The organism is Granulicella sp. S190, assembly GCF_009766095.1.
Taxonomy (GTDB): Bacteria; Acidobacteriota; Terriglobia; order Terriglobales; family Acidobacteriaceae; genus Edaphobacter.
In genome coordinates, this window is the sequence record NZ_LMUD01000002.1 from 160,508 (window position 1) to 241,527 (window position 81,020).

Below are 81,020 nucleotides of genomic sequence, written 5' to 3' on the forward strand. Positions count from 1 at the left end.
AAGAAAGGCCTATTTGGTTCCTTTCGCCTGCATGATGTTCATAGCTTTTGGTGTAAGTCTATGGCACGCACGCACCTCGTGGCTCAAGATTGCTGCCCTGGGGATGGGCAGCAGTTTACCACTCAGGACAAGACGAAAGTTAGCAATTGGACTCTGCATAGCCGCAATCCTGCTGGTCGGGGGCGCAGTGCTTATCGGAGCCCAAGTCGGGACGAGCGGCGGAGAAACGGAGTCCTATATTGCCGACCTTGATCTGTATCGTAGCTTAGGCGACAAGATTTCAGCCGCCCGAAACGGAGCTCCACGTACCATCGAGGGTCAGGTTGCAATGTACTCACAGATCGAGCCCGATGTACATTCGCTGAACTTAGTAGTACAAAGATTAGAGACAGAGAACCGTGTATACGCAGCGAAGTATCCTGCCGCCCAGGCCACCACGGCTAGTTCAGCTGACGCTTTTGAAAATACCAGAAAGCGAGGGCAGCTGCTCCTTCAACAAATAGCCATCGCGAAGGAGATACAGGGTACTCAGGGACATGATGCACAACTCGCCCTTTACAAAGAAAAGATGATGCCGGTGCTTACGGCCGAGGATCATCTTGATGGTCGTTAAGTCGTCGCGATCGCCTTGGGCGGTGTTGAAGGATAGATTACTTCTACAAAACTTTCCCAGTCGTTTAGCTTGAACACGTGGATTACCCGTTTAGAAATGAAAAAGTAGCATATCCACGCAGAACTAATTGCGATCGTATAGACGTGCAAGAAGGTGTTGTTCGTAAAATATGTTACGTCAATAACGAGGCTAAGCGAAGCACATATCAACTCGGCGATTATGAGGTTTCTTAGGAGCTTCAGCATGTCCCATGTCCGCACCGACAGAAGCAGAATACCTACAATCGCTTGAACCGTGTAGACCATCAACAAGGGGACGCTTGACACTAAAAACAAATGGTAACGCAACGGATCGACGAAGCTCTCAGGAACGTAGCTTCCAAAGCTAGAGCAAAACGTTATAAGTGTTATGAAGATCCCGCCGAACAGGCTCTAATCTAAATTCCTATCCATCCTCCAGGATTTTGATCCTCGATATACATGGCGAATACGCAACCGCTCTATCCGATCGCGCGACGATATTCAAAATTAATCCAGATGTCACTAAGGCCGAAAAGCAACTGTGCGTACCATTTTGGGCTTTAAACTTTGACGAGTTCTGTGACATCGCATTTGGTGGTATAGAAGGCCGAGGCCAATCGGTAGTGTCTGACATGATTCTGGAACTGAAGCGTGCAGCGATCAACAACTTTCCCAAGCCCGGGGTGAGTAATGACTCCGTTTCGGCGGACACACCTGTGCCGTTCTGCGTTCATAAAATGTGGCTGGACCTTCACAGCCGCGAACACTTGACAGTTATTCCTGCGCCGGGCGGCGCGACAGATGAGAAGGTCCCGGCCTACGTCTTGAACACTGCGGGTCAGCCCATTCAGATTGGAGATGCTCTGTCGGTAACGCCCCCGCAGTACCGAAATGTAAAGACGACCGGCACCGCGACAGAACGAGTTCAACTTGGTAACGAAGGTGTTGGTATTAGGCAACAATTAGCCGGATTAGCTTCGAAACTGCGAGATCCGCGTTTCGGTTTTATGTTTAGGCCGTCGGGGTGGCTGCCGCAGATAAACGGTCAAACGCAATGCGATCTTGAAGATCTGCTGGCGGATTGGATAGGAGGCGTTCAACCGGTAACAATCCTTGACCTTTCGGGAATTCCATCTTCGATCTTGAACCAGTTGATCGGTGCCCTGCTCCGGATCTTGTACGATGCCTTATTTTGGGGAAAAAATCTCCCAGAAGGAGGTCGAGAAAGACCGCTTTTAGTAGTTCTCGAGGAGGCACATAACTACCTTGGAAAGGGGGACAGCAACACAGCTTCGAGAACCGTTCGTAAAATTGCGAAAGAAGGGCGAAAGTATGGTGTCGGAATGATGATTGTGAGTCAGCGACCCTCCGAGATAGACTCCACTATCTTGTCGCAGTGCGGCACCCTCTTTGCTATGCGCCTCTCGAACGATCTCGATAGAGGACAAGTTAAAAGTATTGTGTCAGACAACCTGACCGGGCTGTTCGAGATGTTGCCGGTTCTTCGAACCGGAGAGGCAATCATAGTGGGGGAGTCGGTTAGCCTTCCTGTTAGAACACTCATCGACCCCCCCGCGAAGAATCGACGGCCGGACAGTATCGATCCTCGTGTCGTCGCTCGGAAAGGCAAAGATGGAGATGGCCTTGAAGCTCCGGGAGGATGGAACCAACAGCGCGATGGTCAGCAGAGTTACGCAGTTGAGATTGAACAGTGGCGGCGTCAGTCTCCGCGCTATGAACACGGGGATATTAACGGACAAGGCCCAATAGCGACTCTTCAAGCTGTTGCTCCGGATTGGACAATGACACCTGAGTCATCAACCCTGTCACGAATTCGATACGAAGCTGCTTCTCAAGTTCTCACAGTAGATTTCAGGTCAGCGGGTATCTATGAGTTCTACGAAGTACCAGCTAATTTGTATCAGGAGATGATTGAGTCAAATCTTAAAGGCGACTTTCTGAGCGAAAGAATACGCGGGCATTTTCGCTATGCGAAGACGTGATCTGGAGCCATCTGTACGAATGCCAGGCAGCCCGAGCCCTCATATGAGATCTAGGGAGTGACGGCTATGTACCGTCTCTAACTGGTTCTGTTGCGGCTGCCGAATACCAGCGGGGAACGAGACGGGTCATGAAAGCCTCTTGAGGGGGGTGCACTTTTCCCGCCTCCTATCCCCCTACCCGTCAACGTGTGGAGCAAATCTGGATCTTGGTCGCGGATAGAATCTGGAGATGGCTATGATTTCTGATGCTGTCACCAACGATTTTCTGGATGTCTCGTGTCGCCGGCTTCAGATGATGACCGAATGCCTCGAGACCTGCTTGCATAAGCTGAATGAAGAGCAGATATGGCAGCGACAAGGAGCGCATGAGAATGCTGTGGGAAATCTGGTGCTGCATCTTTGCGGGAATGCACGGCAGTGGATAATCCACGGAGTTGGAGGTGCGGTGGACGTCAGGGTACGCGACCTAGAGTTTAGTGCAGACCTCGAAAGGAATGGGACAGAGCTGATCGCCTTGTTTAAGGCGACGATGGCTGAAGCAATGGGTGTGATTGCGGTGGTGCCGCCGGAGCGGATGGTGGAGAGAATTACACCGCAGGGACGCAACGTAAGCGTGCTGGAGGCAATCTACCAGGTAGTGGGGCATGTGCAGCAGCATGTGGGACAGATTATTCTGCTTACCAAGCAGATGACTGCAACGGATCTTGATCTTACGATTCCTCGTCCCAGACGCGAAACCCCTCCCCCTTAGCTCAGGTATCTTCACGGGAAGTTCTTGGTTTGAGGGTCAGTGTTATTGGGCCACGCAGGGGGCCAAATAGTGGTCTGGTCTTTCTTCTTGGCGGATGGTCGTCGCTATGGGTTGCCTCCATGGTAGGTGAATTGTTTGTAGCTTGATGAAACTAATCCCTTAGAGTTACATCTACCTGTAACCGCTTAGTGAATGTTTCACGGGTTACGTAAATTTGTCATGTTCGGAGAAGTAGATGGATCGTCGAAGGTTTATTGCGTCAGGTGGAAGCTTGCTTGCGTTGGCCAGTAGTGCTCCCGCTGGTCTTTCAGAGGGTTTGTTCAAAGACTACCGAGATTCCAAGAAAGGAAAAGATATGTCAAAGGGTTCAGGAGTTCCGCTGACCACAATTCATCACGTCGAAGCGGATGGGGTAAATGTGTTTTATCGTGAGGCTGGTCCGGCGAATGCACCGGTATTGCTACTTTTGCATGGCTTTCCCGCATCTTCGTTTCAGTATCGCGAGTTGATTCCCCGACTGGCGGACAAGTACCGTGTGATCGCACCTGATCTTCCAGGGTTTGGATTTACCGAGGTGCCGGATGCGCGCCAGTACAAGTACGACTTCGAGGGGTTGGCGAAGACGATGCTTGCGTTTACCGACGCGCTTGGTTTGAAGCGGTATGCGTTGTATTTGTTCGATTATGGCGCGCCTACTGGGCTTCGCATGGCGATGGCGCATCCGGAGCGGGTGACGGCGATAATCTCGCAGAATGGGAACGCTTATGACGAAGGGCTCGGCGATGCGTGGGCGCCGATTCGGAAGTATTGGAACGATCCTTCGCCGGCCAATCGCGAGACGGTCCACAACGCTGCCGTGAGCTTCGAAGGGATCAAGTTTCAGTATGAGCATAGGGTGGCGAATCCCGCGGCAGTGGGACCGGAGGCTTACTGGCTGGATTATGCCTTGGTGAGCCGACCAGGGAATACGGATATTCAGCTCGATCTGTTTTTCGATTATCAAAACAACGTGAAGCTGTATCCGAAGTTTCAGGAGTACTTCAGGACATCGAAGCCACCGCTGCTGGCGATCTGGGGAAAGAACGATCCATTCTTTATTCCACCAGGAGCTGAGGCGTTCAAGAGAGATCTTCCAAATGCTACCGTCCAGTTTCTAGATACTGGACACTTTGCGCTGGAGACGCATGTGGAGGAGATCGCGGTGGCCGTGAGGGAGTTGCTGGCAAAAAACGCAGGTTGACGCTTTTGGTCTGGTGCACGCAAGCCTCAGTGAACGCGCGTCAGATATCGTGGCTGTTTGGCGTGGCGTCTTCGCCGGCGTAGTTGTAGAGTAGCCACTCGCCGACGAGGACGTCCGCAATTTTCTCCTTGTACCGGGCTGCGATGACCTCGCGCACGAGGGGATCTTTGTAGAGGCGCATGCACGCCTGGCAGCGGTGTGCGTACATATCCTCCCACTCGATGCTTGGCTCGTGAGTGGCAGCCCAGGCAAGGATGCGTTCGGGCCCTTCGACGCGGATCCAGCGTTTGAGGTAGTCCTCGCCAGCAGCATGGTCCGCTTCGCCGATCGTGGTGAGGCCGACGCGTCCCACCTGAAGCTCGGGGACAGTGCGCATCCCAAGACCGCAACAGGCGCCGATGCGTCCGTCAGCTTGAATTGCCGTAGTGGAGAGGATGCTGTTGCAGCCGGTGCGGGTGGCGACATTGTGTCGGTTGATGGTGGAGCCGTCGCGATATTCGTTCGTCTTCATGGGCTCGAGCGGCATCCAGGGGCTTTCGAGTACCTCGAGACGCTTGCGCGGAAAAGTGCTGCGGATGGCCGCGAAGTCTTCCCGGGCCTCGATGGCTTTGGCGGTAATGGTGCGGTCGCGGACCGTCTCGACCATGACGACGATGGCGCTGAGAGGAGAGGCGGCTGCGGCTGCGGTGGCGCGAACGACGTTGTCGAGGGGGACGAAGCGGGCGTGTTCGTCGCCGGTGCTGAAGTTGATCTCTTTGAGGCCGGCATCGATGAGCTTTGCGATCATTCGCTCGGCCTGGATGGAGGTTGAAGCCCAATAGGCGTTGGAGACGACGCGCGTGGAGAGGCCAAGTGACTGGGCGTGACGGATGGCAGTGAAGAGATCGTTCGCGGCAAGAGTGGGCTCGCCTCCGGTGAAGACAACAACGCGATAGTCGCCCTGGGCCGCTGCCTGGTCGATCGCGGTGATCATGTTTTCGAGTCCGAGCCAGGATGTCTCGGAGCGTCCGCTGAGGGTGCCGCAGTGCGAGCACTCGGCGGTGCACTTGTAGGTCGGCATCACCGACAGGGTACGCAACTGGTGAAGCGGAGTGGGAATGCTCATCGGACATCTCCGGCGATGGGCGCAGAGGGTACGGAGAGTATAAGCTCGGCGACGATGGGATGATCTACAACAAGGCCGGCGAGCCTCTGGAGATCAAGGCGCGACAGTTGATCGCCGGAAGCTTTGCGCTTTCGGATGGCTGGTCCTTCTACGCCAGCCTCCGCTTCCGCTTCCGCTTCAAGTTCGGCTTCCAGTCGCAGATCGGTTTCTGATTCGAGATCTGTCTCCGCTGAAGCATCGATATCGGTGTCTGCGTCGGCTTCCGTGTCGAGGTCGACCTCGGCGTCTATTTCAAAGTCGACTTGCGTCTCGACCTCCGATTCAATTGCGATCTCCGATTCGACCAGAGTGTCAATTTTGGTGTCGACTATGGCACGGGTTTCAAGCTCGAGCGCGGCCTTCGCCAGAACGGCGGCGCGGGTCTCAAGGGCAGCGTGGAGCACGGCATCGACTTTTGTCCTCAGCTCCAGTTCTATGACGGTGTTGGTATGCAGACGCTGCTCGAGCAACGCGTTTACATTCGCCTTGGTCTCAAGATGAAGCTTCGCTTCGAGAGCAGTAGCCAGACGCGCCTCTATCTCCGTGATGGCCTGCAGTTCGGTGGAGACCCTGACCTGAAGGGCGGCGCGGAGATCAGAAGTGGCCTTGACATCGACGTTGAAGCCGCGTGTGAGAGCGGAGGAGATGGCCTCATCGGAGTGGCCAGCGAGCGCCTGCCGCAGAAGGGGAAGATAGCCTTTGGTTGGATGAGTCTCCTGCCCTGGCGTCGGAGGCGGCGGGTCGGAGTTAAGAAGGCGATGAAAGATGCGATTGAAGGCGCTGACTCCGAGGGATTCGCGGAGGTCGACTCCGAGATACTCGGTCAGCAGTGTCTCAGGCGAGTTCAGGAAGGACATGCGGGCATCACTGGACTCGGAGAGGTGTCGATGCAGGCTGGCGATGCGTGCGGTGAGACCAGGCTGGCTCAGGACGAGATCCTGGTGCTGAGGAAGAATGAAGGAATTAAGGTTCATGGTTCACTCCTGGGAAGATACCTGGGGGGCCCGGAGGAAGCAGATCTGGCTAGCCGATTTCGTCCAATCAGCCTCTGCTCGTGCCCGATCATTTGTCAATCAAATAATTTGGGACGCGAGACAGAGAGCTTTATCTATCGTGACGGAACGCGGAGTTTTGTTACAGGATAAAGAGGCTACTCGACCGGAAGTTTGGCGTTGTAGCCGTCGCGGGCTATGACCGAGTATTTTTGTGGTTTTCCTTTTTCATCCTGCATACGGAGGGGGTGGCCTTCGTTGTCGACGAGGAGGACCTTGACCTTGCGGTAGCTGCCGTCGTTCTTGTTGTTGGTCGGACGGTAGGTGAGGATGTACTCGTTGCGGATGGAGTCGTTGATCTGGGCAAAGATATCCGGAAGCTCGCCTTGGAAGATAGGGGCGAAGCTGAGGCCGCCGGTCATGGCAGAAAAGGTTTTTAACTGGTTTTGAGCCTGAAGGTAGTCAAGCTCTCGAGGGCCACCACCGCCTCCGCGAATCTCGTTGATAAGAGCGCCTGTGCTAATAGAGAAGATGGTGACGTTTGGGGTGTTCTTCACCTTGGCGAGAATCTTATCGAGGGTGAGTTTGGAGAAGGTATCGCGGCCTGAGCCAATGAGGATGATGTACTTGCGGCCTTCGATACGGCTGGTACGGTCCAGCGTCTCATAGAGAGCGTCGAAGAGATTGGTGTCGGAGAAGCCGGGGATAACGAGGGACTGGAGTGACTGGGCGATGAGGTCTTTGTTGTTGGTGAAGTCGGTGAGGATGTGAGTGCGTAGGTCGTAGGTGACAACGGCAACGTAATCGTCTTTGCGCAGCGAACGGAAGAAGCTGTAGGACGCGTTCTGCATGTCGCGGATGAGGTAGTAGCTATTGGCGGCGAACTCCAGCAGCATGACTGCGGTGATAGGAGTCTGTGTAGTGCGAACGCTGGTGATGGTCTGGGGGACGCCGTCTTCCAGAATGAGGAAGTTGTTGGCTTTGAGGCCGGGGACGAACTGATGGGTCTTATCCAGGATGACGCTGGCGTCGATGTTGACGATGGGGACGTCGACGCGAAGGGAGAAGGTCTCGTTATCAGGATTCTTAACCTTGGGAGCGACGGGCGCGGGTGGCGGCGGGGGCTCGTCTGCCTCCTTCTTTTTCTTGAGTATGATGGTGCCGTTATCGGTATCAGGGCCGGCGTCGTCGGGGGAGGGCGGGGTGGGTTTAGTTTGTTGCGGAGGATTTTGCGCAGGGGCGTCCTGGGCGTTGGCAGAGAACAGGGTGAAGACAGTGCAGCAGGCGAGGAGAAGAAGGATGCGAGCCCTGAGAGGCGGAAGAGTGGTCATCATCTGAAACTTTACTCCGAATATTGGACTGCTCTTCCCTGTAATAGTAAGTGAGAGAGCTGAGGAGGAGAGGCTCTAGTAGTCTGTAGACGTGATGGCTGCGGTAAAGACTCGATTGGGGATGGCTGGCCTGGCACTGAGCGGGGCTTTGGTGAGTTCAGTGCTAGTGGGCAGCGCCCGGGCTCAGATGCAGGCGCCGGTCGAAACGGGAGGATGGACAGCGGTTGCGGCACCCTCGGTTGCGCCTGCGGTGACGAAGTTCTTCCCACTGAGCGAGGTGAGGCGTGGGATGCGCGGGGTGGCATATACGGTGTTCGAGGGAGTCAACCCTGAGCCGATGCAGGTGGAAATTTTGGGGATCCTGAAAGATGCGCTGGGTCCGGGACAGGACATGATCCTGGCGCGACTGCATGGCGACAAGCCGGAGTATACGGGCGTGGTGGCGGGGATGAGCGGCAGCCCGGTCTATATCGACGGGCGATTGGTGGGAGCGCTGAGTTACAGGATTGGACAGTTCAGCAAGGAGCCGATTGCGGGAATTACGCCGATCGAGTCGATGCTGCAGGTGCGGGATGACGATGGCGCAGCGGGAATGAAGCTGGCGTCCGTTAGTAGGGAGATTGAGGGGCAGCCGGAGATGCGGGCGATGGAGACTCCGCTGATCTTCGGCGGGTTCAGCCAGGAGACGGTGGAGCGGTTTGGCGACAGGTTTCGCGCGATGGGTCTGACCCCGGTGGTTGGACTGGGCGGAGCGGATTCGTCACTGGCACAACCCGAGCCGCTAGTACCGGGAAGTGCGGTGAGCGCGGTATTGGTACGCGGAGATCTATCGATGGCCGGAACCTGCACCGTGACTTACGTGGACCCTAAGCGGCTTCTGGCGTGTGGACATCCGATTACCCAGTACGGTCCTGTGGATATGCCGATGACCAAAGCTACGGTGTTGGCTTCGCTGGCGTCGCCGCTGAATGCGTTCAAGATTATCAACACGACCGAGACGGTGGGCGCGTTCACTGAGGATCGTGCGTCGGCGATCATGGGGCGGTTCGGGGTTGAGGCACGGATGATTCCGGTAGTAGTGGAAGTGTTGCCCCCGGTGATGGACGGTGCCGTGCAAGGGAAGGTAAAGACGCTGCACTTTGAGGTGTTGGACAATCGCCAGTTGACGCCCTCGGCGATGCTGGTCTCGGTATACCAGAGCCTGCAGACGAATAACACGGCGGCGGAGGAGTTGAGCTATCGGCTTTCTGGCGAGATCGATGTGAAGGGGTTGCCGCCGGTAAAGATGCAGGGACTGATGGCGCAGAACGAGTTCAACCCGGCGACGATCAATGCGGCGCTGCTGGTGAACGATCGCTTCAGCAAGGTATATGGAAATGCGCTGGACCAGCCGGTAGTGACTGGAGTGAAGTTGAGGGTGGAGGCGATTGCGGCAAGGCTTACGGCAGTCCTGGAGTCGGCGCGCCTGAGCCGGGCTGAGGCACGGGCAGGTGAGGAGATTGAGGTAGAGGCGATGGTGCATCCCTACCAGGCGGAGGCCCGGATGCTGCGGGTGAGGGTGAAGCTGCCGGAGAATTTGACGGCAGGCGCGATGCGGGTGGTGGTGAGTGACGGAGGGACGGTAGACCGTCTGACGACTAAGTCTGGAGCGGAGCGGTCGGTAGGTCTGGCCGACACGGTAGATGCATTGAACCGAGTGCACGCCAACGATCGGGTCTATGTAACGCTGTTGAGCCATGCGACGCAGGTGGTACTGGAAGGAGAGGCTCTGCCTGGGGTGCCGCTGTCGATGGCGAATGTGCTTGAGCCGTTGAAGGAGTCGCAGAAGATGCAACTGACGGGAGAGAGTGTAGTGGCTGCGGGATCAGTCGACGCGGGGTACGCTGTGAGTGGGTATCAGGTGTTGAATCTGACAGTGAAGTAACCGCACAGTGCGGTGTGGTCAAGCCAATAAGTGCTGACCGAGGTTTTGTTACATGATGGTTGCTGCGATGACGATTCGTGTAGAGGATGATTTTTTACTCATGGTGGTGTTGTAGCATCAAAAGGTAGGCGCGGCGGATATGTTCCGCGCTCCAAAGGGAAAGACTTCAAATGAGTGAAATACACGGTTTCGCCGTTCATGCGGCCGGTGCACACCTCCTAGCTTATAAGTACGATCCGGGTGAGTTGCAGGCTAATGAGGTCGAGATCAAGATCTCGCACTGTGGCGTGTGCCATAGCGATGTTCATCTAATCGACAATGACTGGGGTATCAGTAAGTATCCGTTTATTCCTGGCCACGAAGTTGTAGGCATAGTAGTGGCGCTCGGCTCCGCGGTAAAGGATCGCACGATGGGAGAGCGAGTGGGGGTGGGCTGGCAGGCAGATAGCTGCGGCATCTGCGAGTGGTGCCGGCAGGGGCAGGAGCATCTTTGCGCGAAGTCGCAACCAACCTGCGTAGGACGCAATGGCGGGTTCGCCGACAAGATCCGCGTGAACTCAAAGTTCGCAATTCCCTTGCCTGAAGCATTGGAGAGCGAGAATGCAGCTCCTCTGCTGTGCGGCGGAATTACCGTGTACTCGCCGCTTAGAAATCATGGCGTTCGTCCGGCGTCGCGGGTGGGAGTCATCGGCATTGGCGGCCTCGGACATCTGGGAGTGCAGTTTGCCAAGGCGTTCGGCGCAGAGGTCACGGCATTTTCGACTTCAAAGGATAAGGAGGCAGAGGCACTTGCTTTGGGAGCGCATCACTTCGTGAATACACGGGACACTGGTGCCTTGAAGAAGGTTGCCGGCTCGTTTGATTTTCTGCTTTCGACGGTGAGCGCAGACCAGGACTGGCAGGCCTACGTGAGCGCGCTCCGTCCCAAGGGAATGTTCTGCGTTGTAGGAGCCGCCCCTTCGCCAATCCAGGTTGCTGCGTTCTCACTAATCAGCGGACAGAAGGCGATCTCTGGAAGCCCAACCGGCAGCCCATATGACTTGAGCGAGATGCTCGATGTGGCTGCCCGGCATGGAGTGAAGGCGACCACGGAGAGATTTGCGATGGCCAAAGCGAATGATGCAGTGGCCAAGGTGAAGAAGAACCAGGTTCGATATCGAGCCGTTCTGACGAACTAAACTTCGCTGGCGGTCGTTCGCAAAAGCTAGGCAGAGAGGTTGGATCCTTATGCAGGATCGATGGCGAGGGCTTTGGCTCTCGCCCATCCTGTTTCTGCGCAGCTGCAGAAAGGTGCTTTAGACTCAAAGTCAGAATGATGCGACGAGTGTTGGTTACAGGTTTGGTGGTGGGGGCTACCCTTCTGTCCGCGTGGGCGAGCGCACAGGGTACGAAGCTGTGGAGCGTGGAACGCTACGACGAGATGGAAAAAGGCACCTCGGAGGGTGTGGCCATTCGCAGCGATGGACGCCTGGAGGCGGGACCGGCGAGTTCATTGCTCTACGAGACCGGTAAGAGCTATGCATGGTCGATAGCGAGCGATACCAGTGGGAACGGGTATGTGGGGCTGGGTGGGACAGCCGCCGGGGCGGCGTTGGTGATGAAGGTCACGCCGGACGGAAAAGCCTCGCAGATCTTTGCTGGCAAGGAGCTTGCGGTGCAGGCAGTGAGAGTTGCACCAGATGGAACCCTCCTCGCGGCTACCTCTCCCGATGGGAAGGTCTATCGTATTCCGCAGGGTGGTGGAGCGGCGGCAGTCGTCTTCGATCCTGCGATGACGGAGGAGAAGCCGAAGTACCTCTGGGATCTGGCTGTCGGGAAGGCTGGGGAGATCTACGTAGCAGCAGGGGCTCCGGCGGTGGTGTATCGAGTGCCTGCCGGAGGTGGAAAGGCAGAGGTGCTGTTCAGGACGGCGGATCAACATATTCGTTGCCTGCTGTTGAGTACGGACGGAACGCTTTGGGCGGGGTCGGACGGATCGGGCGTGGTGTATCGCTTCGCAACGGGAACGGTAGGGGCGAAGCCGTTTGCCGCGTATGCTGCGGCTCGGCGGGAGATTACGGCTCTGGCGATGGATGCGGCAGGCAACGTGTATGCCGCCGGAGTTGGAACGAAGGGGCGTTCGACGCTGCCGCCCTTGCCAGTAACCGGTGGCGTGGGCGTGACGATCACGTTTGTGCAGCCAGGCTCATCTACGGCGGCGGGACAGAATACGCTGGTGCCGGATGGCTCGGAGATCTATAAGATAGCGCCGGATGGTTCCCCGCAGAAGTTGCTGACGCTGAAGGATGACGTGGTGTACGCGCTCACGATGCAGAATGGGAAGCTGCTGGCGGCAACTGGAAATCGCGGGCGCATCTATCGTGTGGAGACCAATGGCGATGGCAGGTTTACCGATATAGCGCACCTGGAGGCTTCGCAGGGAATGGCATTCGCCTCGGTGAAGGATAGTCTGCTGATCGCAACCAGCAACAGTGGAAAGGTGTTTCGGTTGGCAGATGTGGTTGCGACTGCGGCTACCTATACGAGTGATGTATTCGATGCGCAGAGCTTCTCGCAATGGGGACGTGCAGAGGTAAGAGCTGGCACAGCGGTAGGGTTCGAGCTATCTGTGCGGAGCGGAAACGTTGAAAGCCCTGTTATGGGATGGAGCGAGTGGAGACGCGTGGCGGCGGACGGAAGTTTTACCGTTCCGCCCGGTCGCTTTGTGCAGTGGAAGGCATTGCTTCGAGACAACGGAAGCCTGGATGCGGTAGCGCTGAATTATCTGCAGAGAAATGTCGCGCCAGTGGTCGAGGAGGTAGTGGTGCAGCCCGGCGCTCGGGTGACGCCAGCGACTCCGGTTGCCGCCAATGCGACGGTGCAGGTGGCCTTCCCTGCTGCCGGAGCGACTCCTGTCTTTTCCGCCGATGCTGGTTCTGCTCCTCTCACGGCGCAGAAGGATAAGACTGCGGTAACGGTTCGATGGATGGCCCATGACGACAACGGCGATGACCTGATGTACGCGGTGTGGTATCGCGGCGTCGGCGAGGCGAACTGGCGATTACTGAAGGACAAGCTCTCCGAGAAGGTCTACAGCTTCGATTCGGCGCTGCTACCGGATGGTAGTTACGAAGTGAAGGTCGTAGCGAGTGATGCTCCGGTACACACGGATGCGGAAGCGCTGACAGGAGAGCGGTCGAGCGAAGTGTTTGTGGTGGATACAACGCCGCCTATGCCGGGGGTATTGACGGCGGAGGCGATCAAACGGATGGAGTGGGTGGGTTCTGTGCAGGTGAACTCTATCTTGATTCATGCGACGCTGGAGGCGAGGGATGCTACTTCGCCGATCGCGCATGCGGAGTACTCGATTGACGCGGGACCGTGGCAGTATCTGGAGCCGGTTGGGAAGGTTTCGGATTCGCTTTCGGAGCGATATGACTTTACGGTGGCGGTGCCAGCGACGACTACTCCAGTGAGTGATGCGAAGGAGCATGTGCTGGCTGTGAGAGTTTATGACCGTTATGAAAACGTCATCGCGGTAAAGGCGGTGGTGCGGTAATGGCGGTGCGCGACTGGTTCCCCGAATACGGACAGGATGTGGTGCTGCTGGCGGTGGACCTAGTGGGGACCTTTGTGTTTGCGGTGGAGGGGGCGCTGGCGGGGATGTATGCGGGGCTGGATGTGTTTGGCCTGCTGGTGCTGTCGTTTGTAACTGCTCTTGGTGGAGGGACGATTCGCGATCTATTGATTGGAGCGATTCCGCCAAACAGTATTCGTGACTGGAGGTATGGCGCGACGGCATTCGCAGGTGGGGGCGCTGTGTTTTTCTTTCATCCTTTGATCCAGAGGGTGCCGGTGCATTTGATGATCACGCTCGACGCGGCGGGGCTGGCTCTGTTTGCGGTTGCAGGTGTGGGTAAGGCGCTGGAGTTCGGGATCACGCCGCTGCTTGCGATCATATTGGGAGCGGTGACCGGTGCGGGCGGCGGGACAGTGCGGGATGTACTGCTGGCGCAGGTGCCGGGTGTACTGCACTCGGATGTGTATGCGGCGGCAGCGCTGGCGGGGGCGGCGGTGGTGGTGATGGGATTGAAAGTGAAGTTGCCGCGAGGATTGGCGATGAGTCTTGGGGCTGGAGCCTGCTTTGTGCTGCGGATGGTGGCGGCGTGGCGGCACTGGAATCTGCCGAAGGTTGTCGGACATTGAGGCCGCGTGTGCTGCCGGATGGGTCGCCTGCGCGGCGGGCGGTCACTTCGTGACGCGTATACCTTGTTGAGGCGGGTGAGAGGCGTTGGGCCTCGCGTTGCTCGGCTTTGGCGATAGTAAGCTGGAACTCGATGCGATTTGAATTTTTTATTGCGGCGCGTTATCTGCGGGCGAAGCGGCGGCAGGCTGTGGTGGGAGTAATCACGGCTATCTCGGTGATCGGCGTGGCGGCGGGAGTGGCTTCGCTCATCATCGCGCTTGCAATCACAAATGGGATGCGGAGGGACCTGCAGGAGCGGCTGGTAGGTTCGAGCTCGCATGTGGACCTGATGCGCGTGGCGGGCGATGGGATACGCGACTGGCGCCCTCTGTTGGCGCGCCTGCGCGAGGTGCCGCATGTGGTGGCGGCTGCCCCGGGATTGTACGGTCAAGTGTTGATCTCGAAGGGCGCACGAAGTGGCGGTGGCCTGATAAAAGGCGTGATTCCTGCAGACGAGAAGACCGTGGGAGATCTGTTGCAGAGCGTCGTGCAGGGTTCGGCCGAGGCGTTGGAGCCAGCGACTGCGGTCACGTCTCCCTGTGCGGAGGGAGCGAGTGCGCAGAACGATTGCGGAATGGGTGTGGCGCGAGAGATTCCCCCAATCGTCATTGGACAGGATATGGCGGAGTCGCTGGGCGCGAAGGTTGGGGATGGGGTGCTGGTGACCAGCCCGCAGGGGGAGTTGACGCCGCTAGGGTTGGTGCCGAAGTATGAGCGGTTTCAAGTGGCGGGAATCTTCAGGTCGGGCTTCTACCAGTACGACTCAAGCTACGCATTTCTCCGCTTAGTGGATGCGCAGAGACTCTTCAGCGAGCCGGATCTGATCTCGGTGATCAGCTTCAAGGTGGACGATCTTTACCATGCGGATCGTGTGGGGAGGGCGATTGAAGATGCGGCGGGCAAGGGGTTTCAGACGACGAATTGGATGGAACAGAATCGCGAGCTGTTTCGCGCTTTGAAGCTGGAGCAGATCGTGACGTTCATCATTCTTGCGCTGATTGTTTGCGTGGCTGCGCTGAATATTCTGATTGCGCTAACCATGATGGTGATGGAGAAGACGCGAGATATTGCCGTGCTGATGAGCTTTGGGGTGAGGGCGGATCAGGTGCGACGAATCTTTCTGATGCAGGGGTTGCTGATCTCGGTGATTGGCACGGTGCTGGGGTTGATTCTTGGGTATGGTCTGAGTTGGCTAGGTGGGCACTATAGGTTTATTCGGCTGGATGCGTCGGTTTATTCGATTGATTATCTGCCGTTCGCCCCGCGAGTTTGGGATGCAGTGATTGTTGCAGCAGTTTCGTTGGGTGTAAGTCTGATTGCTACGATCTATCCAAGTGGGAGCGCGGCGAAGGTACTGCCGGCGGAGGCGTTGCGATATGAATAACCCGAGGTTGAAGTACGGACAATTGGTGCCGAATGGCTTGGCGAAGATGACTGCACTCGAGCACTACCTGAACACAGAGACGGGACTGGAAGCTACGCTGCTGGGGTTCGTACGGTTGAGGGCTTCGCTGATGAATGGCTGTGAATATTGCATTCAGCTGCATTCAGGGGAGTTGAAGAAGTTGAACGAGACGGCGGAGCGGATTGCGGGCGTTGGCGACTGGCGGGCGTCTGAGGCCTACACAAAGCGCGAGCGGGCCGCGTTGGCCTGGACCGAGGCCGTAACGAATATTCAAGACGGGCATGCTCCGGATGCTGTCTATGACGAGGTGAGGGCGCACTTCAGCGAGGTTGAAACGGTAAATCTTACGCTGACGATTACGACGATCAACGCATGGAACCGAATTGCGATATCGCTGGGCAGATATCCGGGCCATGGAAGCTCGACCCAAGCGAACGAGGTGAAGGGTTGATAGATCCGGATGAGGGCGATGTCAGGTTTGAGAATGAAGGAACGCTGGAGCCGCTGCCAGTGGTGATGGAACGGACAGTGGTGATGCGTGCGGTGGGGCTTACCAAGATGTATGCAGCTGTCACCACGGGGAGTGGCTCTTCGAGCAAAGGTTCGGCGCGGCCGGCGTTGGAGTTGTTTCGCGGGCTGGACCTGAAGGTGCATTCAGGCGAGATGGTCGCGATCGTAGGAGAGAGCGGCGCGGGAAAGAGCTCCCTGCTTCATCTGCTGGCGGCGTTGGATACACCGACTGCGGGCGAGGTTTGGTGCGGAGAGACGCGGCTGAGTTCGTTTACTCCCAGGCAGGCGGCAGAATATCGCAACCGGGATGTTGGTTATGTGTGGCAGTTTCACTACCTGTTACCGGAGTTTTCTGCGCTGGAGAATGTTGCGATGCCTCTGCTGGCTCGCGGGACGAGGCGAAGCGAGGCACTGGAGAAGGCGCGGGTGTGGCTCGGCGAGGTGGGGCTTGGCGACCGTGCAGAGCATCGATCCGGGGAGTTGAGCGGAGGAGAGCAGCAGAGGGTTAGCCTGGCGCGGGCGCTGGTAACTGAACCCAGACTGCTGCTGGCAGATGAGCCGACAGGTGATCTCGATGGAAAAACGGCCGAGGCGGTATTCAGTTTGATTCAACGGCTGCACGCAGCACATGGGCTTACGAGTGTGCTGGTGACACACAATCTGGAGTTTGCCGAGAGATGCGATCGGATCCTGAAGCTGAAAGAAGGTCGTCTGGTGGATGCCCGGTCTCCTGTGGGCTGACGCTGAGTTGCGAGATGCGGTATCAATTCCCTAAGTAGCATTCCTAAGGGTGATTTAGAGAGAACGACGCAGGTACTACTAGAAGAGTTAGCCGTGTCGCTCTCTAGCGCAGAGACTCCTTTTTTGTTGATCCGAGGTTCGATCAACTGCAGTGTACCTCCCTCCTTCAATCCAAGACCGAATCCTATTCGTTGATCAATTCATCAGGTACTGAGGGACGGGAGGTTTTGGAACTCGTAATTGCACTTAATTTGGTGCTAGTTTTGCACAGGCGACGTCTTACGAGGGTGCTAAGTTTATGCATAACTTTTGAGGGATTTCGAATATCTTGCGCAGACGACTACACTGAGAAGTAGTGGTATGGATGCTTCGTAGGTTGAAGTAGCCTGATTTGTCTCCGGGAGTGAGCGGCACGGGGACGGCAGTGGGACCAACGGCGCTATGCGGCCTTCGGGTTGGATGGTGGCCGGCTTGAAGGGGATAACATGTTCGAACGCTATACGGAGAAGGCGCGGCGGGTAATCTTTTTTGCTCGCTATGAGGCCAGTCAGTTTGGGTCGCCTTACATCGAAACCGAGCATCTGCTGCTCGGGCTGTTGCGTGAGGACAAGGCGTTGACGAACCGCTTTTTGCGGTCCCACGCGTCCGTAGAGTCGATACGCAAGCAGATTGAAGGGCATACGACGATCCGGGAGAAGGTTTCAACCTCGGTCGATCTGCCGCTTTCAAACGAGTGCAAGCGCGTGCTGGCGTATGCGGCGGAAGAGGCTGAACGGCTATCGCATAAGCACATCGGAACTGAGCATCTGCTTTTGGGACTGTTGCGTGAGGAGAAGTGCTTCGCGGCGGAGATTTTGCAGGAGCGTGGTTTGCGGCTGCCTGCGATTCGCGAAGAGCTGCAGCGTACAACGCAGGAGAAGACACCCTCTTCAAGCGGTAGTAAGGGGCAGCGGGGCGAACAGAGCATGCTGGCGGAGTTTTCGCGCGATCTCACCCAGTCGGCAATGGACCAGCAGCTGGATCCGCTGGTTGGGCGCGATACCGAAGTAGACCGCGTCATCCAGATTCTATGCAGGCGAACGAAGAACAATCCCGTGCTGATTGGCGAGCCGGGCGTCGGCAAAACGGCGATTGTGGAAGGGCTGGCGCAGAAGATCGCTGATGGCGAGGTGCCAAGTTTCCTCGCAGATAAGCGGGTGCTGGCGCTGGATCTTTCGCTGATCGTTGCGGGAACGAAGTATCGCGGCCAGTTTGAAGAGCGGTTGAAGACGATCATGAAGGAGCTGATGGAGAATCAGAACTCCATCGTATTTATCGACGAACTCCATACCTTGGTTGGCGCGGGATCGGCCGAGGGTTCGCTCGATGCGGCGAACATTCTGAAGCCGGCTTTGAGCCGCGGCGAGATTCAGTGCATCGGCGCGACCACCCCTGCGGAATATCGGAAGTCAATTGAGAAAGATCGCTCTTTGGAGCGGCGCTTTCAGGCAGTCAAAGTGCCGCCGCCGAACGAAGAAGATGCAATCAAGATCATCATGGGGATCAAGGAGAAGTACGAGAAGTTCCATGCGGTGAGCTATACCGATGACGCGATTACGTTTTCGGTATCGCACTCCAGCCGCTATATTCCTGATCGGTTCCTGCCCGATAAGGCGATCGATCTCATCGACGAGGCGGGTGCGCGGGTGAAGCTGCGGCAGACCTCGATGCCTGAGGAGCTAACCGAGGTCCAGAAGCGGATCAAGTTCATCGTGCACCGGATGGAGAATGCGATCGCGAATCATGAGTTCGAGAAGGCTCGGTTCTATTCGGATGAGGAGCGCAAGGAGCGAGAGAATCTACGGGCGCTGCGGGACAAATATCATCTGGACGACTCTTCGGCGGGTATCGTGACACGCGGAGATATTGAGGATGTGGTGAGCCGCTGGACGGGCGTTCCGATCACTTCGCTGAAGGAAGAAGAGACCCAGCGATTACTGCGCGTCGAGGAGGAACTACACAAGCGTGTGATCTCGCAGGATAAGGCGATCTCGGCGCTGGCGCGGGCTATTCGACGTTCTCGTGCAGGGCTTAAGAATCCAGCTCGGCCGATCGGAAGCTTCCTGTTCCTTGGACCTACCGGTGTGGGTAAGACGGAGATGGCGCGAACCCTTGCGCAGTTCCTGTTCGGCAGCGAGAAGGCTTTGATCCGGTTCGATATGTCGGAGTTCATGGAGAAGCACTCTGTGAGCAAACTGATCGGTTCGCCTCCGGGTTATGTCGGCTATGAAGAGGGCGGCCAGCTCACTGAGCGTGTAAAGCGGAACCCCTACAGCGTGGTTCTGTTGGATGAAATCGAAAAGGCGCATCCGGATGTCTTCAACCTGCTGCTGCAGGTGTTTGAAGATGGGCAGCTGACAGACGGACTCGGAAACACGGTTGATTACAAGAACTGCATCATCATCATGACCTCCAATATTGGAGCCAAGCATCTGCAGAAGCGGCAGGGGCTAGGTTTCCAGAGCGAGAAGGAAGACATGGTGCTAGACAAGATGGAGGAGCTGGTACGCGGCGAAGTTAAGAGGACGTTCAATCCGGAGTTCCTCAATCGTCTGGACGAGATCATCATCTTTACGTCGCTGTCGGATAGCGACCTGTTGCAGATTCTCGAGTTGCTGGTGCAGCAGTTGAACGTGAACCTGGTGCACAAGGCGATCACGATCTCTGTTGCCGATGATGCGAAGAAGTGGATTATCGAGAAGACGGCCGGAGATCGTAGCTACGGTGCGCGGCCTTTGCGTCGGGCGCTGCAGCGGTTTGTCGAGGATCCTCTGTCGGAGGCTCTGATCGGAGGCGGCATCGTCGAGCGGCCAGCGTTTATCGAGGTTTATATGGAAAACAATAAGCTGTTCTATCGACCGATCGCTGCCGATGGCGAAGAGAAGATGGCTGGACTTGAACTAACCACCGTCTAGATTCGTGTTGGAAGAACATCAAACGCCTCAGCTCTTGCCGGGGCGTTTGCCCGTTGTAGAAGAGTAAGCAACAACCTAACGCAGAAGATCCCGGATAGTTCCGGGATCTTCTGTAATGCGAGAGAAGGCAGTTTGAAACTAATTCAATCAGACCAGCGATTGTGCTGACTTGACAGCACTGTTGACGACGTCGCCCGCCTTATCCACTGCGTACTCTACCTGGCCTTTTGTGCGCTTTATGGCTTTCTGGGTCTCATCGCTAAGACGCTCTGCCTGCGCTTTAAGGTAGTTCCCTGCATCTTCCAGGTAGTCGCCTGCATCCTCCGCCCTCTTGCGAAGCTGCTTGCGGGTTTTGACTCCGGTTTGCGGAGCGTAGAGGAGAGCAATTGCAGCTCCTGCGGTGACGCCGATGCCGAAGGCAAACCAATAATTCTTTGCACTCATTCGAAGTACCTCGTGCGAGATTTTGCTTCTCTGGGTAAGTTGGATTCGCACGGGAGAAGATTGGTTGGTTATTTTTTGCTATTGCAAAGGTTTTGAAGCAGTTACCGAGAGCGAGTCTCGAGAGAGTGACGAATCAGTTCCCTGCACCGTTTTTGCGTCGCCGCGAGATATCTCTGCAGGCTAGAGTGAGAAGGGGGTGACTCATGAAAGATATTGCGATTGCACTTGTGTTTCTTGCCATGATTGTGGGGCCTGCGTTCTTTGCCCTCGATACGTTTGCGGAAAAGAAACGGTTTTAGACAGTCAGACCAGCCAGTTCCCTCGCCCGCAGGAAGATGCGCGTGAACATGACTTTGTTCAAACGTCCGGTATTCGTGTTGCGAAGCGATGGATGATAAGTGGCAAGCAAATGCAGGCCACTGGGCAGGACGTACTCGGCTCCATAGGAGAAGCGATAGTCTGACTTTTTGGCAATAACTCCGGTCTGCAACAAAAAGGCCATGTAGCCGTCGAAGGCTATCTTGCCGAGGCAGACTACAACACGAACTCTCGGCAGCGCTTGAATCTCCTGTGCGAGATGAGTGCCACAGTTGCGAATCTCCTGGGGATGCGGCTTGTCGGCAGGCGGAGCGCAACGCACAACAGAGGCGATCCAGGCATGACGCAGCTTAAGGCCGTCGTCGCGGGCGACGGCACGGGGTTTGCTGGCAAGGCCAAGCTCATGCAGCACCGGATACATGAAGTCGCCGGAACCGTCGCCGGTAAAAGGACGCCCCGTACGGTTGGCTCCATGGGCACCTGGTGCAAGACCAAGGATTAGAATTCGAGCCCGCGGATCACCGAAGCCTGGGACGGGGCGAGACCAGTAGGTTTGATCAAGATAGGCGCGGCGTTTGGTCTCGCCTATTCCACGACAATATTCGCGGAGCCGCGGACAGCGCTCACAAGTAATGATGGTTTCGCGAATCTGCTGCAGCAGCGGGACCGTACTCTGAGTATTGGACGATGGCACTCTCTCAATCATAGTGGGACGGAGAGGCTCAGGAAAGGTCGTTCCTCAAACAACTGAGTAGAATGGTCTTTGTACATCAAGGCGGGAATAGGCGGTAAGTTGGAAGATCCAAGACTCAGCAGGATGTATTGGGCGCTCCTGAAACAGTGGGCCGCGAAGCGTCGCAGAAGTCTATGGCATGCAGCCGTCATGCGTTCCGGCATGCTGACAGTGCTCATTTTGACGCTGCTGCTGATGGGTCTCGCCTTTGGATGGCGCACCCACAGATTAGGACAGTTCGCCATGCTGAAGAAGCAGCTGCGGGCTAAGCCAAAAAGCGAGGTTGTGATACGTCCGGGTGGACAGGATGTCATCCGGCTGCAGCGTTCCCAGATGGTCGGAGGCAGCGGACCCGAGTTTTTGTCAGCTACCCTGCTTCCGGGACGCGGAATGAATATGCTTCAGATCTCAGCCTATCTTCCTCAGAGAGGCGAGGTAAATCTGCTTGCCTCCCCTTCGTTGGACGACGCAGAGGAAAAGTTGAGCGGCAGTGGAGCGGACAGTTCTGGAGAGAACAGCCTGACGATGGGCGCAGCGATCGAAGTACCATGGGCGGGCCGTATTCTCGGAACGCGAACACCAGATGGAGCGAACCTGACTACGATGTGGCAGGGCCTTCGCTTGAGCCTGCCAACAGGCGCGAGAGATAGCTACGGGCTCGACGGCTCCGTAGCTGCTGGGGGCCTGCTACTGAAAGAGCCCTCAACCTCCGTGAGTACAAACATCATGCCGGATGGGGGCGAGGCCATGGCTACCTTTCGACCCGGGAATTTCGGAGGCCGGTGGCTCTCGCAGACCGAAATTGAAACAAACGTGGAGCTAAGCGGGCGGGCGATCGAGTTGAAGATCGTCGCTCGTAATATCGGGGATACCGCCGAGCCAATTGGGATTGGCTGGCATCCCAGGTTTGCGATCATGAGCGGTCATCGCGGGCAAATGATGTTGCATCTGCCGGAGGCGCTCCGGGCCGAGGTCAAGGATCGCCGCAGCGGCGAGCTTAGTGGACGGCTGCTCCCGGTTTCGGGAACGGAGTACGACTTTACCGGCCGTAATGGGGCCAGGCTGGGCGGGTTGACCCTAGATGATAGCTTTGTCGAGCTGAAACGCGGCATGATGGCTGATGGACCGGTTGCGGAGTTGCGAGACCCGGAGAGCGGCTATGGTCTGCGCATTACCGCGACGTCGCCTACCATCAAGGCTTTGCGGGTCTACGCTCCACTGGATGGGTCGTTTATTTCGATCCAGCCGCAGTTCAACTACGACGACCCTTTTGGACACGAGTGGGCGAAGACCGAAGACACCGGAATGGTCGTCCTGCAGCCGGGACAGTCGACCCAATGGAAGATTCGACTGGAGATTTTCTCCTTAAGCCCGACCTCGCCGGAACACCTTTAGGCCTCGCTTTTCTGAAAGTAACTTCAGAGGGAAGCATTCCGGGAGGATCCGAGCGGCAGAAGCGCAAGCTGAGGTTTGACCCTCCCACTCCAAGACTCGTACAGTAGAGAAGAGGCGTGGATCGCGCTCGTCAGGGCACCGGCGGCGACGCGGCATACACAAGCGCACTTTGGAAGGCATGAACTTGACCCCGACTGAGATGACAGAGACAAATGAGACTGCAGAGCTGCAGCCAGAAGTAGCGACTACGCACGAGCATGAGCATCATGACCACGCTCACGACCATGAGCATACGCATCAGCACGCCGCCGCGCTGAACCCGGAGCTGACCCGGGAGATTGAAGTCGAGGTAGGGGCCGATGAGGTATCGAAGAGCTTCAAGACTGTGGTGAAGCGTTACCAGAAGCTTGCGAGGATTCCAGGATTTCGTGCCGGAAAGGTTCCGGAGACGCTGGTGCGATCGAAGTTTGCCAAGGAAGTTCGTCAGGAGGTTCTGGAGAGCCTGGTCTCGGATCGTTTCCGCAAGGCAATCGACGAACAGAAGCTGCGCCCGGTATCCGAGCCACAGCTGCTGGATCTACAGCTGTACGATGGCCAGCCGCTCAAGTTCAAGGCTGCGTTTGAAGTCGCTCCTGAAATTGACGTTGCGGGATACGACAGCGTCTCTGTCGCCAAGCCTGAAGCAGCGCTGACCGACGATGAGTATGCCGCTGAGTTGGCGCGCGTGCTGGACGGCCACGCAACGGTAGAGCCGGTGGAGGAAGATCGTTCCCTTGTCAATGGTGACTGGGCTGAGATCCAGTTCCGCGGCGAGGTGAAGGATCTGGCCCAGACCGTGACTGAAGACGGAGTGCAGAGCGCATCGGCCAGTGAACCAATCAGTGGAGAGGATGTGCTGATCGAGATTGGCGGAAAGAATACACTCGCAGCCTTCAATGAAGCCCTGCGTGGAGCCAAGCCTGGGCAGGAGCTGAAGTTTGAAGTGGACTATCCGGCAGACTTCGGCGAGCAGCGTCTTGCAGGTCAAACCGTAAGCTACGACGTCACGGTGAAGGGGATCAAGCACAAGAGCTACCCAGAGCGCGACGCGGAGTTCGCCAAGCAACTTGGCAACTACGAGAGCTGGGATGAGTTCGAGACCAAGCTGCGCGAGCATGCGTCAGGCCGTAAAAAGACTGCGCTCGAAAACGCCGCGAAGGACAAGATGCTCGGCGAGTTTATTGAGAAGTTCCAGTTCCCTGTTCCTGAAGCGTTCGTCCAGCAACAGATCGAAGCACGTCTGGACCGCGGTCTCCGTGCCTTGGCGCAGCAGGGTATGAAGGTGGAGGATATGCGCAAGCTGGACTTCGTTCAGTTGCGTGCCTCGCAGCGTGACCTGGCAGTGAACGAGGTGAAGGTTTCGATGATCCTCGACCGCATTGCCGAGGTAGAGGGCGTCACGCTGAGCGAAGAGGATCTGGAGCGCGAGTTGTTGCTCCTCTCGATCCAGTCGCGTGAGCCACTGGAGACGCTTCGTGACAGGCTGTCGAAGGATGGCGGGCTGGACCGGATTCGCGAGCAGATGCGGCGCGAGAAGACTGGAAGCGTGCTCTACGAGAAGCTGGCTTCGTAGGGTGAAGTTGTCGGATTGCTAACGGACAGAAAGAAAGAGAGTGTTATGGGACTAGTACCGATGGTGATCGAGCAGACGAGCCGGGGCGAACGCGCCTACGACATTTACAGCCGTCTGCTGCGGGACAACATCATTTTTCTTGGCACGCCAATCGATGACAACATCGCCAATGTAATCATTGCGCAGATGCTGTTTCTGAGCGGCGAAGACCCGGAGAAGGACATTCAGCTCTACATCAACTCGCCGGGTGGATCCATTACCGCTGGACTGGCGATCTACGACACGATGCAGTACATCAAGAACGATGTGGTGACCTTCTGCATCGGGCAGGCCGCCAGCATGGGCGCATTTCTGTTGATGGCGGGTAAGAAGGGTAAGCGGTTCGCTCTTCCCAACTCCCGTATCCTGATCCACCAGCCTTCGATGGGCGGCTTGAGCGGACAGGCAACCGATATCGACATCCATGCCCGGGAGATCCTGCGAATTCGCGAGATTACGAACAAGCTGATGAGCGCCAGCACGGGCCAGACGCTGGAACGGATCGAGCGGGATGTGGAGCGCGACTTTATCATGACGGCCGCGCAGTCGAAGGAATACGGCATCATCGATGACATCATCGATCGTCCTCGCACCTAGTAAAACGTTAGCTTTGCCGCGAAGGCCCGAACCGATGGTTCGGGCTTTTTGCGTCTATGACTACTTCGGGGTACCACCGTGACCCTTGGGTCATGCTTTGCAGGTTGAAACAGGTGTAAAATCGCTAGATAAGACTTTGTTGTGCGCACGACTCAGGAGTAGTCGAAATTTATGAAAACGTCACGGGGCTCAGACGAATCTCTTCGCTGTTCTTTCTGCCATAAATCGCAGGATGCCGTTGCCAAGCTGATCTCATCTCCTTCGGACTATCCGCGGGCCTACATCTGCGATGAGTGTGTGGCAGTGTGCAACTCGATTCTCGAGGACGATCGCACCGAGGCCCAGCCCGGCGCTGCGCCGGCTCACCTGCCTAAACCGCAGGAGGTCAAGGCGTTTCTGGATGAGTACGTCATCGGACAGGACCAGACCAAGAAGAAGCTCGCCGTAGCGGTTTATAACCACTACAAGCGCATCCAGATGAATAAGACGCGCGGCAATGATGTGGAGCTTGCGAAGTCGAATATTCTGCTGGTAGGACCGACGGGGTCGGGTAAGACGCTGCTGGCGCAGACGATGGCCAAGATGCTGGACGTTCCCTTCGCGATCGTGGACGCGACCACGCTGACAGAAGCCGGATATGTGGGCGAAGACGTCGAGAACATCATCCTGAAGCTACTGCAGGCTGCCGACGGCGATGTGCAGCGGGCGCAGAGTGGCATCATCTACATCGACGAGATCGACAAGATTGGACGCAAGGACGAGAATCCCTCGATTACGCGCGACGTCTCCGGCGAGGGCGTCCAGCAGGCCCTCCTGAAGTTGCTGGAAGGTACTGTCGCGAATGTTCCACCCCAGGGCGGACGAAAACATCCTCATCAGGAGTTCACCGCTGTCGACACAACGAATATTCTCTTCATCTGCGGCGGCGCATTTGTCGGGCTCGAAAAGGTAATTGGACGGCGTATCGGCAAGAAGGCGCTTGGCTTCAAGGCAATTGCTGATCCCGATGCCAAAGACGGTGACGTGACGCCTATTCGCGCACAGCGCGATTCGGAGCTGCTGCGTCAGGCAGAGCCACAAGACCTTCTGAAGTATGGGCTCATTCCAGAGTTTGTCGGTCGACTTCCAGTGCTCGGAATTCTCGACGAGCTGGACGAAGTGGCCTTGGTGGAGATTCTCACCAAGCCTCGTAATGCGATTCTCAAGCAGTACACGAAACTGTTCGACTACGAGGGCGTCAAGGTGACCTTCACCGACGAAGCGGCGAAAGAGATCGCCCGCGAGGCTCTGCATCGCAAGGTCGGAGCGCGTGGTTTGCGGATGATTCTGGAAGAGTTGATGTTGGATCTGATGTATTACGTTCCGGGTAATAAGAAGGTCAAAGAACTTTCTATCACCGCTGAGATGGTCAAAAAACACAGCCTCACCCTTCCAATGCTTCTCGAAAAAGCCGGCTAGCGAAGGTGCGTCTGGTACGTGAGTTGCGAAACGAAAGAGGCATTCTCCTAGGTTCCATGGGTCGCAACGGCATACATTTGTCGTTGCGATTTCTACTTAAAAGCCATGATCTTTTATTTCATCGATCTATCGCGCTACTGGAAATACCTTAATCACGCCAGAGGAATTACAATCACCTGAAGCCGCAACGCCGATGCATCATTTCTGGCGTTTTAACGTCTAATTGGAGAGAGATGACAAATCAACCAAAAAAAGCGCTAAGCGGCGATGTTCGCAAGCTTCCCATGATGCCCATTCGTGACATGGTCATCTTTCCCCACATGATGACCCCTTTTGTTGTGGGCCGCGAGTCCAGCGTCCGGGCGCTGGAGGAGGCGCTCTCAGGCGACCGCAAGATCTTTCTCGCGACCCAGCACGACGCTTCGGTAGATGAACCGAATGCCGACGATATCTATGAGACCGGGACTATCGGCAATATCGTCCAAAGCGTCAAGATGCCGGACGGAAATATCAAAGTATTGGTTGAAGGGGTGGAGAGAGCGCGCGCCACCGAAATCAACGATGTCGATGGTTTCTTTGTGGCGACGGTTCGCACTGGCCAGACCCAGTTAGAGATGACGCCTCAGGTGGAACAACTGATGCAGCGCGTCCACTCGTTGTTTGAGCAGTATGTAAAGCTGCAGCAGTCTTTGAACTACGAGACGATGGCGGCCAGCGTTCGCGCAGATGAGCCCGCTAAGCTCGCGGACACCATCGCAGCGAACCTCCAGCTTTCGATTGAAGAAAAGCAGCAGCTCCTCGAAGTCTTCGACCCAGAGAACCGGTTGACGAAGGTTGCCGATGTGCTGGATGTCGCAATCGAGAAGTTGAATATGGATCGCACGATTCAGTCGCGTGTGAAGCGGCAGATGGAGAAGGCACAGAAGGAGTACTACCTCAACGAGAAGATCAAAGCGATCCAGAAGGAACTTGGCCGCGGCGAGAAATCTGAGTTCGATGAGCTGAAGAAGAAGATTGAAGCGGCGAATATGCCGAAGGACGTACTAGAGAAGTCACTCCAGGAGTTGAAAAAGCTTGAAGCGATGCCGCCCATGTCGGCGGAGTCCACGGTATCGCGGAACTATCTCGACTGGTTACTTGCCGTGCCATGGAAGAAGCGGTCCAAAGAGATCCGCTCGATCGAGCACGCGGAACAGATCCTGAACGAGGACCACTACGGGTTGGAAAAGATCAAAGAGCGGATTCTCGAGTTTCTTGCCGTACGGCAACTCGTGAAGAATCCCAAAGGATCGATCCTCTGCTTCGTCGGACCTCCGGGCGTAGGTAAGACCTCACTGGGCATGTCCATCGCGAAGGCTACCGGCCGAAAGTTTGTAAGGATGTCGTTAGGCGGCGTTCGCGACGAGGCCGAGATTCGCGGTCATCGGCGGACCTACATTGGCGCGCTGCCTGGGCAGATCATTCAGTCGATGAAGAAGGCCGGGACCAAGAACCCGGTATTCATGCTCGATGAGATTGACAAGATGGCTTCAGACTTCCGCGGCGATCCAGCGAGCGCGCTGCTTGAGGTTCTCGATCCAGAGCAGAACACCTCGTTCCAGGATCATTACCTGGATGTTGAGTACGATCTGTCGCAGGTACTGTTTGTCGCGACGGCGAATGTTCTGCACACCATTCCTGGCCCGTTGCAGGACCGTATGGAGATCCTTCGGCTGCACGGCTACACCGAGATCGAGAAATTAGAGATCGCCAAGCAGTATCTGGTAAAGAAGCAGCGTGAAGGAACCGGGCTGACTGAAGCACAGATCATCTTCGAAGATGATGCGTTGCGACTGATTATTCGCGGCTATACGCGAGAGGCTGGCGTTCGCAATCTCGAACGCGAGATCGGAAATGTGTGCCGCAAGGTTGCACGGCGTGTGGTCAAGAACGGTGCGGAGCACACTGAGACAATCACTGGGGATAACCTGGGCAGCATTCTTGGCGTAGCGAAGTTCCGCGACTCGCAGGTACATGAGAAGAGTGAAGTCGGTCTGGTGACTGGTCTGGCGTGGACCGAAATGGGGGGAACGATCCTTCAAACCGAGGTTCAGGTACTCGACGGTAAAGGTAAGATGACGGCCACAGGACAACTCGGCGATGTGATGCAGGAGTCCGCCCAGGCTGCGCTCACTTACATTCGTTCGCGGTCTCACCACTTGGGACTGGCGAAGGACTTCTACAAGAATGTCGATATTCATGTACACGTCCCAGAGGGAGCAATCCCGAAAGACGGACCTTCAGCTGGCATCACATTGGCGACTGGGCTCGCCAGTGCCTTGACGAAGATCAAGGTGCGTCGCGATATTGCGATGACCGGTGAGATTACCTTGCGCGGCAAGGTGCTTCCGATTGGAGGTTTGAAGGAGAAGCTGCTGGCTGCACATCGTGCAGGTATCTTCGAAGCGATCCTGCCCGAAGAAAATCGTAAAGACCTGGCCGATCTGCCTGAGCTGCTCAAGACCACCATGAAGCTGCACTTTGTCGAGGAGATGGATCAGGTGCTAAAGCTTGCGCTTGAAGGCAATCTACCTGAGCTTCAGGAAGAGACCCCCGAGGCTTTGTCCTCGGTACTACCATCATCCGGCATTGAAGTACCTCAACCCATTGCTCACCAGTAAATAGGCAGCATACAAAGGAAAGGGCCGAACCATAGGATTCGGCCCTTTCCTTGCTTCAGACCTCAGAACTAGACAGCCCTTCTTCCGCTGACGAAGTTCATAATGATCGAGATCAATGCAAAAATCAGCAACAGATGAATCAGAAAGCTGCTGACATGAAGAACAAAGAATCCGCCCAGCCAAAGTAAAACCAAAACAACAGCCAGAATTAGAAACATGCAAAACCTTCTTTCTGTCTACAGATTGCGCGTATCGCGGATACCTACAGATATTAGGAGGTGTATTTGCACTGATACGTTGCTCTGCATGTGAAATATTGCTGTGATCGAGCTAGATCGCACCCCCGGCGATGGATGGGATGAGCATAATCTCGTCTCCGTCCTGGAAGGCATACGTCTCGCCACCGAGAAAGCGGATGTCCTCGTCGTTGACGTAGATGTTGATGAACCGGCGAAGCTTACCCTCCTCGTCCTTAATTTGGATCGACAGTGCAGGGAAGGTCTGGTCAATATCGGCGATGAGGCCCGGGAGATTAGCTGCCGCAGAGTTGAACTGCTTGCGGCCATCGGTGTGGCGGATGAAGGCTGTGGGTAGAGTAACTTTGATAGACATTAGAGGGCTCCTGCTGTGGCCAGTTCGGGTTCTGCGATATCGTCGAGCTCGCGAAGGTAGGCGTCGAAGTCTGCGAGACGCGGGCGGACAGCGCGCTCCGTCTGGTAGCGGCCACTGAGGGCGTCGGTGGTCTTGAGTCCGTTGCCGGTGATGCAGGTGACGGTGATCTCGTCGGGGGAGATGCGACCATCTGCATAGAGGCGCGCCGTAACAGCAGTAGTTACGCCACCTGCGGTCTCGGTAAAGATGCCTTCGGTCTCGGCCAGCTCCTGGATGCCGGAGACGATCTCGACGTCGGAGACATCCTCCGCCCAGCCCCCGGTGCTGCGGATCATCTTCGCGGCGGCGGGGCCGTCTGCCGGGTTGCCGATCGCGAGCGAGCGCGCAATGGTGTTAGGGCGCTGCGGCTCGATATAGTCAGTTCCCTCTTTGACAGCGACAGAGATCGGCGAGCATCCCGACGCCTGAGCGCCAAAGAACCGGACTGGCTTCTCTTCGACGAGACCGAGATAAACGAGTTCCTTGAAGGCCTTGCGGATCTTGCGGATGAGCGAGCCGCCGGCCATAGGAACGACAACGTTATCCGGTAGACGCCAACCAAGCTGTTCGGCGATCTCGTAGCCGACCGTCTTCGACCCCTCTGCATAGTATGGACGCAGGTTTACATTGACTAGACCCCACGCATATTCATCAGCTATCTGTGTGCAGAGCCGGTTGACGTGGTCGTAGTTCCCGTCTATCCGGATCAGGCGCGCGCCGTAGACCAGGGTATTGAGAATTTTGGCGGGCTCAAGATCTGCAGGGACAAGAATCGTGGCCTTGAGTCCGAGGCGCGCGGCCTGCGCCGCGACGGAGTTGGCGAGATTGCCGGTGGAAGAGCAACCGACGACGTCGAAGCCAAACTTCTGCGCATTCGCAAGGGCGACCGAAACGACGCGATCTTTGAAGCTGAGGGTCGGGAAACAAACAGCATCATTCTTAATGTAGAGATTGGTGGCGCCGATGCGCTTGCCCAAATTCTTCGCACGCACGAGCGGGGTAAAGCCCACAGGGAGGTCCGGCTGAAAGCCTTCAGGGATCGGCAGGAGAGCGGCGTAACGCCAGATATTGGCTGGCCCGGCTGCGATATTTTCCTTAGTGAAGATACCGCGGGCAGCTTCGAGGTCATAGGCGATTTCGAGTGGGGCGAGGCAATCCGGGCATGCAGACAGAGGTTGGTTGCCGAACCCCTTGCCACATTCGTTGCACTTCAGCTCATACCGGCTACAGGAATAGTTCATCGTGCTCTTTCCGAGGGGAAAGGTTCTGAACTCTCTACGCTTACTCTCTTGTGGGGTAGCCAAATATGGCCGGGAAGGTGAAATACGGGGTGCAGACCTGGATTTCGGACTGCCTGCTCCGAATCTCATGTTCCCTGTAGCCTAAAAGGCTCCCAGGAGAGAGTTGACACCGGTACGCGTTTATTCTGTCCGGTTGTCGTGGCGTCAAAGGGCTCGTCCCTCAACCACTCTGCATGAAATTCAAATCTGCCGAAGCAGACTGGAATACATCGTTTGTATCACAGCACGAACCTGGTCGCAACTTATGGGAAGTTTTGACGCGGAAATTGAATCGATGGCAATCAGGGGGAAATGTACTTAGCGATACTTACGCCGTCAACGCTGCCCTGTATCAATGCACCGGCTAAAGCAACGACGATGATAAGCGCCGACAAGCAAACCATTCCAGTACGGCAGCTTTAGCCTGCAATTGGATCAGGCAGTAGGTGAAACGATATCGCTTACACCTTGCGCGAAGGCTGCGGGGTCGAACTCTGTCCGAACGATCTCGTCAGGGCAGTCCGTGAGGATGGCCACTCGCCAGTTACAGACGAAGGCAACCAGCTGATGATGCTGCGTGGTCTTAATTTCGGAGCACATGTGTTCGGCTCGAGGGATTCCCTCTTCGCCTTCCACATCGATCAGAACAAGATCGTACTGGCGCCCCCAGAACATCGACAGTCCCTCGGTATGGTTCAGAGTGGAGTCGACGTGAAACCCTGAGAGGCGAAGAACTTGGTCGCGAAGTGGTCGGATCGTTTCGCGGGTGCAAATATGCAAGATAGATCGAGTACCGTTTATCGGGGTTTCCATATTTCTCTAACTTTCACCGGGACAAGGGGGCATCCCAAATTCCGCAGGAAACTACGGGGGATAAATACATTTTATCGAAGAATCGGGCCAATTTAGCCTAAAGATCGCCTTATCTGTCGAACTCCCGACGTACTCTGCTTCAGGCAGGGTCGTAGTTCAGGTATGGCCCTAGCCACCGCTCGACATCGGCTACACTCATGCCCTTGCGCTCGTGGTAGTCGGTAACCTGATCGCGGTCAATCTTACCCAGGCTGAAGTAGCGCGACTCTGGATGGGCGAAGTAGAGCCCGCTCACGCTGGAACCAGGCCACATCGCAAACGACTCCGTGATCCGCATTCCAGTGTTCGCCTCGACGTCAAGCAAGCGCCAGAGCAAGCCCTTCTCCGTATGATCCGGGCACGCCGGATAGCCCGCAGCCGGTCTGATGCCCCGGTATTTCTCCTGGATCAAGTCCGCAGGGCTCAAGTTCTCTTCGCAGCCATAACCCCACTCATCGCGCACGCGCTTGTGCAGGCACTCCGCGAAGGCCTCGGCGAGCCGGTCCGCGATGGCCTCAGCCATAATCGCGTTGTAGTCGTCATTATCTGCCCTGAACTGGTCGCAAAGCTCCTTCAGACCTACCCCGCTGGTCACCGCAAAGGCGCCAATATGATCGGGCAATCCTGTCTCCTTCGGCGCGATGAAGTCGGAGAGCGAGCGGCAGGGCTCGCTTCCCTCCCTGTTCGCCTGTTGGCGGAGGAAGTGGAATCGCTCCAGCACCTCTCCACGTGTGCCCCCGGTATAAAGCTCGACATCGTCGCCAACGGCATTGGCAGGAAAGAAGCCGTAAACCCCGCGTGCAGTGATCGAGTTCTGTTCAATCATCCGATCCAGAAGTGCATTCGCATCGGCAAAGATCTGGCGCGCCTGCTCCCCCTGCTGCTCGTGCTCGAGGATACGTGGATATACACCCTTCAGCCCCCATGCGTGGAAGAGCGGCGACCAGTCAATGTACTCTCGCAAAGTCGCCAGAGGAAAATTGTCCAGTACGCGGACTCCGCTGAACGCGGGAGTTGGCACATCTTCGGCGCGCCACTCGATCGGCGTGCGTCTGCTGCGAGCGGTCTCAAGGGGGACACCTTGCTGACGCGGCGCAGCGTGGGCCGTACGGAGTGCCTCGTACTCGGCGCGATACTGCTTCACAAACGCTGGCTTTGCGTCGTCACTAAGAAGGCTGGTCGTCACCGGTACTGCGCGGCTCGCGTCCAGAATGTGAACGACTGGCTCACTGTAATGCGGAGCAATCTTGACGGCGGTGTGTCTTCGGCTGGTCGTTGCTCCACCGATAAGCAGTGGCACTTTGAACCCCTGACGCTCCATCTCGCGGGCTACATGCACCATCTCATCGAGAGACGGCGTAATCAGGCCACTAAGACCAATCAGGTCTACCTTCTCGGTCTTGGCGCGATCGAGAATCTTTTCGGACGAGACCATCACCCCCATGTCGATGACCTCGTAGTTATTACACGCCAGAACCACGCCGACAATATTCTTCCCGATGTCGTGAACATCACCCTTCACCGTTGCCAGCAAAATCTTTCCCTGTGCCTTGACCACTTGGCCAGAGGCTTCCATGGCAGCCTTCTCGGCCTCCATGTACGGCGTCAGATGCGCTACGGCCTTCTTCATCACCCGGGCAGACTTCACCACCTGGGGTAGGAACATCTTGCCCGCGCCAAACAGATCGCCCACCACGCCCATGCCATCCATCAGCGGCCCTTCAATCACCAAAAGAGGCCGGCCCAGCTTCACCCGCGCCTCTTCAGCATCAAGCTCGATGTACGCATCGATTCCCTTGACCAGCGCGTGGGAGAGACGCTCTTCGACTGTGCCGTGGCGCCACTCTTCAGCCTTCTTCTCACTCACCACCACGCCGATGTGCTTCAGCGCCTCGCCATGCTCCACTAGACGCTCCGTAGCGTCCGGCCTCCGGTTGAGAAGAACATCCTCAACTAGCACCTTCAGCTCAGGGTCGATTTCCTCATACACCTCGAGCATCCCGGCGTTCACGATACCCATGTCCATACCCGCCGCTATCGCGTGGTAAAGAAACGCGGAGTGCATCGCCTCTCGAACTTTGTTATTACCGCGAAAACTGAACGAGATATTCGAGACTCCACCGCTGACCTTCGCGTGCGGCAGATTGGCCTTGATCCAGCGCGTGGCGTTAATGAAATCCACCGCGTAGTTGTTATGCTCCTCCATGCCGGTAGCCACGGTAAGGATGTTCGGGTCGAAGATGATGTCTTCAGGGGGGAAGCTGACCTCGTCCACAAGAATCCGATAGGCGCGTTCACAGATACGAATCTTCTCCTCGTACGTCGCAGCCTGCCCCTGCTCGTCGAAGGCCATCACCACCACCGCCGCTCCATACTTCAGCACCGTCGCGGCGTTCTGGCGAAACTTCTCTTCCCCTTCTTTCAGCGAGATCGAGTTCACGATGCCCTTGCCCTGCAGGCACTTCAGCCCCGCCTCGATGACCTCCCACTTCGAGGAGTCCACCATGAAGGGCACCTTGGCGACCTCAGGCTCGCTCGCCAGCAGTTGCAGGTAGCGAGTCATCGCTGCAACGCCGTCGATCATACCCTCGTCCATGCAGATGTCGATCACATTGGCGCCATTCTCGACCTGCTGCCGGGCTACGCTGACCGCCTCTTCGTACTTCCCCTCTTTGACAAGTCTCGCGAACTTAGGCGAACCGGCCACATTGGTTCGCTCGCCGATCATGATGTAGACGCCGGCCTGCTGGGTAAACGGCTGCGATCCTGAAAGACGAAGCGGCTTCGAGCTCACGGCCTCTGCTACGCTTGCAGTCGCGCTCAAGCTGCACTCTCGATCTGCCGGGACCACTCGCGCGGAGCATGGCCTTCGAGCGCTTTGGCAATCGCCGCAATGTGCTCGGGCGTGTTACCGCAGCACCCGCCAGCTATGTTGATCAGCCCACTCCTTGCAAAGTTTCCAAGATAGCGGGCCATATCCTCCGGACCGAGATCAAAACCCGTCTCCGATAGAGGGTTCGGCAGTCCAGCATTCGGGTAGCAAGAGATCGCCACATCCGCCTTCGCAGAAAGCTCATCAAGAAACGGATACATCAAGTCAGGACCAAGTGAACAGTTCAGTCCCACCGACAGTGGCTTCACGTGCGCCACCGCATTCCAAAAGGCCTCAGTCGTCTGAGCGGAGATCAACGTCTCACCCCCACGACCCACCGCCGCCGAGATCATCACCGGCAGCTCTTTACCATCCTGATCGAAGACCTCACGGATGGCGACCAGAGCAGCCTTGGCATTGAGCGAATCAAAAATCGTCTCGACCAGAAGCAGGTCCGACCCGCCTGCGATCAGCGCCCGCACCTGCTCCGCATAGGCTGTCTTCACCTGGTCGAAGGTAACCACACGAAAGCCGGCATCGTCCGCATCAGGTGAGTTCGAAAGAGATACCGTCAGCGGACCAATTGCGCCCGCCACAAATCGTTGGCGACCGGTCGCACTTCCCACACGATCGGCCCACTCCCGGCACTGTCTCGCAGACTGCTCGTTGATCTCCCACGCAAGATTGCTGAGCATCGAATCGTCGATGATCTTCTGGTAGAACTCCGGGTCCTTGCGCCCGCCATGTTCGCGCGGATCGTCCACAAAGAATTCACTCTGGGTAATGCTTGTCGCTCCAAAGGTATTGGTCTCGATAATGTCCGCCCCCGCCTCCAAAAATCGCCGATGAATATCGCAGATCATCTTCGGCTGGGTCAGAGAGAACAGATCTCCGTTATTCAGCAGGTCCTTCGTAGAGTCCTTGAACCTCTCCCCGCGGATGTCAGCTTCCTTCATGCCGTAGGTGCGGATCGTCGTCCCCATCGCTCCATCGATAATGGCGATTCGGCTCTCGATTATCTTTTCCAGGGGATGTTGGTTTGCGGTAGTCATTCTTATTCGATGTCCTTCACTCGGCGCGCGGTGCACACTCGCGTCCGTCGTAGTGCGGCGAGCCAGGAAGGCTTACCGGTCAATTTCCACGCTGAAACCTGAAGTTTGCTAGGCGAGCATCTCGGCTTCGTCCTTATCGGAGCGCACGGCGTCGGGAAGCATCGGGGTAGGAATCAATAGATCTTCCTTCCGCATAACCAGGCTCGTCGCGTTCAGGCTGGCAAGCTCAAATCCATGGCCGTGGGTGATGGCGTCGGTCGGGCAGGCCTCAACACAGTAACCGCAGAAGATGCAGCGGTTGTAGTCGATGTTATAGACCTTGGCATAACGCTCGGCTGAGGAGATGCGTACTTCTTCCGTATTCTCCGCAGCTTCGATGTAGATGCAGTTCGACGGACAGGCGGCAGCGCAGAGGAAGCAGGCGACACACTTCTCTAGCCCGTTTTCGTCGCGCTGAAGCTGGTGCTTGCCCCGAAAGCGCTCCTGAAACTTCGCGCCACGCATAGGACCTTTGCCGTCGGGATAGTTCTCGACTTCGGTCGGCTGGAAGACCTGCTTCAGTGTGATGCTCATACCCTTGGCAATGGCTGCGGCGTCTCGGACGATAGACATACCTTGAGTATACGACGGGGGCACGTTAGGCTGAAAGCCATGAAAAGAGCCGTCGCTTCTCTCTCGTTCCTGCTGGCCCTGTTTGTTATCGGGATCAACACCGCCGGGGCACAGGACGCCCCCGTAGGAACGTCAGCCGAACACGCTCACACCCCCGCTACGCCCTCGACCAGCCTGGTTCTGACCATCGAGGGTAAGCCGACGACCCTCTCCATTACAGACCTTTTGGCGATGACGCAGAAAACCGTCACGGTCCATAACGAACACACAAAGACGGATGAAACCTACACCGGCGTACTTCTGGGCGATCTGTTGGCAAAGTACGGACTGCCCGTAGACAAAACCACCCACCGCAAGATGCTCCGCAGCTATCTCATAGCCGAGGGCGTAGATAAGTACTGGGTGCTCTACTCGGTCACCGAGGTGGAAGACTCAGAACACAACGGCTCCGTGATCGTTGCCACAGGCATGGGCGGCAAGCCTCTGGGAGAAGATGGCCAGTTCAAGCTCATCGACAGTGAAGACAAAAAGCCGCAGCGGTGGGTAAGAAATCTAAGTGCGCTTACGGTGATAACCGTAGAGTAACCAGTCTCAATGAGTTGCTGAATGAATCACGGCCCAGGTCGAGATGACACTTGCCGCGGTCGTCAGCCCCCCGTACTTGGCATAGATCTGTGCAGCTGCGTCACCTGCCTGTTTGATGCTATTGGTTGGGTTGGGAATCTGTGGGTCGGACGCGTTGCGAATGGCATACCAGGAGAGATTCGGAATCCCCTGCAGCGCATTGGCAACCATGGCATCGCCCATATCACAGGCTTGGCCAAGGCCCTGCAGCTTATAGAAGTTCGTAGAGTCGTCGAAGGCGAAGAAATCGGTTGTGACAATGGCATCGCTCTTCGAACTCCAGATCTTTGGAGTGGCTCTGGCATTTGGGATACGCGAGGCGTTCGGCTGAGTAAGTGCAGGCGTAATGGCCGCAAGAGCACCGGCAGGCAGCTTCGACGGTGAGAACACCGCATCGTGCCACGGCTCGTTCTTGAATTGCGTGCGGCAATCGAAGCGCACTGTCCCGGCAATCACGACGTCACCGAGTAACACATCGGAGCCGATGCCTCCACCGGTGCCGGTGGTGATGAAGAGCTTGGGACGGACCGCCTCTGCGATCTCGGTCATCAGTTTTTTCACCGGCGTCGCCGGACCATCGTAGTCCAGATGAAGGCCGCTCTTAACCAGGAGCACCTTTGCCTTTCCGATCTGGCAGGGAAAGTAGAGAGCAAGGGTATGAAAGTAGCGCGCCATATCCGGCGTGTTGTCGTTGAACGGAGCTACATTGCCGGTCACCAGGGGAATGTACTGCGCGACATTATGCCGGTACAGAAACCACGTGCTGGTCGGGTTGGCCGGAGTGAAGAGAGAAGCCAGCGCAGCCGCCTCCGCTGAAGTCCAGGTGACAACAACGGCGTCATAGCCCGCGAAACGTGAGAGATCGTCAGTGTCGACGGGTGGGGGAGTAAGCGTGATCGGCGTAGGAGCCGTTCCCACTGGCCATGGAATAGCATGGGGAAGCTGAGCAGCAGGTGCCAGGAATGCGGCTTCCAGGCCAGCATTGCGAAATCGCTGCTGCGGTTGAGATGGATCGTAGTTGAGTCTTACATCTGCGAAGCTAAGATTAGCTGACATAAGGTCGCCCTCACTCTCCGATGGTGATCGGAAACCACTCACCGTTACAAGCCACGGAGATTCAAAGATCATTCAATCCCCAACTTCTTCCAAAGCGCATCGACCTTCGCCTTCACCGCAGCATCCATCGCCAGCATCGGCGGCCAAGGACGTGTGAAGCCCTCCGCAGCCCATTTGCGCGTCGCATCGATGCCCATCTTGCTGCCAAAGTTAGGCAATCGGCTCGCGTGATCCAGCGAATCGACCGGACCCAGGGTGAACTGAATGTCGCGCTCAGGATCAATATTGTTTGCAGTGCGGAGAGTCACCTCGGCAAGATCCTGTACATCGCAATCTTCGTCGACAACGATGATGCACTTGGTGAACATCGCCTGCCCCATCGCCCAGATACCGTTCATGATCTTCCTGGCATGTCCGGCGTAAGACTTCTTGATCGAGACAATCATCAGGTTGTGGAAAACGCCCTCTACAGGCAGATTGACGTCGACAATCTCCGGCAGAGTAAGCTGCATCAGCGGCAGAAAAATGCGCTCGACGGCCTTGCCCATCCAGGCATCTTCCATAGGCGGCTTGCCTACGATCGTGGCCGCATAGATTGGATCTTTGCGATGCGTGATGCACGTGACGTGGAAGACGGGATAGTCGTCCTGCATCGTATAGAAGCCTGTGTGATCACCGAAAGGGCCTTCGGTACGTAACTCGCCGAGTTGCACATAGCCCTCGAGAATGTACTCCGCGTTGGCCGGAACTTCCAGGTCCACCGTCTCTGCTTTAACCAGCTCAAGCGGCTTCTGACGCAGGAAGCCCGAGATCAGGTACTCCTCGACATCCGGTGGCGCGGGAACGATAGCACTAAACGTCGTGGCAGGGTCCGTACCTATGGCAACCGCGACCTCCATCCTGTCTTCGCGAATCTTCGTGAGAGTCGTTGCGTGAAGAGTTTCGAGCGAGCTGGCCGCAGCAGTGCCTCCCGCAGTCAAAGCCATCAGATCCACACGCGCAGCCGAGTCCGGCGAAGCCTCGCGCAAACGCTCGCGCATATGCTCCGCGGCTACCTTCTGACGCTGCCAATGCATGCCGGTGGTCTTGCCGTCGTAAACCTGCATGCGGTACATACCGACATTCCGCTTGCCGGAGTTGGGATCGCGCGTAATGACACAGGGAAGCGTAATAAACGGTCCACCATCCTGTGGCCACGTCTTGAGAACAGGCAGTTCGAGCAGGTTGATGTCTTCGCCACGGTGAATGACCTGCTTACACGGTGCGTCCTTAGCAGAGATTACCTTTGGGAAAAAGCTACCCACCTCCGCAAGCATCGGCAGCATTTTGACCTTGTCCATGAAGCTCGTCGGCGTCTGTGGCTTTAGCAGCGTGCGGATGCGATCGGCGATCGCGTCGAGCGAATCCGTCTCGAGCGCGAGCTTCATCCGTCGCTCGCTGCCGAACTGATTCATCAGCACGCGCGCGCTGGGGTATCCCTTCACGTTCTCGAAGAGGAGCGCAGGGCCGCCGGCCTTGGCTGTGCCTCGACCGAGCTTCGCGGTACGGTCGGCTATCTCTGCCATCTCGAGATCAGGAGACACCTCGGTCGTGATGCGCTTCAGCTCTCCAGCTCGTTCAAGCTGCTTAATCCATTCGCGTAGATCGTTATAGGCCAATTCCCTCTCCTGCTGCAGTCGCTTCCCTGCTGCTCTATGGTAACGGGTTCGCAAAGATAGAGTTCACTCCGAGAATCGCCTCGTGAAACTTGGCAAAGAATTCTCAACCGATTCTGAGCAGGATCGAATCAACAATGCGAAGACCCCAATTTGTTCGGGAACATCCAGGCGTACAAGGTGTCTAACAGAGTACGGCCGCATTCCTCGCTGGAGGCGCACCTAAGATCCGAACGCTGGAGGGTGCTTCTATGTTTGAGGACAGTCTTGTGGAGTCACGTGTTGCTGAAATCTCTCTAAGCAAGCGATGGACGGCTGTCGCTTCGATCAGCCTGCAGTTTGCGATCGCCGGCCTGGTGATCGCCATTCCGTTGCTGCACCCGGAGGCGCTCCCGTTTCACATCGACGCGCCGAAGCTGCTGCTGCCATTACCGCCAAAACCTCCCGCGCCACCGATACGCATGCAGCGAGTCGCGGAGAACACCTCAGGCTTTGCCTCTCCCGCGCCGCCTCGCGCGGCCATCATCTCCACCTTGTTGCCGGGCCACCAGATAGCCACTGGCGAACAGCCTTCCCTGCTCTCGCCAGGCAGCGGAATGGGACTCCACGATAACTTCCCGAGTGGACTTATCGGAACGGGAGGGCCCACTCCCAGCGTCTCCGTCGGTTCAGTCGGATCCACCCACTCAACAATTAAGATCTCTACGGGCGTATCTCAGGGGTTGTTGATGGCACCGATTCAACCCGTCTACCCATCGATTGCCAGAGCCGCTCACGTGGAGGGAACGGTCGTGGTCGAGGCGGTCATCTCCCGAATGGGCACGATCGAAAGCCTTCATGTTCTCAGCGGGCCGGTGATGCTGCAGAACGCCGCCATCGACGCAATACGCCGCGCGAGATACAGACCCTATCAGTTGAACGGAGAGCCGACCGAGGTACAGACCACGATCACTGTGAACTTCCGAATGGGCAGCTAGGTCCTGAGTAGAACCCAGGCCAGTCAAACTACATGGAGGGGACGGCAGACTGTGAGCTCGTCGGAAGGATCTGCTGAACCACGTCCGAGCCTGGAGTCTCAGTAACGTAATCGACCAACGGATAGCCTGCTTCCTTCCAGCCATCAAACCCGCCGCGAAGAGGGCGAACTCGGTAGACACCCATCTTGTGCAGTTGCAGAGCAAGATGGGCACTCGTCTCCTCGCTGGGGCAGGTGCAGTAAAGAATGACATCGCGATCGCGTGGAATAATCTCACTGTGAGCCCTGAGCTCGTTCGGGCCAATGCGAAGCGCTCCCGGAAGAACGCGCGGATCGGGGAGATAGTCCAGCGGGTGTCGCAAATCGACAATAAACGGAGGCGTAAGCCCCGAAGCCGTCGCTTGATCCAACATCTCCTTCAACTCTGCGGGCTCAAGGCGCAGTTCGCGAACTTGCTGGAGAAACTTGCGCTGCTTCCAGATCCGATGAACAAGGAAGCCCAAAACCATCAGGACGAAAATGAAGAAAGCAAAGTGGCCCAGCCAGTGGAAGAACGGCGCACTCTTTTTGGCGAGATCTCCAAAGAATCTTCCGGCGAGAATGAACGTCTCACCCCAGATGAGAGAACCGGCGAGATCCCACATCAGGAACTTCCCATAAGGCATTCCCGTCTGGCCTGCAATGGGCGCGGCAACAGTACTCAGACCGGGGACAAACTTCGCAAAGAGCAGTGTGACCGGCCCGCGCCGGGTGAAGTAGTTCTCCGTCTTGCTGACGCAGGTCGAAGCTTCAAAGGACAAGCGGCATAGCAGCTTCAACACGCTGTTGCCATAGCGACGGCCCAGCGAGAACCAGACAGTATCTGCGATGAGACAAGCGGCAAGTACCGCCAGCACCACGTAAGTGTGGCTCACCCGATGAGTCGCTGAGAGTGTTCCCGCTGTAAGCAGAACGGGGATGCTTGGAATGGGGATCCCAACCTGCTCCACGAGCACCCAAAGGAAGATGATCAGGTACGCGTAATGGACGAAAAATGCGAGCGCGATCGGCATAAGTTTACTCAGTTCTGATGATCAGGGCGGCCAGTTGGATGCGAACTCCCTGCCTTAAACATACACAGCCCGGAAGCTTCGCGCGACCGGGCTGTTCCCTGCAATATTGAAAAATTAAAGCAGAGCGCATGCCCGGCTATTTGTCGAGGATCAAAGGCATTTCGACCAGGTGTTGGCCGATAAACCACGACTGCAGTTCGTTCGGGCGAAGGATATCGCTGATTACCAGGTCGTTCGTACCCTGATCTCCAGCCTTATCGGCCGCCTCCGAGATATCGAGGCAGCTTTGAATAATGACCTTATGCGCCTCCAACAGCCTGGAGATCTGCACCGGAACCTCTTCCCTGCCACGCGGAGGCCGCTGAATGCGAGTGACCTCGGCCACGTCTCCGCCCATCGCGATGGTGACGCCACCCAAAAGCTGTACGCGCTCTGCAATCGTATCGACCATCTCAACCTGCTCCTCGAAGTGTTTATCGAACAGGAGGTGGAGTTGGTAGAAGGTCGGCCCCGAAACCTGCCAGTGGTGCTTCTTGTACATGTCCCGCAGGGCAATCGAATCAGCCAGAAGCTGATTAAGTTGCGCGACCATCTCGGACCGCACCTTTGCGCTCAACGGGTGAGGCATATCATCCACCACGGAGCCGTACTTCTGAATCTCCTTTGCTTGGGCATGCCAGAGCGGTGCCACGCTTATACCTGTCTTCTTAATTGCAACTGCCATCGTTCACCTCGAAAAAAAATCTGCTTTCCACCTCAGATGCTACAGGTGGGTCGTCGGTTTCCCGGATTATTTAACCGTGACATCCGGTGTAACCGACATGCCGGGGCGCAAAGCGTAGTCTCCATTCTCCTGTTGCAGATTCTCGAAGTCGACGCGAACAGGAATCCGTTGCACGACCTTGACATAGTTTCCGGTAGCGTTCTCAGGCGGAAACAATGACAGCCGCGAGCCGGTCGCGCCTCCAATCTGAGTCACCTTCCCATGGAACTTCCGTCCGCCAAGTGCATCCACTTTGAGCGTGACCTCCTGGCCCGGCTTCATCTTCGAGAGCTGTGTCTCTTTGAAGTTCGCAGTGACCCAAAGATTGGTCAGCGGAATGATCGTCAGAACATCCTGCCCGATGCTGAGATTCGCACCCACCTGAACGTTCTTTTTGTTGACGATACCGGTTGTAGGAGCGGTAATGTGGGTGTAGCTCAGGTTCAGCATCGCCTGATCGACCTTGGCCTGCGCCTGTTTGACGTCGGCAAGAGCGGAGTTCGCCTTCGCCTGCTGAACCCTCACCTGATCCGGGCCGGTCTTGATCGACTGTGCCGCCTGGAAGCGCGACTGCGCCAGCTTCTGGATCGCCTGGGTCACAGCGGCCTGTTGGCCGATCACAGTAGCTTCAGCCTCCAGCACAGACGCCTGGTTCGCTGCATCCGTAGCAACCGCAGCATCGTACTGCTGCTTGGAGATCACGTCCTTCTCGACCAGTGGCGTGTAGCGCTCTACGTCGAGACGCGACTTGACCGCATTGGCCTTCGCGGCAACAACGCGCGCCTCGGCTGCCTGTGCCTGTTTACGCGCCTGCTCCACCGTAGCGGAAGTTCCGGTGACGTCGGATCCCGTCGTGCTAACAGTGGTGTTCACGTTGATGCTGGTAATCGGCACATTTACCGTCGCCTGAATAGCTGCAGCCTGCGAGCTGGCAAGATTTGCCTGCGCCTGTTCCAGCGCAACCTGATAATCCCGAGGATCGATCTCAGCGATCGGATCGCCGATGTTGATCTTCTGATTATCCTCAACATAAACCTTGATTACCTGGCCGGTCACACGCGCGCTTACCTGGTACAGATCGCCGTCCACCTGTGCGTCGTCCGTGTCTTCACTAAACGTAGAACGCCAGTAGAAGATCCCTGCACCAATAACAAGGAGAATGATGACCGCGATGACGATAAACTTGCGGCCGGACTTCTTCTCCGGAGCTTCCTCTTCTTCCTGCTTGTGCGAGTCGTCCGGACGCTGCTTTTCTTCGTTATTCTGCTTGATCTGAACTGTGCCGGTGATCTGCGCGGTCTGGCCTTCCTGCTGCTGATCTGATTGGTCTGCCAAGGTTACTTTCCTCCGAGATAATCTTTGTAGTTAGTCTGAGCGACACCCAGGGCACGCGCCAGGGCAAGCTTGGCGATATTGTGCTGATAGAGCGCGCTGATGTATTGATCGTTCGCCTGCTCGGTCTGCGATTGCGCCTGAGAGACCGGAAGGTTATCCGAGACGCCGGCGTGAAAACGTTGCTGCGCTTCGCTGAGAGCCTCGTTGGCAAGATCCACATTCGAGTGCGTGGACTCCACTAACTTTGCCGCCGACTGAATATCCAGCAGGCTGTCGCGAACATCCTGATTCACCTGCTGCACCTGATCTGAAAGCTTCGCCCGCGCCTGCTCATACTGCGCGTCGGCGACCTGCTCCTGCCCCCTGGTCTTCGCAATCTGGAGAATCGGAGCGCTTAGTTCTCCCGTCGCGGAGAACGTTCCGTGCGAATGGCTGGGGGTGGTCCCAATATCCCCATAATCTCCGGAAAAGCTGGCGACGGGAAGTTGATAAGCCCAGGCCGACGTCTTCTCGTCACTGGCGCTCTTCACCTGTTCCGCATACGCCTTCAGGTCCTTGCGAGTCTTGAGCGCCTGCTGAAACGCAACCTGCGGATCGACATTGTCCAGCGCCTGGAACGGAGCAAGATCAGTCAAACGGAACGCCTGATCAAGGGGAAGGCCAATCGTCCGTGCCAGCGCAAGCTTATCTTTTTCCAGGCTGTTCTTCGCCGAGATCAGCGTCTGTTCCTCATTCTGGTAGTCCACCTGTGCGCGCAGCACGTCAAGCTTGGGGCTGGTACCCGCATCGTGCGCTGCACTAGCCTGGTCGAGTGAAACCTTTGACGTAGCCAGTTCCGCGGTAACCGCCTCAATACGAGCCGCGTCCGCGATGCACAGCAGATAGGCGTTTCCAACCGTCAGCGTCACCAGGTCACGCGCATCCTCCGCGGTCAGACGAGCGCCCTCAAAGTTATGCTTCGCCGCCAGGAAATTCTTCAAAGCGGAGACGTTCACCAGGTTCTGGGTCAGAAAAGCCCGGAAATCCACCGTCTGAAATGGTCCGATGATAGGGGCTAGGCCCGGAAACTTCAGGCCGTATGCCGCCAGATTGATCTGCTGCACCTGAATATTCGCCGACGCCGTCACGGTGGGGAGAAGCGGCTGCAACTCCTCAAGCCGCTGACCGCTGGCATTCTTGAGCGATGAGGTCTGCAGAATCAAACCAAGGTTCTGGCGCAGTCCCCGCTGAATAGCGTCCTCAAGAGAGAGATCGAGAACCCCTTCCGTGGCTTTACCCGTGACCACGCTGCCCTTGAATGAGTCCTGCGTCGGCTGCGCCCCATTCTGGCCGGAGGCGGTATAGAGATTCTGTTGGGCACCCGCGACAGCGGAGCTGCTTGTGCCTGTGCTTGGTCCGCTGGCGGGCGTTTGTGCCGCCGAGCTGCCCGGCCCCTGGGCATAAGACGATCCACAGGCCAAAAACAGGCAAAACCCCAGATGACAAACCGACGCCATGGCAGCGCCCGCTGTTTTGCTTTTACTCATATGGTTGATCGTAACCTGCATCTTGATTAGATTCATGGGCTGATTTATGGGAAATGCTGTGAGCACAACGGGAACCTATCCGTTTGTCACACTTTTGTAACCAGAGCTTCTGATGCAGTGGGCTATCGAAAATCTTCAAAAGATGCTTTCGGTACACTCTCATCAAACTCTTTTACTCAGGGATCATATAAATGCTTCTAGGGATTGACGTTGGAACCGGGGGCACCCGGGCCGTGCTGGTGGACCACTCTGGGCAGGTAAAAGCCTCTTTTGCCAGCGAACACGCCGGAATTCACTCCGAGCACATCGGCTGGGCCGAACAGGACCCCGAAGACTGGTGGCGGGCCGCCCGCGAAGCGATAGCAGGTGCCATGGCCGCCGCCGGACCGGGCGAAATTCAGGTCGAAGCCGTGGGGTTAACTGGCCAGATGCATGGCTGCGTCATGCTCGACGCCGAGGGGCAGGTGCTGCGGCCCGCATTGATCTGGTGCGACCAGAGAACCCAGCCCCAGTGCGACTGGTTGACCGACAAAATCGGCTTCGAGCGCCTCATCGAGCTGACCTGCAATCCGGCGCTGCCAAACTTTACCCTTACCAAGCTGCTCTGGGTGCGCGAGCATCAGCCACAGATCTTCGCCCGGATAGCCCATGTGCTCTGCCCAAAAGACTACGTCCGCCACCGCATGACGGGCGAGTTTGCCATGGATATGCAGGAGGCCAGCGGAACCCTCCTGCTGGATGTAACGAACCGGCGCTGGTCTGCTGAGATGGCTGAGGCCGCCGGGATACCCATGCACTGGCTGCCGAGGCTCTTTGAAGGGCCGGAGATCTGTGCCCGCATCAACGCCACAGGAGCTCAAGCCACCGGCCTGGCCGAAGGCACACCGGTGGCAGCCGGAGCGGGTGATCAGGGCGCCGGAGCGGTGGGCATGGGCATTCTCGCCCCGGGATCGGTGTCGGCGACAATCGGAACCAGCGGCGTGGTCTTTGCCGCAACCGACTCTCCCGTAAAAGACCGCCTGGGAAGGCTGCACACCTTCTGTCACGCGGCTCCCGGACGCTGGCATGTGATGGGTGTCACCAACGGCGCCGGCCTGAGCCTGCGCTACTTCCGCGACACCTTCGCACCCGACAGCAGCTATGACGCTCTGACCGCTCGCGCCGCAGAGATCCCGGCAGGATCAGACGGCCTCATGTGGGCACCCTATCTGTTCGGCGAGCGTACCCCTCACCTCGACCCGAACGCTCGCGCGGCCTTCGTCGGCATCACGGCCTCGCACACCCAGGGACACTTTGTCCGAGCCGTGCTCGAGGGCGTCGCCTTCAGCCTGCGAGACACCTTTACCCTGTTCGAGGAGCTCGGAGTTCCCGTCAAGGCAATCCGGCTGGGCGGTGGCGGAGCCCGTGGACCCTTATGGCGGCAGATTCAGGCAGACGTCTACGGCCATTCGGTAGATCTTCTGGCTGCCGAGGAAGGCGGTGCCTTCGGTGCGGCGCTGCTCGCCGGAACCGGCATCGGAGTATGGAAGAGCGTCGAAGCGGCATGTGCGGCGACAGTTCGTGTGGCGGAGACGATCCCGCCCATCGACGTTCCTGTAATGAATGAGGCTTATAAACAATATCGCCGGATCTATCCGGCATTGCATGAAATTACGAGGAGCTAAGGAATGGCGGCAGAGATTGGCGTTGCGGTAATCGGATTTGGATTGGCAGGACAGGTCTTTCACGCACCTTTTGTGAGTGCCGTCCCGGGGCTTAAGCTTCAGGCGATCGTTCAGCGCAAGGGCGACGAGGCTGGAAAAGCCTACCCCTCGGCGCGAATCCTTCGCTCCTTCGAGGAGGCCCTGGCCGACTCCGCAGTCCAGCTCATCGTCGTGGGAACTCCTAACGAAACTCACTTCAATCTCGCAAAACAGGCTCTCCTCGCAGGAAAACACGTCGTCATCGACAAACCGTTCGCTTCAACCAGCGAAGAGGCTCTCGAGCTGCAGGAACTTGCTCTGAAGCAGGGCCTCGTACTCGCACCCTTCCACAACCGCCGCTGGGACGGAGACTTTCTAACGGTGAAGAACATCCTCAAAGACGAGTCAGTAGGACGGCTGGTGACCTACGAGTCGCACTTCGACCGTTTCCGTCCCGTGCCTCGCGGAAACACCTGGAAAGAGGGCGCCAGCAGCGCGAACGGGCTTCTCTTCGACCTCGCTCCTCATCTCGTAGACCAGGCGCTTTCCTTGTTCGGCGCGCCTCAGGGCATCACCGCCAGCGTTCGCATGGACCGCGACTCCACCGACATCGAAGATGCCTTCGACATCACCCTCGAGTACCCAAAGCTCCGCGCCCACTGCCGCTCCAGCATGCTCGCCTGCGACGCTGCTCCGCGCTTTCTCCTGCACGGAACCAGGGGGAGCTTCAAAAAGTTCGGCCTTGACCCGCAGGAGCCAGCCCTCCTCGGCGGCGCGAAGTTGCCGAGAATGGGCGAGGGAGAGTGGCTCGCCGACGCCAAGGAACACTGGGGCACGCTGACCGTGGCTCCAGACCCGAACGAGCCTGGCATCCTCACCCGCACCCAGGTAAAGACCGAACTCGGCGACTACCGCTTCTACTACGCCAACGTACGCGATGCCATCACCGGCACCGCCGAGCTGACCGTAAAGCCACAAGACGGCTACCGGACCATCAAGCTGCTCGAGATGGCACGGCAGAGCTCACTCGAAGGACGCACCCTGCCCGTCACCTTCTAAGCGCTAGCCCTCCATCCATCGCCCTTTGCCTTGGTAGAGTAGACAATATGCAAATGGAGCAGACGATGAAATCGCAGAGCCTGCCGCAGGGTTTTGCGTGGGGTGCTGTCAAAGCCGGAATCAAGGCAAGCGGCAACACGGATGTAGCGATTGCCGTTGCAACTCAGGGCGCGAACGGCGCCGCAATGTTTACCAGGAACCAGGTAGTTGCGGCGCCCGTCACCGTGGGACGCAGGCACATGGCGACCACCGGCGGCCGCGTAAGCGTCGTACTCGTCAACGCCGGCAATGCGAACTGTGCCACAGGCCAGCCGGGTATCGACGCCTGCGTGCAGACCTGTGTCGCCGCCGCCGAAAGCTTTCACTGCATCTTCGATGAAGTCTTCCCCTCCTCGACCGGCATCATCGGAGTGCCATTTCCAGCCGAGAAAGTCATCGCCGCCCTGCCAGCGTTGCAGTCTGCGTTGGGAGACACGCCGGAGCACGCAGACTCCTTTGCCCAGGCCATCATGACGACCGACACGAAACAGAAGGTGGCACGCGCTGCCATCGATGTCGACGGCGTTGAGGTCCGCATCTTCGGCGTAGCCAAGGGCGCTGGAATGATCCACCCCCAGCTCGGCGCACCCGTCGGACCGGCTCACGCCACCATGCTGGTCTACCTCTTCACCGACATCGCTGCCGACAGCGAACAGTTGCGCAATCTGCTGGAGCCGGCCGTCGAACGAAGCTTCAACTCCATCTCCATCGACGGCGACACCTCGACCAATGATACGGTCCTGCTCCTGGCCAGCGGAGCCAGCGGCGTCAAGCTCGATGCTCGCACCCAGGAAGCCTTTGCAAACGCTCTCAAGCTGGTCTGTGGATCGCTTGCCTACCAGATCGTCGATGATGGCGAAGGTGTCGGACACGTGGTCACGCTGCACATCACCGGCGCGCGAACAGACGCAGAGGCCAAACAAGTGGCGAAGTCGATCGCTCATTCGCCTCTCTGCAAGACGGCCTGGTCGAGCGGAGATCCGAACTGGGGACGACTGATGGCTGCTGCGGGATATAGCGGCGTGCTCTTCGATCCGGCGCTGGTGACGATCGCCATCGGGAAACAGCCCGTCTTCGAGTTGGGCGTGCGTTCGCCCGCCTTCCAGGAGTCGGCGGCGCACGCCGAGATGATGGCGCGCGACTACACCATTACCCTCGATCTGGGACTGGGAGATGCAGAGTGCAGATTCCTCACCTGCGACCTCACAGAAGAGTACGTGCGAATTAACGCGGATTACTCCACATAAAAAGTCTCATCGGAAGCTAAAGCCGAGCAACGCGAGGCCCCAAGAGATTCGTCCCGCCCAGACCAGTAAACAAGTCACGAAGTGATCGCCCCACGCGCAGTGGGCCCGTCCGGCAGGACGCCATCTTCACACCGGAAGATGACGTTTTCGCGTAAGCCTTATATCGTTATAAGCGTGGGCGCAGGGACGTCTGACTGGAGCAGCGAAAGACTTATGACAACAAAACTGGAAGAAGCCGCCAAAGAGGACTTTACTGCAGAGGTCTCCGAGTGGATTGAAGCGTTTGACGATGTCGTAGCTGCAGATTGGGAGCAGGGCGCAGAGCTCCTCGGAGCCCTGCGGCAGCGCGCTCACGAAGCCGGGGTCCCAACGCCAAGCGAGCTCACTACCCCCTACCGCAACACCATTCCCAAGCACGACGAGCTTCCCTACCCCGGCGACCCGGCGCTGGAGCGCCGCGTCGAAAGCCTCATCCGCTGGAACGCAATGGCCATGGTTCACGGCCAGAACAAGAAGGATGCCGGGATCGGTGGCCACATCTCCACCTACTCCTCACTCGCAACTCTGCTCGAGGTCGGCTTCAATCACTTCTTCCATGCAAAGTACAACGTCGGCGGCAAGGAGCAGCCAGGCGACTTCGTCTACTTCCAGGGCCACGCTTCACCGGGCGTCTATGCGCGTGCTTACCTCGAAGGCCGGCTCGATGACGACCGGCTGAAGAACTTCCGCCACGAGCTGCGCGAAACGCCGGGGCTCAGCTCCTATCCGCACCCTTGGCTGATGCCGGACTTCTGGAACTTCCCCACCGTCTCCATGGGCATCGGCCCACTGAACGCGATCTACCAGGCGCGCTTCATGCGCTATCTGGAAAACCGCAAGCTCATCGAGCCGACCGACCGCAAGGTCTGGGCCTTCGTAGGCGACGGCGAAACCGACGAGGTCGACAGCCTGGGCGCCATCTCGGTTGCCGCACGCGAGAAGCTCGACAACCTGGTCTTCGTCGTGAACTGCAACCTTCAGCGGCTCGACGGGCCGGTGCGTGGCAACAAGCGCATCATCGACGAACTCGAAGGCGTCTTCCACGGCGCAGGCTGGAACGTCATCAAAGTCATCTGGAGCTCCGACTGGGACGCTCTGTTCGAACGCGACCACACCGGCCTCTTGCTGCGCCGAATGGAAGAGTGCGTCGATGGCGAATACCAGACCTTCAAGGCCAAAGACGGGGCATACCTGCGAGAGCACTTCTTCGGCAAGTATCCAGAGCTGCTCGAGCTCGTCAAGGATATGACCGACGAGCAACTGTCCCTGCTTCGTCGCGGCGGACATGACCGCAAGAAGATCTACAACGCCTACAAGCGTGCCGTGGACCACAAGGGCGGCCCAACCGTAATTCTCGCGAAGACCGTCAAGGGCCACGGCCTGGGTTCGGCGCAGGCACGCAATGCAACTCACTCTGAAAAGAAGCTCCCCGACGATGGCCTCGCCGCATTCGTGAAGCGGTTCGAAATTCCGATCCCCGAGGAGGCCGCGAAGGCCGGCACCTTCTACCGTCCCGCGCAGGACGCGCCCGAGATCGTCTACATGCAGCAGCGCCGCAAGGAGCTGGGCGGCTACCTCCCCACACGCGAGGTGCCAAAGAGCGACTTCAAAGCCCCCCCATTGGACTACTTCGCCGAGTGGACTGCCGGATCGAACAAGCGCGCCGTCTCGACGACGATGGGCTTTGTCAGCATCCTGCGCCACCTCATGAAGGACCCCGCAATCGGCAGGCTGATCGTGCCGATCGTCCCCGACGAAGGCCGCACCTTCGGCCTCGAGTCGGCAATCCGCCAGGTCGGCATCTACGCTCCCGAGGGCCAGAAGTACCAGCCCCACGACGCTGACATGTTGCTCTACTACCGAGAAGACAAGGACGGGCAGATCCTCGAAGAGGGCATCACCGAAGCTGGTTCGATGGCCTCGTTCACCGCGGCTGGTACGGCTTACGTCAACTACAAGGTGCCGTCGATTCCCTTCTACATGTACTACTCGATGTTCGGCTTCCAGCGCATCGGAGACATGGTCTGGGCCTTCGCGGACTCACGCGGCAAAGGCTTCCTGATGGGCGGCACCGCTGGCCGCACCACCATGCTCGGCGAGGGACTCCAGCACCAGGACGGCCACAGCATCGTGCTCGCGAGCACCGTTCCCACCTGCATCACCTACGACACAGCCTTCGTCTACGAGTTGGCCGTAGTCATTCAGGACGGCATCAAGCGGATGTACGAAAACATGGAAGACTGCTTCTACTACATCACTATGTACAACGAGGACTACACCATGCCGCCGATGCCCGAAGGCTCGGCAGAAGGCATTCTGCGCGGCATCTATAAGCTGAAGCCCGCGTCAGAAGAGGCGACGGCTCAGTTATTCGGCAGTGGTCCGATCCTCAACGAAGTACTTCGCGCGCAGGAGATTCTTGCGACAGAGTACAGCGTGCATGCAGACGTGTGGAGCGTAACCAGCTACACCGAGCTGCGCCGCGACGCCCTGGCGATCGAGCGTTGGAACAGGCTCCATCCTGCAGAGAAGGAGAAGGTGCCGTACATTATGAAAGCACTCGGATCCGCAGCCGGACCCATCATCGCTACCAGCGACTACATGAAGTCGGTGCCGGATCTGCTCTCGCCGTGGCTGCCTTCGCGATTGGTTACACTCGGCACAGACGGCTTCGGCCGAAGTGACAACCGCGAACATCTGCGCAGACACTTCGAGGTCAGCGCTGAGGCCATCGTCGGAGCCACGCTCTCCAAGCTGGCGCGCGAAGGCAAGTTCAAAGCCAAGGCCGCACAAAAAGCAATGACTGAGCTGGGGCTCGACGTAGAAGCTAAAGACCCGGCACGGGCTTGAGACCGTTTAAATCTGTTGAGATGACGAAGAGGGTTCCTTGCGGGACCCTCTCGTTTTGTAACTTTAAAGCTATATGGAGGATTGGTTGACCGACGCGGGGCTGTACGAAAATCCACTGGTGCCGAATAAGAAGCTGTTGCAGATGTATAGCGTGATGGCGGACGCAAGAGCCCTGGACGAACACATCGCTGACCACATCACCGGACTCCGGAAGCGTACAAAGCCGAAGCGCCGGCTCACCTCCACGCGAGGCCAGGAGGCCTGCCGGGTGAGCACGGCACTCGATCTCCTGCCGGGAGATCTGGTGTGCGACTCGCACCCGGGAGTCGTCATGGATCTCATCTCCGGTCCCCTCTCGAAGACTCAAATCAAATCCCTCCTCAACCGGGTCTCAGAGTTTCAGCAAAATAAGCTCGACGCCAGAAAGCTGGTCCGCGAAGCCGCCTTGGCCCGTGTGCTGCCATGGGTAGAAGATCCAGGTGACCGGCTGCGCATGGCTATGGGAGCAGCCCTCTCCTTCCAGACGCTGAAGCGAGGCAGCGTCGTGGTCGCATACGTCGGACACGAAGAGTTAGGCAGGAAAGAGTGGCAACAGATTATCCAACTCGCCTCCAAACTGGACCTACCAATAATCTTCGTCGTTCTGCCCAACAGGGCAAAGCAAGATCGCGTACCCCAATTAAGCGCTAAGGTTCGTGGATGGGGGATGCCGGGAATTCCCGTAGATGCAAACGATGCCGTCGCTCTCTACCGTGTAACTCAGGAGTCGCTGGGAAGAATCCGAGGAGGCGGTGGACCTGTACTGATTGAATGCAAACAGTACCCCGGGAGCAACCGGAACGGCGCTGCCAGCGATCCTCTGCTGCAAATGAAAGCCTTCCTGCTCGGACGCAAGCTATGCACCCAGGCGTGGCTCGATCGAGCCGACGGGCGCCTTCATAATCTGATTTCATCCACTGAACATTGAGCTCTCCCGTCATCCTTTGGTAACTCTAATAGGAACGTTATGCCCGGTTACACTGGTAGTGGCGTTTCATGCCCCGGGATTGAGGTGTAAGTGCGGATCAAGGCTTCTCTTTGTTTTGCGGCGCTGACTCTCTGCGCTACTTCAACAGCGTTCGCGCAGACGCCATCCCCAGCCCAGGTCCCGGCTCCTCCCCCATCGGAGCCAATAGCAGCGCCAGCTTCCCCTCAGTCAATACCCAGCGCACCGCCCTACGCCGTTCAGCCACAGCAATCTTCACCGTCTCTATCTCCTCCTGCGCCCTCGCCCCAGCCTGTGGTCCCACCCGCCCAGACCACCCCCGAAAAGCCCTACATCGGTTACGCCGGCTACGCTCCTGAAGATCAAAAGATACCCACCGACGAGCTGGGATCGACCTACATCCCGGTTGATAGCTGGGTCTATCCCGCACTGTCGCGGCTCTACTCCATGGGATTCGTCAACACCATGTTCCTCGGCATGCGCCCCTACTCAAGGCGCGCCGTCCTGCACATGCTCGAGGCTTCGCAAAGCGACATCGTCAACAGTGACAACGAGGAGGCTCAGGACATTCTGGCGAAGCTGTTCGCCGAGCTAAGCGCCGAAGATCCCGGCATCTACTCCCGCGCCCTGGTCTACGGACTGGACTCCTCCTACACTCGCCTGCTGGGTATCGACGGTCCCGTCCTGCGCGACAGCTTCCATCTTGGCCAGACCATCAATAACGACTACGGCCGCCCCTACCAATCCGGGTTCAACAGCATCGCCGGAGCCTCCACGACCAACGAGTGGGGGCCATTCTCGCTCTACGTCCGCGGAGAGTATCAACATGCCCCCTCCGCGGTCGGATACTCCGACAGCCTTGCCTCGCAGCTCAACTTCATCGACGAGATCAACTACTCCGGACCGCAGGACACTCTCCCGGCAGGTCAGATCGTGGCGCAGAACCCCTTCCGTCTCGTCGAAGCCTACGCCTCGGTTCACGTGCTGGGGCACGAGATCTCCGGCGGAAAGAGTGACGCATGGCTAGGTCCGGCCACCGGCAGCTCCCTGGCATGGAGCAACAACGCCGAAAACACCTACTCCTTCCGCATCAACCGCGTAGAACCACTCAGCATCCCCTTCGTTTCGAAGGTTCTCGGGCCAGTCCGGTACGACTTCTTCGTTGGGCCTTTGAGCGGGCACACTGTTCCGCGCTCGCCTTGGATCCATGCAGAAATGTTCTCGTTCCGCCCCACCGAAAACTTCGAGTTTGGCTTCGAACGAACGATCATCTGGGGCGGCAACGGGCATGAGCCGGTCACCCTGCATACCTTCTTCCACGGCTTCTTCGATCCAAACGATACCAATCCCGGAGAGAAGAACTCGCCCAATGACCCAGGTGCGCGATTCAGCGACTTCAGCGCCTCCTATCGTCTGCCGCTCCTCCGCCGCTACGTCACCTTCTACGCAGACACCATCTCTCACGACGACGTCACTCCTATCAGTGCGCCGCGCCGCGCCTCCTTCCGAACTGGACTCTACCTCTCCCAGATCCCCAGGCTCAGGAAGCTGGACTTCAGGGTAGAAGCCGTATCGACCGATCCAGGAGTCGGCGCCGCAAGCCGAGGCCAGTTCGCCTACTGGGAGGTCGTACAGGTGCAGGGGTACACCAACAAAGGTTTCATCCTTGGAGACTGGATTGGTCGCGAAGCCAAGGGCGGCCAGGCGTGGTTGACCTATCACATCTCAGGAAACGAATGGCTCCAGCTGGAGTATCTCAACAAGAAGACTCCGGCGAACTTCATCCCCGGCGGCACCACGCAGAACCAGTTCAAGGCAAGTGTCGTCAAGCGGCTTGGACGCGACGTAGAGCTCAACGCATGGGTTCAATACGAGGGATGGAAAGCGCCGATCTACAAGCCCGGCCTGCAGAAAAACACGTCGATCGCTGCACAGTTCACCTGGTATCCCAAGCTGCGCAGTTACCCGCAGCATTAGAGCAACGCCGCAGTTGGTGCACACTCGCTTTCGCTCTTTTTGTTGTCACTCCCGAAGGGAATCTGCTCTTGCAGTTCTTCACCATGAGGCACCTTGCGCTAGCCGCCCAATCGGCTCAGTGGGCAACCAAGGCCTCGGAAAAATCCCCTGGCCGAAAGATCCGCGCTTGTACGTAAGACCTTTTTGCACCTGGGTATACACCTTTGGACCCTATAAAGCCCGATGTGCATCTAATCCTTCTTCCTGAAGGTTTGCTCGGGTAGACTAGAACGAATGGGTTCTCAAAATACGAAGCCGCCGCTTGTCGGTGTTCCGGAAACCAATCAGGCAGGGTTTAGCACGACGGTTACAGATACCACGCTGTCTGAAGCTTTGATCGTGCTTCGGAAGCGTAAGCTGATCCTGATCATCGCAGTGCTGCTTGGTTTGGTGTATGGCATCTACAAGGCAGAGTCCCAGCCAAAGTTATATGAGTCGTATGGACTAATTCAGGTACGGTCGGGATCGTCGAACGAGTACAAGGTCAGCGCAGTCCAGGGGTATGGCGGCGACTCCAGCACGAAGATGCTCAGCGAGATCGAGATTCTAAAGAGCGATTCGCTGATGTTGACAGTCTGTCGCGAGATGGACCTCGCGAACAACGGCGACTTCCTGGAAAGAAAAGCTCCGAACCCACGCGCCAACCTCGAAGACGGAGAAACTAGGCAGGACACGGTCCATCGCATCCAGAGCAATCTGCGCGTCGCGCTCGTCCCCAAGACCGACATCATCCGGATCAGCTACAGCAGTCTGAATGCGAAGCTGTCAGCCGACATCGTCAACAAAGTCATCTCTGACTATGTGCAGCGAAGCTACCAGACGCGATTTGAATCATCGCAGCGAGTCTCGGTCTGGCTCTCCGGCACACTCGAAGGCCTGAAACAAGAGGTCGAGACCTCGCAGGAACAGATGATGGACATGCAGCGTCGTCTTGGCATCCTGGGATTTGATCCGACACACAACCAGATCAGCGCCTCCCTCGACGATCTTGCCAAAGCGGCAGGCGCGGCGAAGCTCGCCCGCATCATCGCCGAAGCCCGCTACCGCGTCGTCAGCGGCATGGATCCGAACACGATCGAAGGCACCATCGATACGACGCCAGGTACAGCGCCGGGTGAGCTCAACACGTTGCGAGGGGCGTTAGCCGCCGCAAAGGCAAACTACGCTACCCTCGAGGCGTCCCTGGGCCCAAACCATCCCCAGGCAAAGGCCCAGAAAGCCCAGATCGACGAGTACATCAAGCAGATCGATGAAGAGCAAAATCGCCTGGTCGTACAGGCCAAGCAAAGCTTCATTGTCGCCCAGGCCAATGAGGCCCAGACCACAGCTGCTCTTGAGTCCCAGAAATCCGATGCCTACAAGCTCAGAGATCAACTGGTCGAATACACCCTGCGCGAACGGGAGTATGAGGCTAACCGAACCTTGTATGACAGCCTGCAGTCCCGCCTGCGTACAGCTAGCGTGCAGTCCGGGCTGGAGTCTCTTGAGGTCGACGTCGTCGATCAAGCCCTGCCTCCGGCTGACCCGATCCTGCGCCCCCAATCGACCGTAATTATCACGGCTCTGGTCTTCAGCCTCCTTGGCGGAATCGTCATCGCCTTCCTCATGGAGAGCCTCGATACAGGCTTGCGCAGCATCGCGGAGATAGAAAGCATCACCGAGCTGCCCTCCCTCGCCATCATTCCGCGCGCGCGTAAATCCTCCGTCGATCAGGCAGCAACCCTCACGACGGCGCAACGGAATATCGGAATCCTCACTCAACCCAAGTCGCAGTTTGCCGAAGCCTTCCGCTCTCTGCGTACCTCGCTCCTGCTCTCGAACACCGGGCATCCGCCAAAGTTCATCGTGCTGACCAGCGCCACGCCCTCCGAAGGAAAGACCACGGCAGCGAGCAATCTTGCGGCGATTCTGGCGCAGCGGGACACCCGCGTTCTACTGATCGATGGCGATCTTCGCCGTCCCAACATTCATCATCGCTTCGGCCTCAACGGCAAGATCGGTCTTACCACCGTCCTGACCGGCGCAACTCTGCTCGAGGACACCGTGCAGAGAGTGCCCGAGATTCCAAATCTCGACATTCTGCCCAGCGGCCCGGTTCCCCCCTTCCCCACCGAGATGCTCAGTTCGGAGGCGATGGAGACCATCCTCAAGCGCTGTGGAGAGCTCTACAACTACATCGTCATCGACTCTCCACCCATCCTCTCCGTCACCGACGGTGTGATCCTCGCCCGCCAGGCAGACGCCGTCGTCCTGGTCGTCCGTCATGGCAAATCGAGCAAACACGTTGTGCGTAGAGCCAGAGATCTTCTGCTCCGCTCCGGCGCTGCTATCACCGGAATCGTACTGAACGCGGTGGATCTGAACTCCCCCGAGTACTACGGCTACTACGGATATTCGGGCTACTCCTACGCGAGTGTCGATTCCGATAGTTGGGAAGCTCAGTCAGCGGGGGGCGATCAAAGCAAAGCCGGGGAGAAGAAACAATGACACGGAACTACGCAGCTCTCCCCACCAATGCCTCCACGCGCCCAACTCAGCGCCTCTGGTCAAGAGCTCTGCTTGCCTCAGTCATGCTCGTTCTCTTGGCCCTCGCCGGCCCCATGGCTCAGGCTCAGTTCAGCGGACCCGCGCTGGGCATCTCGACTGAAGTCAACCCTCCCATCACGATCACGACCGACCCCGCGATTCTCTTTCCTGCAAATCGCGATATCTATCTGGGAACGGGGGACATTCTCACAGTTCGGATTTTCGGAAATGCAGATTATGCCCCAGTGGTACGTATCGGGCTCGACGGCACGGTTCAGCTTCCGTTGATTGGCAGCCTCACCCTCAACGACCTGACTGTCCATCAAGCTCAGGATCTGATCGCTCAGAAGCTGATCGCAGCTGGCATGTTTCGCGACCCGCAAGTTGCGGTGCAGCTCACAGATTCTCCGAATCAAGTGGTCACACTCGTAGGCGAGATCCATGGCATTGTGCCGATTCTTGGACAACGCAGACTCTATGAAGTCCTGGCGGCCGCAGGAGGCGGTGGCGGCGGCGGCGGCGCCAGTGCGACGACGGTGGTTGCAGGCGCAGGGGGAGGTGGACTTCCCGCAACCGCAAGCCACGTCATCACCATTCATCGCTATGGAGTCGCAGAGCCTATCGTCGTCGATCTCGGAACCGATCCCGCCAAGAGTCAGTTGGCCGACATACCGATCTTTCCACGCGACACCATCATCGTTCCCCGCGTAGGCGTGGTCTATCTGCTGGGCGCCTTCAAGACTCAGGGAGCAGTGCCTCTGCAACAAAACTCTCCCCTCACTCTGATGAAGGTGGCGGCCTTATCTGGCGGTCCTCTCTTCGAAGGCCGATTCAACGACCTTCGAATTATCCGCACCACCGGCTTCACCCGCCAGGTCGTGCGCGTCGACATCAAGAAGGTGATCAATGGCAAGGTGCCGGACCCCGTACTCCAATCCGAGGATATTGTCTTCCTGCCGACGAGCCCGATGAAGGCTGCAATCAGTTCGGGAGGACTTTCAACACTATTGGGCATCGTGTCCATCTTGATCCTGGCGGTCCAGCAATAACGGAACACTCTCGTTCTCCCCCGGCCCACACCGTGCCGAGAGACACACAAAATATGGTTTCAGCTTCTTCAGAGGTAGGCCGCAGATTGACGAATAAGGTGAGACTGGCCTATCTGGTGAGTCATCCGATCCAGTACCAGGCTCCGCTGCTGCGGCGAATCGCCCAGGAGCCGGACATCGATCTCACCGTCTTCTTCGGCTCCGACTTCTCCGTCCGCGACTACAAGGACGTGGGCTTCGGCGTAGGCGTCAAGTGGGACGTGCCCTTGCTGGACGGATACCGTTACGAGTTCCTCCCCCTTCTCCGAGACACCGCCAGCCCAGGCGCCCTAAGCCCCATCAACCGCGGTATCTTCAGCCGCCTGCGTGGGCGCAACGGACTCGATCGCTTTGACGTCCTCTGGGTCCACGGATACTCCGCGGTAAACACCATGCAGGGCATGCTTGCCGCAAGATCACTCGGCATCCCTGTCCTGCTTCGCGCAGAGCCGTGGCTCGGAGATCGCCCGCGCGGCGGCCCACGGCTTATCGTCAAGCAGCTATTCTTCAAGCTCCTGCGCGGTCTGGTCGATGCCACTCTGCCCATCGGCACGCTCAACGAAGACTACTGGCGCTACTATCTCGGCGAAGACTTCCCCCAGTTCCCCATGCCCTACGCTGTCGACAATCAATATTTTCAGAGCCGCAGCCGCGAAGCGCACGCCCGTAGAGCAGAGTTATTAAAAGAGTTGAACCTGGATCCCTCACGGCCCATCATTCTATTCGCCTCCAAACTGCAGAGCCGGAAGCGCTGCCAGGATCTCGTAGAGGCCTACCGAAATCTGTCACCGGCTCCCGGCATCGAACCGCATCCCTACCTCGTCATCGTTGGAGATGGAGAGGAGCGCGCAGCATTGGAGAAGCAGGTCGCCGAGAGCGGCATCGCAGGAGTACGTTTCTGCGGATTCAGGAACCAGTCCGAGCTACCACGATTCTTCGACATCGCAACCGTCTTCGTCCTGCCCTCGCGGCACGAGCCCTGGGGACTCATCGTCAACGAAGTCATGAACGCAGGACGTGCTGTGATCGTCTCGAACGAAGTAGGCAGTCAGGCGGACCTGGTTACAGATGGAGTCGAAGGTTGTGTCTTCCCAGCCGGCGACGTCCCCGCTCTCGCCGACGCCTTGAAGAAAGTCCTGGCCACGCCCGAGACTGCCGCCAGAATGGGTCAGCGCGGCCTAGAGCGAATTCAAACGTGGAGCTATGAAGAAGATATTCGCGGCCTGCGACAAGCGATCGCAGCCGTAACACGCAGGCTGAAGCCATGAGGGCACACTCCATAAGTTGTAGCTCCCCCCGCAAATTCCTGCTGCTATGTTTAAGGGTGACGGTCAAACAGTGATGCGGATTCTGCACATAATTGGAACGCTGAACCCGGAGGCAGGTGGTCCTACCGAGTCTGTGCGAGTTCTGCTAAGCTACGGCCCTATCGGCTACACCGGCGAGGTGGTAACCCTCGACGATCCCTCCGCGCCCTACCTCAACGATGTAGGATTCCCGGTCCACGCACTCGGACCCACCAACACCACCTACGGATTCAACTCCAGGCTCCTGCCCTGGCTGCGAGATAACCGCCACCGCTTCGACGGTGTCGTCGTCAACGGGCTCTGGCAGTACTGTGGCTACGCCGCCTGGCGAACCCTCGCCGGCAACACCCCCTATGTCGTCTTCACCCACGGCATGCTCGACCCCTACTTCAAGCATGCATTCCCGTTCAAGCACATCAAGAAGTGGCTGTACTGGATCCCCGCCGAATACTGGATTTTGCGTGGAGCCTATCGCGTTCTGTTCACCTCCAAGGCAGAGAAGCGGCTGGCCGAGCAGAGCTTCTGGCTGCATCGCTGGAACGCCTACGTCGTGCCCTACGGAGCCAGTGGTCCAACAGGCGATCCCGACGCCCAGAAACGAGCATTCTTCGCAAAATGCCCTGAGGCAAAGGGCAAAAGATATCTCCTCTTTCTCGGGCGCATCCATCGCAAAAAAGGCTGCGACCTCCTCATCGACGCCTTTGCAAAAGTCGCCGCAGACGACCCCGATCTCTATCTTGTAATGGCTGGCCCCGATCAGCAACAGTGGAGCGCAAAGCTCAAGGCGACAGCCGCCGGCGCAGGAATCAAGGATCGCGTCTTCTGGCCCGGCATGGTCACCGGCGACGCCAAGTGGGGAGCCTTCTTCGGCTCCGAGGCCTTCATTCTGCCCTCGCATCAGGAGAACTTCGGCATCGCGGTCGCCGAAGCGCTCGCCTGCGGAAAGCCGGTACTGCTTGCCGACAAGGTAAATATCGCCGAAGAGATAGCAGAAGATGGTGCCGGCCTGATGGAGCTGGACACCCTCGACGGCACCCTGCGCCTGCTCAAGGGCTGGATTGGAATGACCATCGCCGAGCGGCAACATATGGCCGAGCTCGCCTACCAGTGCTTCCATCGCCGCTACGACATGCGCGAAAACGCAAAGGCAATCATCCGTCTCTTTGGAACAGCTACGGTTCTCACTCCCACTGCAGTGGAAACCCAGTAAAGGCAGTCCCGATGCCAAAACAAGTTCACTACAATGCGGCGGATCATATCTCGGCCGACACCGCCGCAGACCCCTATCTGCGGCCCGCATTCTCGCTGAACGACCGCCTCCGGCGACTCAACTGGAACCTCTGCTGGGCAATCTTTTATAAAATGTCACCAAGACCGTTACACTCCTGGAGAGCCTTCCTGCTTCGACTCTTTGGAGCGAAGATGGGAAAAGACTGTCACTTCTATCCGAAGTCGAAGGTCTGGGCGCCATGGAATCTCATCTGCGCCGATCAGGTCACGGCTGGTGATGGCGCGGAGATCTACAATCCTGCCCCGGTCACGTTGGGCTCCCACGCCATCCTCTCTCAGGAGGCCTACGTCTGCGCTGCCACTCATGACTATGACGATCCCGCCTTCCCCCTCATCGCCTATGCGATGAATATCGGGGCCTACGCGTGGATCTGTGCTCGCGCCTCCGTTGCGCCAGGCGTGAATGTAGGCGAAGGAGCAGTCCTTGGCCTGGGATCTGTCGCCACCCGCAGCCTCGAGGCCTGGACTGTCTACGCAGGTGTACCCGCAGTCAAAGTAAAAGACCGCAAACAATTCCCCGTCGACTCCAATATCGAATGAGTCCATTTACTGAACAAAATAAAGCGTTAGAGTCCGCTACAGCTGAATAACAAATCGACCTTTACTCACAATGACCCCAATCGGTATCTGTGTAGAAGGCAACGGTATACCAGTGACTCTCAAGATGGTGAATGCGGTAGACCGGGCACGGTATTCCGCCAAATTTGCCGATCAAGTGAGTCTCGGCTGGTGTCATGAGTGAATCGCTTGGATCGGCAACAAGGTAAACAACCGTATCTCCGGCACCAGCAAATCCCCATCCTTCCCATTCGACATGTCTGAATTCTCCATTCGCGGAGAGTGGTAATGCCATAACACGAGCTTTGTATGCTTTTGCGTGCAAGAACCATCGGCTTGCATCACGTACCTCAGAAAAATGCCTAAATATCACTACTGAAATAAACCAATAAAAGATTAAAGCAGCCGTAGTTATCAGGCGCATTCGGCCTCTTCTTCGAATCGCCAGAACGAGTAGGCTAATGCTTACAAGGGGAACTGCGACAACAAAGAAAAGCAGGCCGCTTAAGTCAGAGCTAGTTATAAAAAGGGGGAGAGTGGACGCTATTCCGCCTGCGCAATACAGCAGAGGCTGTAACTCAGAAACATGCAGTCTGCTATTCTTTGTGCTCATGTGAGTGCCATCATAGGGGTTCTGACTTCCCGCTCTACCCATAAAGAAAAAGCAGGACCGAAGTCCCGCTGTCTTTTAAATCTCCAGCCTGCCGGAAATCTATCCTCGTAGCTTCGCCAGAAGATCGGTCGGATGAACCGGCTTAGCCAGAATCTCGAACTCGTGTCCTTGCGCGCGAGCCTTTTCAAGCAGGTCTGCAGTAGCGGCCTGACCTGAAAAAAGGAGAATCTTACACTTCGGAAGCTTGTTGCGTGTGATGATAGCCGCTTCAATCCCGGTCATCCCGGTCATGATCACGTCGCTGATCAGCATATCGGGCACAAAACTATCAAGTGCCTCGACGGCCTTTTCACCGCTGAATACAGCGCGTGCCTCAAAGCCGGCCTGATTGAGAATGATTGCAAGAGTATTCGCAATCACCTGCTCGTCATCAGCAACCAATACCTTGGGCTTGGGTGGTGCGGTGGTAGTCAAATCTGCCATGCTAAATTTTCCCCAAAAGTAGAAGGTTCAAAGTTCAGTTTTAAATTTTCGCGTACGCAGACGGGTCGGTTCATACTTCGCCTACACAGTAATGATACGCTGAGCGCAGAGGTGGTTGATGCATAAACCGCCACAAAATCTCACCGACCGCTTCCCGTACCATTAATCTCCTATGCAGCCAGCCATCATACGTGCAGAACGTGTCGAAAAATACTACGCGCAACCCAGTGAGAACCGCATTCAGGTTATCTCGCCTACCGATCTGTCCATCGCGACCGGAGAGATCGTCGCGCTGCTTGGCCCCTCCGGCTCCGGAAAATCCACGCTCCTGCGAATGTTGACTGGCCTCTCCGCTCCCTCGGCCGGCGAGGTCTACTGGCACGAAAAGCCCATCGCGACCGCCGACGTCAACGTCTCCATCGTCTTTCAAAGCTTCGCGCTCTTCCCTTGGCTCACCGTGCTCGAAAACGTCGAAGCCCCTCTCAAGGCCCGCGGCATGGACGCAGCCGAGCGCCGCAAACGCAGCATGAAGATTCTCGACACTGTCGGCCTCGACGGCTTTCAGGCAGCCTACCCCAAGGAGCTCTCCGGCGGAATGCGGCAGCGTGTCGGCTTCGCCCGCGCCCTCGTCGTCGAACCTGAAGTCCTCTTCATGGACGAGCCCTTCTCTGCCCTCGACGTCCTCACCGCCGAAAACCTGCGCAGTGAACTCCTCGAGCTCTGGCAGAACAAAACCATCCCCACCCAGGCCATCTTCATCGTCACCCATAACATCGAAGAGGCCGTCCTCCTCGCCGACCGCATCATCGTTCTCGGCCGCAACCCCGGCCACGTGCGAACCGACTTCCGCGTCTCCCTCCAGCACCCGCGTGATCGCAAAGCAACCTCCTTCACCCAGCTCGTCGACTACATCTACAAGGTCCTCACCCAGCCCGACGCGCAGCCTCCCGCCCTCCCGCAGACCTCTACCGGAAAGCCCGTCCGCGACCAGCGTCAGATGCACTATCAGATGCTGCCTCATGCCCGTCCCGGCGGCATCGCAGGCCTGCTGGAGCTCGTGCTCGACCACAACGGCAAGGACGATATCTACCGCCTCGCCGACGACCTCGCCTTCGAGATCGACGATCTCCTTCCCATCGTCGATGCCGCCCAGCTCCTCGGCTTCCTCACCGTCACCGAAGGAGACGCCGCCATCACGCCTACCGGCACCGAGTACGCCAACTCGGAGATCCTCCGCCAGAAGGAGCTTTTTCGCACCGCCGCCGTGGAGAATGTGCTCCTGCTGCGCCAGATCGTCCGTGCCATCGAATCCAAGAGCGACCGCAGCGTCCCCGAGGACTTCTTTCACGACATGCTCGACGAGCAGTTTAGCGAAGAAGAGACCCTCCGCCAACTCGAGACCGCTATCAACTGGGGACGATACGCCGAGCTCTTCGACTACGATGCCTCCCGCCGCCGCTTCATCCAATCCGAAAAGCTCCATCAGGAGGCAAACGAAAGCACCGCCGCGGAGATCGATGCATGATTCATCTCCCCGACCGCTTCAGTCGCCTGCAGCCGCGTGAGACCTTGGCTCGCACCCAGGTCCTCGAGCGTGGCTGGCCCTTCTTTCTCGATCTCTGCATCGCTGCCATCGGCCTCGCCTGCTTCTACGCCGTCGTCCGCATCGCCATGTTCTGGGCTGGCCGCCCCGAGCCCGAGTTCATCGTCTCGCTCAGCCCGCGGGCCCTGCCCCACTACGCCTTCTACTCCGTCGTCCGCATCGGCCTTGCCTATCTTCTCAGCCTGCTCTTCGCCATCTCCTACGGCTACATCGCCGCCTACAACCAGCGCGCCGAAAAAGTCATGATTGCGATCCTCGACATCCTGCAATCGATCCCCGTGCTCAGCTTTCTTCCGCCCGTCATGCTCGCCATGATCGCCCTCTTCCCCACCCGCCAGCTCGGCGTCGAGATGGGTGCCATCGTCCTCATCTTCACCGGCTCAGTCTGGAACATGGCCTTCAGCTTCTACTCCTCCCTCAAGAGCATCCCCCGCGAGCTCATGGAAGCCACCAACATCTACTGCTTCTCGCGCGTCCAGCGCCTCTTTCAACTGGAGCTGCCCTACGCCGCCATCGGTCTCATCTGGAACTCCATCATGTCCGTCGCCGGAGCCTGGTTCTTCCTCATGGCCTGCGAGATGTTTCACCTCGGCTCCCGCGACTTCCGCCTCCCCGGCCTCGGCTCCTACCTCCAGACCGCCGCCGACGCAGGCAACGGAGTCGCTATCTGCTGGGGACTCGCCGTCATGATCCTCATCATCGTCGCCACCGACCAGCTCGTCTGGCGACCCCTCATCGCCTGGAGCGACAAGTTCAAGTTCGAGCAGGTCGAGAGCAGCAAGCGCATCACCTCACCCATCCTCCATCTCCTCACCCAATCGACCGCCCTCGCCAGCCTCAGCCATCGCCTCGTAGACCCCCTCACCGAGAGCCTCTACACCCGACTCGCCAAGCACCGCATCGCCAAGCTGCGTCAGCTAACCACCAGCAGACCTCAATCCCGCCTGCTATCGATTGTCGTTCGTATCGTTCTCGTGATCGTCATCGCCGCCGCCGTTCTCTACGCTGCCCTTCAAGCCGTAGCCTTGCTTCGCCCACTTCCAGGAGCCGCCTACCTTCACATCTTCCAGGGGGCCATCGCCACCTTCCTCCGCGTCAACCTTGCTCTTCTGCTCGCCTCCGCCTGGACCATCCCCGTCGGAGTAGCCATCGGCTCCAGCCCACGCCTCGCCCGCATCGCGCAACCCCTCGCGCAGATCGCAGCCTCGGTCCCCGCCACCGCGCTCTTTCCCGTTCTTCTCCTGGCTCTGGTACGCATCGGCGGCGGTATGGGCATCGGCTCCATCGCCCTCATGCTCCTAGGCACACAGTGGTACATCCTCTTCAACGTTATCGCCGGAGCCATCGCCATCCCCTCCGACCTCAAGGAAGTCGCCACGCTCTTCCGCTTTAGCCGTATCCAGCGCTGGAAGACCGTCATCCTCCCCGGCATCTTTCCCTACCTCATCACCGGTCTGGTCACAGCCTCAGGCGGAGCCTGGAACGCCAGCATCATCGCCGAGTACTTCCCCATCAAGGGCCAGATCCTCCAGACCATAGGCCTCGGTGCCATCATCAGCGAAGCCACCGGCGGCGGCCGCTTTCCCGTCCTGCTGCTCGCCACCATGGTCATGGCCCTGATGGTCGTCACCACCAACCGCCTCGTCTGGCGCCCCCTCTTCCGCCTCGCCGAAACCCGCTACAAACTAGGTGCCTGAGCACTGCCGGCTGACCCTTGGCAATTGACCCGTAGAGAAGGAACCGTCATCTCGACCGAAGTCGCACGGCTTCATCGTGCGACGCAGTGGAGAGACCCCCGTATTTAACACTTGCTGTCGCAGCTGTGGTTGTCGTTGCTGTTGCCGTTATCCGTTGATTGTCCCTTTGTTGTCATCCCGCAGGGATCTGCTTCTCTCGTTGCCGGTGTCAGTTCTTTTGTTGTCATCCCGTAGGAATCTGCTTCTGTTTTCTCCCCAAACCATTCAACCAATCCCAAACAAAAAGGAGTACGAAAGCCAGAAAGCTTTCGTACTCCATCCCGCAAAAAAACGCTCTAGCGCCAGTATCCACGGTGATAGCGATAGCCGCCATGCCACCGGTCATAGCTACCCGGCACCCACACCGCTCCCGCACGCGGAGGACGACCATAGTGCCCCGGAGTCCACACATACCGCTGTCCATCCCAGCGATGATATCCGCCCTGCCAAACATATCCCGGCCGTGGCGGGGGACCGTAATGCTCCACAATAGGTGCCGGAGGACCGACACGAATCACAACCTGTGCTTGAGACGCCAGGGGCAAGAGCGAAGAAAACAACGCGAGCACTGCAAGTTTCTTGAGCATGAAATACCTTTCTTGGTTCGCACAACAAAACTTACTGCAGATTAACGACTCATCCAAATATCCCGAAGATCATAAAACCGTCTCCGTCGTTCTCTTGTTAGAACACAAAAACAATACATGGGTTGCGGCACAATGCGAAGGAGGATTGACTTTAACCTAATCAGCACCGGCAGCAAGTCAGTGCCCATTCCTCCTCACAGCAAATAGAAATACAGGAGAAACACTTGAAGCTGAGCCGGTGTCTAATCAAAGAGAATTGACCCGCAGGAAGCCCCTGCCACAACTCTTGGAGTTCTCATGTCTGACGCGTTCCGTCTTGATCCCGCGCGCACTGCCATCCTCAGCATGGACTGCCAGTCCGCCATCGTGTCGATCTATACCAAAAACGATCAGAACGCATTTCTGGAGCGCGCCGCCAGCGTGCTCAATCATGCGCGTGCCGCGGATATGACCGTCATTCACGTCAAAGTCGGTTTTCGACCTGGCCTCCCTGAGGTGAGCCCCCACAACAAGCTCTTCGGTGCAATCAAGACCTCTCCACAACATCAGAAGATATTTGAGGAACCATTAGGGACCATCCATCCGACGCTGGCTCCCACAGAAACCGAGATCATCATAACGAAGCATCGAGTCAGTGCCTTCACCGGCACCGATCTCGCTATGATTCTTCGCGCCAACCATCTGGACACACTTGTACTCTTCGGCATCGCCACAAGCGGCGTTGTCCTCTCTACTCTTCTTGAGGCTAGCGACTCTGACCTCCGCCTCGTAGTCATAAAGGACTGTTGCGCCGACCTCGATACGGACCTGCATAACGCGCTCATCGAGCGGCTATTCCCGTCGCGGGCTATAGTCCTCTCAGCCGCCGACTTCCTCAAGCTCTAGTCCATTGCGCGTCGTTCCGGAAATCCTGCCCTATCCTTCATGGCGCGTACACGTCCCTTTAGACAGAAGGCTTCGGCTTCCAAAACGCAAACACCACCGCCAGCAGCGGAGGCGCCAGCAGCACACCCCAGAACGGAATCACAATCCCCAGCACAATAGGCCCAAGAAACGCCGCCCACCACGGCACCTTCGTAGTACGGTGCAGCACGTAAGGCCCGATCACCAGCCCCTCAAGAATCACAATCAACCCATACAACCCAAGCACCAGCCCCAGCCGCCACTCATCATGTCCGCTGAACGCAACCGCGAGAACCGGCCCAATCAGCGCAACCATTCCCCCAAACGTAGGAACGATCTGCAGGATCCCACCAAGAATTGCCCACAGCGGCGCAAACGGGACCCGGATCAACTCAAGCCCAACCAGCCACAGCACGCCGACGATCAACCCATCGAGCGTAGCGGCGCGCCACCAGTTGAGCAAAGCTCCACCAGCCGTCTTGAGATGAGTCGTCGTGTTGCTGTTTCGGATGTCCATACCAACCTGATCGTCCTGTGCCGCATCTGACTTGCTGAAGCAGAACTATAAATCAACCTAACAATCCTTGCGGAGATTGCAGCTGCAGTGGAGACGCTCGCGCAAACAGCGAGCAATGGAGCACTACCGATGGCTGTCATGATGCAGGCGTTCTACTGGGATGCACCCAAGCACGATAAAAAAGAACACGAGTGGTGGAACTTCGTCGCTGAAAAAGTAGACGACCTTGGCAGAGCCGGCTTCAATGCCCTCTGGCTGCCTCCCGTCTGCAAGGCATCCAGCGATACCTCCATGGGCTACGATCCCTACGACTACTTCGACCTAGGCGACTTCGATCAGAAGGGCGGCACCAAAACCTTCTACGGCAACCGCGCAGAGCTCGAAGCTCTGATCGCCAAAGCACACGCCAACGGCATTGGCCTCTATGCGGACATGGTACTCAACCACAACTCGGGCGCAGACGAAGAAGAGGTCAATCCTCTCGACGGTCAGAAACGCTGGACCAAGTTCAACCCTGCGAGCGGCAAGTTTCCCCGCGACTGGAACTGCTTCCACCCCAGCCGCTACGAACAGGTCATGATGGAAGGCGAAAACTTCGCCGGCTTCCCTCACCTCTGCCACCGCAACCCCGCCGTCTACACTGCCATGTTCGAGTACGCCCGCTTCCTCATCGAAGAGCTCGGCTTCGACGGCTTCCGCTTCGACTTCGTCAAAGGCTTCGGCGCGTGGATCATCGGCCTGCTGGCGAAGTACCGCTACGTCAAAGACGGCAATGAGTTCACTCCCTACGTCGTCGGAGAGTACTGGTCAGGCACGGAAGATATCGACCAATGGCTCGACCGGGTCAACAAAATTACCGACACCCAGATTGCAGCCTTTGACTTTCCGCTGCGATACAAACTGAAAGACGTCTGCGACAAGCCGGGTTACGATCTCCGCAACCTGACCGATGGCGGTGCCGTCGTCATGAAGCGTCCTCTGCATGCGGCTACCTTCGTCGACAACCACGACATGGGTGACAACGCGATCATCAACGACAAGATGATGGCCTACTCCTTCATCATGGTGCACGAGGGATACCCGAGCATCTTCTGGTACGACTACTACAACAACGGTCTTGCCCGGCCTCTCACGCCCAACGGGATAGACGCCCTCATCATCGCCCACCATAAGTATGCCGGCGGCGACTCGCAGATTCTCCATGCCGATCCCGATCTCTACATCATGCAGCGCGTCGGCTTCAAGGATGACAGCGTCGATCAGCCTGGGCTGATCTATGTCCTGAACAACCTCGGCGACAAGTGGTCTGGCACCTCGGTCAAGACAAAGTGGCCAAATCAGAAGTTCGCCCCCATCGCATGGGATGGCCACGACACCGCGCACCCTGACGAGAGAACCACCGACGCCGAAGGCAACTCCGAGTTCCCTGCTCCTCCCCGCGGCTTCGCCATCTACGCCCCGGTCTAAGTCACTCCGAACGCTCCCGGTGGCCGCCAAAGTATCCAATCGCGACCAGCGGGAGCGCCACCCGAAGGGCTATACAAGTCACGAAGTGACCGCCCCACGCGCAGTGGATTGTCTCCAAAAATAAATTAGAAAAAGTGGCGTATTTTAAGCACCCCAAAAACACGTTGCTAAGACGCCACGTCAGCCACACAAAACACCACGCTCACACCAGCAAAAAACCATGGTTTTGCACGGTGGAAAACCATAAACCCCCTGTAAAACCGCACCCTCCACCACAACCAGACTTTTTTCGCATCTTCCAGCCGCAAAACGCCAATGCTATCCTTAAAACATGAAATTTGGCGTTCTGGTCTTCCCCGGGTCCAACTGCGACCATGACACCCACCACGTCGTCGACGCGATCGCGCACCAGCCCGTAACCTACCTCTGGCACGCCTCCGAAGACCTTCAGGGCTGCGACGCCATCCTCGTCCCCGGCGGCTTCGCCTACGGCGATTACCTCAGAACCGGCGCTATCGCACGCTTTGCGCCAGTCATGCAATCCGTAAAGAAATTCGCCCAAACCGGAGGATTAGTCATGGGAATCTGCAACGGATTCCAGATCCTCTGCGAAGCCGCCCTCCTCCCGGGCGCTCTCATGCGCAACGCCAACCAGCGCTACATCTGCAAACAAACCTTCCTCCGCACCGAAACAACCAACTCCCGCTTCACCCACAGCCTCCCTCACAAACATGTCCTCAAAATGCCGATCGGCCACATGGAAGGCAACTACTTCTGCGACGCAGACACGCTCGAAACGCTGAAAAGACAAGACCGCATCGCCTTCCGCTACACCACCCCCGATGGCACCGTGACCTCCGATGCAAACCCCAACGGATCACTGGAGAATATCGCGGGAATCCTGAGCGAGGGCCGCAACGTGCTTGGACTCATGCCCCATCCCGACCGCTCCAGCGAAGCCCTGCTCGGCTCCGCGGACGGTCTGCTGCTCTTCCAGGCTATGGCCGAGTCTCTGGCTTCGGCCCGCTAAGGCTGCAACTTCAAAAGGCGCAGTGGTAACCTGATCACGCGATGATTGACATTCACCATCACCTTCTGTGGGGCATGGACGATGGTGCTTCGACCCTCGAAACATCCATGGCCATGGCCAAGATGGCAGCCGCAGATGGAATTACTCATATCGTCTGTTCGCCACACTCTAATGGCCAGTACTTCTACGACGCACCTGTCATCGACGCGAAGATCGCCGAGTTGCAGTCCCTTCTCGATCGTCACGCAGTAGGCATAAAACTTGGCCGCGGATGCGACTTCCATATGTCCTACGAAAACATTCAGGAAGCCAAGGATGACCCGACGAAGTTCAGCATCAACGGCTTGGGTTATCTGTTAGTGGAGGTTCCGGACTACGGCTTGCCACGAGGCCTAACCGAGATCTTTTATCAGATGCAGCTCACCGGCCTGACACCAATTCTGACGCATCCTGAGAGGAACCCGACGCTGCAGAACGATCAGGCGCGGGTGGCAGAATGGCTGGAGCGGGGCGTGCTGGTGCAGGTCACCGCCGCATCAGTGCTGGGACGTATGGGGAAACATGCGGAACGGATGGCACACGAGCTGCTCGAGAACCGTTGGGTACATTTCCTGGCAACAGATGCGCACAACACAACCTCCCGTGCGCCGAAGATGCGAGAGGCGTTCGAACTGGTCGCAAAGAAATATGGCCCAGACTATGCACACTTCCTATGTGTTTCTAATCCACTGGCAGTGTTTCTCGGCAAACCAATGCCGCCTCAGATGGAACCTCTGAAACTCTACAAGAATTTAGAGGAAAAGAGCTGGTGGCGCAGGATATTGGGGAAATAACCCTAAAGGCCGAGTCCGCCATCGACGGCCAGAAGCTGGCCAGTGATGAAGTGGGGCGCGGTCGCAAAGAAGATAGCTGCCGCGGCTACATCTTCGGCTGTGCCATTGCGCTGCATGGGAGTCTTACGGGCGAAGTGCTCATAAGCCTCGCCTAGCTCTCCTTGAACAATCATCCCTGGCGCAATGCAGTTGACACTGATCTCAGGAGCCCACGCCTTGGCCATGGTCTGGGAGAGCATGTGCAGCGCCGCCTTGGAGGTGCAGTAGTGGGCGTGGGTAGCCCAGGGGTGAAGTCCACCCAACGAGCCGATGTTGAGAATGCGGCCCTTGACGGCTCGAAGATGTGGGTACGCTGCTTTGGCCACCAAAAAAGGGGCGCGCGTGTTGGTTGTAAACATTGCGTCCCACTGATCGGCAGAGACCTTCTCGAGCACTTCGGAGGCAAAGATACCAGCGTTGTTGACGAGAAGATCGATACGGCCCAAGTCGTTGACGACCGCCGAGACGGTTTGCTCGATATCTTCCGGATTACGCAGATCGCAGCGAATGGCGAGTGCTTCAACGTCGTGGCCGGCGAGAGCATGTACTGTCTCTTCTGCTTCGGTATGGGAGGAGAGGTAGGTGATCGCTACATCTGCTCCACGTTCAGCAAGCGCTAAAGCGATGGCACGTCCAATGCGCTTGGCAGCCCCAGTTACGAGCACGGTCTTGCCTGTCAGTAGCCTCTCCATAAGCTCCCTTTGTGCGGTATTAGCCGTTATGGCTGAGGTGTCGAGTCAGGAGCGGGAGTCGGCTGGGGTTGGGTTGCAGGTGGAGTGGTTGGAGTAGGTTTAGCAGCTGGCGTTGTTGTCCTGATGGGCTCTTGAACCCCAGGCTTTCTCGTCGTCGCCTTACCATCGTTGTCCACGTAAGAAGAGACTTGCTCTCGGGGATGAATCATGGAGATCGAGATCTCTTTGCTGGGGTCCATGACCTCATACTCCTCTGCAAAGGTCGCAAAGCCCTGAGCGATTACCTGAACGCGAACAGTACTTCCCGTGGGAATCACATCAATAATCGCTTTGCCGTCCGGATCGGTCTTCACCTCGAGGTTTCCTTCATCCTTGCCATCTTTAACAGGGTTGAAGATAACGGCGGCGTTCATGATCGGCTTGCCGTTGAACTTTTTGGTGACGGTGACTTCGATGTGAGAGGTTGCCGGGGGCGACTTATATTTACGGCCGCGCTTAACCGGAGCATCCTGATCCTGCGCCTTCGCGGCAGGGCAGGCAGTGAAAGCTAAAACGAGAGTCAGAAGAGAGAGAGACCACGCGGTGCGACGTAACGACATGGGCTCATTCTACGACTTTTGAACGTAGATTGCCCGGTTCACCTATCTCGATCGGGCTTGGCTGAAGCTTGCGCGAGTTTCACTCACATTTCACGTAGCGCAGTTGACAACTGCAAGCTGGCTGACTATCGTTAGCAATCGGAAGGCTTGAGTGCTAACGGCTCCTGATCTTAGTCCCTAGGCCTGCCGAAGGCTGATTCCACTACTTCATTGCGGCGCTGGCCATCGGTTTGTGGCTGATGCTGCGCATTACAATCGCGGACGGTCTCCCGTTCGCCAAATCGTACCAAGGAGATGTAAAGCAATGGCGACAACATCGTTTACACCGCTGCACGACCGGATTCTGGTTCGGCGTATTGAAGAGGGCGAAAGCATTCGTGGCGGGATTATCATCCCGGATTCGGCAAAAGAGAAGCCGCAGCAGGGCGAAGTGATCTCCGTTGGCAAGGGCAAGTCGAACGACGAGGGTAAGGTATTCCCGCTCGATGTCAAGGCTGGCGACAGCATCCTGTTCGGCAAGTACTCCGGCACCGAGATCAAGATCGACGGCGAAGAACTGCTGATCATGCGTGAAGAAGAAGTCCTGGGCATCCTCAAGAAGTAGACATTTTGTGCCGTATATCGCGGCTCCGCCGCTTAATCGGCGCTTCGGGCGCCTCACATAACACTTTCACCAGCCTTTTCGCTGGCAACAGGAGTAAGACAATGGCAAAACAGATTCTGCATGGAGAAGATTCGCGTCAGGCTATCCTGCGTGGTGTCAATATTTTGGCTGACGCAGTGAAGGTGACACTTGGACCGAAAGGTCGCAATGTTGTTATCGAAAAGAAGTTTGGCTCGCCAACGATTACAAAGGACGGCGTGACCGTTGCCAAGGAGATCGAGCTCGCCAATTCGCTCGAGAACATGGGCGCACAGATGGTCCGCGAAGTAGCTTCGAAGACCTCGGATGTTGCCGGCGACGGTACCACAACCGCTACTGTCCTTGCCCAGGCGATCTACCGTGAGGGTGTAAAGACAGTTGCTGCCGGTGCAAACCCGATGGCACTGAAGCGCGGCATCGACAAGGCTGTTGAGGCCATCATCGGCAAGCGCGATGAGAATGGCGTTTCGGTTGGCGGCGCTCTGTCGACGTTCTCGAAGCCGGTCTCAGGCGACATGATTGCTCAGGTCGGAACCATCTCGGCCAACTCGGACTCGCAGATCGGCACGATCATCGCCGAAGCGATGAAGAAGGTCGGCAAGGATGGCGTTATTACTGTCGAAGAGTCTCGCACCATGGAGACCCAGCTCGACGTGGTTGAGGGCATGCAGTTCGATCGCGGCTATCTTTCGCCTTACTTCGTGACCGATGCAGAGCGGATGGAAGTTGCTCTCGAGAACCCCTACATCTTGATCTACGAGAAGAAGATCTCGTCGATGAAGGATCTGCTTCCATTGCTCGAGCAGATTGCACGCACTGCCAAGCCGCTCATCATCATCGCTGAAGATGTCGATGGTGAAGCGCTCGCGACTCTCGTCGTGAACAAGCTGCGTGGCACGCTGAACGTGGCTGCCGTGAAAGCTCCTGGCTTCGGCGATCGTCGCAAGGCGATGCTGCAGGATATCGCAATTCTGACCGGCGGCAAGGCCATCACGGAAGATCTCGGCATCAAGCTCGAGGGCGTGAAGATCGAGGACCTTGGCACTGCGAAGCGCGTGACGATCGACAAGGACAACACCACCATCGTTGATGGCGGCGGCAAGGATGGCGATGTTGAAGGCCGCGTGAAGGAGATTCGCGCACAGATCGACAAGACCACCTCCGACTACGACCGTGAGAAGCTGCAGGAGCGCTTGGCCAAGCTGGTTGGCGGCGTTGCAGTGATCAAGGTTGGTGCTGCAACCGAGACCGAGATGAAGGAAAAGAAGGCTCGTGTTGAGGATGCGATGCATGCAACACGCGCTGCTGTTGAAGAAGGTATTGTCCCGGGTGGTGGTGTGGCGTTGGTTCGCTGCACGGCTGCAGTGGAAGCAGTCATCAAGACTCTCGAAGGCGATGAGAAGATCGGTGCTTCGATCATCCGTCGCGCGATCGAAGAGCCTTTGCGCATGATCGTTTCGAACGCCGGCGAAGAGGGTGCTGTGGTGATCGGCAAGATCCACGAATCGAAGGAGTCCAACTTCGGCTACAACGCCGGAACGGGCGCCTACGAGGACCTGGTGAAGGCTGGAGTTATTGATCCTACGAAGGTTACGCGTACTGCTCTGCAGAACGCGGCATCGATCGCTGGCTTGATGCTGACCACCGAAGCGATGATCTCCGACATCCCCGAGAAGAAGGAAGCGGGCGGCGGACATCAGCATGGCGGCGGCGGTATGGACGGCATGTACTAAGAAGTTGTTTACAGAAAAAAAGTGGAGCCCCGGTGAACCCGGGGCTTTGCTGTTTTTGCTGGAGTTTTGAGGGGTGTTTTTGAAAAACTGCTGTTTTCGTGGTGGTTTTTCGGTGGTGTAACTGTGGTGGTTTGCGTGGTGAGCATGGTGCTTAAGCAGTCACTTTTTAGGCGCCTAAAAATACGCCACCGATTTGAACTTTATTTTCGAGGCGGAAGTCAGAGTCTTGGTTTTGGGCGGTTCAAGGAACAGCCCCAACTTCGCAGAATCTCCCGCGCTCCGGTCAGGGGCGGGAGACTCGCGGGTTTGGTTCTACTGGTCGTTGCCTTCGATCAACTGCTCTTTGAAGGGCTTGAGAGAGCTGAAGAGACCACGAGTTTTCGTGATGGGCGCGGCCAGCGATGAAGTAGAGTTCATCGCTTGGCTTGAAGGAACTGAGGAACCTCTACAGGCAGCCATGCTCCACTTCGCATGGCACACACCGCAATCGATCGCCGAACGGGTTTAGCCGCGATCTCTGCCCAGATTTCATTTGAACCTGGTACGGCAATGGTCTTTCCTTCGCGCGGGAGACAGGATCTTTCATCCGTATACATCAGCGCTGCATGACCATCTTCCAATACATAGTTTGTAGGAACACCGCCCGCAGGTAAAGCATGGTATGTAAAGTCCATTCGCCTTCCCATAGCCACCAGAGTTTTTATTTCCTCGGTCGTATCGTTTGCCGGCGAGGTGAGATCCACACTGAGAATTGGCCTCAGTGCATCCGGCGCGCTCTCCCATTTCATCGCATGACGAAGTAACAAGTCGACATTCGTTTCGCCGCGAACCAATGCCCGCAACTCGACATATCTGCCTTTTGGACAGGATGAAGTTGTGTCTTGAAGCACGAGGATCCGAGAGCGAAGACCTTGTTCTTCGGCAGCCTGCATGATGAATGACGACATACCCGAGAAATAGACAGATACCAGGCCATCCGGGCACGGCTTGTAGCGTACGGATCTGGCGGCAAGGAGCGACTGCTGATTTTGATCCACAACCCCATGGCGCGCAATAAGACTTGCCTGAAAGGCCGCCAGACTGCCCATCGGGAGTACTCCATCAGACGTCGGAATCAACGTGGGATTCGACAGGGTGAGTTTTCCGGAGTGCAAGGAGAAGAAGTGAACGCCAACAATCCAAGGAGTGAGGCTCAACGCGGTCAACACTCTCATCCCAACTCGCTGCACAGCGAGGTGCCTTTGTTTCATCCAGCGGAACCAGAAGCGTCCACGCTTTGAGCTGAGTAGAGCAAACGATGAGAAGAACGTTGGGAAAAAATATCGAGCAGAATACATCTGAACCGAGTAATACGCGAGGCTGCACCACACGGACGCCACCATGACGATGTAGAAGGTGGACCATCTTCGTCTCTGTAACGCCGCCCGTACTCCGAAGACAGAGAATGTAGTCGCGCTCACCAACCACGGTAGACCGATGGCAAATACCAAGAGCGCAGCATAGAAAGACAGGACGAAAAAGTGATCGGCAGGAAGATAGATCGATGGCGGAGCGATTAGAATGCCGATCACCAAAGGGATTGTCACCGTAGCTACAAATAGCCACATCGTCTTATCCATGAAGACCTGGCGCAGCGTTCTTCTGGCCGAGATCGCGGTGTAGATTGCCGGAACACAGAAGATCGCGTCAACCCGCATTGTCGTTGCAAGCGCAAGCAGCAGCAATCCAGCGTAGAACTTCACTCCCGCACGATTTATCAGAAATGGATAGGAGAGGAGAAGAAACGCAAGTGAAAGCTGACTGGTTCCAAGGAATGGAGCATACAGAATCAGTGAAGGAACCAGACACAGCGTGACGCCTATCCGACGGGAGAGGCCACGCTTCTCCGCTACATAGAGAGCCAGAATTGAGCCTATGCCATAGAGCAGGATCTGGATCGCATTTCCCAGCGTGATCGGATCGAAACCAGGGAAGAATTTGAAAACGAGCGATAAGAGGAGGTAGGTCCCGTACTGTTTATCGAAGAGATAGAGACCATCATGAAGCGGCGAGATCTGGTGCCTGCTGATCTGCATCGCCCCTGTGACGAGACTAGCCTGGTCGTTATCGCGCACCACGGACTGGAGAGCAGGAAAGACAAACAAGAGGAGTAAAGCGGCTTGCAGGACCGGTAAGAAGAATCTGTAACGAAGAAGATAATTTTGCATATCAGGGGCCGCACATCACTTTTGTCGATTACGAATCGGTCGCCTTCCGTCTGAATCACTTTGATGAAATTCCTAATTACAAAGCCAGGTTCCATTGACACGTTTAGCAAAGTCTCCCGTACCACCACCGCTACAGACGCAGCCAGAGGGGTTTGCGGTGGAGCATGAGGCCGGGGTGGTTACGGTGCAATCTTTGCAATAGGTGAGGCTTCCATTTGGCTGCGTACCTAACTGTGAGAAGGACGATGGATTGTGGAATAGAAGAAACGGGTTTGGCAGAGTCCAGCTAACATTCGGTGAACTGCTCAGGAGGGTGGATCCTTGTCCTGGAATACTGGAGTGACCAACGAGATACCAGGCTAACGATGCGTCCTGCAACGTTAGCGAATTGAAGTCATCCTGCAGGACGTTTGTTGCGCATTGCTGTGTCGCCGAATTCGGTCCGATGCAGCGCTGAAGGGCGGTGAGTGTTATGTCTTCCGGGTGAGTTGCATCGCCCAAGTGAACAATATTTTTTACACTCGCTTGTCCTGTAACACCCGAGATCGCAAGCGCCCTTGTAACCCATCCCTCCTGTAGAGCAACTGAGTCCGTAAGCACGCAATCTACCGTGAATTCGCAGTGGATCTGAGAGTAGACGCCATCGGAGCCGTCCAGCTGTACTCCATTTTGTGCCATCACTCCGACGATTGCCGCTGTGGCCGTGCCGCTACAGCCAGTCTGGTTCCATTGCAACTGCGTCGAAGAGGAGGTTGCCACGGTAAACAGACCGTTGAGGGATAAATTTGTTCCTCCCTCTACCCCGATCGAGGCACCGTTGGGTATTGTGTTTGCGGGAAAGGTTGCGGTAACTACCCCTGACGAACACGACAGGTTTCCAGTTTCAACCAGAGACGAGCTGCAGGTGATGTGTGCTCCCCCACGCTGGCCGCCGACACCTACGCGGACTCGAATGCACGTTGAACCCGCGTCTCCTCCCAATTGGAGTTCGTCGAGTATGTAGTTTTCAGGTAGTCCGCCTGTTCCTGGCGCGAGGCTGCTGCGATCCAGCATTTCGATACCGATCGCTTTGTAGTTGATGACGGAGACATTACGGACGCCTCCCAACTCCTGTACGCGGTCACTGAAGATTCCTATGCTTCCGGTCACGTGGTTGCAGTCAATGGTTATGTTCTCGATAAGCGGCCCTTCAGACTGAAGAGCATCGCCAAGAAAGACCACTGGGATATTTGTAGGAAAACTCGTTGCACTTGCAACGAGAGTCGTGCCTCTTCCTCCGCCCGGCGCTGAGTTTTCGCCGCTTACAACCGAACCTAAAGGAATGATCCACTGCGCCGAAGTTGTAAAGGTAGAACCTGCGGCCAGGTAAAGGTGAACCGATTCACCAGGATGATTCAGAATGCTGCCGAAGGGATTTGCCGAGCAGCTAAAGAAGCCAAGAAACCCTCTGGCGTCGACCTCTCCACCGTTGACTGGAAGTGCTGCGATGGCATTCTGAATTTGAATGCATGGGTCGGCTCCCGGGAACTGGTCGGCCAACTGAATTTTATTAAGAGATTTGGCTATGAGGTTACTTTGAGCGATTGCACCCAGAGGGAGTAATAAGAGGATTGCCAGCTTTTGCAGGATCGACATCTGGCCGCCTTTCGAAGTTACTCAGTTTTGCAAAGCGTCACGGTTGAGTTGTCAGGGCTTTGTCCTTGCTTCGTCATTTTTATAGTCGCGGCGCATTCGGGTGAGATTGCAGACAAAGGGCGGCGTCCCTTGCGGGATGCCGCCCTGAGTGTGCGGGGAGGTGTTGGTTAGTTCGAGACGATGGTTCCGGGGCGAACCTGGGTGGGGGCTCGCAGCTTTGTTTTGGGGAGGCTGGTGGATAGCTTCAGGTTGACCATCTTTTTGTTGGCGTCGACTGGGAAGGTGGCGACGAAGGTTTTGGCGATAGCCTCCTGAAACTGCTTGAGGTACGGAGCCATGGAGACGGGGTTCTGGCCGGTGCTCTGGTAGAGGGAGAGGCCGCCGGTTCCCTCTGCGAGCTGGGCGAGGTAGTTTTGCCCGCTGAAGCTGCCGCGGCCACGGCCGAAGCCAGCGTCGTTGAAGAAGATGGAGTAGACGGGAACGCCGGCGCGCTGGGCATCGGTGACAGCGGAGGAGACGTAGGGGCTGTCCTGATTGAGTGGGCTGGTGCTGCCGTTATAGGGGTCGACGCCGTTGGTGATCATGAGGACGAAGCGCGGCCTGTGAGCAGGTGCTGCGTTGCGCTGGACGGGGCTGAGCTGATTTTCTGCGCGGCCGGGCCAGTTCTTGACGAAGTCGGAGAGGCAGAAGTACGGGCTGGCGCTGGATCCCGGGATGCCGCTGGGGATGCGGATTCCCTGAGCGACGGCGGCGAGATCAGAGGTGAAGCCGTTAGCGCCCGTGCCCGGGAAGACGGTTCCGTTGGTCATATAACCGACGAAGACCTCAGTGCCTGGGGGGAGACTGGTGATGAAGGAGCGGAGGTTGTTCATCTCGCGGGCGACGCTGGTGCGGAGGCCGTCGTCGATGAGGAGAGCAACCTGGGCTCCGCCGGGCGGGATGGCGGCGAGGTCGCTGAGCTGAGCGACACGGTTATCGACTTTGATGGTGAGATCTTGGGCGGTGGGAGAGGCTGGAGTTTTGGAGTCGAAGACGACGAGGGCCTGGGTTGGGGTGGGGCCTTCCTGGGCGCGAGCTGCGACGGTGGTGGTTGCTGCCAGGAGGGTGAGTGCTAAGAGATATCGGGTCATTTTGTTTCCCTTCGTTGATATAGACGGTTCAATTTGGCTCCGCGACTGCGAAGAGAGCGAGAACATACAAGAAAGAAACACGCAAGAGACATGTTCGTTGCGTTTCGATAGGGCTATTGAGCTTATTCCTAATTGCCGCCGATGCGGATCTTCAGGCCTGCGCGGATGGTGAAGGGCAGGCCCGGGTAGCCTATGGGGCCGATGTGTTGCTGGCCGAGAAGATTATCGAGCTGGGTGAAGACGGTGACGTGGCGGGTGGCGTTGAAGAGGAGATTGAGGTCGAGTTTGGCGTAGCCGAAGTCTAAGTCCTGGTTGGGAAGCAGGAGCGAGTTGCCGCTGTTGCGGTCGTTGTGGAGCTGGAAGGTGGAGTCGTCGCTACGGCTGGCCAGAGCGCCCTTGATGGCGGCGGAGAATTTGTTCGCGGTGTATTGCACGGCGAAGAAGCCGGTGCTGGCGGGCAGATGGAAGG

General features: G+C 57.3%; 66 protein-coding genes, 1 pseudogene and 1 riboswitch (1 of these 68 cut by a window edge). Of the genes and pseudogenes, 38 read left to right on the plus strand and 29 right to left on the minus strand.

What is annotated here, in order from left to right; translation table 11 throughout:
- From GSQ94_RS00615 to GSQ94_RS00630, 4 genes are all read left to right on the plus strand, one after another.
- On the plus strand, positions 1–613 hold the 3' portion of the coding sequence (locus GSQ94_RS00615; protein ID WP_158941387.1) for a hypothetical protein. It extends 209 nt beyond the left edge of the window; 613 of the gene's 822 nt are visible here — the last part of the coding sequence; its start codon lies beyond the left edge, outside the window; its stop codon occupies positions 611–613.
- Between the two features lie 460 nt (positions 614–1,073).
- Positions 1,074–2,636: a helicase HerA-like domain-containing protein gene (locus tag GSQ94_RS00620; protein ID WP_371417416.1), complete on the plus strand. Its 1,563-nt coding sequence runs from the start codon at positions 1,074–1,076 to the stop codon at positions 2,634–2,636.
- A 235-nt stretch (positions 2,637–2,871) separates the two neighbouring features.
- A complete protein-coding gene (locus tag GSQ94_RS00625) occupies positions 2,872–3,387 on the plus strand; it encodes a DinB family protein (protein WP_158941389.1) in 516 nt (171 codons plus the stop codon).
- Positions 3,388–3,742: 355 nt separating this feature from the next.
- A complete protein-coding gene (locus GSQ94_RS00630; protein ID WP_254063490.1) occupies positions 3,743–4,627 on the plus strand; it encodes an alpha/beta fold hydrolase in 885 nt (294 codons plus the stop codon).
- Between the two features lie 40 nt (positions 4,628–4,667).
- Here GSQ94_RS00630 and GSQ94_RS00635 read toward each other — a convergent pair whose 3' ends face one another.
- The 3 genes from GSQ94_RS00635 to GSQ94_RS00645 all read right to left on the minus strand — a co-directional run bounded on the left by GSQ94_RS00635 (position 4,668) and on the right by GSQ94_RS00645 (position 8,097).
- A complete protein-coding gene (locus GSQ94_RS00635) occupies positions 4,668–5,732 on the minus strand; it encodes a radical SAM protein (RefSeq protein ID WP_158941391.1) in 1,065 nt (354 codons plus the stop codon).
- Positions 5,729–6,745, minus strand: coding sequence for a hypothetical protein (locus GSQ94_RS00640; protein WP_158941392.1), 1,017 nt, complete (start codon positions 6,743–6,745; stop codon positions 5,729–5,731). The genes GSQ94_RS00635 and GSQ94_RS00640 overlap by 4 nt, the downstream gene beginning before the upstream one ends.
- A gap of 176 nt (positions 6,746–6,921) precedes the next feature.
- A complete protein-coding gene (locus tag GSQ94_RS00645) occupies positions 6,922–8,097 on the minus strand; it encodes a VWA domain-containing protein (RefSeq protein WP_158941393.1) in 1,176 nt (391 codons plus the stop codon).
- Between the two features lie 91 nt (positions 8,098–8,188).
- On the opposite strand from GSQ94_RS00645, the gene GSQ94_RS00650 reads away from it, so the two are divergent.
- From GSQ94_RS00650 to GSQ94_RS00685, 8 genes are all read left to right on the plus strand, one after another.
- Positions 8,189–10,018 (plus strand): SpoIVB peptidase S55 domain-containing protein, encoded by a 1,830-nt coding sequence (locus tag GSQ94_RS00650; protein ID WP_254063492.1) that lies wholly within the window; start codon positions 8,189–8,191, stop codon positions 10,016–10,018.
- Between the two features lie 170 nt (positions 10,019–10,188).
- The gene (locus tag GSQ94_RS00655) at positions 10,189–11,196 is read left to right on the plus strand and encodes an NAD(P)-dependent alcohol dehydrogenase (protein ID WP_158941394.1); all 1,008 of its coding nucleotides are present in this window, start codon (positions 10,189–10,191) and stop codon (positions 11,194–11,196) included.
- A gap of 134 nt (positions 11,197–11,330) precedes the next feature.
- The gene (locus GSQ94_RS00660) at positions 11,331–13,556 is read left to right on the plus strand and encodes a hypothetical protein (RefSeq protein WP_254063493.1); all 2,226 of its coding nucleotides are present in this window, start codon (positions 11,331–11,333) and stop codon (positions 13,554–13,556) included.
- Positions 13,556–14,203, plus strand: coding sequence for a trimeric intracellular cation channel family protein (locus GSQ94_RS00665; RefSeq protein ID WP_158941395.1), 648 nt, complete (start codon positions 13,556–13,558; stop codon positions 14,201–14,203). Before GSQ94_RS00660 ends, GSQ94_RS00665 begins: the two co-directional genes overlap by 1 nt.
- 131 nt (positions 14,204–14,334) lie before the next feature.
- Positions 14,335–15,627 carry an FtsX-like permease family protein gene (locus GSQ94_RS00670; RefSeq protein ID WP_158941396.1) on the plus strand — a complete coding sequence of 431 codons (1,293 nt, stop codon included), beginning with the start codon at positions 14,335–14,337 and terminating at the stop codon, positions 15,625–15,627.
- Positions 15,620–16,099, plus strand: coding sequence for a carboxymuconolactone decarboxylase family protein (locus GSQ94_RS00675; protein WP_158941397.1), 480 nt, complete (start codon positions 15,620–15,622; stop codon positions 16,097–16,099). The genes GSQ94_RS00670 and GSQ94_RS00675 overlap by 8 nt, the downstream gene beginning before the upstream one ends.
- Positions 16,096–16,899 carry an ABC transporter ATP-binding protein gene (locus GSQ94_RS00680; RefSeq protein ID WP_254063495.1) on the plus strand — a complete coding sequence of 268 codons (804 nt, stop codon included), beginning with the start codon at positions 16,096–16,098 and terminating at the stop codon, positions 16,897–16,899. The genes GSQ94_RS00675 and GSQ94_RS00680 overlap by 4 nt, the downstream gene beginning before the upstream one ends.
- Positions 16,900–17,384: 485 nt before the next feature.
- On the plus strand, positions 17,385–19,853 hold the full coding sequence (locus tag GSQ94_RS00685) for an ATP-dependent Clp protease ATP-binding subunit (protein WP_158941399.1): 2,469 nt from the start codon (positions 17,385–17,387) through the stop codon (positions 19,851–19,853).
- Positions 19,854–20,000: 147 nt separating this feature from the next.
- On the opposite strand, the gene GSQ94_RS00690 is transcribed toward GSQ94_RS00685, so the two are convergent.
- Together GSQ94_RS00690 and GSQ94_RS00695 are read right to left on the minus strand one after the other, a co-directional pair.
- The gene (locus tag GSQ94_RS00690; RefSeq protein ID WP_158941400.1) at positions 20,001–20,297 is read right to left on the minus strand and encodes a YtxH domain-containing protein; all 297 of its coding nucleotides are present in this window, start codon (positions 20,295–20,297) and stop codon (positions 20,001–20,003) included.
- Between the two features lie 295 nt (positions 20,298–20,592).
- Complete coding sequence (locus GSQ94_RS00695) at positions 20,593–21,321, minus strand: uracil-DNA glycosylase (RefSeq protein ID WP_158941401.1); 729 nt, start codon at positions 21,319–21,321, stop codon at positions 20,593–20,595.
- 87 nt (positions 21,322–21,408) lie between these two features.
- On the opposite strand from GSQ94_RS00695, the gene GSQ94_RS00700 reads away from it, so the two are divergent.
- From GSQ94_RS00700 to lon, 5 genes are all read left to right on the plus strand, one after another.
- Positions 21,409–22,743 (plus strand): aldose 1-epimerase, encoded by a 1,335-nt coding sequence (locus tag GSQ94_RS00700; protein WP_158941402.1) that lies wholly within the window; start codon positions 21,409–21,411, stop codon positions 22,741–22,743.
- 178 nt (positions 22,744–22,921) lie between these two features.
- Complete coding sequence (gene tig, locus GSQ94_RS00705; protein WP_254063496.1) at positions 22,922–24,355, plus strand: trigger factor; 1,434 nt, start codon at positions 22,922–22,924, stop codon at positions 24,353–24,355.
- Positions 24,356–24,370: 15 nt separating this feature from the next.
- Positions 24,371–24,991: an ATP-dependent Clp endopeptidase proteolytic subunit ClpP gene (clpP, locus tag GSQ94_RS00710; RefSeq protein ID WP_256369948.1), complete on the plus strand. Its 621-nt coding sequence runs from the start codon at positions 24,371–24,373 to the stop codon at positions 24,989–24,991.
- A 171-nt stretch (positions 24,992–25,162) separates the two neighbouring features.
- The gene (gene clpX, locus GSQ94_RS00715) at positions 25,163–26,449 is read left to right on the plus strand and encodes an ATP-dependent Clp protease ATP-binding subunit ClpX (RefSeq protein WP_158941403.1); all 1,287 of its coding nucleotides are present in this window, start codon (positions 25,163–25,165) and stop codon (positions 26,447–26,449) included.
- Positions 26,450–26,682: 233 nt separating this feature from the next.
- Entirely contained in the window at positions 26,683–29,109 is a 2,427-nt protein-coding gene (lon, locus tag GSQ94_RS00720; protein WP_158941404.1) for an endopeptidase La, read from the plus strand.
- A gap of 68 nt (positions 29,110–29,177) precedes the next feature.
- Here the strand turns inward: lon and GSQ94_RS00725 are convergent, their stop codons facing one another.
- From GSQ94_RS00725 to nuoI, 7 genes are all read right to left on the minus strand, one after another.
- Positions 29,178–29,327, minus strand: a complete 150-nt coding sequence (locus tag GSQ94_RS00725; protein ID WP_158941405.1) for a lmo0937 family membrane protein — start codon at positions 29,325–29,327, stop codon at positions 29,178–29,180.
- 112 nt (positions 29,328–29,439) lie between these two features.
- Positions 29,440–29,721: a MoaD/ThiS family protein gene (locus tag GSQ94_RS00730; RefSeq protein WP_158941406.1), complete on the minus strand. Its 282-nt coding sequence runs from the start codon at positions 29,719–29,721 to the stop codon at positions 29,440–29,442.
- Positions 29,721–31,001, minus strand: a complete 1,281-nt coding sequence (gene thrC, locus GSQ94_RS00735; RefSeq protein ID WP_158941407.1) for a threonine synthase — start codon at positions 30,999–31,001, stop codon at positions 29,721–29,723. Before thrC ends, GSQ94_RS00730 begins: the two co-directional genes overlap by 1 nt.
- Positions 31,002–31,123: 122 nt before the next feature.
- A riboswitch (SAM riboswitch) is annotated at positions 31,124–31,241 on the minus strand.
- 234 nt (positions 31,242–31,475) lie between these two features.
- Positions 31,476–31,853 carry a hypothetical protein gene (locus GSQ94_RS00740; RefSeq protein WP_158941408.1) on the minus strand — a complete coding sequence of 126 codons (378 nt, stop codon included), beginning with the start codon at positions 31,851–31,853 and terminating at the stop codon, positions 31,476–31,478.
- A gap of 139 nt (positions 31,854–31,992) precedes the next feature.
- Positions 31,993–34,716, minus strand: coding sequence for a methionine synthase (gene metH, locus GSQ94_RS00745; RefSeq protein WP_158941409.1), 2,724 nt, complete (start codon positions 34,714–34,716; stop codon positions 31,993–31,995).
- Positions 34,713–35,816, minus strand: a complete 1,104-nt coding sequence (locus GSQ94_RS00750; RefSeq protein WP_158941410.1) for a homocysteine S-methyltransferase family protein — start codon at positions 35,814–35,816, stop codon at positions 34,713–34,715. The genes metH and GSQ94_RS00750 overlap by 4 nt, the downstream gene beginning before the upstream one ends.
- A gap of 108 nt (positions 35,817–35,924) precedes the next feature.
- Positions 35,925–36,428, minus strand: a complete 504-nt coding sequence (gene nuoI, locus GSQ94_RS00755) for an NADH-quinone oxidoreductase subunit NuoI (RefSeq protein WP_158941411.1) — start codon at positions 36,426–36,428, stop codon at positions 35,925–35,927.
- 39 nt (positions 36,429–36,467) lie between these two features.
- On the opposite strand from nuoI, the gene GSQ94_RS00760 reads away from it, so the two are divergent.
- Entirely contained in the window at positions 36,468–37,013 is a 546-nt protein-coding gene (locus tag GSQ94_RS00760; RefSeq protein WP_158941412.1) for a molybdopterin-dependent oxidoreductase, read from the plus strand.
- Between the two features lie 6 nt (positions 37,014–37,019).
- On the opposite strand, the gene GSQ94_RS00765 is transcribed toward GSQ94_RS00760, so the two are convergent.
- On the minus strand, positions 37,020–38,108 hold the full coding sequence (locus tag GSQ94_RS00765; protein ID WP_158941413.1) for a hypothetical protein: 1,089 nt from the start codon (positions 38,106–38,108) through the stop codon (positions 37,020–37,022).
- Positions 38,109–38,176: 68 nt separating this feature from the next.
- On the minus strand, positions 38,177–39,766 hold the full coding sequence (locus GSQ94_RS00770) for a UbiD family decarboxylase (protein WP_158941414.1): 1,590 nt from the start codon (positions 39,764–39,766) through the stop codon (positions 38,177–38,179).
- Positions 39,767–40,014: 248 nt separating this feature from the next.
- Here GSQ94_RS00770 and GSQ94_RS00775 point away from each other — a divergent pair, with 248 nt between their 5' ends.
- The gene (locus tag GSQ94_RS00775; protein WP_158941415.1) at positions 40,015–40,740 is read left to right on the plus strand and encodes an energy transducer TonB; all 726 of its coding nucleotides are present in this window, start codon (positions 40,015–40,017) and stop codon (positions 40,738–40,740) included.
- Between the two features lie 28 nt (positions 40,741–40,768).
- On the opposite strand, the gene GSQ94_RS00780 is transcribed toward GSQ94_RS00775, so the two are convergent.
- The 4 genes from GSQ94_RS00780 to GSQ94_RS00795 form a co-directional block, all read right to left on the minus strand.
- Positions 40,769–41,791, minus strand: coding sequence for a VTT domain-containing protein (locus tag GSQ94_RS00780; RefSeq protein ID WP_158941416.1), 1,023 nt, complete (start codon positions 41,789–41,791; stop codon positions 40,769–40,771).
- Positions 41,792–41,927: 136 nt separating this feature from the next.
- On the minus strand, positions 41,928–42,515 hold the full coding sequence (locus GSQ94_RS00785) for a Dps family protein (protein ID WP_158941417.1): 588 nt from the start codon (positions 42,513–42,515) through the stop codon (positions 41,928–41,930).
- Positions 42,516–42,581: 66 nt separating this feature from the next.
- Entirely contained in the window at positions 42,582–43,889 is a 1,308-nt protein-coding gene (locus tag GSQ94_RS00790; protein WP_158941418.1) for an HlyD family secretion protein, read from the minus strand.
- A 2-nt stretch (positions 43,890–43,891) separates the two neighbouring features.
- Positions 43,892–45,451, minus strand: a complete 1,560-nt coding sequence (locus tag GSQ94_RS00795) for a TolC family protein (protein ID WP_254063497.1) — start codon at positions 45,449–45,451, stop codon at positions 43,892–43,894.
- Positions 45,452–45,606: 155 nt separating this feature from the next.
- Between GSQ94_RS00795 and xylB the strand changes: the two genes are divergently transcribed.
- The 5 genes from xylB to GSQ94_RS00820 all read left to right on the plus strand — a co-directional run bounded on the left by xylB (position 45,607) and on the right by GSQ94_RS00820 (position 53,298).
- The gene (xylB, locus tag GSQ94_RS00800; RefSeq protein WP_158941419.1) at positions 45,607–47,079 is read left to right on the plus strand and encodes a xylulokinase; all 1,473 of its coding nucleotides are present in this window, start codon (positions 45,607–45,609) and stop codon (positions 47,077–47,079) included.
- Positions 47,080–47,082: 3 nt separating this feature from the next.
- The gene (locus tag GSQ94_RS00805) at positions 47,083–48,156 is read left to right on the plus strand and encodes a Gfo/Idh/MocA family oxidoreductase (RefSeq protein WP_158941420.1); all 1,074 of its coding nucleotides are present in this window, start codon (positions 47,083–47,085) and stop codon (positions 48,154–48,156) included.
- A gap of 65 nt (positions 48,157–48,221) precedes the next feature.
- Positions 48,222–49,442, plus strand: a complete 1,221-nt coding sequence (gene argJ / locus GSQ94_RS00810) for a bifunctional glutamate N-acetyltransferase/amino-acid acetyltransferase ArgJ (protein ID WP_254063498.1) — start codon at positions 48,222–48,224, stop codon at positions 49,440–49,442.
- 213 nt (positions 49,443–49,655) lie between these two features.
- A complete protein-coding gene (aceE, locus tag GSQ94_RS00815) occupies positions 49,656–52,331 on the plus strand; it encodes a pyruvate dehydrogenase (acetyl-transferring), homodimeric type (RefSeq protein ID WP_158941422.1) in 2,676 nt (891 codons plus the stop codon).
- An 85-nt stretch (positions 52,332–52,416) separates the two neighbouring features.
- The gene (locus GSQ94_RS00820) at positions 52,417–53,298 is read left to right on the plus strand and encodes a thiamine pyrophosphate-dependent enzyme (protein ID WP_158941423.1); all 882 of its coding nucleotides are present in this window, start codon (positions 52,417–52,419) and stop codon (positions 53,296–53,298) included.
- Positions 53,299–53,434: 136 nt separating this feature from the next.
- On the opposite strand, the gene GSQ94_RS00825 is transcribed toward GSQ94_RS00820, so the two are convergent.
- Complete coding sequence (locus tag GSQ94_RS00825) at positions 53,435–53,575, minus strand: hypothetical protein (protein ID WP_158941424.1); 141 nt, start codon at positions 53,573–53,575, stop codon at positions 53,435–53,437.
- Between the two features lie 35 nt (positions 53,576–53,610).
- On the opposite strand from GSQ94_RS00825, the gene GSQ94_RS00830 reads away from it, so the two are divergent.
- From GSQ94_RS00830 to GSQ94_RS00855, 6 genes are all read left to right on the plus strand, one after another.
- Positions 53,611–55,293: a capsule assembly Wzi family protein gene (locus tag GSQ94_RS00830; protein ID WP_254063499.1), complete on the plus strand. Its 1,683-nt coding sequence runs from the start codon at positions 53,611–53,613 to the stop codon at positions 55,291–55,293.
- A 273-nt stretch (positions 55,294–55,566) separates the two neighbouring features.
- Complete coding sequence (locus GSQ94_RS00835) at positions 55,567–57,819, plus strand: polysaccharide biosynthesis tyrosine autokinase (RefSeq protein WP_158941425.1); 2,253 nt, start codon at positions 55,567–55,569, stop codon at positions 57,817–57,819.
- A complete protein-coding gene (locus GSQ94_RS00840) occupies positions 57,816–58,907 on the plus strand; it encodes a polysaccharide biosynthesis/export family protein (protein WP_158941426.1) in 1,092 nt (363 codons plus the stop codon). Before GSQ94_RS00835 ends, GSQ94_RS00840 begins: the two co-directional genes overlap by 4 nt.
- A gap of 53 nt (positions 58,908–58,960) precedes the next feature.
- Complete coding sequence (locus GSQ94_RS00845; protein WP_158941427.1) at positions 58,961–60,214, plus strand: glycosyltransferase family 4 protein; 1,254 nt, start codon at positions 58,961–58,963, stop codon at positions 60,212–60,214.
- Between the two features lie 46 nt (positions 60,215–60,260).
- Entirely contained in the window at positions 60,261–61,463 is a 1,203-nt protein-coding gene (locus tag GSQ94_RS00850) for a glycosyltransferase (protein WP_158941428.1), read from the plus strand.
- Positions 61,464–61,474: 11 nt separating this feature from the next.
- Positions 61,475–62,083, plus strand: a complete 609-nt coding sequence (locus GSQ94_RS00855; RefSeq protein WP_174240862.1) for a putative colanic acid biosynthesis acetyltransferase — start codon at positions 61,475–61,477, stop codon at positions 62,081–62,083.
- 61 nt (positions 62,084–62,144) lie between these two features.
- Here the strand turns inward: GSQ94_RS00855 and GSQ94_RS00860 are convergent, their stop codons facing one another.
- Positions 62,145–62,525 (minus strand): hypothetical protein, encoded by a 381-nt coding sequence (locus tag GSQ94_RS00860; RefSeq protein ID WP_158941429.1) that lies wholly within the window; start codon positions 62,523–62,525, stop codon positions 62,145–62,147.
- 288 nt (positions 62,526–62,813) lie between these two features.
- Positions 62,814–63,197: a response regulator gene (locus GSQ94_RS00865; protein ID WP_158941430.1), complete on the minus strand. Its 384-nt coding sequence runs from the start codon at positions 63,195–63,197 to the stop codon at positions 62,814–62,816.
- Positions 63,198–63,369: 172 nt separating this feature from the next.
- On the opposite strand from GSQ94_RS00865, the gene GSQ94_RS00870 reads away from it, so the two are divergent.
- Together GSQ94_RS00870 and GSQ94_RS00875 are read left to right on the plus strand one after the other, a co-directional pair.
- Entirely contained in the window at positions 63,370–64,722 is a 1,353-nt protein-coding gene (locus GSQ94_RS00870) for a nitrate/sulfonate/bicarbonate ABC transporter ATP-binding protein (RefSeq protein ID WP_158941431.1), read from the plus strand.
- Complete coding sequence (locus GSQ94_RS00875) at positions 64,719–66,497, plus strand: ABC transporter permease subunit (RefSeq protein WP_158941432.1); 1,779 nt, start codon at positions 64,719–64,721, stop codon at positions 66,495–66,497. Before GSQ94_RS00870 ends, GSQ94_RS00875 begins: the two co-directional genes overlap by 4 nt.
- A 335-nt stretch (positions 66,498–66,832) precedes the next feature.
- Here GSQ94_RS00875 and GSQ94_RS00880 read toward each other — a convergent pair whose 3' ends face one another.
- Positions 66,833–67,123 (minus strand): YXWGXW repeat-containing protein, encoded by a 291-nt coding sequence (locus tag GSQ94_RS00880; RefSeq protein ID WP_158941433.1) that lies wholly within the window; start codon positions 67,121–67,123, stop codon positions 66,833–66,835.
- A 297-nt stretch (positions 67,124–67,420) separates the two neighbouring features.
- On the opposite strand from GSQ94_RS00880, the gene GSQ94_RS00885 reads away from it, so the two are divergent.
- Positions 67,421–68,008, plus strand: coding sequence for an isochorismatase family cysteine hydrolase (locus tag GSQ94_RS00885; protein ID WP_158941434.1), 588 nt, complete (start codon positions 67,421–67,423; stop codon positions 68,006–68,008).
- 58 nt (positions 68,009–68,066) lie between these two features.
- Here GSQ94_RS00885 and GSQ94_RS00890 read toward each other — a convergent pair whose 3' ends face one another.
- A complete protein-coding gene (locus GSQ94_RS00890; RefSeq protein WP_158941435.1) occupies positions 68,067–68,543 on the minus strand; it encodes an AI-2E family transporter in 477 nt (158 codons plus the stop codon).
- A 129-nt stretch (positions 68,544–68,672) separates the two neighbouring features.
- Between GSQ94_RS00890 and GSQ94_RS00895 the strand changes: the two genes are divergently transcribed.
- From GSQ94_RS00895 to GSQ94_RS00905, 3 genes are all read left to right on the plus strand, one after another.
- On the plus strand, positions 68,673–70,010 hold the full coding sequence (locus tag GSQ94_RS00895; RefSeq protein WP_158941436.1) for an alpha-amylase family glycosyl hydrolase: 1,338 nt from the start codon (positions 68,673–68,675) through the stop codon (positions 70,008–70,010).
- Positions 70,011–70,341: 331 nt separating this feature from the next.
- Complete coding sequence (gene purQ, locus GSQ94_RS00900) at positions 70,342–71,040, plus strand: phosphoribosylformylglycinamidine synthase subunit PurQ (protein WP_158941437.1); 699 nt, start codon at positions 70,342–70,344, stop codon at positions 71,038–71,040.
- Positions 71,041–71,081: 41 nt separating this feature from the next.
- Positions 71,082–71,873: a tyrosine-protein phosphatase gene (locus GSQ94_RS00905; protein ID WP_158941438.1), complete on the plus strand. Its 792-nt coding sequence runs from the start codon at positions 71,082–71,084 to the stop codon at positions 71,871–71,873.
- 2 nt (positions 71,874–71,875) lie between these two features.
- On the opposite strand, the gene GSQ94_RS00910 is transcribed toward GSQ94_RS00905, so the two are convergent.
- The gene (locus GSQ94_RS00910; protein ID WP_158941439.1) at positions 71,876–72,604 is read right to left on the minus strand and encodes an SDR family NAD(P)-dependent oxidoreductase; all 729 of its coding nucleotides are present in this window, start codon (positions 72,602–72,604) and stop codon (positions 71,876–71,878) included.
- Between the two features lie 26 nt (positions 72,605–72,630).
- Complete coding sequence (locus GSQ94_RS00915) at positions 72,631–73,203, minus strand: carboxypeptidase-like regulatory domain-containing protein (RefSeq protein WP_158941440.1); 573 nt, start codon at positions 73,201–73,203, stop codon at positions 72,631–72,633.
- Positions 73,204–73,507: 304 nt separating this feature from the next.
- Here GSQ94_RS00915 and groES point away from each other — a divergent pair, with 304 nt between their 5' ends.
- Together groES and groL are read left to right on the plus strand one after the other, a co-directional pair.
- On the plus strand, positions 73,508–73,807 hold the full coding sequence (gene groES, locus GSQ94_RS00920) for a co-chaperone GroES (RefSeq protein WP_020713919.1): 300 nt from the start codon (positions 73,508–73,510) through the stop codon (positions 73,805–73,807).
- Positions 73,808–73,908: 101 nt separating this feature from the next.
- The gene (gene groL / locus GSQ94_RS00925; RefSeq protein ID WP_158941441.1) at positions 73,909–75,579 is read left to right on the plus strand and encodes a chaperonin GroEL; all 1,671 of its coding nucleotides are present in this window, start codon (positions 73,909–73,911) and stop codon (positions 75,577–75,579) included.
- 413 nt (positions 75,580–75,992) lie between these two features.
- Here the strand turns inward: groL and GSQ94_RS00930 are convergent, their stop codons facing one another.
- The 4 genes and pseudogenes from GSQ94_RS00930 to GSQ94_RS00945 all read right to left on the minus strand — a co-directional run.
- A complete protein-coding gene (locus tag GSQ94_RS00930; protein WP_158941442.1) occupies positions 75,993–77,786 on the minus strand; it encodes a hypothetical protein in 1,794 nt (597 codons plus the stop codon).
- Positions 77,787–77,858: 72 nt separating this feature from the next.
- Positions 77,859–79,421, minus strand: coding sequence for a hypothetical protein (locus tag GSQ94_RS00935; RefSeq protein ID WP_158941443.1), 1,563 nt, complete (start codon positions 79,419–79,421; stop codon positions 77,859–77,861).
- Between the two features lie 167 nt (positions 79,422–79,588).
- Positions 79,589–80,551: a hypothetical protein gene (locus GSQ94_RS00940; RefSeq protein ID WP_158941444.1), complete on the minus strand. Its 963-nt coding sequence runs from the start codon at positions 80,549–80,551 to the stop codon at positions 79,589–79,591.
- 128 nt (positions 80,552–80,679) lie between these two features.
- Positions 80,680–81,020: pseudogene (locus GSQ94_RS00945) on the minus strand (TonB-dependent receptor); the annotation flags it as partial.

Coding starts and splice junctions, on each gene's coding strand:
- GSQ94_RS00625 (WP_158941389.1), top strand. CDS start 2,872: ATGATTTCTGATGCTGTCACCAACGATTTTCTGGATGTCTCGTGTCGC.
- GSQ94_RS00630 (WP_254063490.1), top strand. CDS start 3,743: ATGTCAAAGGGTTCAGGAGTTCCGCTGACCACAATTCATCACGTCGAA.
- GSQ94_RS00635 (WP_158941391.1), bottom strand. CDS start 5,732: ATGAGCATTCCCACTCCGCTTCACCAGTTGCGTACCCTGTCGGTGATG.
- GSQ94_RS00640 (WP_158941392.1), bottom strand. CDS start 6,745: ATGAACCTTAATTCCTTCATTCTTCCTCAGCACCAGGATCTCGTCCTG.
- GSQ94_RS00645 (WP_158941393.1), bottom strand. CDS start 8,097: ATGATGACCACTCTTCCGCCTCTCAGGGCTCGCATCCTTCTTCTCCTC.
- GSQ94_RS00650 (WP_254063492.1), top strand. CDS start 8,189: ATGGCTGCGGTAAAGACTCGATTGGGGATGGCTGGCCTGGCACTGAGC.
- GSQ94_RS00655 (WP_158941394.1), top strand. CDS start 10,189: ATGAGTGAAATACACGGTTTCGCCGTTCATGCGGCCGGTGCACACCTC.
- GSQ94_RS00660 (WP_254063493.1), top strand. CDS start 11,331: ATGATGCGACGAGTGTTGGTTACAGGTTTGGTGGTGGGGGCTACCCTT.
- GSQ94_RS00665 (WP_158941395.1), top strand. CDS start 13,556: ATGGCGGTGCGCGACTGGTTCCCCGAATACGGACAGGATGTGGTGCTG.
- GSQ94_RS00670 (WP_158941396.1), top strand. CDS start 14,335: ATGCGATTTGAATTTTTTATTGCGGCGCGTTATCTGCGGGCGAAGCGG.
- GSQ94_RS00675 (WP_158941397.1), top strand. CDS start 15,620: ATGAATAACCCGAGGTTGAAGTACGGACAATTGGTGCCGAATGGCTTG.
- GSQ94_RS00685 (WP_158941399.1), top strand. CDS start 17,385: ATGTTCGAACGCTATACGGAGAAGGCGCGGCGGGTAATCTTTTTTGCT.
- GSQ94_RS00690 (WP_158941400.1), bottom strand. CDS start 20,297: ATGAGTGCAAAGAATTATTGGTTTGCCTTCGGCATCGGCGTCACCGCA.
- GSQ94_RS00695 (WP_158941401.1), bottom strand. CDS start 21,321: ATGATTGAGAGAGTGCCATCGTCCAATACTCAGAGTACGGTCCCGCTG.
- tig (WP_254063496.1), top strand. CDS start 22,922: ATGAACTTGACCCCGACTGAGATGACAGAGACAAATGAGACTGCAGAG.
- clpX (WP_158941403.1), top strand. CDS start 25,163: ATGAAAACGTCACGGGGCTCAGACGAATCTCTTCGCTGTTCTTTCTGC.
- lon (WP_158941404.1), top strand. CDS start 26,683: ATGACAAATCAACCAAAAAAAGCGCTAAGCGGCGATGTTCGCAAGCTT.
- GSQ94_RS00725 (WP_158941405.1), bottom strand. CDS start 29,327: ATGTTTCTAATTCTGGCTGTTGTTTTGGTTTTACTTTGGCTGGGCGGA.
- GSQ94_RS00730 (WP_158941406.1), bottom strand. CDS start 29,721: ATGTCTATCAAAGTTACTCTACCCACAGCCTTCATCCGCCACACCGAT.
- thrC (WP_158941407.1), bottom strand. CDS start 31,001: ATGAACTATTCCTGTAGCCGGTATGAGCTGAAGTGCAACGAATGTGGC.
- GSQ94_RS00740 (WP_158941408.1), bottom strand. CDS start 31,853: ATGGAAACCCCGATAAACGGTACTCGATCTATCTTGCATATTTGCACC.
- GSQ94_RS00750 (WP_158941410.1), bottom strand. CDS start 35,816: ATGACTACCGCAAACCAACATCCCCTGGAAAAGATAATCGAGAGCCGA.
- nuoI (WP_158941411.1), bottom strand. CDS start 36,428: ATGTCTATCGTCCGAGACGCCGCAGCCATTGCCAAGGGTATGAGCATC.
- GSQ94_RS00760 (WP_158941412.1), top strand. CDS start 36,468: ATGAAAAGAGCCGTCGCTTCTCTCTCGTTCCTGCTGGCCCTGTTTGTT.
- GSQ94_RS00765 (WP_158941413.1), bottom strand. CDS start 38,108: ATGTCAGCTAATCTTAGCTTCGCAGATGTAAGACTCAACTACGATCCA.
- GSQ94_RS00775 (WP_158941415.1), top strand. CDS start 40,015: ATGTTTGAGGACAGTCTTGTGGAGTCACGTGTTGCTGAAATCTCTCTA.
- GSQ94_RS00780 (WP_158941416.1), bottom strand. CDS start 41,791: ATGCCGATCGCGCTCGCATTTTTCGTCCATTACGCGTACCTGATCATC.
- GSQ94_RS00785 (WP_158941417.1), bottom strand. CDS start 42,515: ATGGCAGTTGCAATTAAGAAGACAGGTATAAGCGTGGCACCGCTCTGG.
- GSQ94_RS00795 (WP_254063497.1), bottom strand. CDS start 45,451: ATGAATCTAATCAAGATGCAGGTTACGATCAACCATATGAGTAAAAGC.
- xylB (WP_158941419.1), top strand. CDS start 45,607: ATGCTTCTAGGGATTGACGTTGGAACCGGGGGCACCCGGGCCGTGCTG.
- GSQ94_RS00805 (WP_158941420.1), top strand. CDS start 47,083: ATGGCGGCAGAGATTGGCGTTGCGGTAATCGGATTTGGATTGGCAGGA.
- argJ (WP_254063498.1), top strand. CDS start 48,222: ATGAAATCGCAGAGCCTGCCGCAGGGTTTTGCGTGGGGTGCTGTCAAA.
- aceE (WP_158941422.1), top strand. CDS start 49,656: ATGACAACAAAACTGGAAGAAGCCGCCAAAGAGGACTTTACTGCAGAG.
- GSQ94_RS00835 (WP_158941425.1), top strand. CDS start 55,567: ATGGGTTCTCAAAATACGAAGCCGCCGCTTGTCGGTGTTCCGGAAACC.
- GSQ94_RS00840 (WP_158941426.1), top strand. CDS start 57,816: ATGACACGGAACTACGCAGCTCTCCCCACCAATGCCTCCACGCGCCCA.
- GSQ94_RS00845 (WP_158941427.1), top strand. CDS start 58,961: ATGGTTTCAGCTTCTTCAGAGGTAGGCCGCAGATTGACGAATAAGGTG.
- GSQ94_RS00850 (WP_158941428.1), top strand. CDS start 60,261: ATGTTTAAGGGTGACGGTCAAACAGTGATGCGGATTCTGCACATAATT.
- GSQ94_RS00855 (WP_174240862.1), top strand. CDS start 61,475: ATGCCAAAACAAGTTCACTACAATGCGGCGGATCATATCTCGGCCGAC.
- GSQ94_RS00860 (WP_158941429.1), bottom strand. CDS start 62,525: ATGCGCCTGATAACTACGGCTGCTTTAATCTTTTATTGGTTTATTTCA.
- GSQ94_RS00865 (WP_158941430.1), bottom strand. CDS start 63,197: ATGGCAGATTTGACTACCACCGCACCACCCAAGCCCAAGGTATTGGTT.
- GSQ94_RS00870 (WP_158941431.1), top strand. CDS start 63,370: ATGCAGCCAGCCATCATACGTGCAGAACGTGTCGAAAAATACTACGCG.
- GSQ94_RS00875 (WP_158941432.1), top strand. CDS start 64,719: ATGATTCATCTCCCCGACCGCTTCAGTCGCCTGCAGCCGCGTGAGACC.
- GSQ94_RS00880 (WP_158941433.1), bottom strand. CDS start 67,123: ATGCTCAAGAAACTTGCAGTGCTCGCGTTGTTTTCTTCGCTCTTGCCC.
- GSQ94_RS00885 (WP_158941434.1), top strand. CDS start 67,421: ATGTCTGACGCGTTCCGTCTTGATCCCGCGCGCACTGCCATCCTCAGC.
- GSQ94_RS00890 (WP_158941435.1), bottom strand. CDS start 68,543: ATGGACATCCGAAACAGCAACACGACGACTCATCTCAAGACGGCTGGT.
- GSQ94_RS00895 (WP_158941436.1), top strand. CDS start 68,673: ATGGCTGTCATGATGCAGGCGTTCTACTGGGATGCACCCAAGCACGAT.
- purQ (WP_158941437.1), top strand. CDS start 70,342: ATGAAATTTGGCGTTCTGGTCTTCCCCGGGTCCAACTGCGACCATGAC.
- GSQ94_RS00905 (WP_158941438.1), top strand. CDS start 71,082: ATGATTGACATTCACCATCACCTTCTGTGGGGCATGGACGATGGTGCT.
- GSQ94_RS00910 (WP_158941439.1), bottom strand. CDS start 72,604: ATGGAGAGGCTACTGACAGGCAAGACCGTGCTCGTAACTGGGGCTGCC.
- GSQ94_RS00915 (WP_158941440.1), bottom strand. CDS start 73,203: ATGTCGTTACGTCGCACCGCGTGGTCTCTCTCTCTTCTGACTCTCGTT.
- groES (WP_020713919.1), top strand. CDS start 73,508: ATGGCGACAACATCGTTTACACCGCTGCACGACCGGATTCTGGTTCGG.
- groL (WP_158941441.1), top strand. CDS start 73,909: ATGGCAAAACAGATTCTGCATGGAGAAGATTCGCGTCAGGCTATCCTG.
- GSQ94_RS00930 (WP_158941442.1), bottom strand. CDS start 77,786: ATGCAAAATTATCTTCTTCGTTACAGATTCTTCTTACCGGTCCTGCAA.
- GSQ94_RS00935 (WP_158941443.1), bottom strand. CDS start 79,421: ATGTCGATCCTGCAAAAGCTGGCAATCCTCTTATTACTCCCTCTGGGT.
- GSQ94_RS00940 (WP_158941444.1), bottom strand. CDS start 80,551: ATGACCCGATATCTCTTAGCACTCACCCTCCTGGCAGCAACCACCACC.